General features: G+C 51.3%; 105 protein-coding genes, 1 tRNA gene and 2 pseudogenes (2 of these 108 cut by a window edge). 93 read left to right on the forward strand and 15 right to left on the reverse strand.

The features are described 5' to 3' along the window. The 7 genes from lpxC to DW817_RS04120 all read left to right on the forward strand — a co-directional run. Nucleotides 1–86 carry the final stretch of a UDP-3-O-acyl-N-acetylglucosamine deacetylase gene (lpxC, locus tag DW817_RS04090; protein WP_009016381.1) on the forward strand. The gene continues 763 nt to the left of window position 1, outside the view, so the window shows 86 of its 849 coding nt (coding positions 764–849); its start codon lies beyond the left edge, outside the window; its stop codon occupies nt 84–86. A 42-nt stretch (nt 87–128) separates the two neighbouring features. Beyond that, nucleotides 129–569 carry a 3-hydroxyacyl-ACP dehydratase FabZ gene (gene fabZ, locus DW817_RS04095; protein WP_014128804.1) on the forward strand — a complete coding sequence of 147 codons (441 nt, stop codon included), beginning with the start codon at nt 129–131 and terminating at the stop codon, nt 567–569. 17 nt (nt 570–586) lie between these two features. Further along, nucleotides 587–1,396 (forward strand): acyl-ACP--UDP-N-acetylglucosamine O-acyltransferase, encoded by an 810-nt coding sequence (gene lpxA, locus DW817_RS04100; protein WP_009016380.1) that lies wholly within the window; start codon nt 587–589, stop codon nt 1,394–1,396. A gap of 4 nt (nt 1,397–1,400) precedes the next feature. Then, nucleotides 1,401–2,231 carry an LpxI family protein gene (locus DW817_RS04105; RefSeq protein WP_009016379.1) on the forward strand — a complete coding sequence of 277 codons (831 nt, stop codon included), beginning with the start codon at nt 1,401–1,403 and terminating at the stop codon, nt 2,229–2,231. A 368-nt stretch (nt 2,232–2,599) separates the two neighbouring features. Further along, on the forward strand, nt 2,600–3,439 hold the full coding sequence (locus DW817_RS04110) for a transporter substrate-binding domain-containing protein (protein WP_021736584.1): 840 nt from the start codon (nt 2,600–2,602) through the stop codon (nt 3,437–3,439). 322 nt (nt 3,440–3,761) lie between these two features. Beyond that, a complete protein-coding gene (locus DW817_RS04115) occupies nt 3,762–5,099 on the forward strand; it encodes an MATE family efflux transporter (RefSeq protein ID WP_243634065.1) in 1,338 nt (445 codons plus the stop codon). Nucleotides 5,100–5,342: 243 nt separating this feature from the next. After that, nucleotides 5,343–5,543, forward strand: coding sequence for a hypothetical protein (locus tag DW817_RS04120; RefSeq protein ID WP_021736587.1), 201 nt, complete (start codon nt 5,343–5,345; stop codon nt 5,541–5,543). Between the two features lie 1,518 nt (nt 5,544–7,061). Here DW817_RS04120 and DW817_RS04130 read toward each other — a convergent pair. After that, complete coding sequence (locus tag DW817_RS04130; RefSeq protein ID WP_243634066.1) at nt 7,062–8,132, reverse strand: DUF2939 domain-containing protein; 1,071 nt, start codon at nt 8,130–8,132, stop codon at nt 7,062–7,064. A 205-nt stretch (nt 8,133–8,337) separates the two neighbouring features. Between DW817_RS04130 and DW817_RS04135 the strand changes: the two genes are divergently transcribed. Continuing rightward, the gene (locus tag DW817_RS04135) at nt 8,338–8,844 is read left to right on the forward strand and encodes a transcription repressor NadR (protein WP_009015988.1); all 507 of its coding nucleotides are present in this window, start codon (nt 8,338–8,340) and stop codon (nt 8,842–8,844) included. A gap of 69 nt (nt 8,845–8,913) precedes the next feature. Next, the gene (locus DW817_RS04140) at nt 8,914–9,621 is read left to right on the forward strand and encodes an RraA family protein (protein ID WP_009015987.1); all 708 of its coding nucleotides are present in this window, start codon (nt 8,914–8,916) and stop codon (nt 9,619–9,621) included. A 1,084-nt stretch (nt 9,622–10,705) separates the two neighbouring features. Here DW817_RS04140 and DW817_RS04145 read toward each other — a convergent pair. Further along, complete coding sequence (locus DW817_RS04145; RefSeq protein WP_009015986.1) at nt 10,706–11,158, reverse strand: MerR family transcriptional regulator; 453 nt, start codon at nt 11,156–11,158, stop codon at nt 10,706–10,708. A 215-nt stretch (nt 11,159–11,373) separates the two neighbouring features. On the opposite strand from DW817_RS04145, the gene DW817_RS04150 reads away from it, so the two are divergent. The 13 genes and pseudogenes from DW817_RS04150 to DW817_RS04215 all read left to right on the forward strand — a co-directional run bounded on the left by DW817_RS04150 (nt 11,374) and on the right by DW817_RS04215 (nt 26,031). Further along, nucleotides 11,374–12,204, forward strand: a complete 831-nt coding sequence (locus tag DW817_RS04150) for a carboxymuconolactone decarboxylase family protein (RefSeq protein ID WP_120111177.1) — start codon at nt 11,374–11,376, stop codon at nt 12,202–12,204. Nucleotides 12,205–12,222: 18 nt separating this feature from the next. Further along, complete coding sequence (locus DW817_RS04155) at nt 12,223–12,870, forward strand: flavodoxin family protein (RefSeq protein ID WP_009015984.1); 648 nt, start codon at nt 12,223–12,225, stop codon at nt 12,868–12,870. 2 nt (nt 12,871–12,872) lie between these two features. Next, nucleotides 12,873–13,379 (forward strand): cupin domain-containing protein, encoded by a 507-nt coding sequence (locus DW817_RS04160; RefSeq protein ID WP_120111180.1) that lies wholly within the window; start codon nt 12,873–12,875, stop codon nt 13,377–13,379. Nucleotides 13,380–14,176: 797 nt separating this feature from the next. Next, nucleotides 14,177–15,226 carry an alpha/beta fold hydrolase gene (locus tag DW817_RS04170; protein ID WP_120111187.1) on the forward strand — a complete coding sequence of 350 codons (1,050 nt, stop codon included), beginning with the start codon at nt 14,177–14,179 and terminating at the stop codon, nt 15,224–15,226. Between the two features lie 12 nt (nt 15,227–15,238). Beyond that, on the forward strand, nt 15,239–16,159 hold the full coding sequence (locus DW817_RS04175; RefSeq protein ID WP_021736636.1) for an AEC family transporter: 921 nt from the start codon (nt 15,239–15,241) through the stop codon (nt 16,157–16,159). Nucleotides 16,160–16,291: 132 nt separating this feature from the next. After that, nucleotides 16,292–17,362 (forward strand): alpha/beta fold hydrolase, encoded by a 1,071-nt coding sequence (locus DW817_RS04180; RefSeq protein WP_120111190.1) that lies wholly within the window; start codon nt 16,292–16,294, stop codon nt 17,360–17,362. A 15-nt stretch (nt 17,363–17,377) separates the two neighbouring features. Then, nucleotides 17,378–18,013 carry a flavodoxin gene (locus DW817_RS04185; protein WP_021736642.1) on the forward strand — a complete coding sequence of 212 codons (636 nt, stop codon included), beginning with the start codon at nt 17,378–17,380 and terminating at the stop codon, nt 18,011–18,013. Between the two features lie 95 nt (nt 18,014–18,108). Further along, nucleotides 18,109–19,275: an iron-containing alcohol dehydrogenase gene (locus tag DW817_RS04190; RefSeq protein ID WP_120111193.1), complete on the forward strand. Its 1,167-nt coding sequence runs from the start codon at nt 18,109–18,111 to the stop codon at nt 19,273–19,275. 444 nt (nt 19,276–19,719) lie between these two features. Next, complete coding sequence (locus DW817_RS04195; RefSeq protein WP_021736641.1) at nt 19,720–21,447, forward strand: carboxylesterase/lipase family protein; 1,728 nt, start codon at nt 19,720–19,722, stop codon at nt 21,445–21,447. Between the two features lie 1,236 nt (nt 21,448–22,683). Then, nucleotides 22,684–23,847: an alpha/beta hydrolase gene (locus DW817_RS04200; RefSeq protein ID WP_021736646.1), complete on the forward strand. Its 1,164-nt coding sequence runs from the start codon at nt 22,684–22,686 to the stop codon at nt 23,845–23,847. Nucleotides 23,848–23,860: 13 nt separating this feature from the next. Then, on the forward strand, nt 23,861–24,691 hold the full coding sequence (locus tag DW817_RS04205; RefSeq protein WP_021736638.1) for an SDR family NAD(P)-dependent oxidoreductase: 831 nt from the start codon (nt 23,861–23,863) through the stop codon (nt 24,689–24,691). 71 nt (nt 24,692–24,762) lie between these two features. Next, nucleotides 24,763–25,582, forward strand: a pseudogene (locus tag DW817_RS11030) (oxidoreductase). A gap of 5 nt (nt 25,583–25,587) precedes the next feature. Continuing rightward, complete coding sequence (locus DW817_RS04215; RefSeq protein WP_021736633.1) at nt 25,588–26,031, forward strand: flavodoxin family protein; 444 nt, start codon at nt 25,588–25,590, stop codon at nt 26,029–26,031. Nucleotides 26,032–26,221: 190 nt separating this feature from the next. On the opposite strand, the gene DW817_RS04220 is transcribed toward DW817_RS04215, so the two are convergent. Next, nucleotides 26,222–27,106, reverse strand: a complete 885-nt coding sequence (locus tag DW817_RS04220) for a LysR family transcriptional regulator (RefSeq protein WP_021736639.1) — start codon at nt 27,104–27,106, stop codon at nt 26,222–26,224. Nucleotides 27,107–27,225: 119 nt separating this feature from the next. Between DW817_RS04220 and DW817_RS04225 the strand changes: the two genes are divergently transcribed. Then, on the forward strand, nt 27,226–27,636 hold the full coding sequence (locus DW817_RS04225; RefSeq protein ID WP_016459638.1) for a DUF2000 domain-containing protein: 411 nt from the start codon (nt 27,226–27,228) through the stop codon (nt 27,634–27,636). 291 nt (nt 27,637–27,927) lie between these two features. Here the strand turns inward: DW817_RS04225 and DW817_RS04230 are convergent, their stop codons facing one another. Beyond that, nucleotides 27,928–28,950: a YeiH family protein gene (locus tag DW817_RS04230; RefSeq protein ID WP_021736640.1), complete on the reverse strand. Its 1,023-nt coding sequence runs from the start codon at nt 28,948–28,950 to the stop codon at nt 27,928–27,930. 130 nt (nt 28,951–29,080) lie between these two features. Here DW817_RS04230 and DW817_RS04235 point away from each other — a divergent pair, with 130 nt between their 5' ends. Further along, nucleotides 29,081–29,962 carry a LysR family transcriptional regulator gene (locus DW817_RS04235; RefSeq protein WP_021736643.1) on the forward strand — a complete coding sequence of 294 codons (882 nt, stop codon included), beginning with the start codon at nt 29,081–29,083 and terminating at the stop codon, nt 29,960–29,962. A gap of 975 nt (nt 29,963–30,937) precedes the next feature. Here DW817_RS04235 and DW817_RS04240 read toward each other — a convergent pair. Both DW817_RS04240 and DW817_RS04245 read right to left on the reverse strand, forming a co-directional pair. Continuing rightward, entirely contained in the window at nt 30,938–31,414 is a 477-nt protein-coding gene (locus DW817_RS04240; RefSeq protein WP_120111197.1) for a pyridoxamine 5'-phosphate oxidase family protein, read from the reverse strand. Between the two features lie 58 nt (nt 31,415–31,472). Further along, nucleotides 31,473–33,080 (reverse strand): potassium/proton antiporter, encoded by a 1,608-nt coding sequence (locus tag DW817_RS04245; protein ID WP_035223999.1) that lies wholly within the window; start codon nt 33,078–33,080, stop codon nt 31,473–31,475. A gap of 433 nt (nt 33,081–33,513) precedes the next feature. Between DW817_RS04245 and DW817_RS04250 the strand changes: the two genes are divergently transcribed. The 5 genes from DW817_RS04250 to DW817_RS04270 all read left to right on the forward strand — a co-directional run bounded on the left by DW817_RS04250 (nt 33,514) and on the right by DW817_RS04270 (nt 35,681). After that, nucleotides 33,514–33,915: an ESPR domain-containing protein gene (locus DW817_RS04250; protein ID WP_021736336.1), complete on the forward strand. Its 402-nt coding sequence runs from the start codon at nt 33,514–33,516 to the stop codon at nt 33,913–33,915. Further along, nucleotides 33,879–34,124: a hypothetical protein gene (locus tag DW817_RS04255; RefSeq protein ID WP_021736332.1), complete on the forward strand. Its 246-nt coding sequence runs from the start codon at nt 33,879–33,881 to the stop codon at nt 34,122–34,124. The genes DW817_RS04250 and DW817_RS04255 overlap by 37 nt, the downstream gene beginning before the upstream one ends. Nucleotides 34,125–34,457: 333 nt before the next feature. Beyond that, nucleotides 34,458–35,027 (forward strand): hypothetical protein, encoded by a 570-nt coding sequence (locus DW817_RS10985; RefSeq protein ID WP_304412273.1) that lies wholly within the window; start codon nt 34,458–34,460, stop codon nt 35,025–35,027. Next, nucleotides 34,942–35,448, forward strand: a complete 507-nt coding sequence (locus tag DW817_RS04265; RefSeq protein ID WP_071779934.1) for a YadA C-terminal domain-containing protein — start codon at nt 34,942–34,944, stop codon at nt 35,446–35,448. The genes DW817_RS10985 and DW817_RS04265 overlap by 86 nt, the downstream gene beginning before the upstream one ends. Then, entirely contained in the window at nt 35,445–35,681 is a 237-nt protein-coding gene (locus tag DW817_RS04270) for a hypothetical protein (RefSeq protein ID WP_035223997.1), read from the forward strand. The genes DW817_RS04265 and DW817_RS04270 overlap by 4 nt, the downstream gene beginning before the upstream one ends. A 731-nt stretch (nt 35,682–36,412) precedes the next feature. Here DW817_RS04270 and DW817_RS04275 read toward each other — a convergent pair. Beyond that, complete coding sequence (locus DW817_RS04275) at nt 36,413–37,027, reverse strand: DUF805 domain-containing protein (RefSeq protein ID WP_021736344.1); 615 nt, start codon at nt 37,025–37,027, stop codon at nt 36,413–36,415. Between the two features lie 93 nt (nt 37,028–37,120). Here DW817_RS04275 and DW817_RS04280 point away from each other — a divergent pair, with 93 nt between their 5' ends. The 3 genes and pseudogenes from DW817_RS04280 to DW817_RS04290 form a co-directional block, all read left to right on the forward strand. After that, nucleotides 37,121–37,660: a GNAT family N-acetyltransferase gene (locus DW817_RS04280; RefSeq protein ID WP_035224001.1), complete on the forward strand. Its 540-nt coding sequence runs from the start codon at nt 37,121–37,123 to the stop codon at nt 37,658–37,660. A gap of 247 nt (nt 37,661–37,907) precedes the next feature. Continuing rightward, nucleotides 37,908–38,624, forward strand: coding sequence for a sulfite exporter TauE/SafE family protein (locus DW817_RS04285; protein WP_021736335.1), 717 nt, complete (start codon nt 37,908–37,910; stop codon nt 38,622–38,624). Between the two features lie 42 nt (nt 38,625–38,666). Further along, nucleotides 38,667–38,929, forward strand: a pseudogene (locus tag DW817_RS04290) (PhoH family protein); the annotation flags it as partial. Between the two features lie 322 nt (nt 38,930–39,251). On the opposite strand, the gene DW817_RS04295 reads toward DW817_RS04290, so the two are convergent. Then, complete coding sequence (locus DW817_RS04295) at nt 39,252–39,881, reverse strand: HD-GYP domain-containing protein (RefSeq protein ID WP_016459632.1); 630 nt, start codon at nt 39,879–39,881, stop codon at nt 39,252–39,254. 429 nt (nt 39,882–40,310) lie between these two features. On the opposite strand from DW817_RS04295, the gene DW817_RS04300 reads away from it, so the two are divergent. The 6 genes from DW817_RS04300 (at nt 40,311) to hpf (ending at nt 45,253) form a co-directional block, all read left to right on the forward strand. Beyond that, a complete protein-coding gene (locus tag DW817_RS04300; protein WP_021736338.1) occupies nt 40,311–41,102 on the forward strand; it encodes a basic amino acid ABC transporter substrate-binding protein in 792 nt (263 codons plus the stop codon). 15 nt (nt 41,103–41,117) lie between these two features. Then, nucleotides 41,118–41,915, forward strand: coding sequence for a basic amino acid ABC transporter substrate-binding protein (locus tag DW817_RS04305; RefSeq protein ID WP_035223990.1), 798 nt, complete (start codon nt 41,118–41,120; stop codon nt 41,913–41,915). Between the two features lie 430 nt (nt 41,916–42,345). Continuing rightward, complete coding sequence (locus DW817_RS04310) at nt 42,346–43,116, forward strand: basic amino acid ABC transporter substrate-binding protein (RefSeq protein ID WP_021736343.1); 771 nt, start codon at nt 42,346–42,348, stop codon at nt 43,114–43,116. Between the two features lie 23 nt (nt 43,117–43,139). After that, entirely contained in the window at nt 43,140–43,796 is a 657-nt protein-coding gene (locus tag DW817_RS04315; RefSeq protein WP_021736345.1) for an amino acid ABC transporter permease, read from the forward strand. Further along, nucleotides 43,786–44,517: an amino acid ABC transporter ATP-binding protein gene (locus DW817_RS04320; RefSeq protein ID WP_120111201.1), complete on the forward strand. Its 732-nt coding sequence runs from the start codon at nt 43,786–43,788 to the stop codon at nt 44,515–44,517. Before DW817_RS04315 ends, DW817_RS04320 begins: the two co-directional genes overlap by 11 nt. Nucleotides 44,518–44,710: 193 nt before the next feature. Then, complete coding sequence (gene hpf / locus DW817_RS04325; RefSeq protein ID WP_021736330.1) at nt 44,711–45,253, forward strand: ribosome hibernation-promoting factor, HPF/YfiA family; 543 nt, start codon at nt 44,711–44,713, stop codon at nt 45,251–45,253. A 54-nt stretch (nt 45,254–45,307) separates the two neighbouring features. Here hpf and DW817_RS10545 read toward each other — a convergent pair whose 3' ends face one another. Then, nucleotides 45,308–45,565, reverse strand: coding sequence for a hypothetical protein (locus tag DW817_RS10545; RefSeq protein WP_133300525.1), 258 nt, complete (start codon nt 45,563–45,565; stop codon nt 45,308–45,310). A gap of 721 nt (nt 45,566–46,286) precedes the next feature. On the opposite strand from DW817_RS10545, the gene secA reads away from it, so the two are divergent. From secA to DW817_RS04430, 21 genes are all read left to right on the forward strand, one after another. After that, a complete protein-coding gene (gene secA / locus DW817_RS04330) occupies nt 46,287–48,806 on the forward strand; it encodes a preprotein translocase subunit SecA (protein WP_014128782.1) in 2,520 nt (839 codons plus the stop codon). 187 nt (nt 48,807–48,993) lie between these two features. After that, nucleotides 48,994–50,094, forward strand: coding sequence for a peptide chain release factor 2 (gene prfB, locus DW817_RS04335; protein WP_014128780.1), 1,101 nt, complete (start codon nt 48,994–48,996; stop codon nt 50,092–50,094). A 20-nt stretch (nt 50,095–50,114) separates the two neighbouring features. Then, nucleotides 50,115–52,208 (forward strand): DUF5693 family protein, encoded by a 2,094-nt coding sequence (locus DW817_RS04340; protein WP_120111205.1) that lies wholly within the window; start codon nt 50,115–50,117, stop codon nt 52,206–52,208. Then, nucleotides 52,201–53,322, forward strand: a complete 1,122-nt coding sequence (gene csaB, locus DW817_RS04345) for a polysaccharide pyruvyl transferase CsaB (RefSeq protein ID WP_035224031.1) — start codon at nt 52,201–52,203, stop codon at nt 53,320–53,322. Before DW817_RS04340 ends, csaB begins: the two co-directional genes overlap by 8 nt. Continuing rightward, nucleotides 53,313–53,999, forward strand: a complete 687-nt coding sequence (gene ftsE / locus DW817_RS04350) for a cell division ATP-binding protein FtsE (protein WP_009015788.1) — start codon at nt 53,313–53,315, stop codon at nt 53,997–53,999. The genes csaB and ftsE overlap by 10 nt, the downstream gene beginning before the upstream one ends. Next, nucleotides 53,989–54,876, forward strand: coding sequence for a permease-like cell division protein FtsX (gene ftsX, locus DW817_RS04355; RefSeq protein ID WP_009015787.1), 888 nt, complete (start codon nt 53,989–53,991; stop codon nt 54,874–54,876). The genes ftsE and ftsX overlap by 11 nt, the downstream gene beginning before the upstream one ends. Nucleotides 54,877–54,890: 14 nt before the next feature. Beyond that, nucleotides 54,891–56,024, forward strand: coding sequence for a murein hydrolase activator EnvC (locus DW817_RS04360; RefSeq protein ID WP_009015786.1), 1,134 nt, complete (start codon nt 54,891–54,893; stop codon nt 56,022–56,024). A gap of 9 nt (nt 56,025–56,033) precedes the next feature. Continuing rightward, the gene (locus DW817_RS04365; protein ID WP_021736383.1) at nt 56,034–57,182 is read left to right on the forward strand and encodes a S41 family peptidase; all 1,149 of its coding nucleotides are present in this window, start codon (nt 56,034–56,036) and stop codon (nt 57,180–57,182) included. Nucleotides 57,183–57,200: 18 nt separating this feature from the next. Beyond that, on the forward strand, nt 57,201–58,937 hold the full coding sequence (locus DW817_RS04370) for a response regulator (RefSeq protein ID WP_009015784.1): 1,737 nt from the start codon (nt 57,201–57,203) through the stop codon (nt 58,935–58,937). A 113-nt stretch (nt 58,938–59,050) separates the two neighbouring features. Then, nucleotides 59,051–59,884 carry a deoxyribonuclease IV gene (locus DW817_RS04375; protein ID WP_021736379.1) on the forward strand — a complete coding sequence of 278 codons (834 nt, stop codon included), beginning with the start codon at nt 59,051–59,053 and terminating at the stop codon, nt 59,882–59,884. A gap of 1 nt (nt 59,885) precedes the next feature. After that, nucleotides 59,886–60,494: an energy-coupled thiamine transporter ThiT gene (gene thiT, locus DW817_RS04380; RefSeq protein WP_021736401.1), complete on the forward strand. Its 609-nt coding sequence runs from the start codon at nt 59,886–59,888 to the stop codon at nt 60,492–60,494. Nucleotides 60,495–60,600: 106 nt separating this feature from the next. Next, nucleotides 60,601–60,675 (forward strand) — tRNA-Arg (locus DW817_RS04385). A gap of 85 nt (nt 60,676–60,760) precedes the next feature. Beyond that, nucleotides 60,761–61,189 (forward strand): thioesterase family protein, encoded by a 429-nt coding sequence (locus DW817_RS04390; RefSeq protein ID WP_009015781.1) that lies wholly within the window; start codon nt 60,761–60,763, stop codon nt 61,187–61,189. After that, nucleotides 61,183–61,722, forward strand: a complete 540-nt coding sequence (locus DW817_RS04395) for a hypothetical protein (RefSeq protein ID WP_021736409.1) — start codon at nt 61,183–61,185, stop codon at nt 61,720–61,722. The genes DW817_RS04390 and DW817_RS04395 overlap by 7 nt, the downstream gene beginning before the upstream one ends. After that, entirely contained in the window at nt 61,715–62,359 is a 645-nt protein-coding gene (locus tag DW817_RS04400; protein ID WP_021736404.1) for a F420-0--gamma-glutamyl ligase, read from the forward strand. Before DW817_RS04395 ends, DW817_RS04400 begins: the two co-directional genes overlap by 8 nt. A 311-nt stretch (nt 62,360–62,670) precedes the next feature. Further along, a complete protein-coding gene (gene rdgB, locus DW817_RS04405; RefSeq protein ID WP_021736369.1) occupies nt 62,671–63,261 on the forward strand; it encodes an RdgB/HAM1 family non-canonical purine NTP pyrophosphatase in 591 nt (196 codons plus the stop codon). Further along, on the forward strand, nt 63,258–63,740 hold the full coding sequence (locus DW817_RS04410) for a metallophosphoesterase (RefSeq protein ID WP_021736376.1): 483 nt from the start codon (nt 63,258–63,260) through the stop codon (nt 63,738–63,740). Before rdgB ends, DW817_RS04410 begins: the two co-directional genes overlap by 4 nt. 75 nt (nt 63,741–63,815) lie before the next feature. After that, complete coding sequence (locus tag DW817_RS04415; protein WP_120111209.1) at nt 63,816–65,066, forward strand: NADP-dependent malic enzyme; 1,251 nt, start codon at nt 63,816–63,818, stop codon at nt 65,064–65,066. A gap of 107 nt (nt 65,067–65,173) precedes the next feature. Next, nucleotides 65,174–65,995: a MetQ/NlpA family ABC transporter substrate-binding protein gene (locus DW817_RS04420; RefSeq protein ID WP_021736389.1), complete on the forward strand. Its 822-nt coding sequence runs from the start codon at nt 65,174–65,176 to the stop codon at nt 65,993–65,995. Nucleotides 65,996–66,191: 196 nt separating this feature from the next. Then, a complete protein-coding gene (locus DW817_RS04425) occupies nt 66,192–67,232 on the forward strand; it encodes a 3-deoxy-7-phosphoheptulonate synthase (protein ID WP_009016172.1) in 1,041 nt (346 codons plus the stop codon). Nucleotides 67,233–67,249: 17 nt separating this feature from the next. Further along, nucleotides 67,250–67,663, forward strand: coding sequence for an amino acid-binding protein (locus DW817_RS04430; RefSeq protein ID WP_014128768.1), 414 nt, complete (start codon nt 67,250–67,252; stop codon nt 67,661–67,663). Nucleotides 67,664–68,286: 623 nt separating this feature from the next. Here the strand turns inward: DW817_RS04430 and DW817_RS04440 are convergent. Next, nucleotides 68,287–69,636 (reverse strand): MATE family efflux transporter, encoded by a 1,350-nt coding sequence (locus DW817_RS04440; protein ID WP_021736395.1) that lies wholly within the window; start codon nt 69,634–69,636, stop codon nt 68,287–68,289. Between the two features lie 244 nt (nt 69,637–69,880). On the opposite strand from DW817_RS04440, the gene DW817_RS04445 reads away from it, so the two are divergent. The 7 genes from DW817_RS04445 to DW817_RS04475 all read left to right on the forward strand — a co-directional run bounded on the left by DW817_RS04445 (nt 69,881) and on the right by DW817_RS04475 (nt 78,017). Continuing rightward, on the forward strand, nt 69,881–71,107 hold the full coding sequence (locus DW817_RS04445; protein ID WP_021736372.1) for a class I SAM-dependent rRNA methyltransferase: 1,227 nt from the start codon (nt 69,881–69,883) through the stop codon (nt 71,105–71,107). A gap of 18 nt (nt 71,108–71,125) precedes the next feature. Then, nucleotides 71,126–71,455 carry a hypothetical protein gene (locus tag DW817_RS04450; protein WP_009016168.1) on the forward strand — a complete coding sequence of 110 codons (330 nt, stop codon included), beginning with the start codon at nt 71,126–71,128 and terminating at the stop codon, nt 71,453–71,455. Nucleotides 71,456–71,540: 85 nt separating this feature from the next. Beyond that, nucleotides 71,541–72,950 (forward strand): magnesium transporter, encoded by a 1,410-nt coding sequence (mgtE, locus tag DW817_RS04455; RefSeq protein ID WP_120111212.1) that lies wholly within the window; start codon nt 71,541–71,543, stop codon nt 72,948–72,950. A gap of 19 nt (nt 72,951–72,969) precedes the next feature. After that, nucleotides 72,970–75,723, forward strand: coding sequence for a calcium-translocating P-type ATPase, PMCA-type (locus tag DW817_RS04460; protein WP_009016166.1), 2,754 nt, complete (start codon nt 72,970–72,972; stop codon nt 75,721–75,723). A gap of 148 nt (nt 75,724–75,871) precedes the next feature. Continuing rightward, entirely contained in the window at nt 75,872–76,069 is a 198-nt protein-coding gene (locus tag DW817_RS04465) for a hypothetical protein (RefSeq protein ID WP_016459623.1), read from the forward strand. 102 nt (nt 76,070–76,171) lie between these two features. Further along, the gene (locus DW817_RS04470; protein ID WP_021736373.1) at nt 76,172–76,876 is read left to right on the forward strand and encodes a response regulator transcription factor; all 705 of its coding nucleotides are present in this window, start codon (nt 76,172–76,174) and stop codon (nt 76,874–76,876) included. Continuing rightward, entirely contained in the window at nt 76,866–78,017 is a 1,152-nt protein-coding gene (locus DW817_RS04475; RefSeq protein ID WP_120111215.1) for an ATP-binding protein, read from the forward strand. Before DW817_RS04470 ends, DW817_RS04475 begins: the two co-directional genes overlap by 11 nt. 48 nt (nt 78,018–78,065) lie before the next feature. On the opposite strand, the gene DW817_RS04480 is transcribed toward DW817_RS04475, so the two are convergent. The 5 genes from DW817_RS04480 to thiW all read right to left on the reverse strand — a co-directional run bounded on the left by DW817_RS04480 (nt 78,066) and on the right by thiW (nt 83,527). Next, entirely contained in the window at nt 78,066–78,455 is a 390-nt protein-coding gene (locus DW817_RS04480; protein WP_009016163.1) for a MarR family transcriptional regulator, read from the reverse strand. Nucleotides 78,456–78,459: 4 nt separating this feature from the next. Further along, nucleotides 78,460–79,332 carry a glyoxalase III HchA gene (gene hchA / locus DW817_RS04485; protein ID WP_009016162.1) on the reverse strand — a complete coding sequence of 291 codons (873 nt, stop codon included), beginning with the start codon at nt 79,330–79,332 and terminating at the stop codon, nt 78,460–78,462. Nucleotides 79,333–79,463: 131 nt separating this feature from the next. Beyond that, entirely contained in the window at nt 79,464–81,737 is a 2,274-nt protein-coding gene (locus DW817_RS04490; RefSeq protein ID WP_021736371.1) for an AAA family ATPase, read from the reverse strand. Beyond that, the gene (locus DW817_RS04495; RefSeq protein ID WP_021736364.1) at nt 81,737–82,876 is read right to left on the reverse strand and encodes an exonuclease SbcCD subunit D; all 1,140 of its coding nucleotides are present in this window, start codon (nt 82,874–82,876) and stop codon (nt 81,737–81,739) included. The genes DW817_RS04490 and DW817_RS04495 overlap by 1 nt, the downstream gene beginning before the upstream one ends. 159 nt (nt 82,877–83,035) lie before the next feature. Further along, complete coding sequence (gene thiW, locus DW817_RS04500; RefSeq protein WP_009016159.1) at nt 83,036–83,527, reverse strand: energy coupling factor transporter S component ThiW; 492 nt, start codon at nt 83,525–83,527, stop codon at nt 83,036–83,038. 164 nt (nt 83,528–83,691) lie between these two features. On the opposite strand from thiW, the gene DW817_RS04505 reads away from it, so the two are divergent. The 27 genes from DW817_RS04505 to DW817_RS04635 form a co-directional block, all read left to right on the forward strand. Further along, nucleotides 83,692–84,792, forward strand: coding sequence for a M48 family metalloprotease (locus tag DW817_RS04505; RefSeq protein WP_021736377.1), 1,101 nt, complete (start codon nt 83,692–83,694; stop codon nt 84,790–84,792). Between the two features lie 12 nt (nt 84,793–84,804). Next, nucleotides 84,805–85,872, forward strand: a complete 1,068-nt coding sequence (locus DW817_RS04510) for an FkbM family methyltransferase (protein ID WP_009016418.1) — start codon at nt 84,805–84,807, stop codon at nt 85,870–85,872. A 156-nt stretch (nt 85,873–86,028) separates the two neighbouring features. Then, nucleotides 86,029–87,033, forward strand: a complete 1,005-nt coding sequence (locus DW817_RS04515) for an ABC transporter substrate-binding protein (protein WP_009016419.1) — start codon at nt 86,029–86,031, stop codon at nt 87,031–87,033. A 100-nt stretch (nt 87,034–87,133) separates the two neighbouring features. After that, nucleotides 87,134–88,012 carry an ABC transporter permease gene (locus DW817_RS04520; RefSeq protein WP_009016420.1) on the forward strand — a complete coding sequence of 293 codons (879 nt, stop codon included), beginning with the start codon at nt 87,134–87,136 and terminating at the stop codon, nt 88,010–88,012. 2 nt (nt 88,013–88,014) lie between these two features. Further along, nucleotides 88,015–88,809 (forward strand): ABC transporter ATP-binding protein, encoded by a 795-nt coding sequence (locus DW817_RS04525; RefSeq protein ID WP_009016421.1) that lies wholly within the window; start codon nt 88,015–88,017, stop codon nt 88,807–88,809. A 39-nt stretch (nt 88,810–88,848) separates the two neighbouring features. Next, nucleotides 88,849–90,114: a diaminopimelate decarboxylase gene (locus tag DW817_RS04530; protein WP_021736405.1), complete on the forward strand. Its 1,266-nt coding sequence runs from the start codon at nt 88,849–88,851 to the stop codon at nt 90,112–90,114. Then, nucleotides 90,111–91,697 carry a ClC family H(+)/Cl(-) exchange transporter gene (locus DW817_RS04535; RefSeq protein ID WP_021736382.1) on the forward strand — a complete coding sequence of 529 codons (1,587 nt, stop codon included), beginning with the start codon at nt 90,111–90,113 and terminating at the stop codon, nt 91,695–91,697. Before DW817_RS04530 ends, DW817_RS04535 begins: the two co-directional genes overlap by 4 nt. Before the next feature lie 121 nt (nt 91,698–91,818). Beyond that, nucleotides 91,819–93,141, forward strand: a complete 1,323-nt coding sequence (locus DW817_RS04540; protein ID WP_016459618.1) for a replication-associated recombination protein A — start codon at nt 91,819–91,821, stop codon at nt 93,139–93,141. A gap of 20 nt (nt 93,142–93,161) precedes the next feature. Next, nucleotides 93,162–93,536 (forward strand): holo-ACP synthase, encoded by a 375-nt coding sequence (gene acpS / locus DW817_RS04545; protein WP_009016062.1) that lies wholly within the window; start codon nt 93,162–93,164, stop codon nt 93,534–93,536. 2 nt (nt 93,537–93,538) lie between these two features. Beyond that, nucleotides 93,539–95,056, forward strand: a complete 1,518-nt coding sequence (locus DW817_RS04550) for a bifunctional ADP-dependent NAD(P)H-hydrate dehydratase/NAD(P)H-hydrate epimerase (RefSeq protein ID WP_021736362.1) — start codon at nt 93,539–93,541, stop codon at nt 95,054–95,056. Between the two features lie 93 nt (nt 95,057–95,149). Further along, nucleotides 95,150–96,244, forward strand: a complete 1,095-nt coding sequence (locus tag DW817_RS04555; RefSeq protein ID WP_016459616.1) for an N-acetylmuramoyl-L-alanine amidase — start codon at nt 95,150–95,152, stop codon at nt 96,242–96,244. Nucleotides 96,245–96,249: 5 nt separating this feature from the next. Then, a complete protein-coding gene (locus DW817_RS04560; RefSeq protein WP_021736397.1) occupies nt 96,250–96,795 on the forward strand; it encodes a GerMN domain-containing protein in 546 nt (181 codons plus the stop codon). Between the two features lie 204 nt (nt 96,796–96,999). Then, nucleotides 97,000–98,490, forward strand: a complete 1,491-nt coding sequence (gene putP, locus DW817_RS04565) for a sodium/proline symporter PutP (protein WP_021736408.1) — start codon at nt 97,000–97,002, stop codon at nt 98,488–98,490. Between the two features lie 495 nt (nt 98,491–98,985). Further along, complete coding sequence (locus DW817_RS04570) at nt 98,986–99,429, forward strand: DUF1934 domain-containing protein (RefSeq protein ID WP_009016057.1); 444 nt, start codon at nt 98,986–98,988, stop codon at nt 99,427–99,429. Further along, complete coding sequence (argS, locus tag DW817_RS04575) at nt 99,404–101,062, forward strand: arginine--tRNA ligase (protein WP_009016056.1); 1,659 nt, start codon at nt 99,404–99,406, stop codon at nt 101,060–101,062. Before DW817_RS04570 ends, argS begins: the two co-directional genes overlap by 26 nt. Before the next feature lie 36 nt (nt 101,063–101,098). After that, nucleotides 101,099–102,718, forward strand: coding sequence for a CTP synthase (locus DW817_RS04580; RefSeq protein ID WP_009016055.1), 1,620 nt, complete (start codon nt 101,099–101,101; stop codon nt 102,716–102,718). A 156-nt stretch (nt 102,719–102,874) separates the two neighbouring features. Beyond that, the gene (glpX, locus tag DW817_RS04585; RefSeq protein ID WP_120111237.1) at nt 102,875–103,837 is read left to right on the forward strand and encodes a class II fructose-bisphosphatase; all 963 of its coding nucleotides are present in this window, start codon (nt 102,875–102,877) and stop codon (nt 103,835–103,837) included. A 106-nt stretch (nt 103,838–103,943) separates the two neighbouring features. After that, nucleotides 103,944–107,225, forward strand: coding sequence for a transcription-repair coupling factor (gene mfd, locus DW817_RS04590; RefSeq protein WP_009016053.1), 3,282 nt, complete (start codon nt 103,944–103,946; stop codon nt 107,223–107,225). 14 nt (nt 107,226–107,239) lie between these two features. Beyond that, nucleotides 107,240–108,793 (forward strand): polysaccharide biosynthesis protein, encoded by a 1,554-nt coding sequence (locus DW817_RS04595; RefSeq protein WP_009016052.1) that lies wholly within the window; start codon nt 107,240–107,242, stop codon nt 108,791–108,793. Continuing rightward, nucleotides 108,786–109,580, forward strand: coding sequence for a nucleoside triphosphate pyrophosphohydrolase (gene mazG, locus DW817_RS04600; protein ID WP_009016051.1), 795 nt, complete (start codon nt 108,786–108,788; stop codon nt 109,578–109,580). The genes DW817_RS04595 and mazG overlap by 8 nt, the downstream gene beginning before the upstream one ends. Before the next feature lie 99 nt (nt 109,581–109,679). Next, complete coding sequence (locus tag DW817_RS04605; protein WP_009016050.1) at nt 109,680–109,955, forward strand: HU family DNA-binding protein; 276 nt, start codon at nt 109,680–109,682, stop codon at nt 109,953–109,955. Nucleotides 109,956–110,027: 72 nt separating this feature from the next. Continuing rightward, nucleotides 110,028–110,345, forward strand: coding sequence for a septum formation initiator family protein (locus DW817_RS04610; RefSeq protein ID WP_120111218.1), 318 nt, complete (start codon nt 110,028–110,030; stop codon nt 110,343–110,345). 151 nt (nt 110,346–110,496) lie between these two features. Further along, complete coding sequence (locus tag DW817_RS04615) at nt 110,497–111,021, forward strand: S1 RNA-binding domain-containing protein (protein ID WP_014128302.1); 525 nt, start codon at nt 110,497–110,499, stop codon at nt 111,019–111,021. Nucleotides 111,022–111,129: 108 nt separating this feature from the next. Then, nucleotides 111,130–112,182: a tRNA lysidine(34) synthetase TilS gene (gene tilS / locus DW817_RS04620; RefSeq protein WP_009016047.1), complete on the forward strand. Its 1,053-nt coding sequence runs from the start codon at nt 111,130–111,132 to the stop codon at nt 112,180–112,182. Then, entirely contained in the window at nt 112,166–112,705 is a 540-nt protein-coding gene (gene hpt / locus DW817_RS04625) for a hypoxanthine phosphoribosyltransferase (RefSeq protein ID WP_021736406.1), read from the forward strand. Before tilS ends, hpt begins: the two co-directional genes overlap by 17 nt. Before the next feature lie 44 nt (nt 112,706–112,749). Then, nucleotides 112,750–114,690 (forward strand): ATP-dependent zinc metalloprotease FtsH, encoded by a 1,941-nt coding sequence (gene ftsH, locus DW817_RS04630; protein ID WP_009016046.1) that lies wholly within the window; start codon nt 112,750–112,752, stop codon nt 114,688–114,690. Nucleotides 114,691–114,762: 72 nt separating this feature from the next. Further along, nucleotides 114,763–115,343: the 5' portion of a biotin--[acetyl-CoA-carboxylase] ligase gene (locus tag DW817_RS04635; protein ID WP_021736392.1), read on the forward strand. The gene runs 415 nt beyond the window's last position; 581 of the gene's 996 nt are visible here — the first part of the coding sequence; its start codon is at nt 114,763–114,765; its stop codon lies off the right edge, out of view.

The following is a 115,343-nucleotide window of genomic DNA, read 5'->3' on the forward strand; positions in this document are numbered from 1 at the left end:
TTATCTGTATGAAATCGGGGCACGCCTTCAACGACAGCGTTTCCCGCCAAATCGATGCCTACCGCAAGGCGAATCCGGCCCAGTAATCGCCGCAGCGCCTTAGATTTTGAAAGTAAGGAGTCAAGAAAATGATTACGTTAGACATTCAGGAAATCCAAAAAATCCTTCCCCATCGGTATCCCATGCTCCTCGTTGACCGTGTGGTCGAACTGGAACCGATGAAACGGGCTGTGGGTATCAAGAATATCACCTTCAACGAACCGCAGTTCATGGGCCACTTCCCGGGTAATCCCATCATGCCGGGTGTCCTGCTCATTGAAGCCATGGCACAGGTTGGGGGCGTGACGCTGCTTTATCCGGAAGAAAACCGCGGTAAGATTGCTGTCTTTGGCAAGATCGACAAGGTGCGTTTCCGCCGTCCAATCAAACCGGGTGATCAGCTCGTTACGACGGCCGTCATTACGAAAATCAAAGGCAACATGGGCGTTGCCCACTGCGAAGGCACCGTCGATGGGGAACCAGCCTGCGAAGGGGACTTCTTCTTTGCTCTGGCCGAGAACAAGCAATAAACAAGGGGTGAATCAGTATGAGTGCAGATTCCAGTTTAATTCATGAAACAGCAATCATCGATCCGCATGCACAGATTGGCCCAAACGTAAAGATTGGTCCTTATTCAGTCATTGGACCGGATGTCAAGATTGGGGAAGGGACCATCATTCATCCGCATGTCGTCATTACGGGGCGTACGACCATCGGGAAAGGCTGTGAATTCTTCCAGGGGGCCAGCATTGGGGAAGTGCCCCAGGACCTTAAATATAAAGGGGAAGATACGGCGACCATCATTGGTGACCATGTGACCATCCGCGAATGTGCTTCTGTTCATCGCGCTGTCGGGGAAGGCAATGAAACGCGCATCGGCAACAATGTCCTGATGATGGCCTATACCCATGTTGCCCATAACTGTATTGTCGGCAACAACGTCATCATGAGCAACGTGGCGACTCTGGCCGGTCACGTTATTGTCGAAGACCGCGCCGTCATCGGCGGTCTCACGGCTGTGCACCAGTTCACCAAGATTGGCCGCAACTGCATGTGCGGCGGCATGAGCCGAATCAACCAGGATGTACCGCCTTTTGTCATCGTTGCTGGCAACCCGCCCGTCGTGGCAGGCCTTAACAGCGTGGGCATTTCCCGTGCAGGAATTGCCATGCCTGTTCGCCGGGAGCTGAAAAAGGCTTATAAGATTCTTTATAAACGTGGCCTTTCCCTGCCAGATGCTATTGCCACTATGGAACAGGAACTTGACAGCTACGAAGAAGTTGAGCATTTTATGCGCTTTTTACGCAGCGTAGAACGGGGTATTTGCCGTTCATCCGTCTCCCACGGGAGGGAGTGATTCCATGATGGAAAAGACCTTAGGCGTCCTTGCTGGCGTAGGACACTTGCCCGTTGACGTCGTACGCGGCGCCAAACAGGCAGGCTACCGCACCGTCGCTATCGCCCTTGTGCCCGAAACCCATGAAGACCTCCCAAAGGAAGCCGACGTCTTTTATGCAATCAATATCGGCAAAGTTGGGAAAATCTTCAGCACCCTCAAAAATGAAGGGGTCAGCGAAGTCACCATGATTGGCAAGGTGACAAAAGAAATCCTCTACAAAGGAGGCATCCTCATTCCGGACTGGCAGGCTGTAAAGCTCCTTATGTCCCTGCCGGATCGTCATGACGACACCATCATGAATGCCCTTGTGGCAAAACTTGAAGAGATGGGAATCCACGTCATGGACCAGACCCTCTTCCTCAAGCACATCATGCCGGAAGAAGGTGTTCTTAGCCGCCGTAAACCGACGGATAAGGAATGGGAAGACATGAAATATGGTTTCAGGATGGCTAAAAAGATTGGCGGTCTTGATATTGGTCAAACGGTCGTCGTCAAGGACATGGCCATTATGGCCGTGGAAGCCATCGAAGGTACCGATGCCTGCATCAAGCGCGGCGGCAGCCTAGGCAGGGGGGCCATTGTCGCAAAGACGGCCAAACCGGCCCAGGACCATCGCTTTGACGTGCCCGGTGTCGGTGTAAAAACCATGGAATCCATGATTGAATCGGGCTGTGCCGGCATCGTCATGGAAACCGGCCGTACTCTTTTTGTAGAAAGAGAACAGGCCCTTGCCCTTGCCAATGAGCATAACCTCGTTGTCGTTTCCATGAGTGAGGAAACCGCTGGAAGATAAAAGACACTTGGCCTGTGATTGCGCCGTATATCGTAAAGGGTGATGCGTACCCCCATAGCCTCAGATAAACGATTTGAGAGCTATGGGGGTATGTTGTTTCATGACGAGAAGGCATGCGTTGCAGGTTCATCCGAAAGGAACTAAAATATGCCGCCATGCGTCTTTTTAGGAAGAATCCACAAAGGGCGCTGACTGCACTGATTCCATGGAAAAGAGATCCTCGAGAGACCGATTGAGATTGCACTAAAAAAGCTCCTGTATTCCTCAAGGCGTATAGGGACATTTGGCCTATTATGAAGGATTGATTCTTGTTGCATAAAAATTCGCTTAGCTGTATAATAATCCCATGCTTACAGGGAGGTCCTATCATGAAAAAATTTTATAAAAAACTTCTTGCCGCCGGACTGGGTGCCGCACTTGCCCTATCAGTCGCGGCCTGCGGTACCAATAAAGAGACGGCAAAAAACGCGGACGCTAAAAAAGTTCTCAAGATTGCGACAAATGCAACCTATGTGCCTTTTGAATTTAAAGATAAAGGCGCGAGTGGCGACGAAAGCGATTATAAAGGCATGGAAATCGATATGATCCGGGAAGTGGCAAAGCGCCTTGGCCGCGAGCCGCAGATGGAAAATATTCCTTTTAACGGTATCATTCCAGCCATCCAATCAAAACAAGTCGACGTTGCCGCTACAGGTATGACCATGACAAAAGAGCGGGCTAAGAAAGTTGCCTTTGCGGCGCCTTTCTACGAATCGAAACTGGCCATTGTTGTTCCCACGGATAGTCCTGTCCAGTCGGCTGCTGATCTTAAGGGCAAGAACGTCGCCGTTATGGTTGGCACAACAGGCGCCAAATACGCCGAAAGCCACGGTATGGTGGCTAAACAGTTTGATTCCAGCGCTAACGCCCTTCTTGAAGTCCAGGTTGGGAATGCGCCAGCTGCCATCGTCGACAAACCGGTGGGTGAATATTTTTCCACCCTTGAAGGTAAAGGCAAGGGAAAAGTCCGCGTCATTCCTATCCCTGATTCTAAATCGGAACTCTTGGGTTTTGTCCTAAATCAAGACGATAAAGAACTCAAGGATGCCATCAATAAAGCCATTGCGGATATGAAAAAAGATGGCACGTATGCAAAACTCTATAAGAAATGGTTCAACCAGAAAGCCCCGAACCTGCCGGAAAGTGCAGAAAAAGCACTGGGACTGTAAAAGATTATCATCATGTATTCCCCTGACCGAATGCAGAAAACTGTATTCGGTCGTTTTTTATGCGAAGGGAGGCGATGAAACTAACGGATGGGTCAACGGGAAGAGGGTGTGTTTCTTGGATAAGGACTGTTAAGCTACAGAAAGGGAAGGGTAAGCTATGATTTGCTTTAGTGGTCGAGCTGGATCTTCCAGACTGCAGTTTCAGTTTCCTAGCCTTCATTTAAAGATGCCGTTAGCCCCTAGTAAATGGTATAATCAAGACAGCGCAAGCTTTTTATCGTCTCATCCTGCGGTGGAAAAGATAATAAGGTTGGTGATTTCCGTGAAAACCCATGACTTGACAAAAGGAAATATTTCCCTCCAGCTTCTTTCTTATTTACTGCCGCTTATTTTGTCCAATTATCTCACCCTGACCTACAATGCTGTCGATAGTGCCATTGTCGGCCGCTATATTGGGGATTTGGCTCTTGCAGCGGTGGGAACGAGCAATCCGCTCATGACGTTTTCACTTCTTTTTATCAATGGCATCTGCCTTGGTGCAAGCATCCTTATTGGTAAGGCCTATGGGGCAAAAGACAAGGAAGCCCTGCGCCGCCAGATAGTGAGCGGCCTTGCCGCAGGAGCCCTGGTGTCCCTTGCTCTTTCAGCCGTGCTGATTATGTTTGCGCGGCCCATCCTGCTTCTTCTTCAAGTCCCAGTGGCTATCTTAACGGAAGCAGCGCTCTACGTGAGGATCATCATGGTGGGGCTCTTTTTCCATTTTTGCTATGGCTATTTTTCAACGGTCCTAAGGGCCATGGGGGACAGTCAAACGACGCTCTTCATTCTCGCTGTAAGTGCGGGGCTCAATGTTCTTGGTGATTATCTTTTTGTTGTTGTTTTTGGCTGGGGCATCGTAGGTGCTGCCGCAAGCACGGTCCTTTGCGAATTGCTCTCATCCTTGTTCTGTTTGCCTTTTCTTGCAAGTTTTATGGGTAAACTTGCGATCAAGCAGCATCTTGCCGTTGAGTGGACCATAGTAAAAAAAATCTTTTCTTTCAGTATGGTGAGCGCCCTGCAGCAGTCTTCCCTGCAGATTGGCAAACTGGGCACCCAAGCGATTGTGAACACGCTTGGTACGACCGTCATTGCCGCCTACAGCGTCAGCAGCCGGTTTGAAGATTATGCCATGGTGCCTTTATCGACGATAGCCTATGCCATGACCACCTTCATTGCCCAGAATATCGGAGCGGGTACGTCCGCACGGGTGCGCAGGAGTATTTTTGCAAGTCTTTCCTTTTCCCTTATCTATGTGTTGGCCTTTGCTGGGGTGATGTATGGCGCAAGTGGACGGATCTTGGGCCTTTTTACACAAGAGCTGGCCATTATCCGATTGGGAGAGGCTTATCTCCTTACCATGAGCTGGATCTATTTGCTGTGCGCCCTGACGAATGTGATGCAGGGATTTTTCAGGGGAATGGGTGAGCTATCCACAACCCTTTACAGCAGTGTTGTTAATATTAGTGTCCGCGTCGCAAGCTGCGCCATTCTTGCATTTTATTTTTCTGTGGGCTTTCTTTCCGTTGCCTATGCCATGCTGATTGGCTGGATTGCCATGACTTGTTATGAGCTGCCTAAGATGATATCTTTTCTTCGCGGAAAGGAAAAGGGGAAAACGTAATGCACCCTTTCCTGTACCATAACGCCCGTAAAGTTCTGGCAAGTGGAGCGGAATAATGAAAGCATAAACATGCGAAAAGATAGGCAAGACGTAAAGTGAGTCCTGCTTTTTGTACTTCTTGTATCCTAAAATGGTAAATGGAATCCAGATATTGCAAGGAATCCGGATAGTGCCTTATACTAGGGGAGACTTACGAAAAAATGACAAGATGATACCTACCCTCTTTCAAGAAAGGAACTGACAATGGATCGACCCATTCCGCAAACTGGAGAATTTTGGCTCCTCAAAAACCAGCACCTTGCTAAGATTGTTGCCTGCCCTGTGGAGATGGTGCAAAACGGCACGCTTTGCTGTGTTTATATGGACTACAACAACCCGAACCGTCTGATGGCAGACGAATTGGAAGCCTTTATGGAAAGCGCCCATAGGCTGTATGAGTCATAAGTTGAAGGACTGGCTGTAAGACCAAGGCACCTATGTTGCTTGATATAAGGAATCCCCTTTGTACTATGTAAGAAGGGTGCATGTAAGAAAAAAGAAAGAATTTTTATTATGCGTTTTTACGTATTCCTTCCACCGGTTCGTGGCTGTTTGAATGGCTTCGCTGCAGGCGTAACGTGTCTGGAGAGAGCTGATTGTGATATCAAGATTGGCATCTTCCGGGAAGGTTTCCTGCTCGGATGCCAGACTGATAACTTTTGCAAAATTGCCTTTCGGGGAACCTTTACCAAGGTAATGCCTTTTTACCCATTTAAGAAATGGTTGGGGTTCATTTTTCCATATGTTACAGCATAGAAAAGAGTTTCCCCCTCTTGACGGCATGGCTCAAACCTCTCGAGTTTCTGTGCTTCGCGGAACTGGTTGTCAAAAATGTAAATGCCTGTCGTGGACATTGCATTTTGCTTCATCCCATAGCTTGAAAGCATTTGTGTTTCTTCATTTGTCCCTGGAGGATAAATGTAGCAGCGAATCCATTCCTGACTTTTTGCTGATCTGCGGCAGGTAATTTTCAGTAAAGTGAAGATCCTTTGCCTCCTGCATTTCTATGACTTCTTTTAAGTTTGAGAGTTTATAAGGAGAAAAAGCCCTCCTGTTCCTACTAGTTGGTAGGGGTGGGAGGTTTTTTGTATGGGGATGCACTTTCAATTTTTTTCCCTCACGGTCTTTTTTTCATTTACCTTTTTCGAATATGGCCCAGATTGGTCCAGATGCTAGGAAAAACGCGAGAGCGGAAGGGCGACGCCGTACAAAGATTTCCCGGTATTACGTATCTGGGTTGATACGAAAAATAGTGCTGCTTTTTTATTCTTTTATTCCATTTGCTTTTTACAAATTCGGTTCCGATGGGTTCAGATACGAAGCGCTCTCGGCCTCAGCGACGAGGCATACGGTTTGTGTACGTCGAGGAGATTGAGGTCGCGGGCGACAAAGTAGATGGGCCTATGGGACGAATTTGTAAAAAGCTCCCGCTTTGATGAGCTGGGCGCGGGAGTGACGACACGTGGTTAGGAGGGGGAGCGCCCAGGCGTAAGGTATCCCCAATCAGGAACGAAACATGGTACGAATCGTCATGCCTCCATTACTTCCATAGATTTTTCATAGTGTAATGGAGGCACGTCATTGTAGTGAATCAGAGCGATCTTTGATCTGAACAAATCCAGTCCAATTGACTGCCCCCGCATCACCTTTCCCCAGTGCTGCAATAAAATAAATAACGTGAACGGGGCATGGATGATGGAATCAGAGTGGAAAAAAAGATGAGCAGTATTATGCGGTTTATCGTAGGAAAATCGTTTTTCCTATCATCCAAAGATCATGATACGACAGTACTGGCCTCTAACGTTGAAAGGCGCGCCCCGTTCCGGTGAAAAAAGGGAAAGGACAGAAGATTTTTTGGGCCGCACGCCCTCTTGAGGAGGCAGCAAAAAAGGACGCAAGCGACAAACGCTTACGTCCTTAGGGTTAGAGGTTATTGATGACCCAGGTCAGGATTTTGTTCCCCCATTCCAGGAGGGTCTCGTTTTGTTTCAGCTGGTCCACGATTTCCTTGGTGTTGTTTCCGTTCTGGACTTTTTCAAGGAGCTGCTGGGTCTTTGCCTGCAGTTCATCCTGATGTTCCAATAGGGAGCGGAGGACTTTGCCGGCAACCGGTTTTTCCAAGATTGTCTGCATTTTTTGGGCGGCGTCCTCGACTTTTTTGGCGTCTTCCGGCGTAATTTCCTTGGTCCCCTTCGTCCCCGATGCCTGCGGCAGTTGGTTCAAGATGACTTTGGCTTCTGGGACTTCTTCGGCAATCTTGTTTTTGACGGCTTCATAGAGGGCGGCGTCCGTTCCTGGGGTGGGGGTGTTTTCTTTTTTCGTCATACCTTCCCCTTTGAGGATCTTGGTGTAGTACCATTTGAGGTTCATGATTTCCTCGAGCTTCCAGCCTTTTTTGTCTTTGCGCAGGCGCAGGACGAGGATGTCATCGCTCTTACTGGCATCATTTTTCATCTTGACATTGACCAGGGCTTCGTCTTTTTGCGTCTTCACGTCCTTGATCTCGGTCAGGGTAAGGTCTCCCAGGTTGACCTTGAGGGCCCGCTCGGGATGGGTCTTTTGGTAGGAGTCAGTCCAGTCACCGGTCAGGATGCCGTTATCGATGACTTCTTTCATGTGCTTGATGAATTCGGGCTTGTCTTCTTCCGTGAATTCGCTGTCTGGATTGAGCTCCCACTCGGCATCGCGGATGGCGTCGGTGCTCTTTGAAAGCAGGCCGTCCATATCAACTTTTTGGTGGACCGTTACGGCGTCATGCTGCTGGACCGCTTTTTGAATCTGTTTGACCGTATACTGCGGCGTCTGGGTGTAGTAGAAGAAGTACCAACTCAAGGCACCAATCAGGACGAGGAGGGCGGCCCCTATTTTTTCATAGCGGTGCCGTTTTTTCTTTCGTTCCTGTTCCTGCGCCTTCGTCAGCGTTTCCTGGATGCTGGGTCTGCCGCTGCGGGCCGCTTCGTATTCTTCCATATAGCGGTCATTCATATTTGCCATCGTGTTCACTCACTTTCCTACATTAAAATCACGTTCCTCATTATAGCAGGTTTCTGCCAAAGAAACCGTAAAAATCCATTTTTTTTGTAAAATCTTATCTCTCTTTTTTAAGGCGAGTGGGAAAATTGACAGGACAGGTGATTTGTGAAAAAATGGCCCTAATAAGGTCGGTTAAATACCAATCAGAGGAAGGGTGGCAATTTAGATGGATGGACATACACGACGCGAAAATCTCAGGCAGCGGCTGCAGGGAGCCAAAACGCCGATTTCAGGGGCGGTCCTTGCCGCTGCCTTTCAAGTGAGCCGTCAGGTCATTGTGCAAGATATCGCGCTTCTGCGCGCCCAGGACGTGCCGGTCATTTCGACAAACCGGGGGTATCTCATCTTGGGAGAGGCGTGCCGCGTGCATCGCTTCAAGGTCCGTCACGACCTGTCACGGATGGAAGAGGAACTCAATATCTTCGTTGATGCAGGAGCTACGGTCCGCAACGTGACCATCGATCATCCTGTCTATGGGACGCTGGAAGGAAAACTCAATCTATCGAGCCGGCGGGATGTGCAGCGTTTCATGAAAGCCATCCGGGCCCATCCGGAAGCCCCCTTGTCCAATATCGCTGGCGGCGTCCATTACCATACCGTGGAAGCTCCCAGTAGGGAGGCCCTCAATGAGATTAAAGAGGCCCTAGAGGCGGCGGGCTTTTTGGTTAAGTAAAGGCTTGCAAAATTTTGTAAAACGTCTATAATGGCATTTTGGTACTTAAAGAAAAAAGGAGATAATTATATGAATATTGGTTGCCGCATCATCAAGGACTTTACGCGTCCGCCAAAGGAACTTGTCCGCCAATTCTATGATCTTGCTACGTCCGATCTGGACGATACGATGAGCCGTTTTGGGGCTGTTGATCACAGCATTACGCCTCTTAAGAAATATACCCGTTCTGTCGTGGGAACGGCCTTTACCATCCGTCTGCCCCATGGGGACAACCTGCTTTTTCGCGCCGCAATCCAGTATACGAAACGGGGCGATGTTGTTGTCATCGATGCTGGTGGGTTCGCAGACCGCGCCGTGGCAGGCGAAGTGACGGCCAAATACTGCAAAGCTCGCGGCGTCAAGGGCCTTATCATCGATGGGGCAACCCGTGACTCGGCGGCCCTTGCTGAAATGGACGATTTTCTCGTCTTTACCAAAGGCGTCAGCCCTAACGGACCATTCTTTAACGGACCGGGGGAAGTCAACGTGCCGATTGTTGTCGGGGGACAGATTGTGTATCCTGGTGATATCGTTGTTGCCGATTCGGACGGGATTGTCTTTATTCGTCCGGACCAGGCCGAACAGGTCCTGGAACAGTCAAAGAAGATTACGGCCCGGGACCAGGCCAACCTACGCCAACTCGAAGAAACGGGATCCTGCAACCAGGATTGGGTCTATGAAAAATTAAAGGCCTTGAATTGTGAGTTTGTAGATATGGCCGATCATTCGGAAAAGTAAAGGCGTCAGCCTAAAGAGCAAACTGATTTGATGCCAAGGCTGCCGAGCGAAAAGGCAGTAGGACCGTATGATCGAAAGATCAATTCGACGCCCTCCCGTAGGGCGGTTTGGCGCCATACACTACGGTCTTTTAAGGCACTCGTTGGCACATGTTACGCCGGACCCAAACCGTCCCCTGACGGGGAAACGGATCCGAAATGATTCGCTTTCAAACATGTTCTTCGGCTTTTCGCCATCGCTCCAAAGCAGCCTCAGAACTTGGTCGAATCTGCCTCGCTAATCGCTCGCAAGGAAACGTCAACGGCATTCCTCATCTACCACCACAACCGGGAAACTATGTTGATAAATGTTTATGGAAATTTCCGCACAATATGAGTGGCAATATATTTTTTAGCGGGTCCGTCGTACACGAAGACGATTCTTTTACCTCCGCAGCCGCAAGGGATTTATACGGGTGCGGCTGTAAGGGATAAAAGGGGGCGCTCTCTGCTGTTTCACATCAGAAGAACGGCCTTTCCGGCAGAGGAAACTCCGACTGCTCCTATCGTCGTTGCCCTATGAGTAAGCTTTCTGCACGAATTTTTCAGCATAAGAGAAAACGAAAAATTCGGCGACTCACTTAACCACCCTGCGGAATCTCTTGCATCGCTTTTTCTAAGGCACATGGAAGCTCGTAAATTGATCGGCGATGCGCTTACCGTCTTACCAAGACGGAGCGATGCGTTGCATCAAGTTCTAAAGGAAAAGATTGGACGCAGGTCGTACCAGATGCTGTTGTGATCCCTATATTTCCAAAAGAACAGCTTCTCACAAAAGCTAAATAAAAACCAAAAGCCCAAAATCGAACCGCTGTCTACGTTCGATTTTGGGCTTTTCTTATGGTTTTTACCTTACAATCTTTCGCTTTACGGCCTTTTGCTTTGGACACGGTGAAAGCCGTTCCGCCTTACCAAGGCGGGAGTATCCACCAAGCAATCTTGTTTGCAGGACGTGTGATCGAAAAATCAATTTGGCGCTGGACTCACAGTGTTTTTCCTCACGGTCTTCATCAACTCAGCCCTCCGTTTTATGAGCAGAGCAACACTTATTCCTCCCCCACCAGATTACTGAAATACTCGATCTTTCCGCTCAATACTTCATCATAAAAATCCTGTTTGAGGTCGATATATTCAATGGCGGCCTGGATTTCGCTATGCTTTTTGATGAGGATGGCCCGTTTTTTCATGAGCATTTCTTTTCGTTCTGGGATGGTGGACTGGCCTTTTAGGCACAGGGCGAGGTATTCCTTCATTTCCTCGATGGACATGTCGCAGTTTTTGAGGCATGTGAGGCTCTTGATCCAGGAAATGTCCTTGTCGTTAAAGACGCGGCGGTTCCTGGCATCCCGTTTGACGCCGGGAACAAGGCCGATGTTGCAGTAAAATTTTAGGGTTTCATAGGCAAGGCCCGTTTGCTCACAGGCTTCTTTCATGGGGTAAAGTCTTCCTGTGTTGACGACTTTTTCAATATGAAGTTTCTCTTTGATTTCTTTATCCATTGTGTTTCCTCCTTCTAGGGGTATCGGATGCTTTGCGGTATTAATTACCGAAAAAGAAACACATGACGAGCTTCGGTTATTATATATAAAATGCCGCTAAATAGCAAATTGTTTTTCTTTGAAAAAAGTATTGACAGGTAGTTGCTCCCGGATGATACAGTGGGGCCATCGAATGGAAACCATGACAGCCATCCTAATGGAAATGAGGTGTTTTTATGAATTGGAAAATCATTGGCATGACCCTTGGTCTTTTTGGCATCCTAGGTGGGAGCGGTTTTGCAGCAGCTGGGTCCAGCCGCAGTGATGTGGCGGAGAGAAACTACAAAACCGCCATGGCAGAGCAGTCGCTCGGTCTTGAGAAGACCGATCCAGAACTTGAGGCTATGATGAAGGGCTATATTTATGGAGATATTATGGAACAGGCCCGTCTCACGCGGCGGGAACAGCACCTTGTGACCATAGCAACCCTCACGGCAAGCGGGGCACAAGACTTACTTGAAAAGAATGTCCGCGGCGCCTTGACTGACGGTGTGACGCCCCTTGACGTGCGCGAGGCCATTTACCATCTGGCGCCCTATATTGGCTTTCCTAAGGTGCTGACAGCTATGGAACGCGTAAACCGCGTCTTTAAGGAAGAAGGGGTGAAACTGCCCCTTGAAAACCAGGCCGCAACGACGGATGGAGACCGCCTTGAAAAGGGCCTTGCCTTCCAGGTTGCAACTTATGGCGAGCGCATCGTGACTATGCGCAAAAACACGCCAGCTAACCAAAAACATCTGCAGGATGACCTGTCGGCCTTTTGTTTTGGCGATATTTACACGCGCAGAAGTTTGGATCTTAAGACACGGGAAATGCTCACGGTCGCAGCGATCGGCACCCTTGGCAATGACGAACCGCAGTTTAAATCCCATGTGCGGGGCTATCTTGCGGCAGGAGCTACGGAAGACGAAGTAATCGGCGTGCTCACGGTCCTCAACCCCTATGTCGGTTTCCCGCGGACCCTCAATAACCTGCGGGCTGCAAACGAAGCCTTTCCTAAAAAATAAAGGAGCGAATGAATCAATATGAAAGTTTTACTTGTAAACGGTTCTCCCCATAAAAATGGCTGCACCCATACAGCCCTTGGCCTTGTGGCTGATGTCCTCCACGAAGAGGGAATTGAAACGGAGGAATTTTGGATCGGCATCAAACCCATTGGTGGCTGCATCGCCTGTCATCAGTGTGACAAGCGTCATGACTGCGTTTTTGATGACGCCGTGAATGTATTCCGCAAAAAGGCCTTAGAGGCAGACGGCTTTCTTTTTGGGTCGCCCGTCCACTATGCGGCTCTTGCGGGGAATATGAAGACGTTTCTCGACCGGGCTTTTTATTCTGAGGCACGGGGAAACGGCAACAAAGCATTTTACCTCAAACCGGCCGCAGCCGTCATCAGTGCCCGCAGGGCGGGGACCACGGCGGCCTTTGACGAGATGAACAAGTACTTTGCCATCCAAGAAATGCCCATTGTCTCGAGCCGCTATTGGAACCAGGTCCATGGCACGACGGCGGAAGAAGTCCTTAAGGATAAGGAAGGGGTCTGGACCCTGCACGTATTGGGCCGCAATATGGCCTATCTCCTGAAAGCCATGGAGCTTGCAAAAAAGGCCAATCTTGCCCAGCCCAAAAAAGAGCCGGCCGCCTTCATGAACTTTATCCACGGAGAGGAGGCGTGAGAATGCGAAAGAATTTCCTAAAAAAAGCAGGTCTCCTGTCATTTTGTGCAGCCCTTATCATGAATGTGGGAACGACTTTTGCTGCACCGACGGACGTCGCTGTTGTACAAAAAGCACTGGAAGAGGAAAAGGCGGCGGCCTTTCCTGTCGGCGTCTACAATGCCCGCAATGTGGACCACTTTACGGGGGATAGCTACGTAGCCCCCTTATCAAGCATAGGGCCTATGGCGGCCGCCGTGACTTTTTATGACGGCGCCCGCACACATTGGCACGTCCACCATGGGTCCTGCCAGATCCTTCTGGGAACGGCAGGGGAGGGCTATTACCAGATCTGGGGTGAAAAGCCGCAGAAACTGCTCCCTGGAAAGAGTGTCACCATCCCCGAAGGCGTCAAGCATTGGCATGGTGCCGCATCTCATCACACCTTTCAGCATGTGGCTGTGATGGAACGGAAGGAAGGGGTGTCGACGGAGTGGTTTGAGGCGGTCGTACATCCTGATATCGAATGAGTTTGACGGTGTACCCGTCAAACGGCTAAGGCGGAAGGCAAAATAATTAGGGCCTTCCTTGGCTAAGGCCACCGGAGGCGGCTGGTGAAAAGACCGTAAGTTCGGCCCCAAACGTCCTTTCGTCGAAGGGTGGGAACGAACTTAATCCGCCCTCAAACATGTTTCTCGGACTTCCGCTTCGCTCCAAAAGCGTCCTTCGAGACTCCGGGCGAATAAGCCTTGCTGTCGCTTGCAAGGATACGTTCGCTTTGCGTCCTCGTCCACCACCAAAACCAGGAAATTTTAATGATATATGCTTGTAAAATTTTCCTGGTTTTGGTCCCTCGCCCCTGAAAACACGTTTCTTGTCATCCCAAGGAAAATAATCCGAAGAGCGATACCCCTGTGCTTCGGACTAGTCACGCCTTTTGGTTCTTTTGCATTCTGGTCTTTTCCCTTACAGCCGCCTTTTATAGGACCAGGCAGCTGCCAAAGTACCGGATCCGCATTTGAGTACATATAGCCGGCGTCCATTATAAACTTAGCAGACACTTGTTATGCGTTTGACAACGCAGATGGGTTGATATGGACCGTAGGCAAAAAAGGTTTCTTCTGCAATCCGAAAATATTCTTAGGAGTGGCCCGCCCGACGACGGCATTTTTTTGGGGTGACTTTAAAATGAATTTGTGTTACGTGACTTCTTACGATAGGTCATGTCCCCATTACTATCAAGAAAATCTTTTTTCAGTAATGGGGACACCTAACTCCATCGAATCGGAGCAATTTCTGCTCCAAGTAAAAAAGAAAGGAACCAACCATGTCCAATAACCCCAAACAACCTCTTATCATTGCTGAACAAGGCAGTTTTGCCATCGGCGGATCGACGCTGAAACATGACGGCGTTTTCCGCACGGACCATTTTCTTGAACCAGAAGGACAGATTGCCTATGGGGACCATGCCTATGCCTTTTACCAGGTACCCGTGGACGCGCGTCCCTATCCGCTCATTTTTCAGCACGGCGGCGCTCAGTGCAAACGGACATGGGAAACGACGCCTGATGGCCGCGAAGGCTTTCAGACCCTTTTTTTGCGCAAGGGTTACACGACGGTCCTCATCGACCAGCCCCGCATGGGGAAAGCCGGTCTTGCCTTAAAAGCGGATGACGGGCGCAATCCTTATGCAAAAAATCCTCTGTATGCCGATAAGACGATGTACATGCTTTGTCGCTGCGGCATTTTTGACGGGGATACGCCCGTCCCCTACGAAGATTCGGCCATGGCTGGCGACGCTGAGACGTATAACCAGTTCCAGCGCTCTTGGACGCCGTACGAAGGCGAACTTGATGACGATGTGAGTGCCAATGCCATGGCCGCACTCCTTGAAAAGATGGGACCGTCCATCCTCGTGACCCATTCCATGGGCGGCACCATTGGCTGGCGCACCCCCTTCCGCACGGATAAGGTCAAGGCCATTATCGCTTTTGAACCGGGTGGATCGCCCTTTATTTTTCCTGAAGGGGAAGTACCGGAACCCGTGCCGACTCTCTATGATCCCGTTAAGGCCCAGGCCATGGGCGTTCCCCTTGAGTCCTTCCTTGCCCTGACGAAGCTTCCCATGATCCTTTTTTATGGTGACCACATTTCGGATGGCACGACTGATGAAATTGGACCCGATAAGTGGCGCAGCGAATTCATGATGGCAAAAGAATTTGTGTCCTGCGTCAACCGACACGGCGGGATGGCGGAAATCGTCCATCTGCCCGACCTTGGCATCAAGGGCAATACCCATTTCCTCATGGCCGATAAAAACAATGAAGTCATTGCAGGTCTCATGGCGGACTGGCTTTCTGCCAAGGGCCTTTCCTAAGGAGGTTTTATCATGCAAGTCTTACAGCAGATGCTGATTTTTGTCATCATTATGGTCGTCGGCGCTTGGGCACGGAAAAAGAATATCCTGACGCCGGATAATCAGGGCCAGATTACGCAGCTTGTCCTGCAGGTTGCTTATCCGGCCATCATCCTTTCCGGTGTGACCGGAGATGGGCCCCATATGGAAGGCGGTGCCCTTCTTTATGCTTTTGGTGTCGTCGTTGTCATGCTGGCCCTCTTGATGCTCGCAGCCTTCCTCATTCCGAGGATCCTTCATTATGGCAAAGCGGAAAAAGGCATCGTGAACGTCATGGTCGTCTTTACGAACATCGGCTTCATGGGCGTTCCCATGGTGGATGCTATTTATGGAAAGGAGGCGCTCATTTATATGACGGTTCTTCTCATTCCCTTCAACCTGCTCTTTTTCTCCTATGTCATTGAAACCATCAAGGGCGGTGGTGGCGCCAAGGAACCTTTTCGCTGGAAGAACCTCGTTAATCCGGGCATGATATCCTGCGTCCTTGCCATTGTTATCTATCTGTCCGGCATCAAACTGCCCTATATCCTTACCAGTTCTATCCGTATGGTGGGGAGCATGACGGGCCCTCTTGCCATGATGCTCCTGGGTTCCTTCCTCCTTGATACGGACTGGAAGAGCCTCATCAATCAGAAGATTATTGCTTTTACCATCCTCAAAATGCTTGTTCTCCCCATTGTTGTGACGCTTATCTTGAAACAGTTCGTTGATAACACCTACCTACTTGCGGTTTCGATGGCCGCCCTTGCTACGCCGTCGGGCAATGTCATTCCTCTTTTGGCCAATCTCTACAATAAAGAAGGCTATCCTGTTTCAGTCCAAGGTGTTGCGGTAACAACGGCCGCTGCGGTCATCACTATGCCGGTAGTTGCTCTTGTCACCGGACTTGGCTGAAGGCTGTAAAAAAAGAATGGTAAGGATAAAAAAATACTTGACCGGTATTTACTACCGAATAGTAGAATAAAGTCATAAAGAGAAGAACCGATGAAAACCCTATCATCATAAGACCTTAAGGAGGAATAGTCCATGAAACAGAATCTTTTGGCGGCGCTCGTCCTTTCCCTTGCTCTTACGGCCTCTGCAGAAGCTTTCCATAACCCTGTGATGCTTGCGGATCAGGGAAGTTTTACGGCAGGGGGGACGATCGTGACGGCACCGGGAACGCTCGATAACAGTAAGCCTCTTGATCCTTCCGGTCAGACCCTTCACGGTGATCACGCCTATGTGTTCTATCAAAAGCCTGTGAAGGCCAAAAAGAATGCGATTGTGTTCCTTCATGGGGCCGGTCAGTCCGGCAAGACCTGGGAAACAACGCCTGATGGGCGGGATGGTTTCCAAAATATCTTCCTTGAAAAAGGGTATGCCACCTACGTTGTGGATCAACCCCGCCGCGGCCGAGCTGGTCAGTCAACGACGGGAGGAACCGTATCAAAGATACCCATGGAGCAGCTTTGGTATGATAACTTCCGCATTGGCCTCTATCCGAATTATTATCCCGGTGTCGACGTCAGGTGGGACGAAGCGGCACGGGAAGAGTTCTTCCGCAGCATGACTCCCAACACGGGTGCTTTTGATGAACAGGTCATCAGCGACGCTATGGCAAAGGTCTTTGAAAGAAGCGGTGACGGCGTCCTTGTGACCCACTCCCAGGGAGGCGGTCCTGGTTGGTGGACGGCCATCAAAAGTGATCATGTGAAAGGCATCATTGCCCTTGAACCGGGAAGCGGCTTCATCTTCCCCGAAGGCGAAGTACCCGCTCCTATGGAAACGTCAAGTCCTTTCGGCGCCCTTAAAGGGACGGCCGTGAAGCTTTCGGACTTTGAAAAACTAACGAAGAGACCCATTCTCGTCGTCTACGGCGACAATATCCCGACGGAACGGACGGAGGCATGGAACCTTGATAACTGGCGCGTCCGTCTTGCCATGGCAAAGCTGTGGGTCGACGCGGTCAACCATCACGGCGGCAAGGCAACGCTCCTTCACCTGCCGGAAAAAGGCATCAAGGGCAACACACACTTTCTCATGAGCGATACGAATAATGAAGCCATTGCGGATATCCTGGAAGACTGGATGAAAGCAAATGGGCTTGCTAGATAAGGAGGCATGACAAGCATGCAGAAAGCATTTTCCTTTAAAAATCTCATGCGCCACGTTTTCGCTGTTGTGACGCTGACGAGCCTCTTTCTTGTGAGTACGGGCTGCAGCAGCCAAGCGGCGCAGACGGAGCCCGTAAAAGAGACAAAGCCGGCCGCAGCCGCAATGGCGGATAAGAGCGGAAAGACCCTCGTCGTCTATTTTTCCGCAACAGGTCACACGAAAAAGGTCGCTGAGACCATTGCCAAAGAAACGGGCGCTGACCTTTTTGAAATCAAACCGGAACAGCCCTATACGCTAAATGATTTGAACTACAATGACAAAAACAGCCGTGTTCAGAAAGAACACAATAATCCGTCCCTGCGCCCGGATTATGTAGGCGACGCAAAGGACTGGGCCAAATACGACCGCGTCTTCATCGGTTTCCCGCATTGGTGGCGTCAGGCACCTCATGTGGTCTACACCTTTGTAGAAAAGCATGACTTTACAGGTAAGACGGTCATTCCTTTTGCCACGAGCATGTCTACACCAATGGGGGACAGCGGTACAAATCTTGAAAAGGCAGCGGGTACGGGCAAATGGCTTGAAGGTCATCGCTTTGAAGGAAACGTGCTCAGCCAGGATGTCATCAGCTGGGTGAAATCCCTGAAATAAACCATGAAAAATTGTCAAAGACCCCGGACTGGAGCCCTTTGGTCCGGGGTTTTCCATGAAAAACAAGGAAACAAGAAAAAAGAAAGGTGACAATCATGAATAGTTTCGTGTTTCAAAATTCTACGAAAGTCTATTTTGGAAACGATAGTGTCTCCACTTATCTGCCGGGCCTGCTCGCTCAATACGGCCCCAAGGTCATGCTGACCTACGGTGGGGGCAGCATCAAGAAAACGGGTATCTATGAAGAAATCATGGGATATCTTAAGACAGCCGGCAAGACCGTTGTCGAATTTTCCGGCATCCGCAGCAACCCGACCTATGCCAAGGTCCTTGAAGGGGCAGCCCTTGCTAAAAAAGAAAAGGTGGACCTCATTCTGGCTGTAGGCGGCGGCAGCGTCATGGACTGCTCCAAAGCCATTTCTCTTGGTGCCGTCTATGATGGGGACCTGTGGGACGCGTATTGGGCCCATGCTGGTAAGATCGAAACAAAACCCATTCCCCTTGGCATTGTCCTTACCGTATCGGGGACGGGAAGTGAAACGAACGGCGGCAGCGTCATTACAAACGAATCCCTCAAAGTGAAGACGGGCCGCGACTATCCGGAACTGAACGTCCAATTTGCCATCTTGAACCCCAAATATACGGAAACAGTGCCGAAATTCCAGTTCATCTCCGGTGCTTTTGACAGCCTCTCCCATATGATGGAAATCTATTTCAGTGAACCTAATGACAATAACGTGTCTGACGTCATGAACGAAGCCCTTATGAGAAGCGCTGTCGATAATATCCGAGCCATCCTTGTGGATCCTCACGACGAAGGAGCCCGCAGTAACCTTGTATGGCTTGCGACTATGGCGGAAAACCGGATCCTCAAACTGGGAAAGAAGACGGACTTCCAGTGCCACATCCTGGAACACAGCCTGGGCGCCTATACCTTCTGCAACCACGGCGCTGGTCTTGCCGTACTGCATCCCGTCTACTACCGTCATATCGTAAAGGATGGGACCAAAAAGTTTGCCCGTTTTGCTGAAAAAGTCTTTGACATCGACCCTAGTGAAGGCGACGAACTGACGCGCGCCCAAAAAGGCATCGAGGCCCTGACCGCTTTTATCAAGGAAATCGGCCTTCCAACGAGACTGCGCGACATGAACATCGACCATGCCGTCCTTGTTGACGTTGCCGCTGGCTGCGTTGCTTCGCCCGGCAGCTTCCGGCAGCTGGGTAAGGAAGAAATCAGAGAAATCTTTGAGGAGGCGTATTAAAGAAAGGCGGCCTATAACTGTGAGGTTAAAGCTGTGAGTTATGAGTAAAAAAATATGACCGGCTGAATACCGCAAAAAAGCTGTGCCAAGCGTCAGCTGGAAAAGATGTTGTGGTGCAGCTTGGCTCAGGCCGCCCGAGGTGGATGGGTTAAAGGCCTTAAGGCTGTCTAAAGCCTGCGGATCTTGCTCTAAAAGTCAAAACCATAGGCTTAATCATCGTCCCATAAAGTCGTACGACTAAAGAAAATCGCCCAGATTGACGCAGGACTTCTGCCAGTAGATAAGAAACCCCTAGTGTGCAAAACTGACAGAAATAAAGCGCTTGATCATGAGCGGTTTTCTTTAGCTGCATGACCGATTGGGCGAATCATGAAAAAAGAAGTCTGGTTTAACTGGAGCAGATCGGCGCCATCCATGCGTCGAGTAAAAATAAAGGAGGTTTTTATGCAATCTTCAAAATGGGTATCGTTACTTGTTCTTTCTGCTTTGCTTTCATCGGCTCCGACTTTTGCCAGAGCTGCTGCACCGACGCTTGCTGCCGAAAAAGCGGCTGCTCGCGTTCAAGCATCCCTTTCCCAAAAAGACCAGACTTTTCAGGCGGGACCCGGAATTGCCGTGACGGAGACGGACGCGGGCCGCGTACAAGGATTCATCAAAAATGGGATCTATTCTTATTATGGCATTCCCTATGCGGAAGCCACGCAACGCTTTGAGGCTGCAAAACCAGTGAAGCCGTGGCGCGGGATCCGTATGGCAACGCAGGTCGGCCCCATTTCACCTCAGGCCCAAGGCAATTTTCCCAATGGGGAGTGGGGGGAACCGGGCCGCAGTTTTACCATGGATAATAACTGCTTGAACCTCAACGTGTGGACACCAAACCTCACGGATGGGAAAAAGCGCCCCGTCATGGTTTGGCTCCATGGCGGCGGTTTTGAAGCCGGTTCTTCCCTGGAGTCACCCGCTTATGACGGCGCCAACCTCAGCCGTCGCGGTGATGTGGTTGTTGTTTCCGTGAATCACCGCTTGAACCTTGCCGGTCATTTCAACCTTGAAAAATATGGCCCCCAGTATAAGGATTCGGCCAACATTGGAATCGTAGACCTTGTGGATGCCCTCAAATGGGTGAAACATAACATTGCCTCCTTTGGCGGCGACCCGCAAAACGTCACCATCTTTGGTGAATCCGGCGGCGGTGCCAAGGTGCTCACCCTCATGACTGCTCCGAGTGCAAAAGGGCTCTTCCAAAAAGGCATCGTGGAAAGCGGCGCCGTCGAGTCCATGGGCCCCTACGTCATGAGCAAAGAGCAGAGTGAAAAAGTGACGGATCTTACTTTGAAAGAGCTGGGTGTGACAAAGGACAATCTCGAACGCCTGCAGACGATTCCTTATGAAACGCTTGCCGCAGCCTCGCGTAAAGCCCTTAAGACCGTGGGCACCGAATATAAGGTTCCTCAGGCCCTCGGGACAGGCTACGGTCTTAGCTGGGAACCTGTCGTCGATGGGGATTTCCTTCCCACCAACCCTGTAACGGAAACAGGCTTTGCCGAAGCGGGCCGCAAGGTGCCGCTGCTCATTGGGACCAACTTGACGGAATGGACAGGGTTCCAGGATATTGTAGACGCTACGGACCGTCAGTATGACAATAAAAATACCTGGACGGATGCTGAAGTAGAAAAGCGCCTCAAACAGGCCTACGGCGATAAGAAAGACGTCGTCGTGAGCGAATTTCTAAAGGCGTATCCCAATAAGAAAAAGGCCGATGCCCTTTATATCGATACCCTGATCCGCCAGCCAATCTTGAAGATTATGCGCCGTAAGGCCGCACAAGGCGGAGCTCCGGTCTACGCCTATCTTTTCAGTTGGGAATCGCCGCTTATGGGTGGGACGTACATGTCCTATCATACGGCGGAAATCCCCTTTGTCTTCCATAATGTGGACCGCATGCTGAGCCGTACTGGCGGAAGCAAGGAAGCACATATCCTGGAAGACCGCATGAGTGACGCTTGGGTCCATTTTGCCCGCTATGGGACGCCGCAGACGGATGCCCTGCCGAAGTGGGACGCGTATACGAAGGACAGCGGCGCCACCATGATTTTTGACAACAAGATCCGCCTTGCCCGTCACCATGACGAAGCCCTTTTGAAGCTTCTTGATCCGGGTTATACATATTAAGAAGAGAGAGTGTGGGGTTGGAGTAAAAAGTGCTCTGATTCTCCACTGCAGCGTGCCTCCATTGCTTAATTCTATACGAATGCAATGGGAGAAAATACGGACGCATAGAAACCTGTGGCTGTGAGAATTTTGTCAGTGGAAGTGAGGGCTCCTCACAATTGGACGGACCCCGCTGAACCGAATTGATAAAAAGCAAATGGGAGAAAGACCACAAGGTAAAAGATTATAAAGCAAGCCCAAAACCGAACATAGACGCAGGTTCGGTTTTGGGCTCTTGGTTTTTATTTGGATTTTGTAAGAGGCTGCTTCTTTGAAATGGGAAGATAACGATAGCGCTTAGAACAATCCCCATCTTTTTTTTGCCTCTGAGCTCGATACGCGAACTTCCATCTGCCTTAGAAAAAGCGAAACAAGAGATCGTGCAGGGCGGTTAAGTGAGTCGCCGAATTTTTCGTTTTCTCTTATGCTGAAAAATTTGTGCAGAAAGCTTACTCAGAGGGCAGCGACGATAGGAGCATTCGGAGTTTCCTCTGCCGGAAAGGCCGGTCTTCTGGTGTGGAACAGCAGAGAGTGAGCCTTTTTATCCCCTACAGCTGTACCCGTATAAATCCATTGCGGTCGCAGAGATAGGGGAACCGTTTTCGTGTACGACGGGGCCGCTAACATAATTTATTGGCACTCATGTTGTGTGGAAATTTCCATAAGCGTTTATCATTACCATTTTCCGGTTTCGGTGGTGGATGAGGACGCACAGCGACGTTTCATTACGAACGGTAGTGAGGACCATTTGCCCGAAGTTTCGAAGGACGCTTTTGGAGCGAGAACGAAATGTCGCAGGCACATGTTTCCGGGCAAATCTTTTCGAACCCGCTCCCCCGTCAGGGGACGGTTTGGGTTCGCGTCTGCACGGTTTTCCCTTTGCTCGGTAGGTACGGGATTGTGCTTCGGAGAAGACTGCATGAAAGCTGCTTGCTGTTTTTAGCATTACAGCCGATGTTTTTTTATCCGGTACAATCTACCGATATAAGGATTTCGTAGGCTTCCAAGAATATCCGATAAATACTTAATTATTCCATTCTAAAAAATTCCAGATATTTTTTAGAAAAACTATTGACAGGTAGCAACTACCGAATAGTAAAGTGGAACCATCAAGGCAATCGGTGCTTTTCAATCCTTTTTATAGGATGCGCATCGGTGTTTTTCCATCGTATCAGGTAAGATAAGGAGTGATTATTTATGAAGGTAAAGAAAATGGCTGCAGCAGCCCTCGTCCTTTCCAGTGTCATGGCCCTTGGGGCCGTGGGGTATGCCGCCCCCGCCGCTGATTCCGTAAAAGATATCAAAAATAACGGCATTACTTTTTATGGCGGAGCCAATCTTGTGGAGATTCCCTTAAAGGATATCAAGAGCCCTAACAAGAATCCTTTTGGCCTTGTTTATCAAGGGGCGATTACGAAGAATGAAAACGGCAAGGTCAATATCCACCCCGTCCGCTATACCCTCAATGGCAACACCATAGCTGCGAATATCTATACGCCGGCAGGTTACGACAAGACGAGCGGAAAGAAATATCCGGCCATCGTCGTGGCTCATCCAAATGGCGGCGTCAAGGAACAGGTGGCAGGCCTTTATGCCCAGAAACTTGCGGAAGAAGGCTATATCACCATTACAGCCGATGCTTCCTTCCAAGGTGCCAGCGGCGGTACGCCCCATATGCTCGACAATCCTGCCTTCCGCACGGAAGATATCCACGGCATGGTTGACGTGATTGCGTCCTATCCTGGCGTCGATGACAGCCGCATCGGTGCCCTTGGTATCTGCGGCGGCGGTGGCTACACCTTGAAGGCAACCCAGACGGATAAGCGCGTCAAGGCGGTAGCAACGCTTTCCATGTTCAACTCCGGCATCGTTCGCCGCAATGGCTTTTTGAACAGCGGCCGTGACACAATCCAAAAGCGGCTCCTTGAATCGAGTCAGCAGCGCGCCGCCGAAGCAAAGGGTGCGGCCATCAAACGCACCGCGGGCATGGAAACCCAGGATATCCCTGAAGAAGAACTGAAGAAGATGCCGACCCTTTACAGCGAAGGCTACATCTATTATGGGAAGACCCATCGTCATCCTAACTCTACCTTCCAGTACACGGTTCGCAGCAACCTCGACCTCTTTACCTTTGATGCGGCAGACAATATGGACCTGATCAACCAGCCGCTCCTCATGATTGCCGGTGACAAGGCTGATACGCTCTACATGACGCAGGACGCCTTCAAGAAGGCGACGGGCACGAATAACAAGGAACTCTACCTCGTCAAAGGGGCTACCCACATCCAGACCTATTGGGTTCCGAAATACGTCAATGAAATCGAAGGCAAATTGGCTTCCTTCTACAAAGCCAATCTTTAAGGAGTGAAATCTCATGGAACGAGTATGGTTCATTACGGGAGCAAGCCGCGGGTTTGGCCGTGCCTTTACGGAAGAAGCGGTGAAACGGGGCGATAAGGTTATTGCCACCGTGCGCCGCGTTCCCCATGATGACATTTTCAAACATCCTTCCGTCCTCACCGTGGTCATGGACGTGACGAAGACGGACGAAGTGGAAAAGGCCATCAAGGATGGGATGGATTGTTTTGGCCGCATCGATGTCCTCATCAATAACGCAGGCTTTGGCTTCAGCGGGGCTTTTGAAGAAACGACGGACGAAGACCTGCGGAACCTTTTTGAAACGGATTACTTTGGCGTCGTAAACGTTACGCGCCGCGTCATTCCCCTCATGAGAAAGGCGGGGAAGGGCGTCATCCTGAACGTTTCAAGCCAAGGCGGGCTCATGGGCTTTAGCGGGAGCAGCGCGTATTGCGCCGCAAAATTCGCCGTCGTCGGTCTGTCCGATGTCTTGCGGGCAGAGCTTGGCGAATTTGGCATTGCTGTGTCTGCTGTTTGCCCGGGTTCTTTCCGGACTGATTTCAGAAGCAAGCATTCCTTTAGGAATCCTTCTGCAAGGCTTGATGCCTACAAGGACAGCAGCGCCCATAAAGCCGCAAAGTTCCTTGCGGAAAATACCTACACCCAGACAGGCAATCCGCAAAAGGCCGCCCAGTTCCTCCTAGATATGGTGGAAAAGGGGAATCTGCCGCCGCGTATCCTCATTGGCGCTGCCTGCTGCCGGGCTATGAAAGCACGCTATGAGGCGGAACTAAAAGACATTGCGTCTTATGAAGCGGCTGCGTCGAAGACGGATTTTGAAGAATAATTGAATGAAATGAAAAGGCAGTGAGAGCAGTTGCTCTGCTGCCTTTTGCATGAAAAGGAGACGATACCACTATGCAGACTTGGCTTATTACAGGCTGTTCCTCCGGCCTTGGACGGGGCTTTGCGAAAGCCGTCCTTAAAAGCGGGGACCAGGTGATTGTGACGGCGCGCCGCGTCGAAACCTTGAAAGACTTGGTGGATGCCTATCCAGAGCAAGCCCTTGCCCTGTCCCTTGACGTTACGAAGGAAGAAGACATCAAAAATGCCGTAGAAAAAGGCTTGGAGCGCTTTGGCACCATCGACGTCCTCATCAATAACGCCGGCTATGGCTACCGCGCTGCCGTGGAAGAAGGCGTTCCAAAAGAAGTGGACCAGCTCTTCCAGACGAATCTTTTCGGACCCATTGCCCTTATAAAAGCCGTCCTTCCCATCATGCGGAAGAACCATTGCGAACGTTTCGTCCATCGCCGCTTTGGGCGCAGCCTTGGGATCCGGCTACTATGCCGCCACAAAAAGCGCCTTGGAATCCATCTCGGAAGCCCTTTACGGGGAAACGAAGGACCTGGGAATCCATGTCATGATCATTGAACCCGGTGCCTTCCGTACGAAATTTGCCGGCACGTCCCTTAAGGAATCGAGCGTGGAACTGGGGGACTACGAAAAGACGGCCGGTACGCGCCGCATCCGCAACGACCATACTGATGGCACGCAGCAGGGCGATCCTGATGAAGCGGGCCGCGTCCTTGTGGACCTTGTCCACAGCGGGAAGATGCCCCTGCGCCTCCTCCTCGGAAGCGATGCCCAGGCTTACGGCAAATCGCGGCTTACGGCTCGCCTTGATGAATATAAGGCATGGGAAGTAACCAGCAACAGAACAGACTTTAAGGAGTAATCACCATGAGCATTTTATTTATTAACGGCAGTCCTAACAAAAAAGGCAACACGGCACGCCTTGCAGCGGCCCTGCTGGGGAGCCGTGACTATGAAACCCTGAACCTGACGGATTATCGCATCAACGTCTATGGCCAGCGCCTTGCCGGCGATCAATTTGATGAAGTCATGGCAAAGATCAAAGCCGCCGATACCATTGTCATCGGTTCGCCGCTTTATTGGCATAACATCTGCGGCAGCGTGCGCACCCTCTTGGATCGCTTCTACGGCCCCGTTGCAAGCGGCAGCCTGCGTGGCAAGACCCTGTACTTCCTCTTCCAGGGTGCGGCGCCGGAACAATGGATGCTCGACGCAGGCAAATTCACCATGCAGCGCTTTGCTAAGCTCTATGGGCTTTCCTGGGGCGGTATGGCGACGACGGAGGGGGAAGCGCGGGCGCTATTTAAATAAGTCGGAGCAAAGATTGCTCCGATGATAAGAAGGGCGCACCCGCAGAAAGCCGAAGAACATGTTTCCGGGTAAATCTTTTCAGACCCGTTCTCCCGTCAGGGTCGGTTTGGGTCCGCATCCTCCAGCCGCTTCAAGGTCTTGAAAGATCAAAGGCCCGGTCTTATGCTGTATGATTTCTCGCCATATGGGCCTATTCCGTTTTCTTAAAGTGGGCAGTCACAAGTTCTTTAAAACAATGGACCAATGGATTTGCTGTCTTACGATGAACCAAAAGGGCCGTCATAGAGGGATGATCGAGTTCAAGGGGAATTTTTTTCATAAGGCCTTTTTGCAGTTCCTCATGAACCACAAATTCGGGGAGAAAGGCGACCCCGAGGTTGCTTAAAATACATTGCTTGATGGCTTCCAGACTCCAGACATCCATTTCTTGGGAGAGCGCAATGCCTTTTTCGCGTAGATATTCCCGAAAATAGGTTAAGTAGAGGGCCTGTTTGTCATTGATCAGCAAACATTGCTCTTTTGTTTGTCCCTTCGTCATAAAATCACTGTCTTGCGGGGAAAGAAGCGGGGAAGCAACAAGGACCAGAGGATAAGTGACAAGGGGCGTTGTCTCAAAGGGTGAGGGATAGGCGGCGACATCGTAATGAAGGGCAAGATCAGCTTCCCCATGCCTCATGCTGTCATAAATGGCAAAGCAGTTTTTGACATGGAGGGAGAGCCGAACATGGGGCGCTTTTTTTCGAAAGCGTTCCAGTACGGGCTGTAAGTGGTAGGTCAGAAGGGATTCGGGAAGGAGCACGGTCAACTGTCCTTCCAGGCGCTGGCTCCCAGCATGGGCGACGAGCTGGTCGGCAGAATGGAGGACCTGATCTACGTAGGGCTTTAGGGAAATCCCAGCAGACGTCAGGCGTTGTTCGTGGCCGCGGCGCTCAAAAAGGGAAACGCCCAGCTCTTTTTCCAGTTGTTTCATTTGGAAGGTAATCGTGGATGGGGCGTAGGACAGGACTTGTGCTGCCTTTTGAAAGCTGCCTGCCTGGATGATGGTTTCAAAAGTGTGTAGCTGTTTGATATCCATAAAAACCTCTTAATTCAAAAATATTAAATTTTATATTTTATAAATTCAGTTTGATTGAATTACCATGATTTCTTATAATACCCTATGAAACATCACGTGACAAGAGGGGGGAAACCTGCATGAAATTTGACACTAAAATCAAGATTGTTTTGTGGGAGGGCCTTAAACCTTGGCAAGCACTCAATGTAACCGCTTTTCTCATGAGCGGGATTGCCGGGACGCAGGAAATCATCGGTAAGCCCTACGTCGATGCTGAGGGTCATCAGTACTTGCCCATGTCCCAGCAACCCATCATGATTCATGGCGCGTCAAAAGAGCAGCTGCAGGAACTGCTTCAAAAAGGTCTGTTTTCAGAGGGCCTTGCCGTATCCATTTATACAGAAGAGTTATTTGAGACCTTTGACGATGAAGCTAACCGGGCTTCGGTTGCGGGGTATCAGGCACAAGAGCTCAATCTTGTTGGTATTGGCCTGCGTGGCAAAAAAAATAAAGTGGACCGGTTGACAAAGGGCCTTCCTCTTCATGAGTGATCTTTGTATAAGGAGTTCGCCCTGTTTTCGTCATAAGGACCTTCCACGAAAAAAAACCACCGTTTCAGGGCCCTTGGCCCCGTAAACGGTGGGGTGCATGTTTTGACAGTTTTTTGCCCGATGGGAAAGGGTCCGTGTCAAGAAACCGTAACGGGATGGCATGCCTTGTGAAGGGAGGGGATTATCTATGGAGTGCCCTTGGCCTATGCTTTGAAAAAAGGTTGGAACGGGCTTCCTTAAGAACCTTTTCCCAATCATTCCGACTAGAGAAAGAAATAGGGCCCCTCAAGTTCACAGGAGTCCCATAACATGCTGCAGGAGGAGACTGACAAGGGTGATGCCAATCCAGCAGCAGGCACCGAGGAAAATCGGCTTACCGCCTTTCTTGACGAGGTCCACAAGGTTTGTGTTGAGCCCAATGGCAGCCATGGCAAGAACGATGAGAAACTTGCTAAGGGTCTTCATAGGTCCAAAGACAGCTCCCGAAATGCCCAAATGAATGCTTACGGTCGTGACGACAGAAGCAAGGACAAAGTAAAGGATGAACATAGGAAATACGCTTTTGGCGCTTACGGCGCGGCCTTCGCCCGCCCCACAACGGGAACGGTTCCAGGCCAAAAAGAGCGTAATGGGGATGATGGCAAGGGTCCGGGTGAGTTTCACCGTGACGGCCTTATCAAGGGTCTGGGTTCCTAGGTTCCACATGCTGTCCCAGGTTGCGGCCGTTGCCGTTACAGACGACGTGTCGTTGACCGCCGTACCGGCAAAGATGCCGAAAGCTTCGCCGCTCAAGGTATCCATATCGAGCGCCGTTCCAAGGAGAGGAAACAAAATCGCGGCAAGGACGTTAAAGAAGAAAATCGTCGAAATGGCTTGGGCCACTTCATCATCCGTTGCCTCGATGACTGGCGCTGTCGCTGCAATGGCGGACCCGCCGCAGATGGATGAACCGACGCCGATAAGGGTGGCCTTGTTGACGTCAATGTTCATGGCCTTTTGCAGTCCGTAAGCGATGATAAGCGACGTTGCAATGGTGCAGATGATGATAGGAAGGCTCTGCCAGCCTGTTGCGAGGATGACAGAGAGATTCAGGCCAAAACCCAAAAAGACCACAGCCGTCTGCAGGATGTATTTGGATGTAAAGGAAATCCCGCTTTTGACCTTTGTCCGGTCCTTGAGGAACTGGCCGGCGACCATGCCGAGAAGGATGGAGATGATAGGCCCGCCAATGATGGGAAAGGTTTTCCCCAAAAACCAGGACGGCAGGGCAATGACAAGGCAGAGTGCGATGCCTGGAAGTTTCGATGGATTCATGATGATTGCCTCCTCATATTGCAGCAATAAGCGCCGCTCCGATTGAATTCGGTATCATTCTACACAGATTTTATGATAAAATAAAATTATCTTTTATTATTAATCGATAAGGAAATTTTATGGAGGACTCATGTTAGACCACCGAATGGAAACTTTTCTTACGGTCTGCGAGACCATGAACTTCACTAAGGCCGCGGCAAAGCTTCATATTACGCAGCCTGCTGTGTCGCAGCATATCCGCTATTTGGAAGCGGCCTATGACATACCTCTTTTCCACTATAAGGAAAGGAAGCTTATGTTGACGCCTGAAGGGGCCCTCTTATATAAGGCAGGCCTAGCCATGCGAAATGATGATCGGGAGCTCCGTCAACGCCTGCACCATGCTCGCGCGGCGTCGCAGCCCATCCATTTTGGCGTGACCAAGACCATCGGCGAATATGTCGTAGCGCCGCCCCTTTCCCGGTTCATCCGCCGCCATCCTGACGCGGCCATGACCATGAAGATTGCCAATACGGAAGAGCTCATCCGCGGCCTTGAAGAAGGGGATATCCAGTTTGCCCTTGTGGAAGGTTATTTCGATTCCGAGGAATTTGAAGCCCTGCGCTACGATACGGTGGCCTTTGTGCCCGTTACAAGCGCACGGCATGAGTTCCCAAAAGTTCCGGAAAAGCTGGAGGACCTTCTCACAGAGCGTCTCATCCTCCGCGAACCGGGAAGCGGCACCAGACGTCTTTTGGAAAACCAGCTCGCCCTCATGGGGCGGCAGATCAGCGACTTTTCGCGGCGCATTGAAATTGGCGGCATGCACGCCATATTGCAGCTTCTCGAAGAAGATATGGGTGTGTCTTTTTTGTACGAATCGGCCGCTGAAGGCCCTATCCGTGAAGGTCGGCTCATGCGCATCGACCTTGTGGACTTTTCCGTCACCCATGACTTCACCTTCATTTGGGAAAAAGGCAGCCTTTTTGGCGAGACTTATCGGGGATGGTGCAGGGAGATGATGGATGAATGAAATCAGCCAATTTGGGCTGACCTCATTCGAGGGCTGTGAGTTATGAGTAAAATATAACGGTCTTAAAAAAATGAATAGAGTGCGGTGATGAAAAGGTCAGCATAAAGACCGGAAGGCGCGGACCCAAACTGCCCCCCTAACGGGGGAAGGGGACAAATGATTCGCCCGGAGACGTATCCCATCGTTCTTCCGCTGGCGCTGCAAAGCGGGCTTGGGACTCGGGCGGTCCTCACGTTTGCAAGGAAACGTTGCTGCGCATCCTCATCTACCACCAAAAGGGTATGCTTGCCTCATTTTATGAGGCAAGCATACCCTTTCGGTTCCCCGTCTTGGCAAAGGCGGATCGACTCTACGAGTTGAACTCAGAGGAAAAATGTGAACGCAGGTCTACCAGATGCTGTCGTGATCTTTCCATTTCAAAGAACCCGCCTCTTACAAAATCCAAATAAAAACCAAGAGCCCAAAACCGAACCTCTGTCTACGTTCGGTTTTGGGCTCTTGGTTTTTTACCTTACAATATTCTGCCTTGGAAACGGCGAAAGCCGACCCCCATTGCCAAGGCGGTAAGTCTATCGCCGATTGATTTGCAAGCCGTAAAATGTACTAAAACGGCGAAGCGAGAAATCGTGCAGAGGACTTATCCAGGGAACGCTCCAATGTAAGACTGCGGAACACAGAGCTCTTTTATCTCTTACATCCGCCTAACGTAGTATCAGGCAGATGCTAAAAGCAGCGGATACGTGTTCGTGTACGACGAAGTTTCGAATAGACTTTCTTAGTAGGGGTGTAACTAGCAAACTTGTTTGCGGGAGTAGGTGGTGGATGAGGAGACCGGTTTGGCGCCCGGTCTCACAGTTTTTCCCTCACGGTTTAGCATCAAAGCGTTTTCGTCTTTCTCGCTTGACGACATGCACCGAAGGCGCGAGACAGCCTTTCCATTCTTTTAGCCAGCGTAAATTTTGCGCTGGCTAAAAATTACTTCTCATGTACCAGCTTTCCCGTCATCTTTTCTACGTCAACCCGCACGCCCTGCACGCGGCCGCGGGTGCGTTCCAAGATGGCGTCCACTTCTTTGACGGTAGGGTAGTACTTGAGGCCAATGAGGCGAGTCATGCGCAGGGTTTCTTTTTCGTCCTCGACAACCTTTGCGCGGCCAAAGATGATGACGCTCTTGACGTAGTACGCCCAGTCGCCATCTTCTTTATAGTCTTCGTCAAAAACAGTAAAGCATACTTTGCCGCTCTTTTTTATGGCGTCAATCTTATGACCTTCTTTGGCACCATGGAAATAGAGGGCATTTTCTTTTTCATCATAGACGTAGTTGATGGGAACGCCATAGGGATAGCCGTCATCACCGATGACAGAAAGGACGCCTCGTCTGCCGTTTTTGAGGGCTTCCTTACAGGCATCAAGGGGGAGAGCCTGTTTGAAGCGGCGCATGGATCGAATCACGGGAACCATCTCCTTTTTGGGTACTTTTTACCAGTATATCACGGCACTTCCCCTTCTTTCATCCTTTTTTGAAGTGTTCCGCGTCTTTTAGATGAACCAGATGGTCCCCTTCTTTGATGACACTTGATCCTGTCGGAATGAGGGTCTTGAGACCCCGCCGAATCAGCAGGATGCGCTGGCGGCTTGAAAGGGGAAGCGACTCCAGGGGTATGCCAATGAGGCGCGATCCGGCGGGAACCCGTTCTTCTTCAAGGGCCCATTCGCGGCTTGTAAAGCCGTGGGTTCCCAAAATCAGCGTGTCGCCGGCAGCGAGTCTGACTGCCCCCGTGGGGATGATGCCCTTTCCGTCACGGACAATCATGGCGACGATGAGGTCACCGGGGACATTGAGCTCTGCCAAGGTGCGCCCGTTCCAACCGCTGCGCTCGTCGACATGGACGTGACCAAAGGTGATATCCGTGTCTTCTTCGTAATCGGTAAAGGTCTTTTCTACGTCCGCCGCTGGATCAATCATGGCAAACTTTTTCGCCGCCCAGGGAAGCAGCGTTCCTTGAAAGGTGATGGAAAGGAGAACCATGCAGAAAATGAGGTTAAAGAGGTTCAGTGTCGTTTCCGCACCGGCCAAAATGGCTGATATGGCAAATACAATGGACGCGGCGCCGCGCAGGCCTGCCCAGCTCGTAAGAAGTATTTGGGAAAGGGGAGCTCCAAAGGGCCGCAGGAGAAGCGTCACAACAGCGGGCCGCACAATGAAGGTGAGACATACAGTCAGCACTAGGGCGGGCACAAAGACGCTGGGAAGCGTCACGGGCGTTACGACAAGGCCCAGCAAAAAGAAAATCATGACCTGGGCAACTTGGGTCAAGACATCAAAAAAGTGCACCAGATTCCGCTTTTGTGGCATGGGCGCGTTTCCTAGATGAATCCCGCAAAGATAGGTCCCCAGATAGCCATTGCCGCCAAGTATGGTAGGAACGGCGTAGGATAAAAGCATGACGGAAAGGAGAAATAGGGTTCGGGCCTCGCTGCCATCCAAGGCATTGCGCGAAAGAAGGCGAGCTGCGCCAAAGCCGAAGCAAAGGCCTGCGGCGGCGCCGATAATCATCTGTTTTCCCATGAGAAGGGGCAGGGAAAAATCCGACCCCGTCATGAGAGCAATGGCAGCCGCGGTCAGCATGAAGGCCATGGGATCGTTCGATCCTGACTCAATTTCCAAAAGGGAGTCTGTGTGGTATTTGAGGGAAAGACGGCTGCCGCGAAGGATGGAAAAGACCGATGCGGCGTCTGTAGAGGAAATGACGGCCCCAATAAGGAAACTTTCCGCAACCCCCAGGTCTAGGATGAAATGGGCGAGTGCGGCAAGCCCCAAGGCAGAAAGGACAACGCCGACCGTCGATAAAAGGACCGACGCCCTGAGAACGGGGCGTGCCGCTTTGAGGCTTGTCCCAAAGCCTCCATAGAACATGATGATGACAAGGGCACTGCTGCAGATGATGTCAACGGCTTGGTAATCATCGAAGGGAATGTGGAAGAGCCCGTTTTCGCCAAAGAGCATGCCCAAGGCAATGAATAGAAGCAGGGATGGCAGCGGCGTATGGCGCAGGGCCTTGCTGATGAGGAGGGATAAGAGAATTACCGATCCCGTAAGGAGAAGGGAGAGCGTCATGGGAACCGTCCTTTCTTTGACATGATACAAGATGGCCTTATTTTATCACAGGAATATGGAAAAAGTGTGAAGTAAGAGTTCCCATAATTTTTGCTGATTCATCGGCTGGATAAGTAGGAAAATAAGAAAATATTAGCCAGTATAGAATATTGCGAAATTATTGCATAAAGCGTTAAATAAAGTAAAAATCGCCATCTAGGATAAATTAATGAGTAAAAACTAAAAAAATAGATGACTTTGACTTTATAAGAATAAAACAAGTTGTTAAGAGAAAGAAGGGTTTATTTTCTGATGATAACATGATGTGATGAAAATATAAAATATATCCGGAATGGATCCGGGGAAAAATGGGAAAGGCCAGGGGAACGCTTCGTATCATCGGGGTGATTGGCCTTTTCTTTACCTGAAGAGGTTCAAAAGAGGAGGACAAGGTATGAACCGAATCTGCAAAATCATCTGGAGTCACGTTCGAAATGGCTATGTCGTTGTTTTCGAACTTGCCAAAGGGCGGGGCAAAGTGGCGGCTCAAAAGTTGGTACGCATCCTGACGGCGGCCGTGCTGGGTATGATCCTTGGCGGGGCGGCCTTGCCGGCCTATACAGCAACGCTAACGATGCTGGTTACGTCGGATCTGACACATCCCATTGCCGGACCTTGCTTCTTGCTTGGCCCAGATGGGCAGCCCGTCCAAATTACGGGAGATGGCAATGCAGAAAAGGCGCCCACCGTTGTCACCATGGGAAGCCTCAACGGCGTCAAGTTAAGGGGCAATCCCTTTGATGGCGCGGAAGTTCCATTGTGGGGCAGGTCAACTATACGGAAAACGCCAATTTAGCCCTGATCTACGGTGCCGCGAACAGGGTCACCCATTCCTATCGCGATGTCAAGGGCAGCGATGAAATTCTAAGACAAGCGCCTGTCCTTGCCCAAGCAGGAAAATGGGATGAATTGTCCCAGCTCCTGCAAAAAGCCATTCTCGAAAGCGGCGGCCAGGTTATGGTCATGGGTGGGGCCAATACAGTCGATAAAGGCTATCTGTCGTAGGTCATGGGCGTTGGCAACATTCTCACGGGGAACACGAATGAACTCAATGACAGCGCCACACAGATGAACTTCGTCGACGGGTTCTATAATACGGTCACAAATGGCTAGCACATCTATGTCCTGGGCAGCAAGAATACGGTGAAAAATGCTGTCGACGGCGACAATACCAAAGTAAATCATCCTCGTCTGCGCGTCACAGCCACAGACACGAGCTACGTCTGGAAACCGACCTTAGCCGCCGTCTCCGTCGGTGACCCCGATGCCAACGGAAAGATCAATACGCGCCGCATTACCTATGTCGCCGCCGGTTCTGCCGATACGGACGCCGTCAACGTGGCCCAGCTCACAGCCGCCACGGAGAAGGCTGGTACGTCCATCAGCCTCAAAGCAGGTGATGGCATCAAACTCGAAAACGATGGCAGCGGCAACTGGACCATCAGCACGAACTATAAGGATTCCGGTTCCGACAAAGTCACCTACGAAGAGAAGAACGACAATACGGCAGTACCGGATGCAGGCGGCACTGAAACGGGTAATACCGATACGGGGAATGCCGATGCGGGCAGCACTGGCACGGATATCAACGATACGGGAAAGGCCGTCGATGCCGGAAGACCCGCTGTCATTAAAACGAAACTCACAGCTGACGACAAAGGCGAAACGAAACTTGAAAAAGACGGCAAGCTTCGCATTATAAGAAGCGAAAATATTGCAACGGCCCGACAGCAATGTCAACGTCGCCCTCAAAGGCAACATCAGCGTCAGCAAAGTCAGCATCAAGAACGGCGGACCGACCATTTCCAACCCCGGCATCGATATGAATCACAACAAGATCACGAACGTCACCGATGGGGAAGTGAGCCCGACTTCGAAAGAGGCCATCAACGGCAGTCAGCTCTATGAAGCGACCAAAGAAGTTCGTGACGTCAGCAGCCGCGTCGAACGCCTTGATGACCGCGTCGATAAAGTCGGCGCTCATGCCGCAGCCCTTGCAGCCCTCCATCCCCTTGACTTTGATCGGGGCAACAAACTTGACCTTGCCGTTGGTACCGGCAGCTGCCGCGGCAACACGGCCCTTGCCATCGGTGCCTTCTATCGGTCTGATAACCGCACCTTACTGAGCCTCGGCGGATCGACGGGCGGCGAAAACATGTGGAACTTCGGAGTCTCCGTCAAACTCGGCCGCACCAGTCAGTACGAAGGCGTCAGCAAAGCCCAGCTCATTGCCGAAAACGAAGAACTGAAACGCAACGATACCCTCCTGGACCAAAAGATTCAGGAATTCATGAAGATTGTTGCAGAATTGCAGCAGAAAATGAAATGAAAGAAAAACAAAAAACAGAAGGACTGCCACACGAAAAAGAGAAAGCAATAAAAAAGAGCACCGCTCCGAACGCGTGTCAATTGTTCGGAGCGGTGTTCTCATTACGCACAGTTTCTTTAGGCTCGATGCAGGATGCATCGAACCGTCGCCGTTTGGTCTTTTGCCTTAAAAACGCCTTTGAAATGTTTTTCATCGACACGAAACGTGACCTCTACAACACATTTGCCGCATAGCGGCAATCCGCCCCCAGCCAGGACGATTTAGGAAGCAACGTTACGTTTTCCCTTCCGGTCTTTTTCCCATTTGCCTTTTCGAATATGGCTCCAGATTGGCCCAGATGCAAGGAAAAACGCGAAGCGGGCCGACGACGCCGTACTAGAAGTGGGTACTGCTAGGAGGCTCGCCGCGTTTGACAACGCGGATGGGTCGATAGGGACCGCAGGCGAGAAAGGTTTCTTCTGTCATCCGAAAAAATTCCTAGGAGCGGCCCGTCCGACGACGGTATTTTTTCGGGCGTCTTAGAAATGAAATTGTGGTACGCCACTTCTTACGAATCGTCATGCCTTCCTTGTTTTCAAAAGAATCTTTTCTCAAACAAGGAAGGCACGTAACTGCATCGACTCGGAGCGATTTTTGTTCCGAGTAAAAAGTAAGGGGGCCCGACGTCTCCAAACGAGCGGGAGCGAGGAGCATTTTTCGATGGGCCAAAACTGCTAATCGCAAGACACCGTCGAAGCGATTCGGCTGCAGGATCGTGTTATCGAAAAACTTGTTCGGCGCCCAGTCCCGCAGGGACACGGTTTGGCGCCGGAGTTGGGGATTTTTAGGGGTTTTTACTCATAACTCACAACGCAAAACTCACAACCATGATGAATCGGAGCAATTTTTTGCCTCGAGTAAAAAATAAGAGAGACAGTCTTTCCCAAACCCAAAATAACGCAAGCTCACGCTTGCGTTGTTATCCTCACCACGCCCCCGGCGTGGTGAGCGGATCCGGCCCGAACCGATTTGGCCCTTTTTCGCCTTCAATGAAGGAGATACGGATTGCAATATAAATGTTGACGAGGGGAACGATGCTCCAAAGGAGATACCAGCCGGATCTTCCAAGATCATGGGCACGGCGCACAGTGAACATGATTTGGTAGATCGAAACAGCGATGGTCAGGATGGCCCCAAAAAAGATGGGAAGCTCTGCGGGAATCTCCATGAAGATGGCCGCCATGATGTTGAGCACAATGCACAGCCCCGTACGGACCCAATAGCGCTTGCGGTTGAGGCGGCCTTCAATGGTGAGGTCGGCGCGCAGCATCTGCAGATAATCTTCCGCATTTTTGGGCTTCTGAGGGGACTGCGGTGTGGTAAAATGAGGAGAAACGGATTCCTCTTTTGATGTTTCCGTAACCGGCTGCTGTACAGGTGCTTGTTCCTCTGCCGTATGTGCTGTGGCTGCTTCCTGACGGGCGTCCGCGTTCAGCGCTGTTTCTTGGAGCACGGCGGCAGCAATCTTTGCGCCGCACTGGGGGCAGAATTTACTTGTCGGCGTCAGGGGAGCGCCGCACTGAGGACAAAAGTTTGCCATATGGATCCATCCTTTCTTAAAGGGAATTTATCAACAATGTCGCTGCCCTAAATCATAGCTTACAGAGGGAATCTCTGTCAATTCATGAGAAAAATGAGGTGCATTTTGTTTACACTGGAAACAAAAAGGCTCGTCTTGAGACCCTTAACAGAAAAGGACGAAATCAATCTCAAACGGACCTTACAGGACGAAAAAGCCATGTACGCCTATGAAGGCGCCTTTACGGACGAAGAAGTAACGGCCTGGCTTACGCGCCAGTTGGCACGGTACGAAAAATGGGGTTTTGGCCTTTATGCCGTCATCCTTAAAGAAACGGGCGCTTTCATCGGTCAGTGCGGCCTCACCTACCAGCCTTGGCGGGGTGGGGAGGTCCTTGAAGTGGGCTACCTCTTTGAGCGGTTCTATTGGCATCATGGGTATGCCACGGAAGCAGCCCGGGCCTTTATGGATTATGCCTTTAATAATCTTGGAGCGGACGAAGTGTCGTCCCTCATCCGCGATACCAACGAAGCCTCCATGAACGTTGCCCGCCGCAACGGCATGCATCCCGTGGATGAAGATGTGAAGGTGTATAAGAGGCTGAGGATGAGGCATGTGCGGTTTATGTGTTCGGCGCGATTTTTCTCCGAATAATAAGAAGGGAGCGTCAACAAAAGTCCGAGAAACATGGTTGAGGGCGAATTATTTCGGACCCGTTCCCCCGTCAGGGGGCGGTTTGGGTCCGGCGTTACGGTCTTTTAGCATCAAAGCACTTTCCGTCTTTCCCGCTTGACCGCCAGCACCATAGGTGTGAAATAGAAAAAGCTGAAGGCTCGTGATAGCTTGATGGCTTTTCTTGCCTTAGCCTACGGCTTCAACCTTTTTGAAAGAAGTGACATCCATGCTATATGCCTTTTCGGCCTTTTTGGCCTACTTCGTCAAAGGCCTCTGCGGATTTGCCAACACTCTGGTCTTTAGTTCCATTCTAAGTTTCTGGCAGGATAACATCTACATTACGCCCATTGACCTGCCTCTTAGTCTCATATCGAACCTGCTCCTCGTCTTTCATGATCACAAGGCTCTTTCCGTGAAAATCTGGGGCTCCGGGGCTTTTTTCATGATTCTTGGCATCATCCCTGGCACATTCTTTCTCAAGGCGGGTGATCCGGCTCTCATCAAGATTATCCTAGGCTTTCTTACCATGGGCCTTGCTCTTCAAATGCTTCTTAAGAAAAAATCCGCAGGCGGGGCAGGGAGCGCTCTTAGTCATGCGCTCATCGCTATCCTTGCAGGTTTTATCAGCGGTCTATTGGGCATCGGTGCCCTTATCAGCATCTATATGGCCCGTGTGACCAATTCCCTCGAAGCCTTTCGGGGCAATCTGTCGCTCCTTTTTATTATGACGAATCTTTTTCGATTTGCCATCTATATTCGGACGGGAATCCTGACGGCAGATACTTTCAATATCTCCCTCACCTTGGTTCCTTTCATGCTGGCCGGGCTTTTGGGCGGCACCATGCTTTCATCCCGTCTAGGCGGGACGCTCGTCCGACGCGTCATCATTTTCTTCCTGCTTCTTTCCGGTGTCGCCCTTGTGGTGACAAATCTCCACATATAACTGCTTTTCCAGTGGTTTACCTGCAGCAGGACCACCCTTGAAAAGACCTGCCTCATCATCGACTAGCACAGAATATGACGCCAGGCAGGCTAAAGGCATCATTACCTGTGCCGGCAGGGGAACAAAAATAATCCTTATGAGTGATCCCCATCAGATTGACCGGCCCTTCCTTGATGAGCGCGCCAATGGCCTGAGCTATGCCTCGGGAAAAATGAAGGAAAGCCCCTCTTTGCTTCCAGATCATCATGCTGGAAAGCGAGCGTGAACGGTCAAAGCTGGCCATGGAAGTGATAAGAAGATTGTGAAGTAAAGGACGCCAGAGGCGGCTGGTTAAGACGGAAAAGGGTGACTGCGAGTCTGCGGCTCTAGCGGTCAAGCAGTAAGGGGTAAAGCGGAAGGCGCAACGATAAGATGGCCGTCCTTGGCTGATGTCATCTGCGATGGCAGGATAAAAGACCGGGAGACTGTCAAACGAAAAATGGTAAGCAATAAAAAGGGAGCACCTCTCCGAACGCGTGTCAATTGTTCGGAGCAGTGCTCTCGTTATCTTTTCTTAGGTCTTTTGCTTTCGAATCTTTCGCTTTGGTAAGGCGGTAAGTCCATCGCCGATTTCTTTTTTACTTTCCATTAAGCGTGGGCCGAGCCTTGTTCCAGAATCAGATCGTTTTGCGCAACCGCGTCAAAGAAGGCTTTGACGACATCGGGATCAAAATAGATCCCGGAAAGGTCACGAATCCTTGTTGGCGTGACAGCGCTCTGCCACTGCCAGTTATGGGTGCAGGGCTTGCAGCGCCGATCATAATAGTCACAGACGGCAATGATGCGGGCCCCCAAGGGAATGTTCACCCCTTTGAGGCGTTTGGGATAACCGCTGCCATCCCAATGTTCATGATGATGGAGGACCATCTTCATGATGTGACCAAAGCCCGGGATATTTTCCATCATACTGGCGCCGGCCAGGCAGTGACGCCGGTACGCAGCCCGTTCTTTGACGTTGAAATAGGGATATTTGGCAAGAATGGTGTTCGGTACGGAAACCATGCCGATGTCGTGAAGGAGTGCTGCGGTTTTGATAGCAGCCACTTCCGACAGGGGAAGCCCCATCTTGATTGCGGTGCAGACAGCGTAGTTGGCAACCTGCTGGCTGTGGAGGAAGAGTCCTTTGTTTTTATGCTCCAGAAGCTTCAAAAAGAAGGATACGAGAGCGCTGGTGTCTTCAGTTGTTGGAAACTCCAAAAATTGGGGTATCGTCAGCATAGTAAAACGACCTTTACATATAAAATAGAAAAATAGGGGAAAAATGCCCCACCTTTTTTTTCTGCCAAAATCCTCTCGGGGCTTATAGTATACTATAAAAATTTGACCTTGAAAACACTCTGAAAAAAATTCGTGAAAAATGAATAAAAATACTTGCGTTTCCTTAACTTCCTCATTATAATAAATAAATATACAATTCAGGTCTGTGGTTGAAAGTCGATGCCAGTTGCAGGCAAAACGATCCACGTAAGCAGCGGAATCCGCTGTGAGCACGGTGCAGCTTAGAAGTAAGACCTGCCGCAAAATGCGAGAGGAGCAGTAGTGGGGAGCCGGAACGCTTAGGAGCGAACCTTCCAGCAGGCGAGTGTGGGGGCGAAGACCAGGTCAGCTGAATTGTATATTTATAAATAAGATGAGGGGTTGAGACGGATGAAAAGTTGGGTGAAAAAATTGGCCTTAACAGGCATTCTTGCTGCAGTGGTTGTAACCAGCCTTTCTGGGTGTGGAAATTCCGGCAGTAAGGATGCGGCACAACAAAAGAAGGAACTCATTGTAGGCACGGAACCTTCCTTTGCTCCTTTTGAATTCCCTGATGGGAAGGATGGGGAAATCACGGGCTTTGACATGGATCTTATCAAGGCCATGGCAAAGAAGCTGGGCTATGAAAAAGTGACCATTAAGGGCATGGGCTTTGATGCCCTCTTCCCGGCCATGAATGCCGGCCAGATTGATGTAGCCATGGCAGGTATGTCCATTACGGAAGAGCGAAAAAAACAGTTTCTCTTCACCGATCCCTACTATGAATCCGGTCTCATGACCATTGTTCGTAAGGATAATACGGTTATCCATTCCCTTGCTGATCTGAAAGGTAAACGCATTGGTGTCCAGCTAGGCACTACGGGCGCCCAGGAAGCCGAAAAGATTGAAGGTGCCAAGGTCACGAATTTTGACACGTCGGACCTTGCTTGCCTGGAACTTAAAAACGGCAATGTGGACGCCGTTATCAGTGACCTGCCGGTACTGGAGTATTTCCTTAAAAAGGGCGGCGCTTCCTACGCAAAGACCGTTGGAACCCCGAAAAAGGGTGATTTTTACGGAATCGCGGCACCTAAGGGGAAAAAGGAGCTCATTGATGGACTCAATAAAGCCCTCAAGGAACTGAAGGATTCCGGCGAGTATCAAAAGATCCATGACAAATGGTTTGGCGCAGAAACGAAATAAGATGGGAAAGAAAGGATGAAAACCATGAAAAAAAGTCTGAAGATGATGTGCCTCCTCGCAGCGCTTATTTTGGGTGTGGCTGGCTGCGGCGGCAATGCGGCCAAAGATGACAAAAAGGCAGCCGCGCCCCAAAAGAAGGAACTTGTCGTCGGGACGGCCCCTTCTTTTGCCCCCTTTGAGTTCCCCAGCGAAGAAGCGGATAAACCGACAGGGTTTGATATGGAACTCATAGAAGCCATTGGTAAGAAGATGGGCTATGAAAAAGTGACCATCAAGGGCATGGGCTTTGATGCCTTGATTCCTGCCATGAATGCCGGCAATATTGATGTAATCATTTCCGGTATGTCTATTACGGACGCACGGAAAAAACAGGTCCTTTTTACAGATCCCTATTATGAATCGGGACTGATGGTCATCGTCAAGAAAGACAACAATGAAATCAAGTCCTTTGATGATCTGAAAGGCAAACGCATCGGTGTCCAGCTAGGCACAACGGGCGCCCAGGAAGCTGAAAAGATTGAAGGCGCCAAAGTTACGAATTTTGATACGTCGGATCTTGCCTGCATCGAACTCAAAAATGGCAACGTTGATGCTGTCATCAGTGATCTGCCCGTGCTTCAGTACTTCCTGAAACAGAAAGGGTCCAGCTATGCCAAAGCCGTTGGCACGCCGAAAAAAGGCGACTTTTACGGCATTGCAGCTCCGAAGGACAAGAAAGACCTTGTGGACGGCATAAATAAAGCCCTGAAGGAACTGAAAGACTCCGGTGAATACAAGAAAATCTATACCAAATGGTTTGGTGAAATGAAATAAGTGAGAACGCCCCTGCCGAATAATCGGCAGGGGCGTTCTATGTGTATAGGAGGCTGTCAGGCTGAAAACTTATGGATGGCAATCAATGAAAAACGTAAAGAACACCGATCCGAACACCTGTCAATCGTTCAGAGCGGTTCGCTTTTCTTATTAAGGTTTGATGCAGAATGAGCAAATCGTTGCCGCAGTTTTTTGCTTTAGGGAGGCGAAAACCGATCCGCCTTACCAAGGCGATTTCGAAACGCTTCGTCATCTTTTCCCTTTCGTTTTTTCCCTTGACGCTTATCCTCCCCGGTCATAGACGCCGCAGCCTGCGCCTTGCTGTTAGCTTAGGCTGCTTTTTTTTTAATCTCCCATTGTATAAAAATTCATTCAGATGTATAATGTCATATGCTTCTTAAAAATATCAAGTCTATCTGGAGGAACAGCCATGAAAAAACGTACCGTACTTGTTGGAATGTTAGCCGCTTTGACGATGTTTGCTGCCGGCTGCGGAGGTAAGGATGCAGCTAAGGAATCCAAGGTCCTTCGTGCAGGCACGGAACCGACCTTTGCCCCTTTTGAATTCCAGGAAAAGGATTCCAAGGATTTCACGGGCTTTGATATGGATCTGATCCGCGCCATTGGCAAGCAAATGGGCCGTGATGTGGAAATTAAGAATATGGGCTTTGATGCCCTGATTCCGGCCATCAATTCGGGCAATATCGATGTTGTAGCTTCTGGCATGAGCATTACGGAAGAACGTAAAAAAGCCGTGACTTTCTCCGATCCGTATTATACGTCCGGTCTTGCTATCATTGTCAGAAATGATGAAAACAACATCAAGAGCCTGAAGGACCTTGAAGGCAAAACGATTTCCGTCCAGATTGGGACGACGGGTGCCGATAAGGCCGCTTCCGTACCGGGCGCCAAGGTCAAGACCTTCAACACGAATGCGGAAGTCTTCCTTGAACTCAACAATAAGAATGCCGATGCGGTCGTCATTGACCGTCCTGTTGGGGCTTACTTCCTGACGAAGGAAGGCAAGGGCCAGGATAAGATTGTCGGTGAAACGATGGATGCTGAACCGTATGGATTTGCCGTCAAGAAGGACAGCAAACTGGCTGGCGAAATCAATAAAGCCCTGGGCGAACTGAAGAAAAACGGCGAATACGATAAGATTTACAAGAAATGGTTCGGCGAAGCGCCAAAAGAAAAATAATGGCAGAGTAAGGATTGGTGGGTATGGATCTAGAAATTATTACGTCGTCCTTTCCCCTGCTTTTGGCAGGGGCGGGCGTAACCATTGAAATTACAGCACTGAGCGTTGGTTTTGGCATGGCCATCGGAATTGTCATTTCCCTCATCCGCATGACGGGTATCCGCCTCCTGCGGATCTTGGGCAATGTATATGTCGATTTCCTACGCGGGACGCCGCTTCTTGTGCAGATCTTCCTTGTTTACTTTGCCTTGCCGGCACTCATCCATCATCAGGTGGATGCCTTTTTTGCCGCGGTCTTTGCGTGCTCCATCAACAGTGGGGCGTATGTTGCGGAAATTTTCCGCGGCGGCATTGAATCCATTGACAGAGGGCAGATGGAAGCGGGCCGCAGTTTGGGCATGAACTGGTGGCAGACCATGCGGTTTGTCATCCTGCCCCAGGCCTTTAAGCGGATCATTCCGCCCCTTGGCAATGAATTCATCGCCATGCTGAAGGATTCGTCCTTGGTCTCCGTCATTGGTTTTGAGGAACTGACCCGCCGCGGCCAGCTCATTATTGCCAGGACCTATGCCTCTTTTGAAATCTGGCTGTCCGTCGCGTTTATCTACCTCATTATGACATTTGCTGTGGCTCGTCTCGTAGGGCTTCTGGAAAGGCGGTATAAGAAAAATGAAAAATGATCTCATCAAGATTACCGGCCTTCGGAAAAGCTATGGCAAGAACGAGGTCCTAAAGGGCATCGACATCAATATCAAGGAAGAGGAAGTGGTCGTTGTCATCGGCCCTTCAGGCGGCGGCAAGAGTACATTCCTGCGCTGCATCAACTATCTGGAAGTGCCTACAGGCGGCGAAATTGTCTTTGATGGCATTCCTCTTAATGGCGAGGCTAACATCAACGAAGTCCGCAAGGAAATCGGCATGGTTTTCCAGCGCTTCAATCTTTTCCCGCATATGACGGTCATGGAAAACTTGATCCTTGCGCCGATGAAGGTGCGCCACGCCTCGCGGGAAGAAGCGATGGAAAAGGCCGAGATGTATCTTAAAAAGGTTGGGCTCCTTGACAAGGCCGCTGCTTATCCTGATTCTCTATCCGGCGGTCAGCAGCAGCGCGTTGCCATTGCCCGTGCACTTTGCATGAACCCCAAAGCCATGCTCTTTGATGAACCGACAAGCGCCCTTGACCCGGAAATGATCAAGGAAGTCCTGGACGTCATGAAAGACCTTGCTGAAGGAGGGATGACCATGGTCGTTGTGACCCATGAAATGGGCTTTGCCCGGGAAGTGGGGGACCGCGTGATTTTCCTTGACCAAGGCGTCATCCAGGAAGAAGCGAATCCACAGGATTTTTTCTCCCATCCAAAAAGCGAAAGGGCGCAGCTCTTTTTGTCAAAAATCCTGTAAGGAAACAAATCCAGCCGGCCAACAATTAAAAAATGTTTCAGTTATTACTGGGGAAGCCCGATGGAATCGGAGCTTCCTCTTTGTTACATTTTTTAAAAATTTTTCAAGAATTTTAGAGGAATTTCGCTTCATTTGTAGAAATAGGATAATAAGAACGAACAGGAAACATCCTGTGAGTTAGGAGGTAATCATTATGACAGTTAGAGTTCGTGGTAAGAATCTTGAAGTAACGCCTGCATTGAAAGATTATGTGGAAAAAAAGGTTGAAACCATTACGAAGCAGTTCAAGACTGTTGGTGAAATCACGGCCGTCATGAGAATTGAACGCAATAAGCACATTGTGGAAATCACGGTTCCTGCAAGCGGTATCGTCCTCCGCGCCCAGGAAGGCAGCGAAAACATGTATGCTTCCATTGATAATTGTGTGGAAAAAATCGAGCGCCAGATCCATAAATATAAAACCCGTCTCATGAAGCGGAAATACAATAATTTCCGTGATGCCGCGGTTCCGTCGGTTCCTGGTGACGTAGAGGAAGCTTCAGCTGACGGCGAATTCAAGGTCGCTCGCACCAAGACCTATGCGATGCGTCCCATGAATGTGCAGGAAGCCATCATGCAGATGAACATGCTGAACCACGACTTCTTCGTCTTCTTCAATGACGAAACGGAATCCATGGCCGTTGTGTACCGCCGTAAAGCCGGTGACTATGGTCTCATCAATCCGGAACTTGTCTAATCAAAAAAACATGCCGCTTTCGGGCGGCATGTTTTTTTTTAGGAGCTGTTTTAACTAGCCCAAAAATCGGGCTGGATTGATGAAGAAGGGGCGCCTCACATCCGCTGCCAAATCTGAGAAATCATAAACTGGATCCACGCTGATGCCCGGTTTAGGGCTCTGGAATTGTATTTGACTTTTATAAGAAGACAATCTTTTTGAAATATAGAAATCACAATAGCGGCAAGATCGTCCCGCTTTCGTGTTTTCCTGTTGTACTCGATGTGCGGTATCAATCCGACTTACCAAGACGATTTGCAATCGTTTTGTCATGTTTTTGCCTTCCGGTCTTTTATTCCATTTGCTTTTTACAAATTCCGGTCAGATGGTTCCCGTTGCGAAGAGCTCATGTTTTCATCGACGACGTAAGTTACTTATCTAATGCGGTTGGTTAAAGCCTTCGCGTTTTCTTTCAATTCTCCTTTTTGAATAGGGGACTCAGGCAAATCATGCTTCCTCTAAAGAAAACGAAATAATACCAAGACGGGCTCGCCCAAAGACTCCATTTTTTCGGATGATTTAGGAATGAAAATGCAGTACGTGATTTCTTACGAATCGGCATGCTCCCATTGCGATCGAACGAATCTTTCTCAAGCAATGGGAGCACGTCACTGCATCAAATTGGCACGATTTGCGCACCGAGTAAAAAAGAAGGCAGGGGGCTTTGGTGTCGGACCGACCTTTAGTTTCCCTCACGGTCTTTAAGAACCACAGCATCAAAGCTAGAGCGTTAGTTTTTTTACTCGACAGCCGCAGCCTTGCATGCAGGACAGCCATTCGGCTATTAGACCGAATAGACAGCTTGAACGCGGCTTTCTATGTACCCACTCGGCGTAATTTGCAGACCCAGCAAAAAAATAAAAAGTTCTCTCTTTTGACACGCTTTTTGCGTGCCTTTCTTTGACTTTCCTATATGCATTTGATAAAATGAAACGATGAATAAATAGGCTATCTATGCGTCCATGAGGAGTGATTTTAGTTGCTGGAACAGCTAATGAAAATGGTCTTTGGTGACCCCAATAAAAAAGAACTGAAGGTATGCCAAGGCTATGTAGATAAAATCAATGCGCTGGAACCGGAAATTTCTGGTCTTAGTGATGCCCGTTTGCGCGCCAAGACGGATGAGTTTCGTCTGCGCCTGACCAAGGGAGAAACGCTCGATGATCTCCTGCCGGAAGCTTTTGCCGTTGTTCGGGAGGCCGCCAAACGTGTCATGGGTCTGCGCCATTTTGACGTTCAGCTCATGGGCGGCTGCATCCTTCACCGTGGAAAGATTGCGGAAATGCGTACTGGTGAAGGGAAGACCCTTGTGGCAACGCTGCCGGCTTATTTAAATGCCCTTGAAGGCAAGGGCGTCCATGTTGTGACGGTCAATGACTACCTGGCTCGCCGTGACAGTGAGGATATGGGCCGTGTTTACCGTTTCCTGGGACTTTCTGTCGGCCTTATTACTCACGAAATGGATTACCCTGCCCGTAAGGCTGCTTATGCTGCCGATATTACCTATGGAACAAACAATGAATTCGGGTTTGACTACCTCCGTGACAACATGGTCATTTCCCTTGACCAAATGGTGCAGCGTCCCCTGCATTATGCCATCGTCGACGAAGTGGACTCCATCCTTATTGATGAAGCCCGTACTCCCCTTATCATTTCCGGCCCTGGCGCCCAGTCAACGAGCCTTTATCAGGTCATGGCGGATGTGGCGGCCAAACTGAAGGAAGGGGAGGACTATACGGTCGATGAAAAGCAAAAGACCGTTGCCCCGACAGAAACCGGCATTGCCAAGACGGAAAAACTCCTCGGCGTTTCCAATATGTATGACGGGGAAAATGGCGTCGACTATTCCCATCAGCTCATGGCAGCCCTGAAGGCCAAGGCCCTCATGCACCGTGACCGCGATTATGTCGTAAAGGATGGGGAAGTCATCATTGTCGATGAATTTACGGGTCGCCTCATGTTTGGCCGCCGGTACAGCGAAGGGCTGCATCAGGCCATTGAGGCAAAGGAACATGTCAAGGTCGAACGGGAAAGCCAGACACTTGCCACCATCACTTTCCAGAACTACTTCCGTATGTATGATAAGCTCTCTGGCATGACTGGTACGGCCAAGACCGAAGAGCAGGAATTCCAGAAGATCTACGGCCTTGATGTTGTGGTTGTGCCGACAAATAAACCCAATATCCGTATCGACTATCCAGATGTCATCTATAAAACGCGCCGTGCTAAGTACCGCGCCGTGGCAAATGCTATTGAGGAACTTCACAAGAAGGGCCGTCCGGTCCTTGTAGGAACGACGAGCATCCAGCAGTCGGAAGAGTTGTCCGAACTCCTTAAAAAACGTGGCATTGAACATAATGTCCTCAATGCCAAGTTCCATGAAAAAGAAGCTGAAATCGTCGCTGATGCCGGGCAAATGGGGGCTGTTACGATTGCCACCAACATGGCCGGCCGTGGGACGGATATTGTCCTGGGGGATGGGGTCGCTGAACTTGGCGGCCTGCATATCATCGGTACGGAACGCCATGAATCACGCCGCATCGATAACCAGCTCCGCGGACGCTGTGCCCGTCAGGGAGACCCAGGGTCTACGCGTTTTTATCTTTCTCTTGAAGACGACCTGATGCGTCTTTTTGGTTCGGATAACATTTCGGGCATCATGGATAAGCTCGGCATGGAAGAAGACGAGCCCATTGAGCATAAGATTGTGACCCGTTCCATTGAGTCGGCCCAGAAGAAGGTCGAAGCGCGCAACTTTGAAATTCGTAAGCAGGTCCTTGAATATGACGATGTCATGAACCAGCAGCGCGAAGTCATTTATGACCAGCGCCGCCAGATCCTTGAAAAAGCAGACCTCAAGGAGACCGTCCTTGACATGGCAAGCCATATTGTTGACCGCTCCATGGATATGTATGCACCAAAAGAGGCTTACAGCGAAGATTGGGATGTCAAGAGCCTCATCAGCTATGCAGAGGAGTTTTATGCGCCGGCCGGTTTCCTGAAGGAAGAAAAACTGCAGGAAATGAGCCGTGATGAACTGGAAACCTTCCTCCACAAGGTCGCGGTTGATTACTACAATGCCCGCGAGGAAAATAACACGGCTCCCATCATGCGCGAATTGGAAAACCTGGTCATGCTGAAGGTTGTTGATTCCCACTGGATGGAACATCTCGATGCCATGGATGCCCTGCGCGAAGGCATTGGGCTGCGCGCCTACGGACAGCGTGATCCGTTGGTTGAATACAAGTTCGAAGCCTATGAAATGTTCGAAGCCATGAAGGAAGCCATCGTCGATGATGTGGTCCGTTATATGTACCGCGTCAACGTCGTTACCCAGCCTGTTGTGGAAGACCATTTGAGCGAAGCCTCGACGAACAACCCGAACGTCGACGGCAGTACAGAAACGCCGAAGGAACCGGTCAGAAATGACAGCACGGTGGGGCGGAACGATCCCTGCCCCTGCGGCAGCGGCAAGAAATATAAGAATTGCTGTGGTAAAAATCAAAACAGCTGACACCGCACAGTCATGAAGAACGGGACTTTGCCTTAGGTCCGGAAAAAAGGCCTGCGCCTTTTTTCGTGCGGCGCATGACAGAAAAGGGGATGCCGCCTTGGCGGCAGCCCCTTTCGGACATTGAAGGGAAGAATCCAACATGGGGCCCTGAGGCTCCTCATTCAATAGGAAAGGGATTGAACGAATCGTGTTACTTGAAGAATTAAGACCGCAGATCGGCGAACTCAGAAACCGTCTTGGCGAACTCAAGACGGGCCTTAAAATCGAACCCAAGAAGGAACGCATCCAGGACCTTGATTACCAGATGGCGGCACCGGGCTTTTGGGATGATCCCGATAAGGCCCAGAAAGTTGCCCAGGAAGCCAATAACTTGAAATCAGAAGTGGATACTTTTACGAGCCTTGAAACGAAGGTCGACGACCTCGATACCCTTTGGGAAATGGCCATGGAAGAAAAGGATGACACCCTGGTTTCCGAAATGGAATCGGAACTGGAAGGGGCCAAACATACCCTTTCGGAACTGGAACTGGGCATGCTGCTCAGTGATGAATACGATGCCAACAATGCCATCATGAACCTTCATGCTGGTGCGGGCGGAACGGAAGCCCAGGATTGGACGGGCATGCTTCTGCGGATGTTCACGCGCTATGCCGAAGGAAAGGGCTTTGAAGTGGAACTGCTCGATGTCCTGCCCGGTGAAGAAGCAGGAACCAAGAGTGCTACCCTTGCCATCAAGGGACATAATGCCTATGGGTTCCTCAAAAGCGAGAAGGGCGTCCACCGCCTTGTCCGTATTTCTCCTTTTGACTCCAATGCCCGCCGCCACACTTCCTTTGCGGCGGTGGACGTTATGCCGGAAATCGATAATACGGTGGAAGTCAACATCAACATGGACGATGTCCGCGTTGACTACTACCGCGCCAGCGGTGCTGGCGGACAGCACGTCAACAAGACGTCTTCGGCTGTCCGTATGACCCATTTGCCGACGGGCATTGTTGTCCAGTGCCAGAACGAACGGTCCCAGCTGCAGAATAAGGAACGCTGCCTGCAGCTGCTGCGTGCCAAACTCTTTGAATACGAAAAGGCCATTCAAGATCAAAAAATCAGCGACCTTGCCGGAGACTATCAGGCCATCGAGTGGGGGAGCCAGATTCGCTCCTATGTTTTCCAGCCCTATACCTTGGTCAAGGATCATCGGACTGGTGCGGAAACCGGCAATATCCAAGCTGTTATGGACGGGGACCTGGATCTTTTTGTGGAAAGCTATCTCCGCAGCCTGAAACATTGATCAGGGGAAAGGGGTAAGCCGTGAAGAAAATCAAACAGCTATTTGTGGTCCTCGTCGGTCTCGGCCTTTTGGCCTCCCTTTGTCTTAACTGGAGCCGGTATCAGGTGGAACAGGCCAATCGGAGTATGGAAACGGTCATGGATTATCAGGCCCTGGTCCGTATGGCGGACAGTGAGGGTCTATCGCGGCAGAGCGTCTTCAAAAAGTTCAAGGACGCCGGCGTCACGACCCTTGCCGTTTCAGACCGCACCATCATGGATATGGCAGGCGAAGGCCTTGTTACTTACTATACGGGCGGCGAGCTCCTGCGTCAAAAGGAAATCGGCGGCCTGAGCCCGAGCTGGCAGGCCGTTGTATCCTCACCGGATTTTACCTATCAGGCTGTCTACCTGGCCGATGGAACGAGCCGCCGCACCTTTGATGCCCTCATTGAAACACTGGGCGCCCGTTTTGACAGGGACCGCTTCCAGAAGGTCTCCGATACGCCCCGTGTCTACATGCTCAAGGCTCCGACGGCCCTCAATAAGAATCCTTTCAGCCAGGACCAGCTGGGCATCCAGGAAACGCCCTTGATCCTTGTGCCGGATGAGCTTCTTGCCGCCAAGGAAAATGGCTTTATGGTGGCCATCCGTCCCAATAATTTTGTAAAGACCACCAAGGATGAAGAAAAAGCTCAGCAGCAGCTTGCTGTGTTCTTTAAGGAAATTGATGAAACGGGAGCCGATGTTTCGCTCATCATTGGCAGCGGCCGCAGCATGCTCGGCGAGCCTCGCTATCTCAAAAATGTGGCGAACGCGCTCAAAAAGCGGCATATCACCCTGGGTATGGTCGAAGCCGATGTACAGCTCCAGTTCATCAAGATGGACGGACTTGTACCCCTTTCGGAAGTCATGGACTATGATGCTGCCCGCGTCTACACCATTGCCGAAGACGAGCAGCGCAAGATGAAGGTCTTTGATGCGTTCCGCCGCTGGTCCCTTGCCGATGATGAGCGCAATATCCGCGTCAACTACATCCGTCCTTTTGTTACCGGTCTTAATGGCAACACGGCCCTTGAAACGAACCTTGAATACGTAAGTGATGTGACGCGTGACGTGGCATCCCATGGATATATAAGCGGACGGGCCGGCGTCTTTGCCCCGTACCATCCGTCCCGTCTTTTCTATGTGCCCATGGCTTTTTCTGTCGTGGCCGCTTGGTGCCTTTATTTCCTTCTCCTTGGCATCGTGCCCCAACGCCATTATGGCAAGCTGGTCCTTTTGGGCGGGCTGGTCCTATCTGCTGGTTACTTTACAGGCAGCCACGCACTCTTGTTCCGCCAGGTGACGGCCCTTTTGAGTGCCATCATCTTTCCCGTCCTTTCCATGGCCCGCATGATCACGCTGTGGGACCGCCGTAAAGGAGAAAGGACGATGAAAGGCCTTCTTGCCATGACGACGGTCCAGCTAGGCTATGCCGTGATTCTGTCCCTCATTGGTGCCTCTTTATTGGGGGCAGTCCTTGGAGATACACGTTTTCTCCTTGAAATTGATATCTACCGCGGCGTGAAGGTCACCTTCATGATGCCCGTTCTTCTTACGTTCCTACTCTTTGTCAAACGTCATGGCCTGTGGAACGAAGGGGAACGCCTTACGGCTCCCTTATCAAGGATCCGGGCGTTTCTTAACCACCCATTTACGCTGTCGACCCTCATTGTTCTCCTTGCCTTTGCCATCGTGGCGTGGGTCTTTATTGGCCGCAGCGGCCATACGGCAGGGGTTCCCGTTCCGGCCTTTGAGGAAAAGCTTCGCTATTTCCTTGAAGAGACCATGTACGCCCGGCCCCGGGAAAAGGAATTTCTCATTGGTCATCCGGCTTTTTACTTGACGGCTTGGTGCGTCTTGCGGAAACTTCCGACTTGGGCCTATGGCCTTTTTGCCGTAGCCGCGACCATTGGACAGGCAAGTCTCGTCCAGACGTTCTGCCATATGCGGACCCCTATTTTCATGAGCTATGTCCGGGCCCTTGATGGTTATGCACTGGGCGTGATCCTAGGCGTTTTGGCCGTTGTTGTGTTTGAAGGACTTTATCGTGCCTATGGGGGTTACAAGAAGGGGAGGGACGCCCGTGGCTAAGGTGCTCATATCCGGATATTACGGATTTTCCAATGCCGGTGACGAAGCCATGCTGACGGCCATTGTGGACAGCCTTAAACGGGAGGCCCCTGAGACGGTCATTACGGTCATTAGCGGCCATCCCCGCTCAACCTGTGCCCTCCACGACGTAAAGAGCATCGGACGCTTTGATTTTCCCGCCATCCTGCGGGCCATGGCAGGGACGGACCTGCTCTTATCGGGCGGCGGCAGCCTGCTCCAGAACGTAACGAGCCATTTCAGTCTCTTTTATTATCTTTCCATCATCGCTCTTGGCGTCATTATGAGGAAAAAGGTGATGCTCTTTGCCCAGGGAATCGGTCCGATCAAGGGCTGTTTTTCCCGCTTCCTGACCCGGTTCGTCTGCCGCCACGCCGATTTGATTACGGTCCGTGACGATGGGTCCTTGGATGACCTTTGTGAGATGGGCTTTGAGCGAAAGGATATCCTCGTCACAAGTGATGCTGTCTTTTCCCTTCCTGACGGCAATCGCAAGGTGGGAGAAGTCATCCTGCGAGGCATGGGCATTGATCCTGAACGGCCCGTCATTGGCTTTGCCCTGCGGCACTGGAAGGGGGAGGATCGCTTTATTCCTGAATTTGCCCGCGCGGCCGATGGTCTCAAGGCCGCCTTTGGGGCGCAGATTCTCTTTGTCCCGTTTCAGTTTCCGTCTGACAGGGAAGTTTCCGACGCGGTGCTTGGGCAAATGGAAAATAGCCGCGACGTCTTTATCCTGCCGCGAAAACTTTCCACAAAGGAATATCTTGACCTCATGGCCAGCCTGCGCCTTTTGGTGGGGATGCGGCTCCATGCCCTGGTCTTTGCGGCCCTTGCCGGCGTGCCTTTTATGGCGGTTTCTTATGATCCCAAAGTGGACCGTTTTGTAGATGGGATGAAAGGAACCGTTGTCGATACCATCGATGCCATCAAGGCCGGTGAAATCGTTTCCCTTGCCGATTCGATGCCTGCCGATTCAGGAGCCCAGGAAGCTTCGGAACTTGCCGCTCTTAGAAAGGAAGCACGTTCCAATATCCTGCGTGCCCTTGCCCTTATGCATGAATCCAACGAAAAAAGGAGTGGATCCCATTGCTCGTAATGAAACATGCCAGCAAGATCTATCCTGGCGGAGCCGCTGCACTCCAGGACGTGAATGTTCATATCAAGCCAGGTGAGTTTGTCTTTCTCGTCGGTCCCAGCGGGGCCGGCAAATCAACCTTCATCAAGACCATTTCCCGTGAGATTGAACTGTCAAGCGGGCAGATCTTTGTGGACGGCGTCGATGTCATGAAGCTTCGCAATGACGAGATCCCCTACCTGCGGCGTCAGCTGGGTATCGTATTCCAGGACTACCGACTGCTGAATGACCGGACGGCCTTTGAAAATGTGGCCTTTGCCATGCAGGTCATCGAGGCCCCTTCCAAGAAAATCAAGGAACGGGTCATGGAAGTCCTGACCCTTGTTGGTCTTGGCGACCGGGCAAAGAACTATCCCAGTGAAATGAGCGGCGGTGAGCAGCAGCGTGTGGCTATTGCCCGGGCTATTGTCAACGACCCGCTGCTGGTCATTGCCGACGAACCGACGGGAAACCTCGACCCGGAAACCAGTATGGAAATCATGAATATCTTTTCCGAAGTCAATAAGCGGGGCGCGACCATCATCATGGCCACCCATGACAAGACCATGGTGGACTATATGCAAAAGCGGGTCATTGCCATCGAAGATGGACGCATTGTCCGTGACGATATCAAAGGAGTCTATGGTTATGAGCTTTAGTACAAAATGGTATTATTTGAAGGAAACCTTTACGTCACTAAAACGCAACTCCCTTATGAGTATTGCGTCCGTGACGACGGTTGCCCTTTCCATCCTTGTCCTGGGGCTCTTTTTGACGATGGTTCTCAATGTCAATAACCTTGCCCAATACCTGGAAAATCAGGTCCAGGTGACGGTCTATATGTCGGATGCCGCAACGAGCGTGCAGCGCCGTCAAGTAGAGCAGCAGCTCAAGACGACGCGGGGCGTCATGGAAGTCAAGGGCGTGACAAAGGAAGAAGCCCTGCAGAATTTCAAGAAACGGCTCCGCGAACAGGAAAAGCTCCTTGATGCCTTGGGAGAGGACAATCCCTTCCCTTATTCCTTTGAAGTCCAGGTGGATAAACCGGAACGCATCCAGGAAATCGTGCCCCAAATCGAAAAGATGCCCGGAGTGGAAACGGCTAAATTTGGACAGGAAGTGGTGGAACATCTCTTCCAGTTGACACGTATCCTGCGCCTGGGAGGCATTTTCCTCATCATCATGCTCGCCATTGCCACCCTTTTCATTATTTCCAATACGATCCGCATTACGGTCTTTGCCCGTCGGCGGGAAGTGAGCATCATGAAATATGTGGGGGCCACCAACTGGTTCATCCGCTGGCCTTTCCTGCTGGAAGGGATGTTCATGGGCTTTGTCGGGGCTCTCATTGCCGCTGTGGCCCTTTTCAAGATGTATGACGCTGCCCAGGTGAAAATCTATTCGACCCTGGCCTTCTTTCCCCTCCTGCCAAGCTGGCCCTTTATGGTCTACCTCTGTGCCGGTCTTGTTGCTGTTGGCACCTTTATCGGGGCTGCCGGAAGTGCCATCAGCCTGCGCAAGTTCCTGGATGTTTGATAGGGGGCCTTGTCATGAAAAAAGAAGTTGCCGTCGCAACGGCTCTGATGGCCCTTATGAGCTATATGGGGCCCGTTTCGTGGGCAGAATCCATAGAGGATAAAAAAGCAGAGCTCGACGAGATTCAGCGGCAGATGGACACGAACACTTCCCAGCGAAAGGAAAGTGAAGCTCGCATTTCAAACGCCGTGGACCGCCTTGTCAGGGCCCGGCAGGAACTTGCCGAGGCAAAACAGCAGCTTGCCGTTGTCGAAGGCCAGCAGCGCATTCTTGAAGGCAAGATCCGCAGTAATGAACGGGCCCTTGTCATCAAGGAAAAGGAATTTGACAATACGCGGGAAATCTACAAAAAACGGCTTCGCGACATCTATGAGAACGGGCAGGTGAACTATCTTGACGTGCTTCTGGGATCGAGTGATTTCCGGGATTTTTCCTCCCGCATGTATCTCTTGCAGCGCATCATTCGCCGTGATACGAACCTTATTGAAACGCTTAATGCGCAAAAACATGAGCTTGAAGCCAAAAAGGCCGAGCTTGACGCGGAACATGCGGAACTTGATGGGAAGCGCCAGGAAGTGCTTCAGAAAAAGGCCTATGTGGAACAAAAAACAGCTGAGCAGGAGCAGCTCTATCAGGAAGCTCTAGCGGAAAAATCCCGTCTTGATGCAGAGTACGAAGAACTCCAGCGCAACAGCCAGGAAATTACGGCCATGATCCAGCGCATGGAGCAGGAAGGCCGCATGATGGCTTCTGCCCACGGGTCTGGTCAGTTTACCTGGCCTTGTTATGGGGAAATCACGTCTCCTTTTGGCTGGCGCGTCCACCCCATTTGGGGTACGGAAATCTTCCATGCCGGAATCGATATCGGTGCCGACTATGGGCAGCCCATTGTGGCCGCTGATTCCGGTACGGTGATTTATGCTGGCTGGATGGGCGGTTATGGCAATGCGGTGATGATCGATCATGGTGGCGGCCTTGTGACCCTCTACGGACACAACAGTTCCCTTACTGTCGGCGTTGGCGAAAACGTTTCCAAAGGTCAGACCATTGCCCTTGCAGGCAGTACGGGGAATTCGACGGGGCCGCACTGCCACTTTGAAGTGCGTATCCATGGTGAAGTCACGTCCCCGCTCAACTATTTGCCATAAGGAGGGGCTATGGGTAAAAAAAGATTTGGCTGGGCCCACCTGATCTTGGCCGTCTTGGTTTCTTTTTGTGTCTTTATCTTCGGAAGTATCACGGTCCTTGGCCGCTATGTCGGCAATCCCGCGGGATTTCTCGAGTTGATACGGACCCTGCATTTGATTTCCAGCTATTATGTGGGAGACATGGAAGAAAAGAACCTTTATGACGGCGCTATCCGCGGGATGGTGGAGGAACTGGGTGACCCGTATTCATCCTATTTGGATACATCGAATTTTGAAGCCTTGAATGCCATGACTGAAGGCCATTTTGGTGGTGTCGGCATGGTCTTGGGCATGAAGGAATCAAAGGAAATTATCGTTGTTTCTCCCATTGAAGATACACCGGCTTACAAAGCCGGCATCAAGGCAGGGGACATCATCCTTTCCATTGACGGGAAGGACGTGACGGGCGAAAGCCTGAACGAGGTTGTGAAAAAGCTTCGCGGCAAAGATGGGACGCAAGTGACAGTGGGACTGAAGTCTGCCGATGGATCCACCCGCGAAGTGACGCTGACAAGAAGCGAAATCAAGGTCAAGAGCGTCTACGGACGCATGGAAGAAGGCGGCATCGGCTATATCCGGATCACGAATTTCAACGAGGAAACGGACCGCGATTTTGCCGCCACACTGGGAAAGTTGCAGGGGGAGGGCATGAAAGCGTTGGTCCTTGATCTGCGGGACAACCCAGGGGGCCTTCTCCAAAGTGGCGTCAATGTCGCAAAGCACCTTGTTCCCAAAGGCCCCATTGTTTCCATGACGGATAAATCGGGGGCGACTGAAACCTTCTCCTCAGAGCTTGAAAAGGTGCCTTTCCCCATTGCCGTATTGGTGAACCATGGAACGGCAAGCGCGGCGGAAATTGTTTCCGGTGCTATCCAGGATACGGGATCAGGCAAACTTTTTGGGACCAAGACCTTTGGCAAGGGTGTGGTCCAGAATGTCTTCATGTTAAGCCAGAAAACTGCTGTCAAGCTTACCATTGCAAAGTACTATACGCCCAGTGGGCGCAGCATCGATAAGGTCGGCATCGAACCTGATGAAACCGTGGAAGCAATAGGAGCTGCCGGCACCAATCAGCTGGAAGCCGCTGAGGCCTATTTGAAAACGGTCATTTCCCAGTAATCGCCGAAAGGAGTCGTTATGAATCTCATCAAATCTTGGCTGGAATCGCTTTCCGCCATCCTTCCTGCAGAAGCGTCCGCGTCTGTGTTCCTTGAACGTAATGCCGGTCATCTTCTCGTGGCCGCGGTGGTCCTCATTGCCTTTTTTGCACTCCTTTACTTTTTTCGGACCCGGCAGGTCCGCAGGGAACGGAAGGCACGCTATCGGATTAGTCGTCTCATTGGCTATTTTGTGGAAACCTATGACCGGGTAGCCGAGCTTGATCTTAACCATCATACAGCTTATTGCTATGAAGATGAGGGGGAAAAAGTTACGGTCAAGGCTGTACCCATTGATTCAGTGGATGCCATTTTTGGCGAGCTCCATCCCAGCGACCAGCTGAAATACACGAAGGAAGTGCTCCAGACAAATCTGGAACGGACGCGCAAGACCTGTTCCTCTTATGAATTCATGGCCCGCGTCAAGGACGGGGATGGCACCTATCATTGGGCCAGCTTCCTGCTTCAGGGCGTGAAAAAAGGGCGCAGCCATCATCGGGACGTACTCTTCCTGCGCCGCCGCATCGATGATCAGAAGAGCCTTGAAATGGAGCGCCGTGCCCAGCTGCATTCGGCTATGAGCCAAGCCCGTGATGATGCAGAAACAAAAGGTAAGTTCATGAGCCGCATCAGCCGCGACACGCGGGAAGCCCTCAATTCCATCATGGGCTACCTGACCCTTGCCGGCGAAGAAGACAATGTGGACCAGCGCCGAGCTTACGTGAAAGGAAGTCAGGATCAGGTCCGCTATCTCCTTTCGGTCCTGAACGACGTCATTGACCTTTCCGCCATGGAAAATGGCACCCTGTCGCTTAAAAGCGAACCCTTTGAACTCGATGGGGTCCTCAGCCGCATTGAGTCGCTCTTTAGTCAGGAAGCGCAGCGCCGCCAGATTGAATTTACCATGGAAACAGACGGCGTAAAGCACCTGTCCCTTGATGGTGACCGGGTCCGTTTCGAGCAGGTCATGATGAACCTATTGGCCAATGCCATGCTCTTTACAGGCGAGCATCATCAGCTGCGCTGTGAGATTCGTCGGCGGGAACAGAAAAAACGCAAAGTGATCCTGGAAGTGGTCGTCACCTGTGAAGGAAAGCGTATCCCTGAGGACCTCATGGATAAGGTCTTCCTGCCCTTTGAAATGGTTTCCCAGCTGGAAGAACGGTCCAGCTTCCACGGCGGTCTGGGCCTCGTCGTGACCCATAACCTTGTCCACATCCTGGGTGGGCTCATCAAGGCTGACAACCAAAGCGGCGAGGGTATCCGCTTTACCATGGAACTGCCCTTTACGTATCACCAGCTTCCGGAAAGTGATAAAAAGCTTATGCCCCTTGCGGGAAAACGCCTCCTTGCTGCTGATGACAACGACCTGAGCATGGAAGTCCTGGAAAAGCTCCTGACCAACACGGGCATCCTCGTGGAACGGGCCCACGATGGGCGGGAAGCCTGTGAGATGTTTGGCAAGAGTCCCGAAGGCTATTATGCAGCCATTTTGATGGACCTTGATATGCCCGGTGTCGATGGCTGCGAAGCGGCAAGCCTCATCCGCATGGCTGACCACAAGGATGCCAAGACCATTCCTATCTTGGCTCTTACAGAAAACATCCTTTCCGAAGACGTGGCAGAGGCCCTTTCAAGCGGCATGAACGGTCAGATCCGGAAACCCCTTGAAAAGGAAAACCTGCTCCATACCTTAACCACCTTCATCGAAAAGTAAATACACAGCCGAGCGCGGCCCCATTGAAATGGGCCCGCGCTTTAGTGTACAATGGGGCCGATGAGCGGCCTTTGCCGTTTGTCATGCCAGAAACTGAAAGGAGATCTTTCTTTATGTTACATATTGGCTGCCATCTTTCCTCTTCCAAAGGCTTTGCGGCCATGGGGGAGACGGCCCGCGGTATCAAGGCAGATACCTTTGCTTTTTTTACCCGCAATCCCCGCGGCAGCAAGGCCAAGGCCTTTGATCCCAAGGATGCGGATCTTTTCAAAAAGGCATGGGCCCCTTATGGGACAGTTCCCCTTGTGGCCCATGCACCCTATACCTTAAATCCCTGCTCTACGAAGGAAGAAGTGCGTCAGTTTGCCCTTGAAACCATTGCCGATGACCTTCATAAACTGGAGGCCCTGCCGGGAAATTATTACAACATGCACCCAGGAAACCACCTGGGACAGGGCGCGGAAATCGGTATTGAACTCATTGCGGCCTGCCTCAATCGCGTCCTTTATGAAAAACAGCAGACGACGCTGCTTCTTGAGACCATGGCTGGCAAGGGTACGGAAGTGGGGCGCAGCTTTGAGGAAATCCGCGCCATCTTGGAACGTATTGCACTTCAGGATAAGGTCGGCGTTTGCCTTGATACCTGCCACATCTGGGATGCGGGCTATGATATTGTCTCTGACCTTGATGGTGTTATCCGCGAATTTGACCGCGTCATTGGCCTGTCCCGGCTGAAAGCCATCCATCTGAACGATAGCAAGAATCCCTTAGGTGCCCATAAGGATCGGCATGAAAAAATCGGCGAAGGCATGATCGGACAGGTTGCCCTTTCCCGCGTCGTCCGCCATCCTTCCTTAGCGGGCCTGCCCTTTATCCTTGAAACACCGAATGAACTTTCGGGCTATGCCCACGAAATTGACATGATGCGGCAGGAGGCAGTAAAGTAAGATGGAACTTTTGACGCAGCTCATGAAGGTGCCGAGTGCAGCCCTTTGCCTTTTTGCCCTTTTTTTCCTGCTGGTAGCGCTCCTAAAGATTAAACAGGTGCGGCTGTCTGTATCCATGGCGGCAAGTAGTGGCCTTATGCTTGCCATGGCTGTGATCCTTACGGCCTTTCCATTTTACCGCATGCCGAATGGCGGATCAGTTACGCTTGGCGGCATGCTGCCCCTTTTTTTCATAAGCTTTGCCTATGGACCGGAAGTGGGCATGCTGGCAGGTTTTGCCTACAGTCTCATGAACCTTGTGATGGCGCCATATATCCTGCATCCTGTTCAGGTCCTTTTCGACTATCCCCTGCCTTTTATGGCCTTGGGTCTTGCAGGCTGTTTCCCTCGGCACCACATGGCAGGCATCACGGCCGCCGTGGCGGTACGGCTTTTTTTCCATTTTCTTTCGGGCGTGGTCTTTTTTGGCAGTTACGCTCCGGCAGGCACTTCGATCTATCTCTATTCCTTTTTGACCAACCTGACCTATCTTTTGCCAAACCTTGTAATCTGTCTTGTTTTTTACCGGCTCCTTCCCGTGGAGCGCTTCCTTTCCCTCATGAAACGGTAAGAGGCGGGAGAGAGACTATTTTACAAAAACTTTTTTGGAGCTAAAGCGAAAAGAATTTGATAAAGCCCATCATTTATGCTATAATAGCCTCCGTCAGACATGACATACGCCTGTAGCTCAGTGGATAGAGCAACGGCCTCCGGAGCCGTGTGCGGCGGTTCGATTCCGCCCAGGCGTACCATATTGGATTTGACCCCATGAATCGCCACAGCGTTTTATGGGGATTTCTGTTGTTTTACGTGTTCCAGGGTAAAGGAGATGACACGATGGTATCTTTCTCACTCAAGGTCCGGTTCTATGAAACCGACCTCATGGGTGTTGTTCACCATGCCAATTACCTGCGCTGGTTTGAAATGGGACGGGTGGAATATTTGCGGCAGGCGGGCATTGACCTCAATGAGATGATGGGGGAAGGGTTCATGGTTCCTATTGTCGATGTGAATTGCCGCTATCGTCAGTCGGCCCGTTTTGATGATGAAGTCATTATTGAAACTGTCCTTGAAAAACTCAGCAAAGTAAAGCTCAGCTTTTCCTATCGGGCCCTGCGTGCCAAGGATGGCGTGCTCCTTGCCGAAGGAAAGACCACAAACGGCATCACGACGGCCGAAGGAAAGGTTGCGCGGCTGAGTGATTCCTATATGGAACGTTTGAATAAAATGCTGGAAGAAGAAAGGGAGACGAGAAAGGAATGCTGAATTTTATTTATCTCATCCTGGGCCTGTGCGTCCTGGGAGCTTTGGTCATGACGGTCTACGCGTTTTTGAAACCGACGGACGATACTCACGTCTGCATCGATGAACGGTCGGCCTTGAAACTCGAGAAAATCGAAACAGATCGCGCTGTCTTTAGTTTCACCGTACCTATGCGGAACACGAGCAACCAGATTGCAGCCATTACGGATGCGTTTGTGCGTCCTTATCTGCCGCGGGAACAGTTCCCCGATGCCATGTGCTGGGGCCGATTGGAACTTGATACGGCCCGCCGCGATGATAACTATTTTGAAGCGGTCATCATGAACCCCGGTGTGGAACGGACCCTTGTCGTGACCCTTTTCTTTGAAGCTCGCAATGGAAAGAATATCCGCGATACCCTGCGTCATATGGTCGACATGGATCTTTGCATCTACCTGACTGGTGTGGGCCGCAAAGATCATTACGTCCGCAAGGCTTTTGAAACGATCTATGCGGAAGATGTCAAGAAATTGGTTGGAGGTGCTTACCATGGCTGAGAAATATGAAATCCTTCCTGTGCCGACCCGTATCCTGACGGTCCATGATAATATCGTCGATGCCATCAAGGAATTTGGCGGTTCTATGATTGGCCCCCGCGATGTGGTCTGCGTGGCGGAAAGTGTCGTGGCTATTACCCAAAATCGGGCCATCCGTCCGGAAACGCTGAAGATTGGCTTTGCGGCCAAAGTCTTTTCCCAGCTCTTTCCTGGTTATGGCAGCATTTCTAACTGGAGTGCCATGCAGAGCCTTATCAATGAAGAAGGCACGCTGCGCATCACCTTTGCCGTCGTTGCCGGCTTCTTCATGAAACTTATCGGCAAGGCTGGCTGGTTCTACCGCCTAGGCGGGGAACAGGCCCGTCTCGTCGATGATATTACAGGAACTATGCCACCGTATGACAAGCACATTGTCTTGGGTCCGAAACATGCTTCCAAAGTGGCGGAAAGCATCAAACGCGGTTTGGGCTGCTTTGGCGCAGCTGTAGCTGACGTCAACGACCTCAAGCGTTCCTGCGTTTTGGGCGCAACCAAAGGCGTCGATCCCCGTCTTGTGGAAAAGATCCTCATCGACAACCCCTTCGGCAACGCCAGCCAGAAGACTCCTATCTGCATCATCAAGAACTTCATCCGCTAATGGATAGCCCCCGCTTTGGCGGGGGTTTTGTTTTTTACTCGGCCCCTTTCTTTTGACTCGGCGCATTTTGTGCGCCAAATAAAAAGGGAAAGGTGAGGGCAGTTTGGCGCCGCGCCTTTGAGTCTGCTCAAGGCCTTTTCTTTACGCAAAGGCCTTACACACTGCCTCAACCCAGCCCACTTTCTGGGGCTGAGTCAACATTATTGAAAAAGCGTACCAGCGGACACCCTTTCTTCCCCTCCTTCTTAATTTGTTGTCAATCCCCCCAAAACCAGTTACAATATAACGTATAGAAAGTGGGTGAACCATACATGCAACAAGTCGTTATTGCGACCCATAACCAAGGCAAGATGGAAGAATTCAAGGTTCTTCTTGAAGCCTTGGGACTTAATTTTTGCTGTCTCAATGATTTCCCGGATATCCCCGAACCGGAAGAAACAGGGAAGACTTTTGCCGCCAATGCACGCCTGAAGGCTACATACTACGCCAAAGCAACAGGCCGGATGTGCCTGGCTGATGATTCCGGACTTGAGGTCCTAAGCCTCAAGGGTGCACCCGGTGTCCGTTCTGCCCGGTATGCAGGCGAAGAGGCCACGGACGAGGAAAACAACGAACTCCTCCTTGCTAACATGAAGATGCAGGTTCGTCGCAACTGCCGTTTTTTCTGTGCCCTTGCCGTTGCAAGTCCCGAAGGCAAGATTGTCGTTGAATCAAGCGGCATCTGTGATGGTATCCTGCTCCATGAGCCCCATGGCACCAATGGCTTTGGCTACGATCCGCTTTTTTGGTCGACGGAGCTCCATAAACCGTTGGGAGAAGCTACTATGGAAGAAAAAAACGGCATCAGTCACCGCGCTAAAGCGGCAAAAAAACTTGTCAGCCAATGGAGAAAGATGAAATGAGGATTGGAGTCATCAGTGATACCCATGGCGTCAAAAAGGCCATGGACCGCGTCATCCTTGATGCGGGAAAGGTCGATCTCTGGCTTCATGCCGGTGATTACAGTCAGGACGCACCTTATCTGGAAGCAAAGACCGGCGTACCTGTCTATGCTGTCTGCGGCAACTGCGACGTCTATGAGGACCGGGGTCCTGTGGAACTTGTCACAAAACTTGAAGGAACGACTCTTGCCATGGTGCATGGCAACCGCTATGTATCCCGTTCCCGCTGGGACAATCTCATTTACTGGGGACAGGAAAAAAACGCCCAGGTTGTTGTCTTTGGCCATATTCACACCCCTGTCAATGAAGTGATTGACAGAATCCTTGTCATCAACCCCGGCAGTGCAGCCAAACCGCGGGGCGATGTGCCGACCTATGGTATCTTAACCCTCGAAAAGGGCAGAGCCCCCTTCTTTGAAGTGCGGGAACTTGCCAAATAACTACTGAACCAGAAAGGACCTTGGGTCCTTTCGCTGTAAAAGGCCCTAGGCCTCTTGGAAAAGGAGGAATCCCTTATGGCAGATACGGAAAAAATCAATGCCGAAGCCCTGGCGCTTCACAAGAAATTCCATGGAAAGCTGGAAGTGCGCTGCAAGGCGCCCCTTGAAAATGGCCATGACCTTGCCCTTGCCTATACGCCGGGCGTTGCCGAGCCGTGCCGCAAGATCAAGGAAAACCCTGACCTTTCCTTTGAGTACACCTGCCGGGGCAATATGGTCGCCGTCATCAGTGATGGCACCCGTGTCCTGGGGCTGGGGGACATCGGTCCGGAGGCGGCCATGCCTGTCATGGAAGGCAAGTCGGTCCTTTATAAGAAATTTGGCGATATTGATTCTATCCCCATCTGTATCGATACCAAAGATCCGGAAGAATTTGTGAACATTGTCACAAAACTCCAGCCTTCTTTTGGCGGCATCAACTTGGAAGACATTGCTTCACCAAAATGCTACTGGATTGAAAATGAACTCATCAAACGCTGCTCCATCCCGGTTTTCCATGATGACCAGCACGGAACCGCCATCATTGCCTGCGCTGCCGTCCTTGGCGCCTTGCGCTTTGCCAAAAAGGACATTACAAAGGTCAAGGTTGTGGTGAACGGCTGCGGCGCCGCAGGTTCTGCCATTGGCAAACTGCTCTATCGCTTGGGCGTAACAGACCTGACGATGATCGATATTGACGGTGCGGTCTACGAGGGCCGTCCCGGGGACATGGACATGGCAACAAAGTATCTGGCAAGCGTCACCAATAAGGCCCACTATAAAGGAAACCTTGCCGGGGCCGCCAAGGGTGCGGATGTCCTTATCGGTGTATCGGGACCGCGTCTTTTCACGAAGGATATCATGGAAAGTATGGCTCCCAAGGCGGTTGTCTTCGCCCTTGCAAATCCCGTTCCTGAAACGACCTATGAAGAAGCCAAAGTTGCCGGCGTACTTGTGGCGGGAACGGGCCGCAGCGATGCTCCGAACCAAGTCAATAATGTCTGCGTCTTCCCTGGTATTTTCCGCGGGGCCCTCGCTGTCCGCGCCTCTGCCATTACGGAAGAGATGAAGGTGGCTGCCGTTCATGCCATTGCCGGCCTCATTCCTGAGGATGAACTGCGCGAGGACTACGTTGTCCCCGGAGCGTTTGACCGCCGTATTGTACCGGCTATTGCCGGCGCTGTGGCAAAAGTGACCATGAGTGCGGGCATTGCCCGCCTGAAACGGGAAGTGCAGGATATCGAGAAGGAAGCGGCTGAACGAGTTCTCCATAACTGGAATGCATAACAAGACATAACTTATATGTATTTGTGCCTTTTCATGCATAACGGTATAATCACATCATAATGCAGACAAAGCCCCAGACGGGGACCACTGAAAGGATGTTGATGACAATGAAGAAAACAGTTTGGGCCCTCGCTGGCCTCCTCGCCCTCGGCGCACTTGTTGCCGGATGCAGCGGTGAAAAGAAAGAAGCAGCCCAAAGCAGTGACAAGAAAGTCGTGCTGAAAGTCGGTGCCACGCCGGTTCCGCACGCGGAAATCCTAAATGAGATCAAACCGCTCCTTGCCAAGGATGGCATCGATCTCCAGATTATTGAATTTACGGATTACGTCAAGCCGAACCTCAGCTTGAACGACAAGGAAATTGACGCCAACTTCTTCCAGCATGAACCCTATCTGAAGAAGTTTGCTGCTGACCGTAAGCTTGACCTGGTGAACCTTGTTGCCGTTCATATCGAACCGATGGGGGTCTATTCCAAGAAACTGAAAGACATCAAGAGCGTTCCCGACGGGGCCAAAGTCGCAATCCCGAATGATCCGACCAACGGCGGCCGTGCCCTCAATATCCTTGCTAAAGCAGGCCTCATCAAACTAAAGGATGGCGTCGGCATTTCGGCAACGGTCGGGGATATCGTGGAAAATCCGAAGAACCTCAAGATCACCGAAGCAGAAGCTGCGATGCTGCCCCGCACCTTGGATGATGTGGACCTTGCCGTCATCAATTCCAACTTCGCAATGGAAGCTAAGCTGAATCCGACGAAGGATGCCCTATTCATCGAACCGAAGGATTCACCTTACGCCAATATCGTCGCCGTTCGAAAGGGCGATGAAAACCGCAAGGAAATTCAGGCCCTGAAAAAAGCCTTGACGAGCCCGGAAGTCAAGAAATTCATTGAAGAAAAGTATAAAGGCGCTGTGATCCCGGCTTTCTAAGACCGAGTGGAGGCCTTATCGTATAAAAGAGTGAACCCTCATTGCGGAACCTTTCCGCAGTGGGGGTGACTTTTTTGGAACAATGGTTACATTCTCGGGTCGGAAAGTGGGGGACAACAACCTCTTAGGGACAGATTCATGAATCTTTTTCATAGATATGGTATAATACGTCCAACTTTTTTCAGGGAGGCTTTCTATGGAACTTGAAATGGAGTTCATCCGTAAATTGCCGTCACCTCAGGAGCTTAAAATGGAGCACCCTGTGGATCCGGGCCTTTATCAGATCAAAACGCGTCGGGATCAGGAAATCCGGGACATCCTGACAGGAAAGGATGCCCGGTTCCTTCTCATCATTGGACCTTGTTCTGCTGATAACGAAGACGCGGTCACCGAGTACTGCACGCGCCTTGCCCGCGTCCAAGAAGAAGTCAAGGAGACGCTTTTCCTCATTCCCCGCGTCTATACCAATAAACCGCGCACCATTGGTGTTGGCTATAAAGGTATGCTTCATCAGCCCGATCCCCACGGTGGGGAGGACATGCTCAAGGGGATTCTTGCCTGCCGCAAGATGCATGAACGGGTTATTCGGGAAACGGGCTTTACTTGTGCCGAGGAAATCCTTTACCCGGAAAATCATCGCTATCTGTCGGACCTGATTTCCTATGCTGCCATTGGGGCCCGTTCTGTCGAAGATCAGCTGCATCGCATGATTGCAAGCGGTGTGGGCATTCCTGTGGGGATGAAGAATCCTACCAGTGGAGACATCTCCGTTATGCTCAATTCCATTGCGGCGGCCCAGCATGAGCAGCAGTTCCTTTTCCGAGGCTGGGAAGTGCGGACCAAGGGCAATCCGCTCGCTCACGCTATCCTGCGCGGCTATGTGGACCAGTTTGGCCGGAGTCTGCCCAACTATCATTACGAAGACCTGGTCCGTCTCCATGAATCCTATGGAAAGCGGGGCCTTTCCCATCCAGCGGTCATTATCGATGCCAACCATGCCAATTCAGGGAAAAAATACCTGGAACAGGTTCGCATTGCAAATGATGTTCTATACAGCCGCCATATGAATCCGGATCTTCGAAAGCTGGTCAAAGGAATCATGATTGAAAGCTATTTGGAAGATGGCAGTCAGTCCATTGAAGAAGGTGTCTACGGGAAATCCATCACCGATCCCTGCCTGGGCTGGGAAAAGACGGAAGCCCTCATCAAGGAACTGGCCGGCCGCGTCCAAGGCTGAGAGGGGAGCGTATATTCATGCTGAAACAAATCTCTATTTTTGCCGCCAATGCCAAGGGTGCCTTGGGCAGGATGACGGACGAATTGGCAAAAGGTAGGATCAATATCTATACCATGTTGGCAACAGACAGTGCGGAATTTGGCATTGTTCGCATCATCGTAGATGATGCGAATAAGGCCAAGGACCTGCTTACCAAGGCCGGCTATCAGTGCCGCATTGATTTTGTCATTGCTGTCGATATGGCCTCTGATGCCCCTGGAACCTTGAACAAGATCTTAGACAGCCTCAACCAGGCCAATGTCAATATCCGCTATCTTTATATCTCCTTTGACCGCAAGACATCGAATCCTATTGTGGTGATGCAGACCGATGAAGCAGAAACGGAAACGTTCCTCATGGGGAAGGGCTATAAACTGGTAGACCGCTTCTAAGTAAAAGTAAAAGCAGGTTGGAAAGAAAGGAGGCTGCCTTTCTTTCCAGCCTGCTTTTTGTTGGGCCTTACCCTTCAAGGCCGTTGCCTTTTTCCATTTACCATTTTCAAATATGGTTCCAGATTGGCCCGGATGCTAGGAAAAACGCGAAGCAGGCTGATGACGTCGTACAAGATTTGGGTACTTCTAGGAAGCCTGCCGCGTTTGACAATGCAGATGGATCGATATGGGCCATAGGCGAAAAAGGTTTCCTGGATCATCCGAAAAAATTTCAAGAAGTGGCTTGCTCGCCGAAGGCATCTTTCGGGCGACTTTAATATGAGATTGTGGTAGGTAATTTCTTGCGAATCGTCATGCCATCCTTGCTCTCAAAAGAATCATTTCTCAAGCAAGGATGGCAAGTAACTGCATTTACTCGGCGCGATTTCTGCAGCGACTAAAAAAAGGGAAGGTTAGGAAAGAAAGCGCCCAGGCGATAGCTATCCCCAACCGTGAAGGGCACTGTTGTACGAGAGGCCATGAGCCCATTGCTTCAGATTAATCTTTCTCAAAGCAATGGACATACGTACTTCATCAAATCAGCTTGTTTTTTGGGCTGAGTAAAATAAAGAAAAAAAGGCCCCTTACCGCGGCCGATGTTTCCAGAACAAATAGAAGTAAGCCACTTCAAGAAGGCAGCAGGTCATCCAGCCCACGGGGTAGCCAAAACCCATGGTAAGAGGCGTATTGCTGATAAAGCGGCTCATGACAAAAAGGTAAATCTGGCGGATGAGGACAAAGGAAAAGAGCATGATGACCATTGGCGCAACTGAATCCCCGCGGCCGCGGAGGGCGCCGGCAAGGACCTGGTTCACGCAGTTAAAGAGCATGAAAAAGAGGTTCACGTGGATAAAATCGACTCCCGACAGGATTACGCCTTCGTCGCTTGTAAAAAGGCGCAGGGCCGTATCGGCAAAGAGCACGAGAAGAGTTGTTATGACGCCAACGATGCCAAGACTCAGGATAATGGAAGAAACGGTGCCTTCATCGGCTCTCTTGTCTTTTTGGGCACCGACGTTTTGAGCCACAAAGGTGGTGGAGGCCATGGCCATGGACTGGACGGGGAGCATGACGAACTGGTCAATCTTGTTGTAGCAGCCCCATCCGGCCATGATGGTGGGACCAAAAAAGTTGATATAGGACTGGACAAAAATGTTGGAAAAAGAGGTGATGACGCTTTGAATGGCGGCGGGAAGGCCTACACAGAAAATTTCCTTAAGAATGCCCCAATCAAGGCAGAGGTCCCCAAGACGGAAACAGTAGATGTCATCCGTACGGATAAGGACCGCCATGGTCGCCGCGGCCGAAATGAATTGGGCAAGAATGGTTGCATAGGCAACGCCGGCAATGCCCATATGGAACTGGAGCACGAAAATAAGATCCAAGATGATGTTGAGGACGCTTGTGAGGACCAGGAAATAAAGGGGTCGTTTCGTATCTCCCACGGCGCGGAGAACGCCGCTTCCCATGTTATAAAGGAGCAGGCCTGTCACACCGGCAAAGTAGATTCTCAGATACAGGGAGGCTTCCCCAAAAACGTCGGGTGGTGTTTTCATGAAGCGGAGCATAAAATCATTGGCAGAAAGAAAGAAGGCCGTAAACAGCAGGCAGAGCAAAAAGGTCGCTGCCATGGTCGTTTCTACGGCACGGTGGAGCTTTTTATGGTCGCCGGCACCAAAATATTTCCCGATGATGACGGTGGCTCCGATGGAAAATCCATTAAAGAAGAAGACCGACATATTTGTGACCATCGTTGTGGAGCTGACGGCTGCCAGGGCGTTTGTCCCGACGAAGTTTCCCACTACAATGGAGTCAACCGTATTGTAGAGCATTTGAAAGATGTTGCCCACCATCAAGGGGAGGGCAAATTCAAGAAGCAGTTTGGGAATGCTGCCCTGGGTCATATCTTTTGTCATTGTTTTTGCTTGAGCCATTGCGGGAATCGCCTGCCTTTAACGTAAAAAATACAGAATCATTCTTCTATTATATCTGATATGTCCACGTGACTGCAAATGGAGGGACGCTTTCTTTTTTCCTTAGATTCAGGGAACTTTTCAAAGCGGGCAGGGACAGTCTTTTCTTTTATGGGGCCATGTTTTTACGAGATTTTTATTTAATCCCTCCGATTCATATGTTACAATAGGGAAGTAATTCAAGAAAAACGAAGGATAGAAAGCCATGCGCAATTTCATTCAGATTACAATCACCAAAAAAGGCGAAAATCGGGCCCGTATGGGTCATCCGTGGGTCTTTGAGGGAGAAGTCCTCAAGGAATCGGAGAAACCGGAAAATGGCAGTCTTGTCGATGTTGTCAGTGAAAAAGGCAAATACATCGGCACAGGTTTTTACAATGACCATTCCAAGATCAGGGTCCGCCTCCTTTCCTATAATGCCAATGACCGCTTTGACGAGGCCTTTTTTGAGCGCCGCGTTCGGTATGCCGTGGACTATCGCAAGACCGTTATGCCCGGTGCGGATTTTGCCTGCTGCCGCCTGATCTTTGGCGAAGCCGATGGCTTTCCTGGGTTGACGGTGGACCGCTTTGACGACGTCCTTGTCGCCCAGGTCCTGTCCCTTGGGATGGAACGCCATAAAAACCAGATCTTTTCCCTTCTCCTGCGCGTGCTGCGGGAAATGGGCGAGCGCGTCAAAGGTGTCTATGAACGCAATGATGTCAAGATCCGTGAGCTGGAAGGTATGAGCGAAAACAAGGGAATTGCCCAGATTCCGGAAAATGAACTGACGGAAGCTGACCTGATGCCCATCATTGTTGAAAATGGCCTTTCCTATATGGTTGACGTGGTCAATGGACAGAAAACTGGATTTTTCCTTGACCAAAAATATAACCGTCAGGCCGTAGCCCGTATTGCCAAAGGTAAGCATGTCCTTGACTGTTTTACCCATACAGGGGCTTTCGCCCTGAATGCAGCCCGCGGCGGCGCCGCTTCTGTAACGGCTGTCGATATTTCCGGTGAGGCCCTGAAGACGGCCCAGCAAAATATCCTACGGAATCATTTGGTGGATGTCGTAACGACCCGGGAAGCCAATGTCTTTGAGCTATTGACGGAACTCAAGGCGCAGGGCCATGCTCCCTATGATTTCATCATCCTTGATCCGCCGGCCTTTACGAAGTCAAGTTCCACTGTGCGCAGTGCGTTCCGCGGTTATAAGGAAATCAACCTCAAGGCCATGAAACTCTTGCCTCGAGGTGGGTATCTGGCAACCTGTTCGTGTTCTCACTTCATGGAAGATGCCCTTTTTGTGAAGATGCTTCATGAAGCGGCCCGCGATGCCCAGGTGAGCCTGCGCCAAATCGAGGCCCGTCAACAGGCCCCGGATCATCCTATTTTGTATAATGTGCCCGAAACGGACTATCTTAAATTCTACCTATTTCAGGTTGTCTAGGAAAGAAGGAAAAACGCGATGAAACAACGTATGATCATGGCGCTTACTGCACTTTTTACCGTCATGGGAAGCACATTCCTTCCCCGGCTTGAAGCAGCGGCACTGACAACGGAGCAGCGCTACCACCAGTCCCGCATTGTCATGATGACGACCCAGGATAATGCCGTACTCCTTGCCGAACCTAACAAGGACGCCCTCGTGATGGGGTATTATCCTAAAGGCACGCTTTTTGTGCCCATCAATCAGAGCCGCAATGAAACCGAAGGTAAGACCTATAATCTTGTCATTCGCTTTGACGGGGCCGTGGGGTGGCTCGTGTCAGATACCGTGGTTCTAGGAAAACGCTGAGATCCCCTAGGGGAAAGCCGTACTGGACGGCAGAGGGAAAGACATTTTCCCAGCAGAATACCGAGGAAAGGGAGGCACTTCAGGGATGGAGAAGCATGAAGAAATGGGTTCAGAAGTCGCGGCTCAGAATGAAGCCAATCAGGAACTTTTGGAAGAGCAAGTGGAAAACGACCTTACGACAGCCCTTGACCGCAAGGATCGTGACGCGGTAACAACCTTATTGGAGGAAGCCCACCCTATAGACGTTGCCATTGCCCTTGAAGAGGTCTCTGACAGCGACATCCTCTTTTTAAACAGTTTGGTCACGGCTGAGCAGCTGGCCGAAATCGTGGAACAGGCAGAAGAGGATTTGCAGATACGGATCATGAAGCTCCTTGACCTGGACCGCATCCTCGCTGTCTTCCAGTTCATGTCAAAGGACGATATTGTCGATATCCTGGGCAATATGCCCGTCAACCGCCGTAAGGAACTGTTGAAGCTCATGAAAAGCGGTGACCAAACGGTCATCAGGAACCTCCTCGGTTACTCGGAAACGAGCGCTGGAGGGATCATGACGACGGAATTCATTTCCATGCGCAATACACTGACGGTGAGCCAGGCGCTGGAAAAAGTTAAGGAAATCGCCCTCAAAACGGAAGAAATCAATATCCTTTATATTACCAACGAGAAGAAACAGCTCGTTGGAACCGTTTCACTGCGGGAACTGCTTGTTGCCCAAAACTATGATACCCTGCAGGACATCATGGAAGACAATGTCATTTCCGTTGAACCGGAAACGGACCAGGAAGACGTTGCCAGACTCGTCTCAAAATACGACCTGCACGCCATTCCGGTTGTCAATAAACGGATGGGCATCATCGGCATCATCACCGTTGATGATATCATCGATGTCATTGAAGAAGAAAATACGGAAGACATGCTCAAATTGGGCGGTGTCAACAAGGAAGAAGATGTGGACAGTTCTGCCCTGGAATCGGTCCATATGCGGCTGCCCTGGCTCCTTGTCAATCTCGTGACGGCCTTTTTGGCGTCCGCCACGGTTTCCATGTTTGAAGATACCATTTCTCAAGTCGTGGCCCTTGCCGCTTCCATGCCCATTGTAGCCGGTATGGGCGGAAACGCGGCTACCCAGACCCTGGCTGTGGTCATTCGCGGCATTGCCATTGGGGACATCAAGCTTCATGGCAATGAAAAACGCATCCTGAAAAGCATTTTCGTGGGCTTTATGAATGGTATGGTCTGTGGCATCCTTGCGGCCTTTGTTGTTTCCTACATGTATGGCAATCCTTATTTGGGCGTCATCATCCTTGTGGCCATGGTGGCCAACATGATGATTGCGGCTTTTGTTGGCTTTGTCATCCCAGTGGTCCTTAAAGCCTGTCATGCCGATCCCGCTGTTGCCTCGAGCATTTTCATCACGACCTTTACGGATGTGTGCGGCTTCTTCATCTTCTTGGGACTTGCCAAGATCTCCCTGCCTTACCTCATCCGGTAGGAATCCTTTGCTAAGACCGATGGAACGATTTATCCATCGGCCTTTTCGTTTTTGTATAGAATTTGTAAACTCTTTTTCTGAATTTCCCCGTTATTCCTTGAAACATGATATAATCAAACAATATAAAGAAAGGAGCGATGCTGCCTTGTCGCAAAAGTATGGTCTGACCACTCAGGAAGCAGAAGCCTCGCGTGCCCAGTATGGACGCAATGAACTGTCCCGTCCTCCCAAGGAGACATTCTGGCAAAAGTTTGCCGCTAACCTCAAAGATCCCATGATCCGGATCCTCACGGCCGCCCTTGTCATCAATATCATCTTTGTCTATACGGGACATGGAGACTGGCTGGAAACGGTGGGAATCTTTCTTGCCATCCTTCTGGCGACTCTTGTCAGCACCTATTCGGAATATGCCAACGAAAACGCCTTTCAGAAACTCCAGGAAGAAGCCTCTCGGATTTTCTGCAAGGTCTATCGGGATGGGGAGCCCCAGGAAGTAGGCATTGCCGATATCGTAAAGGGAGACGCCATCATCCTCCAGGCGGGTGATAAGGTCCCTGCCGATGGGGTCATGCTCGCCGGCACCCTCAAGGTGGACCAGTCCGTCCTCAACGGGGAAAGTGAAGAAGCTCCTAAGATTCCGGGGAATCCTTCCCTTATCCTTGACCCGGAAAAAGTCGATTTTCTCCAGACCTATGCCGTCTACCGCGGTTCCGTCGTCCTTGAGGGTGAAGGCATTATGCGGGCTGACTGCATTGGGGATCTGTCCGTTTATGGAAAACTGACACAGGAACTCAAGGACAATGAACGGGAAAGCCCGCTCAAGCACAAACTGCGCATCCTGGCTGCCGTCATCAGCCGCATCGGGTATCTGGGCGGGGTCTTCATTGCCCTTGCCGTCATGATCCATAAGATGCTGCAGGCCCCGAGTCTTGGCGCGTACCTCACAAGCGGCGGCGCCCTCGTCCAGGATTTGGTTCAGGCCGTCATCCTCGGTGTCATCATCATCGTCATGGCTGTTCCTGAAGGGCTTCCCCTTATGGTCGCCCTTGTTTCGAGCCTCAACATGCGCAAGATGCTCAGGGATAATGTCCTTGTCCGCAAACTTGTAGGAATCGAAACGGCGGGCAGCCTGAACCTGCTTTTTACAGATAAGACAGGAACCATTACCAAGGGAAAACTGACTGTTGTCACGTTTCTTGCCGGCGATGGCACGGTCTACACAGAATTTACGGCTCTTCCGGAAATGCTCCGCAAGGCCACTTATGCCAACTGTGTCATCAATACGTCAGCTGCTGTGAACGAAGAGGGCAAGATCATTGGCGGGAACATGACGGAAACGGCCCTGAGCGCTTATATGGAAGGCTATAAGACGGATCTTGGTGTGACACGGACCCATTTTGTACCTTTTAACAGTACCAATAAATATTCCTGGGCCCATGTGACGGGGACCTATGATCTGTGCCTTGTCAAAGGGGCTCCGGAAAAACTCCTTCCCGCCGCTGACCAGTACCTTGACGCAGAAGGAAAGAAAGCCGTCCTTACGGGGGACATGAAAAAGTCCCTTGATGAAACCATGGTGGGCTATGCCAAGGACTCCATCCGCATGTTGGGACTTTTCATCCGTGAAGGGGCGATTGCCGGTGAAAAGGTCCCTCAAAACGGGCTGATTCTTGTCGGCATCGTCGGTATCCGTGATGATGTCCGCCCAGAAGCCGTAAAGGCCATCAAGGAAGTCCAACGCGCCGGTGTCCAGGTTGTCATGATTACCGGTGACCGCCGGGAAACGGCCATGGCCATTGCCCGCGATGCAGGCATTCTGAAGGAAGATACCGATATTGTCTGGACCAGTGATGATCTTTCCCGCCTTTCTGACCAACAGGTGCGGGAATCCCTTCGCCATCTACGTGTTGTGGCCCGAGCTCTTCCGATGGATAAATCCCGCCTTGTCCGGATTGGGCAGGAAATGGGACTTGTCGTGGGGATGACCGGAGACGGTGTCAACGATTCGCCGGCCCTTAAAAAAGCCGATGTGGGCTTTGCCATGGGCAGCGGCACGGAAGTTGCCAAGGAAGCCGGCGATATTGTGATCCTTGATGATAACTTCTTATCCATCAAGCAGGCCATTCTTTACGGACGGACCATTTACAACTCCATCTGCCGCTTCATTGTCTTCCAACTGAGCATCAATTTCTCGGCTGTAGCCATCAACCTGCTGGCGCCTTTCTTAGGAATTGAAAAGCCGCTGACCATCATCCAGATCCTGTGGATCAACCTCATCATGGATACCTTGGCAGCCCTTGCTTTTGGCGGCGAGCCTGCCCTTGACCGGTATTTGGAGGAAGCACCAAAGGAGCGGAGTGCGCCCATTGTCAGCTCGTCCATGCTGACGAAGATCATCCTGGGCGGGGCTTACACGACTCTTCTCAGTCTGATGCTGTTCTTGTGGGGGCCCTTGAAGGATCTTTTCCGGCCCCATGCAGAAGCACTGCCCCTTTATACGGGATTTTTCTGCACCTATGTGTTCCTTGCCGTCATGAACGCGTTCAATGTGCGTGTTGATTCTGTCAATCTTTTCGATCACCTCACAAAGAATCGGGGCTTCATCGAAATCAATGCCATGATCATCGTCATTCAGGTCATCATGACCTATGTAGGCGGCCGCGTACTGCGGGTCGTACCGCTTACCTTAGGGGAGTGGGGGACTGTCCTTCTTCTTTCTTTGTCCATCCTCGTTGTGGGGACGCTCTTTAAGGTTATTGCCCAAAATCATTAAGGCCGGGGGCCATGGGAAAATGAGGACGTCGTTTTTTCATGGCCCTTTCTTTTGATTGATCCATCTTGACATTATCTTCACATTTTCTCCACCCCTTGATCAAGGACATCTGCTACAATATAGGAGAAGCAGAAAGGAGATGGAAGCGATGAAAAAAATTATGATTCTGGCCCTCTTGACCCTATTTGCCATTCCGACCTACAGTGTCCTTGCTGCAGAAAGCCCAGCGTCTAACAACACGGCGCAGACTGATCGCGCTCCCTATTGTTGGGGTGGGTATCGTGGTGGCAATGGAAACTATGGCGGCTGCCCGGGCTGGCAGTACCAGAACCAAAATAACAACTGATCCCTTTGGGAATCGACCCTTCTCTCTAGGCTTACGAGGGAAGGGTCATTTTCTTTTTTTCCATCCTATGCTATCATTACAGGCACTGAAGGAGGTGGCACGATGCCTGCAAATTCCATACTCATTGCTGATGATGATGAGAAGCTTCTCAGCGTCCTTCTTTCCTATTTCAAGGACGAGCAGTTTACTGTCTATCTGGCCCGCGATGGGGCGGAAGCCCTCAAGCGCCTCAAGGAAGATCATCCCGATATCATGGTCCTTGACATCATGATGCCCGGAATCGATGGCTTTGAAGTCTGCCGCAGGGCGCGGCAATTTACAGATATTCCTATCATTTTCCTTTCTGCCAAGGACGATGAAGCCGACCGGCTCGTTGGGCTCCATTTGGGGGCTGATGATTATGTGGTAAAACCTTTTCATGTACGGGAACTGATTGCCCGCGTAAAAAGCTTTCTCCGGCGCCGCCGCGGGGAAGTCCTCAGCCAGGTCGCTTCCTACGAGATCCGGGACCTATTCATTGATAAGGAACGTTTTGAAGTACGCCGGAAAAAGGCGTGGATTTCCCTTACCCCAACGGAATTCAGCCTGCTTGATATCCTTGCCTCTGCACCGGATCGTGTCTTTAGCCGCATGCAGCTCTTGGAAAAGGCCATGGGCGGCGCCTATTACGAAGGTGCGGAACGGACCATTGATACCCATATCCGGAACCTCAGAAAGAAGCTGGAACCGGATCCGTCCCAACCAATCTATATTGTGACCGTTTACGGAGTTGGCTATAAATTCCAGGGAGCGCGCCATGAAGCATAAAAACAGCCTTGCTTTTCGTTTGACCGTCATGGTCCTTGTCTTGCTCCTTGTGACCATTGGGGCCATGATGTTTCTTACAAAGTTCCAGATGGATGCCCATTTTTCCCAATACCTATATAATTCATCCCATATGATGGGGCAAGCAAGAGGCATGCACGGCATGATGCATGGACCGGCTGAAACTGTCTATCTGTCTTCCGTCCATAGCAGCCTTTTTTGGCTGGGCTTTGGCATGGCCCTGTTAAGTGCCTTGATCTGCTTTCTCATGGTGCGGGAAGCCCTGCGTCCTCTTAAGGACCTTACGCAGGCGGCTCGATCCATCAAGAAAGGCTGCTATGACCAGCACGTTCCGGTTTATTTTTATGACGAAGTCGGGCTTCTTACGGAGACTTTCAATGAAATGGCCCGCGCCCTCGATGAAGCGGAAAAAGGAAGACGGCAGCTTTTTGCAAATATGGCGCATGAACTGCGGACCCCCCTTGCTATCATCAGCAGCAATCTTGAAGGCATGATTGACGATGTGTTTCCCCTTGACAAGAAACGTCTTCTTTCCATGGAAGACGAAGCCCTGCGCATGGGGCGCCTGATCCAGAACCTGCGGGACCTATCCCTTGCCGAAGTGGGGCAACTGGAGCTCCATAAGGAAAAAGGAGACCTAGTCGTGCTCATCAAAAAAGCCGTCGCCATGATGGCACCCCTTTTTGAAGAAAAAAAGCTGTCCGTGACCCTGTCCCTTGAAGATTCTCTTCCGGATCTTCTGTTTGACCGGGACCGCATGAACCAGGTCATCTATAACTTATTGGGCAACGCTGTGCGTTATGTCCCACAGGGGCGCGCCCTCTTTATTTCCGCAGTTAGCCAGATGGATGGGAAAAACGCCTATCTCCTTACGGAAATCCGGGATACGGGGGACGGCGTTCCGCCCGATAAGCTGCTGCACCTTTTCCAGTATTTCTACCGCGGTGAAACCTCGAGGAACCGCCAGAGCGGCGGCAGCGGCATCGGCCTTGCCCTGGCCCGTCAGCTAGTCCAAAGCCATGGCGGAAAACTCTGGGCCGAAAGCAAGGTGGGGGAAGGGACAAGCTTCTTCTTTACCCTCCCCGTAACAACTGACAACGCACACCCTACAATTCAAAACTAGCAGTAAAAGGGCCCTGCCAAGAGATGATTCCCGGCAGGGCCCTTTGAATCATGATTTTTTGAGGGCTGTAAGGTCCGCATCGTAGCGCTTAAGAACGGGGTCAATGGCCTTTAGGAAAATGGCAAGACGTTTTGTCCCAAGAGGCGTCAGATGGATGAAGGTGGACCGCTTATCTGTCTTACAGGTGGTGCGCATAATGACGCCGCAGGAGTGCTCAAACTGCTGGAGCATGCGGCTTGTGGCGCTGGGACTGAGTCCGACTTTCTGGGAAAGGTCCTGGATGGCAAGGGCCTTATCCTCACTTTTACTTAAAAAGTAGAGGGTGTAGAATTCGTTGAGGCTTACACTGTGCTCACACTCAAGAAGGGTTTTTTCAAGGGCTTTCTTGATTTCTTCATGGCGGCAGCGGAAGCTAAGCCAATCTGCTAACGTTGCCATAGCTTTATGCCTTCATGCGGATGACCAGCTCTTTTGCTGCCACAAGACCGAGCTTATTGGCAGCAAGGGGACTGTCACCGGTGATTACATTGCGGTCCACATGGACGGCCCCTGTAATGTCGGAATTGAGGAGATGGACCCCAAGCTTTTCGAGGCTTGCGGCAAGAAGCCAGCGGAGGCACCCCGGCATGTAGCCAATGTCCTGGTTGGCCCCTTCGTCAAGGGCATCGGGGAAGACTTCCATATCAAACCCTTTGAAGAGATAATCTTCCGGTTTTTCATCAATGGCCGCAGCAAGAAAGGCCGCCGGTCCATGGCAGAGGGAAATCAGGACCTTGTTTTCCTTCATGGCCCACAAAAGGACGCGTTTGACGTCGAGGCTGAACGGTAGTCCTACAAGGGCTGCATGGCCGCCTGGAAAGAAGGCTCCGACATAGCAGCTCTCAGGTTTTGTTACTTCGCCAATGATGTCAGACAGGCGTTTAGGTTCCTTGAACTTTGGCAGGATGCTGTCATAGTAGCCCATGACAGCCTTGTCTTCTGTCGGCATGGCCCATTGCTCCAATTTGACCGGATTTCCGGAGAGCGTAGCTACCTCGATTTCAAAACCCGCATGGGCGAGATGCATCATGGGGAGCAGGGTCTCAACAGGATGGTTCCCCGTGGAAAAGAAATTATCCTTTTTCGTAAGGACGTAGCGTTCATCACTTGCGACAACAAGGATTTTTTTGGTGGGCCCTTCATAGGGGGTGATGCCGCCGTATCCCTTGAAATCGGTGACCTTGCTTGTATAGACGCTCAGGGAGTATTCGGAAGGGAAAAAGGCATTGCGTTCTGCCCGGTCAGGAACTGGAAGCTTACTGAGTTCAGTGGTCATAAGAAATTTCTCCTTTAACAATGAATGAATTTTTAAATTGCTTGCACACGCAAATAAATAATACCGAATCATTGTCCTTTTGTCAAGAAAAAAGGGGGAGAGGAGGCCTTTCCCCACCCCCATGAAACGGGCTAGACCCGGAATGAAGCATGGGACCCCATAACCCCGCCCGTGACGATGAGCTGGGCGGGAATCCGTTCCTTGAGCTCTGCCACGTGGGAAATGATGCCGACAAGGCGGCCCCCTTTCTGGAGGTCCATGAGCGTGTTCATGGCTTTGTCTAGGGTTTCCGGATCAAGGGAACCAAAGCCTTCATCGACCAGGATGGTATCCAGATGAAGCCCCCCGGCATAGGACTCAAGGACATCTGAAAGACCAAGGGCAAGGGAAAGGGAGGTGAAGAAGCTTTCCCCGCCTGACAGGGTATGGACTGACCGTGCCTGTCCCGTGTACGCGTCAAGGATTTCCAGGTCGAGTCCCTGCTCCTTCCGGGCATCGTATATGCCTTCCCGGCGATAGAGGGTATAACGGCCTTCACTGATGGACGAAAGGCGCAGGTTGGCTGCCTTGAGAACAGCGTCGAGGATGGATTGGAGAACGTAGGCAGAAAAGGACAGGTTCTCGCTGTTTTGCCCCTTTGCTGTGGCCGCAAGAAGGCCGATAGGACCATAGTCGTCCTGGAGTTTTGCAATTTTTTCTTCAAGGCTTTTCAGGGCATCCCTTTCCTTTTCCTCGCGGGCGATGCGCTCGCCAAGGGCACCTCGTTGTGTTGCCAGGGCTTCATAATAGCTGCGGGCTGCCTTTTCCTTTTCTTCAAATGGCGCCAACAGGGGTTTTTCCTTCCCTCTGATTTCGTTCTGAAGGATCTTCAGTTCCCCTTCCGTGCTGGCTTTCTGCGCTTCAAAACGGGTCACTTCTTCTTGCATGGCCTCTTTTTGGGTAAGGTCATGATGGGCGGCAAGAAAGGCGGGCTGATCGGGGAAAGAAGAGGCTTCAAGAGCCTTTTTGAAGGACTCTTTGTCCTGATTGAGCGCTTGATGGGCTTCCCTTGCGGAACGCTTTGCCGTTTCCAGGCTGCCGGCTGCTTTTTTCAGCGCACCTTGGGCCTTTTCAAGGGCGTCTTGTTCTTTTTTCAGGGCCGCGATTTTTTCTTCAAGATCGTGCTGCTCTTTTTGCAGACGGGCCTTTTCTTCCTGGGTCTGGGTAGCTGGATGGGGATGGGTGAGGGAGCCGCAGACGGGGCATGGTTTCCCCTTTTCAAGACTTCCAGCAAGGCGGACCATTTCGCCTGAAACTGCCCTCATGCGGGCCAGTTCTTCCCGCGCCCGGGCTACTTCTTCTTGGAGCAGGGCCGTATTGGTGCCTGCTGCTTTTTGGGAACGAGCCGTGACTTCTAAAAGGGCGCGCCCATGGTCCTTTTCCGCTTCTTTTTCGAGAGCTTCCGCCTGACGCGCCCGATTGAGGCTTTGCCAGGCCCTGTCATAAGGGGCGTGGAGTTTTTGTGCTTCATCAAGGAGTTTCAGCTTCTTTTTCAGACTTTCGATGGACCCTTCTTTTTTTTCAAGGGCTTTGCGGCGCGCACAGACCGCTTCGTAGGAGGCAAAGAGGACCTGCTGCTTTTTTGCCCCTTCAAGGGCTGCTGTCGCTTTTTTAAGGACGGCATTGGCTTTTGCGGCTTCTTTTTCCTTTTCCTTCAATAGGCGCTTATTTTCGCTGAGCACCTGGACCAGTTCTTCCAGGGACGCGGTTTGGGCCTGTTCCAGCAGATGAGTCTTTTTGGCGGCTGTTTCTTCGTAGTCTTTTTTGAGGGCCTTTGCCCGCGCGTCGAGGGCTTCTTCCAGTTTTCGGTAGGCTTGGGTCTTGAAGAGGGTCTCCAAGATGATGCGGCGCTCTTTGGAATCGGCCATGAGGAAACGGCGGAATTCACCTTGGGGAAGGACCATGAGCTGACGGAACTGGGCCGCCTTGAAGCCTAAGATGGCTTCTACTTCCCTTGTGACGGCGCCGTAGCTTGACGCAAGGAGCGTGCGTTCCCCCTTATCATCGATTTCAACAAGGCAAGCTCCGGCAGGAACGCTCCGCGTTCCTTCGCCGCGCTGTTTTACAAGTTCCTGTTCCGGCGTCCTTGTCACCTCATAGGTGCGATCCTGGTTCGTAAAAACAAGCTGGACCTCGGTTTTTACTTTGGGGGACGCATAGTCGCTCCGTAAGGAGCGGTTTTCCCGCAGGTCGCCGCTGGCGGTTCCATAAAGGGCAAAGGTCATGGCATCAAGGATGGTCGTCTTGCCACTTCCCGTGGGACCGGTGATAAGAAAGAGCTGATGATTCTTAAGGACTGTAAAATCAATGGTTTCCTTGTCCGCATAGGGCCCAAAGGCCTGCATCATGAGTCGTCTTGGTTTCATCAGGCGTTCCTCCCTTCGCGTCGTGTTTCGTCAAGGACCGCGGCAAGGAGGCTTTGTTCCCTGTCATCCATAGACCGTTTCTGAATGGTTTCAAAAAAGTGTTCAAAAAGTTCTACTTCCGTAAGGTTCTTGCGCTGCCTAGCCGGATCTTCTTTCTTTTCTTTGGAAAGTCCTTCATACCCCAGCTGCAGGATATGGGGATAGACGGCTTCCAGGCGGCTTTTGGGGTCAAGGACAGGCGTACTGTCCGTGAGGACGATCTTAAGGTAATTCTCCCTTTCTTCCAGACGGGGATGAGTCAAAAGGTCCTCAAAGCGCCCCTTGAGGACAGAGAGCTCATGAGGGGGCGTGAGTACAAGCGGGGTTGTCGTGACATTTCCTGCTGCGTCCATGTCGACGATGATGACCCCTTTTTTCTGGCTTACTTCAGAAAAGGAATATTTCATGAGGGACCCGCAGTAAAAGGCCCGGTCCGACAGGCGCTGCTGGGCGTGGAGATGGCCCAGGGCCGTATAGTGGAAAGCGTCATATAAGGAAAGGGCAACCGAACTGGAGCCACCGGCAGCAAGGGGCCGCTCCGAGTCAGGGGTGACTTGTGCCCCCGTGACAAAAGTATGGGACAGGGCAATCTTGCGTGACTTCTGCGGGATTGCCGAAAGAATCCCTGCAATCTGCCAGGAAAGAGCAGCTTCATGGGTGGTCTTTTTATCCCCCGACAGCTCCGTCGCCGTAAGGGGCTCGCAGTAGGGAAGTGGGGCCACGTAGATGGGACCTGTTTTGTCGGAAAGGATGACCGGTTTTGGCTTGGCACTTGCAGGCCCTGTGATAAAGAGGTTTTCCGACGCAAACAGGGCCCTGCCAAAATTAAGCCGGTCAGGGTTATCATGATTGCCTGCAATGATGACGGTCGGGATCTTTTCCCCCAGGACGAGTTGGACGAGGATTTCATCAAGGGCGCGTACGGCTTCCGTGGGCGGGACGGAGCGGTCATAGATATCGCCTGCAATGAAGAGGGCATCGATCTTTTCCTCCCTGATGATGCTCATAAGCTCGCCAAGGACCGCCATCTGGTCCTCAAGGAGATGAAGGCCATGAAAGATGCGCCCCAGATGCCAGTCCGATGTGTGGAGAAAACGCATGATACCCATCCTTTCTGTACATGGAAAAAAGAAAAGGGCTGTGAAAAAATGAGCCAATCATCTCTTCGAAGCCCTTTCTTCGTCTGTTGTGGTTTTATGGTTTCATCAATAAAAAGGAACGGCAGCCGCTTGTCCGGGTCGTTATTCTAGGGCCCAAGCTCATTTTTCTAATCTTTTTTTTACGGCCGTCATCAGGGGTGACTTCATGATGAGTCCCGCTAGCAGGGCACCGCCTAAGGCACTCATGCCAAAGGGAATGACAAAAAAGTAAAAGGGCACGGTCTTTCCCATGAGGTAGGTACTCATGAACGAGGCGATGAGCGCGGCAACAAGACCCGTACCGATCATTTCACCCAGAAGGGAAGCCCCCTCTTTTTTTGTGCGGGTAAAGAACATTCCTGCAAGGTACGCCCCGACGATGCTTCCTGGAAAAGCCAGAAGGGAGCCGGTCCCCAATAGATTGCGCAAAAGGGCAATGAGAAAGGCCACAATAGCGGCTTTCTTGGGACCTATCAGGACACCGGCCAGGCAGTTGATAAGGCTCTGCATGGGAAAGCATTTGCTGACGCCGACGGGGATATAGAAAAGACCCGCCGTAAGGGTTCCCAAGGCGACAAAAAACGCGGATAAGGTAAGACAAAAGGATTTCATGGTCATGACCTCTTTTTATGGAATGGAACTGCTTTCCTTAGTATAGCCTACTTTGGGAGGCAAAAAAAGGGGCCCGGCCCGGTTTGTGAAGAAAAAAGGACAAATCATGACGCTTGCCCTTTCGTCGTGTATAATAGGGGAAGAACCTAGGAAAGGACACCTCGATGATGAAAAAGATCCTGCTTCTTTTTTGCCTTGTTTTTGGACTTTCTTTTGTCCCGACGGCCCAAGCGGCCATGATCAGTGAAAAACAGGAAATTGAAATGGGGGAAAGGGCGGGAAAAGCCCTGGAAGCCCAATATGGACTCTATCAGGATGATGAAGTGGCAAGCCGCATCGACCGCATCGGAAAAGCCCTTGCCGCTCATTCGACGCGGCAGATTCCCTATACCTTCAAAGTCCTCAATACACAGGACGTCAATGCTCTTGCTTGTCCCGGCGGCTTCATCTATGTCTATAAGGGCCTTGTGGATACCATGACCAGTGATGATGAGCTTGCCGCTGTCTTGGGCCATGAAATTGGCCACATTGAAAAGCGCCATACCGTCCATCAGATTGAAAAACAGATGGCCCTGTCCCTTCTTACCATCCTTGCTGGCGCGGCCAGCGGGGATCCTGGCGCAGGACTGGCCCTTGCTTCCACGGTCAGTTCGGCCCTCATGGCAAGCTACAGTCGGGGAGATGAGCGGGAAGCCGATCAGGAGGGCTTCCGTCTTGTGAAAGAAGCTGGCTTCAATCCCTATGGTGCTGCCGTTACGATGGCAAAACTCGAAGACCTTGCCAAGGATTATGGCAATCCCGAGTATGGTCTTTATTCGTCCCATCCAGAACCGGAAGCCCGTCTTAAAGCTGCCCTCAAAGAGGTGGACGCCCTTCATCTGCCGGAAAAAGTAACGGAAAATGCAGATGGCAGTGCCACCGTATCTGATGGGACGTTTTCCTATACATTCAGCAAGGCCCATGGCTATGATAAGCCCCTTTATCGGGCCCGCCTCATGGCAGGGGCCCTGTATCTGGTCGAAAAGAGAGGCCCTGTGGACGGGACTCATTTCATTTCCATTGACAGCGACCGCTCAAGTGATATCTATTATGAGGATATCCGCATCCTGCGTTTTTATGACAGTGACCGCGCGCTGGGAGAAAGCCTCAGTGATGGAGCGATGCGCATTACGGAACAGCTCCAGAAATGGGCGGCAGCTGCGGCTGATCGGCAAAAGGCGCAAAAAGCAGTCAGTATCCATCCGCCTCTTAAAAAAGCAGCCTAAGGAGGACTCACCATGGTGCCTTTACGAGAACATGAAACCCTTTGGCAGTATCTGAAAAAGCAGACGCGTCCCATCGTCCTTTATGGCATGGGAAATGGGGCGGATGCCATTCTTGATCGCTTGGATCGATTGGACATTCCCGTCAATGCCGTCTTTGCCAGCGATGAATTTGTCCGGGGGCAGGTTTTTCGGGGGTTTCCCGTCTTGACCTACGCCAAGGTTCACGCGGCCTATCCGGACGCCATCGTGCTCATTGCCTTTGCTAGCGAGCGGCCTGAGATCCTTGCCCGCTTTTTTGCCATCAGCCGTCAGCATGAGACCTACGCACCCCATCTGCCTTTATTTGGCGATGAATCAGTGGTCTCGCCGGCTTGGCTCCTTGCCCATGAAACGGAACTGGAAGCTGTCTATGAACGCCTTGCCGACAGCAAGAGCCGCCGTGTTTTTTGCGATATCCTTGACTATAAACTCAGCGGGAAGCTGACCTATCTGGAAGGGGTCTCACGGCGGTGGGACGATCTTTTGACCCTTTTTTCCTGGTCCGACCGGGAACGCTATGTGGATCTTGGCGCCTATAACGGCGATACACTGCGGGAGTTCCTTGCCCTTACGGATGGTCAATATGAGCATCTGGATGCCGTAGAGCCGGACCCGAAGAACTTTAAGAAATTGCGGATCTTTGTGGAATCCCAGCAGATTCGCAAATGCGCCCTCCATCAAAAGGCTATTTGGAGCGGGATGACCTCTTTGCCGCTCGCTGCCAAGGGCGGCAGGATGTCCTATCTTGCGCAGACGGGAAAAACCGTCACGGAAGGGGTAAGCCTTGATGAAATCGTGGGGAAGGAGCGCGTCACCTATATCAAGATGGATGTGGAAGGCGCGGAAAAAGAGGCCCTTTTGGGTGGTGCGGAAAGCATCCATACGTGGCATCCCAAGATGCTCATTGCTGGCTACCATCATGATGATGACCTGTGGCGCCTGCCCCTATCCATTTGGCAGCTGGTACCGGAGTATCGTATCTATCTCCGCCGCCACCCTTATGTGCCGTGCTGGGAAATCAATTTCTTCTGCACTATATAAAAGTTAACAAAATGAAGCAGTTTTTCTTATATTCTTCTCTAAAAGGAATCATTCTGTTGTACCCTAAGACGGAATATGGTATGATTACCAAATACAGCAGTTCATTATGGAACTTGACTGACCACAGTAGAAAAGAAGGAAAGAAGGATGGGAAGTATGAAAAACTTGACCAATGCAAAAAAAGGCTTGATCCTCCTTGCCGTTGCTGTTTTGGGCCTTACGGCAGGATGTGGGGGCGATAAGGGGTCCGCACCAGCCCAAAAAGACAGTGCCAAGATTGGCGTTGTCCAGCTCGTGACCCACGATGCCCTTGATGCTGCCAATAAAGGCTTTATCGATGCCCTTGCAGCCAATGGCTACAAAGAAGGGCAGAATCTTGAAGTGGACCAGCAAAATGCCCAGGCTGACCAATCCAATCTGCAGACCATTGCCCAGCGTTTTGTCAACAACAAAGTGGACCTGATCTGTGCCATTGCAACGCCGGCTGCCCAAACCGTAGCTAATGCAACAAAGACCATCCCTATTTTAGGAACGGCCATTACGGATTACAAAGAAGCCAAGCTCGTCAAGGATAACGCAAAGCCGGGGACCAATGTTTCGGGCACGACGGACATGAACCCTATTGATAAGCAGGTTGACCTCTTAAAGACCCTCCTGCCCAAGGCCAAGACGGTCGGTGTCATGTACTGCTCCAGCGAAGTCAATTCCCAGCTCCAAGTTTCCATCATGAAGAAGATTGCCGGGGAAAAGGGACTGACCGTCAAGGAAGCGACGGTAACCAACGTCAATGATATCCAGCAGGCTGCCCAAGGCCTTGTGGCCCAAGGGGTCGACGTCATCTATATCCCGACAGATAACGTCATGGCTTCGGCCGTACCGGTTCTTACAAAGGTGACCAATGCTGCCAAGATTCCTGTGATTGCCGGTGAACCGGGGGAGGTCCGGAAGGGCGCTCTTGCGACCATCGGGATCGACTACTACAAACTAGGTTACCAGACGGGCCTGATGGCCGTGAAGGTGCTTCGCGGGGAAGCAAAACCCCAGGATATGCCCATTGAAACCCAAAAGGATGTCAAGGCAACGGTCAATGACACGGCAGCTAAACTTCTGGGAATCACCATCCCGGAATCCATCCGTAACGGTGCCGATGTTGTCCAATAAGAAGAAAATGGGTCAAAAAAGATCCATGACGGAGCTGCAGCTGGTAAGAGCACTGCAGCTTCGTTCTGATTTATGAGCGATAAAGGAGGCAGCATCCGTTATGATTGATTTGATAATTCCCACTCTCTCCCAAGGACTTTTGTGGTCCCTCTTGGCTCTTGGTGTCTACATCACGTTCCGGGTCCTTGATTTTGCCGATATGACCGTCGAAGGGTCCTTTCCCTTGGGTGCCGCCATTTGTGTCTATTTCCTGATCCGGGACCATCATCCCTTGCTGGCCCTGCTTGCCGCTGGTCTTTTGGGCGGCGTTGCAGGCATCGTGACGGGACTTCTTCACACGAAGCTTCGCATCCCGTCGCTGCTTGCAGGAATCCTTTCCATGATTGCCCTTTATTCCGTCAACCTGCGTATTATGGGTAAAGCCAATGTTTCCCTTTTGGGAAAGGAAACAGCGTTTACCTATATGGAAACCTTGGGCCTTGACTATGCCCAGTCCGTCTTTATCGTAGGGCTCTTGGCCACGGTGGTCATCGGGACCTTGATCTACTGGTTCTTTGGTACGGAAATCGGAGCCGCCATCCGGGCCACGGGTTTTAACCCGCAAATGATCCGCGCCCAAGGCATCGATACCAATGTCATGCTTCTTTTGGGGCTTTTCTTGAGTAATGCCCTCACCGCCATGGCTGGCGCCTTCATTGGCATGAACAATGGCTTTTTCGATGTGGGAATGGGCGTAGGCACCATCGTCATCGGCCTTGCATCTGTCATCATTGGGGAAGTCCTCTTTGGCACGCGGAGTTTCAAGAACAGCTTGGTTTCCGTTATCCTCGGATCCATCGTTTACCGTTTTGTCATTGCCATCGTGCTCCAGATGGGAATGCCACCCAACGATCTCAAGCTGTTTACGAGTGTGCTTGTCGTCATTGCCCTTGCTCTGCCCATGATGCGGGATAAGGTCCAGAGAAGAAAGGTGGGCTGACCATGCTGGAACTGAAAAATATTAGTAAGACCTTTTTTCCCGGAACCATCAATGAGAAAAAAGCTTTGCGCGGCGTCGATCTCCATATGGAAACGGGGGATTTCATCACTATCATCGGTGGCAATGGTGCGGGGAAATCGACACTCCTAAATTCCATTGCCGGTGTCTTTCCCATTGATGAAGGATCCATCACCATTGATGATGTGGAGCTTACCCAGATGCCGGAACATCAACGGGCCCGCTATATTGGCCGCGTTTTCCAGGATCCCATGATGGGTACGGCAGCCGGCATGATGATTGAAGAAAATCTCGCCATAGCCAGCCGCCGCGGCAAAAGGCCGGGGCTCTCCTGGGCCCTTAAGGAAGAGGAACGTTCCCATTTCAGGGAACTGTTAAAGGAACTGGACCTAGGACTTGAAGACCGCCTGACTGCTCGGGTGGGACTGCTTTCCGGCGGACAGCGCCAAGCTCTGACGCTCCTTATGGCCGCCATGAACCATCCTAAATTGCTCCTTCTTGATGAGCACACGGCGGCCCTTGATCCAAAAACGGCCGAAAAGGTCCTTGCCCTGACGCAAAAAGTCATTGCCCGGGACCATCTGACAAGCCTCATGATTACGCACAATATGCGGGATGCCCTGCGTTTTGGCAACCGCCTCGTCATGATGAATGCCGGCCGCATCGTTGTCGATGTGGGCGGCGAAGAAAAAAAGCGGCTGACCATCCCGGACCTCCTGAATCTCTTTGAAAAGGCCTCGGGAGAAGAACTTGATAATGATCGAATGATCCTGGGCTGATCTGGGATCAATAATTGAACGAGAGGGGACATGACTTCCATGAAGAAAGTACCATTTGTTACGAAAGCACAGGTCGAGGAAATTGCAAAGACTTATCCAACGCCATTTTACATCTATGATGAAAAAGGTATCCGCGAAACGGCACGGAAAATCAACCAAGCCTTTTCCTGGAACAAGGGCTATAAGGAATATTTTGCTGTCAAGGCAACGCCCAACCCTTATATTTTGAAGATCCTCCAAGAAGAAGGCTGCGGGACCGATTGTTCGTCCTACACGGAACTTTTGATGAGTAAGGTCTGCGGATTTTCCGGCCGTGACATCATGTTCTCGTCAAATGATACACCGGACCAGGATTATCGCCTGGCCGCTGAACTGGGAGCCATCATCAACCTTGATGACTTTACCATGATTGACACGGTAGAGCGTCTCGTCGGTATCCCGGAAACAATTTGTTGCCGCTATAATCCGGGCGGTACCTTTGCCCTTGGCAATGACATCATGGATAATCCTGGCGACTCCAAATATGGGATGACCAAGGCCCAGCTCATGGAAGCCTTCAAGATCCTCAAGAAGAAGGGCGCCAAGGAGTTTGGCATCCATGCCTTCCTTGCCAGCAATACCGTGACCAATGAATATTATCCGGAACTGGCCCGCCAGCTTTTTGAACTGGCCGTGGAAGTCAAACATGAAACGGGGATTGCCGTCAGCTTCATCAATCTTTCCGGCGGCGTCGGCATTCCTTACCGTCCGGACCAGACGCCAAATGATATCCTGGCCATTGGTGAAGGGGTTCACCGCGTCTATGATGAGGTCTTTGGTCCTGAAGGCATGACAGACGTGCGTCTCATGACGGAAATGGGCCGCTTTGTCACGGGGCCTTATGGAGCGCTTATCGCAAAGGCCATCCATTTCAAGCATATCTATAAGGAATATGTCGGTCTTGATGCCTGCGCGGCCAACTTGATTCGTCCTGCCATGTACGGAGCCTACCATCATATTACGGTCCTTGGCAAGGAAAATGCCCCCTGCGATCATAAATATGACGTGACGGGCGGCCTCTGTGAAAACAATGATAAGTTCGCCGTTGACCGGATGCTGCCGGAAATTGAAGAAGGTGACTATCTTTTCCTTCATGATGCCGGCGCCCACTGCTACGCCATGGGCTACAATTATAACGGTAAGCTATGGTGCGCAGAACTCCTGCTCCAGGAAGACGGAACCGTCAAGATGATCCGCCGCGCCCAGACTCCGAAAGACTATTTTGCAACCCTCGACTTTACTGGTCTTTTTGATGGAGTGGAATGATGAAGAAAAATGACACGGAAAGAACCTTGGAAGGGATGATCCATATCCCGACACTGAAACTGCGCCTTGCCCTTGAAGGAATTCTCGTTGGCCTGTTTGCCGGTGGCTGTATTGCCCTTTTGCGCAGCTGCCTTGAATACGTTTCGGAACGGCGCTCCCTCATGGTGGCTTTTTTGCAGAACGTCTCCATGACCTACGCCTTCTTCTGGGTCCTTGCCCTTGTGATGACGAGCCTTGTCATCAGCGGCCTTGTTAAATGGGTCCCCATCGCTGGCGGCAGCGGCATCCCTCAAGTGCGCGGTATCGTCATTGGCGTTTATTCCAGCCTCCATTGGTTTCGTGTCATCGTGGTCAAACTCATCACAACCGCACTGGGGATTGGAGCGGGGCTGTCCATGGGGCGGGAAGGACCTTCCGTCCAGATTGGCGGTATGGCAGGTCAGGGCATAGGCAAACTCTTCCGTAACTCCAATGTGGAGACTCGGGCCCTCATCAGCAGTGGTGCGGGGGCCGGACTTGCTGCCGCCTTCAATGCGCCGATGGCAGGCTGCCTTTTTACGATGGAAGTCATCCATAAAAACCTTTCCGCCCTTGTCATGCTGCCAACCCTTATGGCCAGCCTGACGGCCGCTGTAGTGGCTCACTTCGTGTTTGGCACGGAAACGGTTTTTGCTATTCCGCGTATGCCCATCCTCGATGCGGCCTATTTGCCCCATTTGGCCCTTTTGGGGCTTTTTACGGGGACAATCGGGGTGCTTTTCAATAAGGCATCCCTGAACATGGGGCGTTTCTATGGCCTCTCTTTTTTCAAGGCACCGTGGATAAAGCTCCTTTTCCCGCTCCTTCTTACCATCCCTCTCACGTTCTTTTTTCCCTACGTATTGGGGGCCGGGGATGGGGTCATAGAAGATATGGTGGAACTTAAGGGAACGGTTCCCTTCATCATCCTGCTCCTTGTCGGGAAATTTGCCTTTACCATGTTCAGTACCGGTTCCGGCGCGCCAGGCGGTTCCCTTCAGCCTATGCTCGTACTAGGGGCCATCTGCGGAGGCCTTTACGGTAACCTTGCTGCAGGCCTTGGCCTTTTGCCGCCGGAATATCGGCTCCATATGGTGGTCTTTGCCATGGCCGGCTTTTTCACGGGCTCTGTCAGGGCTCCTGTTACGGGGATCCTGCTTCTCTTGGAACTGACAGGCCGGTTCTATCATATGGTTCCCCTCGGTATCGTTACACTTTTTGCCTATGCTGCAGGTGAACTGCTCCGCGATCGGCCCATCTTTGACGCTATTCTCGAAGATGACCTTAAGGTCCGCTTCCCGAAAACGGCCAAAAAGGACCAGCTGCAGCGCAATCCCTATGTTTATGAAGCTGCTGTGGAAAGCGGTTCCCTTGCTGAAGGCAAAAGCTTGAAGGAGTTGAAGTTTCCTGGCAAAGCCCTGGTGGTTTCCGTGCGGCGTGGTGACAGTACCCTCATCCCCGACGCCAGCCTTGTGCTTATGCCAGGTGATTATCTTTACATTCTCCCTAACGAGGCACGGATCTCAGACCTGACTGGCCTGCTCAAGACCCAAGAAAAAGAATAAGGTTTTTCCCCTGCGGCTGCCGCAGGGTTTTTTCGTCATGAACCTTCCTTCTGGATTCCCTGCGTTTTTCGCTGCCTTCCTATGTTATAATAAAAAGTACGAAACATAAGGAGGTATGGCCATGGAAGAAGACAGCCTGTTTAAGACCCCTCACCATGAACCGTTGGCGGAACGGCTCCGACCCAAGACGCTGGATGAGTTCCAGGGGCAGCAGCACCTACTGGGTAAAGGCAAAGTCCTGCGCAACTTGATTGAAAGGGACCAGATTTCTTCCATGATTTTCTGGGGCCCGCCCGGCGTGGGAAAGACAACCCTTGCAAAGATCATCGCCCATACGACAAAAGCCAGTTTCATCACTTTTTCGGCTGTGACCAGCGGCATCAAGGAAATCCGCGCGGTCATGCAGCGGGCGGATGAACAGACGCGGTTTGGCCAGCGGACCATCGTCTTTATCGACGAAATTCACCGCTTCAACAGGGCCCAGCAGGACGCCTTCCTACCCTTTGTAGAAAAAGGAAGCATCATCCTTATCGGGGCGACGACGGAAAACCCGTCCTTTGAAGTAAATGGTGCCCTTTTGTCCCGCTGCAAGGTTTTTGTTCTCAAGGAGCTTACGACAGAAGACATCATGGCCCTTTTGAAACGGGCCTTGACCGATTCCCGGGGCTTGGGAGACCAGCATATCCATATGGATGATGACAAGCTCCGCATTGTCGCGGAATTTGCCAGCGGGGATGCCCGCAGTGCCCTGTCCACGCTGGAAATGGTCGTCCTAAATGGGGACGCAAGGGAAGATGGAATCTATGTGACGGAAGAGACCCTAAAAGAGTGCACGAGCCAAAAATCCTTCCTGTATGACAAATCTGGGGAGGAGCACTATAATCTCATTTCCGCCCTCCACAAATCCATGCGCAATTCCGATCCCGATGCCGCTGTCTATTGGCTTGCCCGCATGCTGGAGGCGGGGGAGGATCCTTTATACATTGCCCGCCGCGTTGTTCGCTTTGCCAGTGAGGATGTCGGGATTGCTGACTCCCGGGCCCTTGAAGTGGCCGTTGCTGCCTATGAGGCCTGTCATTTCATCGGGATGCCTGAGTGCTCCGTCAACTTGGCCCATGCGGTCATCTATATGGCTATGTCCCCTAAGTCCAACGCCATGGAGCTTGCCTATATTGAAGCACGGGAGGACGCGCTGCATCATCTGCAGGAACCGGTTCCGCTTGTCATCCGCAATGCTCCGACCGCCCTCATGAAGGAAGCGGGATACGGCAAAGGCTACATTTATGCCCATGATACAAAGGAAAAGATCGCGGCCATGGACTGCCTGCCTGATTCCCTTAAGGGACGGCGTTACTACCACCCTACAGAAGAGGGGTTTGAAGTGCGCTATAAGGAGCGTCTGGAAAAGATCCTTCAATGGAAGGCGGCCCAGCGGTCCAAATAACTATCTGAAAAAGGAGTTCCATGATGATCATTGGTATTGGTGTTGACCTTGTTGAGGTCAGCCGGATAGAAAAGGCCCTCCAGCAGGAAGGCTTCAAGGAAAAAATCTTTACGGACGAGGAAATTGCGTACTGCGAAAGCAAGAAATGCCATGCGGCAGAATCTTTTTCCGGACGCTATGCCGTGAAGGAAGCGGTGGGCAAGGCCCTTGGAACAGGCATCCTGCCCGGTCAGTTTGAAAAAATTGAGACCCTGCCTGATGCCACGGGGGTGCCTCAGGTCCATCTTTTGGGGCCGGTCCTCATTACGGCCATGAACCGTCGCGTCAATAAGGTCCATGTTTCCATCAGTCATACGAAGGATCTTGCCATCGCACAAGTGGTATTGGAGGGATAAGGGTGAAACTCATAGGAAAAGAGGCCATGAAAGATGTGGATGCCCGTCTGATTAAAGACATGGGTTTTCCTGAGACGGTGCTCATTGAAAATGCCGGCCGCGCCGTAGCCGAAGAAGCCTGTGCCTTTTTGGGCGGCGCTGCAAGAAAACGGATAGTCCTTTTGTGCGGCAAAGGAAATAATGGCGGTGACGGGCTGGCGGCCCTGCGCTTTTTGTCGCGTTTTGGCGCTTCCTGCTCCCTTATCCTTACGGCTGAGCCGGAACAGATGGGAAAGGCTGCTCAGGCAGAACTTGTAATGACGGAGGGGTTTGCTTTTCCCCGCTTTGTATGGGAAAAAGAGCCCCAAAAGGCCCTTGCAGCGGCTCGACAGGCAGATCTCCTTTTAGATGGCCTTGTAGGAACGAGCTTTCATGGCAGCCTCCGGGAGCCCATCCTTTCCTTTGTACGCGCCCTTAAGGAGCTGACTGTTCCTGTCCTTGCCATCGACCTGCCAAGCGGCGTTGACGCCGATACGGGAAAAGCCGCCCTTGCCCTCAAGGCGGATCTTACAGTGACCATGGTGGCCCCCAAGCCCGGTCTTTATCTTTATCCCGGTGCCCTTTATGCAGGTGCGGTCAAGGTGCATACCATCGGCACGCCCAAACAGGTGGAAGAAGAGGCAAAAAGCACCATGACCCTGCTTGATGACGCTTTTGTTGCGCCCCTGCTGCCCCATCGCCCCAAAAACGCCCATAAGGGAACTAATGGACGCATTGCCCTTGTAGCAGGCTCCCGCGGTTATATTGGGGCGGCGGAGCTTGTAAGCAAAGCTGCCGTTCGTGCTGGTGGGGGACTTGTGACCGTTTATACGGAACAAGCAGCCTGGGAGCCTCTTGCCATCAAAAGTACGGAAGTCATGGTCAAGACCTTTGACCCCCTTGACGTGGAAGCCTCCGTACAGGAACTTTTATCCAGTGATGTCGTTGCCATTGGCCCCGGCCTAGGCAAAGCACCGGAAACGGTACGATTTGTCAGAAGCCTTGTTCAGCAGCTTCCTATGCCCCTTGTCATCGATGCGGATGGCCTCAATGCCCTAGCCGGTGAAGACGCGCTGCTGCTTCGTCTCCCTAATAAGATCCTGACGCCCCATCCCGGTGAGATGGCGCGTCTTTTGGGAATTCCTACGGCCGATGTCCTTGATGACCCAATCCAATGCGCTCGTCTAGGTGCCAAAAGATGGAATGCCATTGTTGTCCTTAAATGCGCGCCGACGCTGATTGCCCTGCCAAACGGTGAACTCTTTGTGAATTCTACGGGCAATGAAGGCATGGCAACCGGCGGCTCCGGCGATGTCCTGACAGGGACCGTGGCAGGCCTTTTGGGACAGGTCCATACGGCGTCTGCTGCAGCTCTGTCCGGAGTTTATGTTCATGGTCTTGCCGGTGATCTTGCCAAAGGGGAGGGAACAGTCGGCATGAAGGCGGGAGACCTGCTGGATAAGCTTCCCTCAGCCATCCAGAAAGTGCTGCGTCATGCGTGAACCGATTGTTTAAAATGGCGCGGCTTGTCTTCTTTGATTTGCAAGGGAAGGCATATCGTGGTAAAATCGACGGGTATAAAGGGAGGTCCCATCGTGTTAAAAAAAATCCTGCTCATGAGCTGCGCCCTTCTGGCTCTTGTTGGTGCCACGGTAGTGCACGCAGCCCCAAGAATTACAAAAGTTGCCTATGGTGTCAGTCCTGACCGCCAGCTCCGCGTGGTCCTTGAAACAACAACGCCTGCCCGCATGCGTTCCGAATTCATTGAAAAGGAACTGCAGGTTACGGTCGGCGCACGGCTCAATTCAAGCGTGTCCCGTTCCTATGTCCCCAAGAATGCGCCCTATGTCAGTAAGGTTGTCCTTGAACCTAAAGGGTCGGAGACCTTGGTTCGGATCCATATGAAACGGAAACTGGATAAAGGGGATTACAAGACCTTCAATCTAAAGCGCGATTCTGTCAACAAGCGGCCGACCCGCTCCGTCATCGACGTCATTGCCGGTCCGAGCCGTAAGACCTTTGACACGAAAAAGAAATCTTCGTCCTTGGAAAAGAAGCCCTGGCGCCCAAGTACGCAGGGATCTGGTTATTCCGTTGTGGGCGGGATTGAAGGCAAACGCATTACCTTGGATCCTGGACATGGCGGTACGGATCCGGGTACCCATGGTCTTGTGACGGGTGTCTACGAAAAGAATATTACCCTTCCCATTTCAAAGATGGTGAAAGCGTACCTTGAAGACAAAGGAGCCATCGTCTATATGACGCGTACGACCGACGTTGATGTCTATGGACCTGATGCAACGGACGTACAGGAACTGCAGGCCCGTGTCGATGTGGCAGAGGAAAATAAATCTGACCTGTTCATTTCCCTCCATATCAACGCCAGTGTCAATACCAGTGTCGGCGGCTATTCCACTTACTATCATCCGAAGACCAAATATGATATCCAGGTTGCCCAATGCATCCAAGATGAGCTGCTAAAGACGGGAGACCTCGAAGATCTCGGTGTGCGCTACGCCAATTTCTACGTCAATAAGCGCAGCACCATGCCAGGGGCCCTGGTCGAAATGCTCTTTTTGACCAACAAACGGGAAGAAAAGCTGCTCAATAACAGCTGGTTCCAAAAGAAGATCGCCAAGGCCATTGCCGATGGGATCGAAGATTTCTATAATCAGCATCGGGGAGGTTGAGGAAGATGAAACATCGCATTGCTGCACTGACTGCTGCTCTTTCCCTCGTTCTTGCAACCAGCCTTTTAAGCGGCTGTGAAGGACCAGGAACCCAACCTTCCGCGTCTCAAAATACGGCCGTTATGCAGGAGCAGAAGACCCAGACGGTCAAACGGGTCATCTACCGCGCTGATGGCAAGGGCACGGAAAAGCTCAAGGCCGTTGAAGTTGAAATCGGGGCTCATGAGAAAAATCCCTATCTTGTCGTTTTGAAACGGCTTGTTGAAAAAGCCCCCAAGGAAGAAACTACATTTCCAAAGGGACTGAGCGTCAAGGATGTTACCGTTAAGGATGGGATTGCTTCCGTCGATTTCAATGATGTCTTCCTATCAAGGCGGCACAATGACTATGACAACACCATGATGGTCTACGCCGTTGTCAATACCTTGACGGAATTCAAGGACGTAAAAAAAGTCAAATTTCTCGTGGACGGCAAACCGGTCGAGGTCCTCGGTCAGATGGACCTTTCTGATCCCCTGTCGCGGGAAGAATCTTTCCTTGTAAAAAAGTGAAAGTATAGAAGTGAAAAAGGGAACAAGAGGGGTTTGCCCTGTTGTTCCCTTTTTCTTTTTCCGGCTTCCTGCAAGGGACCTTGTGAGCCCATAGGGCGGTGTCTTCTTCTTTATGAATCAGCCGTTTGGACTGTAAAATCCGTTTGCATGAAGTTCGCCCTTTATTATATAATGGTGAACATAATCTCGGAAGGAAGTGGCGCTGTGCAGATCAACTGGTACATCTTGATTGCCCTGGTCCTTTATTTTGCCATTCTTGTGACCATTGGGCTTGTAACATTTAAAAAAGATGAGGATATGGAAGGCTACGCCTTAGGCGGACGGGCCCTGGGCCCTTGGGTTACCTCCATGAGTGCGGAAGCCTCGGATATGAGCGGCTGGATGCTCATGGGACTGCCTGGCTATGCCTATATGGCGGGCATTTCTGCTTTTTGGATTGCCATTGGTCTCATCTTAGGCACTTGGGCCAATTGGGCCGTGACAGCAAGGCGGCTGCGTGTCTTTACCCAGGTCATGAATAACTCCATTACGCTTCCGGAGTATTTTGACAACCGTTTCATGGATACCAAAAAGAGCCTGCGTATTGCGTCAGCCTTCTTCATTTTCATCTTCTTTTTGATCTACACTTCGTCAAGCTTTGTTGCTGGCGGCAAACTCTTTAACACGGCCTTTGGAATGGATTATCACACAGCGCTGTTTTTGACGGCCGGCATCGTGGTCTTTTACACCTTGATGGGCGGTTTTGCGGCCGTCTGCTGGACGGACCTGTTCCAAGGCTTTCTCATGTTCTTTTCCATTCTAATCGTGCCTGTAACAGCTATGTATTACATTGGCGGCGTGGGGCCTACCATAACCCGCCTTAATGCCATCAGTTCAAACTACTTTAGCATGATTGAAGGGGCCGATGGCAGTGTACTCAGTTTGACGGCCATCGTTTCCCTTGTGGGCTGGGGCTTGGGCTACTTTGGACAGCCCCATATCCTGGTCCGTTTCATGGCCATCCGTTCTTCCAAGAACATCAAACAGGCCACCCACATCGCCGTGACCTGGGTCGTCGTTTCCCTTGCTATGGCTGTCCTCGTAGGTCTCACAGGCCGCGTCGAACTGGGGGACAGCCTCAAGGGCAGTGCGGCTGAAACGGTATTTATGCACATGAGCGGCCGTTATTTCCATCCCTTTATTGCGGGAATCATCACGTCGGGTATCCTGGGCGCTATCATGAGCACTTCGGATAGTCAGCTCCTTGTTGCCGCCTCAAGCTTTACGACGGATTTCTATAAGATTCTCATCCATAAGAAGGCTACGGCGAAGGAACTTGTCATGGTAAGCCGTATTATGATTGTTGTTGTCTCCGTCCTGTCCCTGATCCTTGCCCTGGATCCAGACAGCATGATTCTCACCATTGTGTCCTATGCCTGGGCCGGCTTTGGTTCTGCCTTTGGACCGCTGGTCATTCTTTCCCTTTACTGGCGCCGTATGACAACAAAGGGTGCCCTGGCAGGAATTATTGTCGGCGGGTCGACCGTCCTTATCTGGAAAAATTTCTTTGCCTCCACGGGCCTTTATGAAATCATCCCTGGTTTCATTCTTTCCCTTGCTGCCATTGTTGTGGTGAGCCTTCTTGACCGGGAACCGCCCAAGGAAATGACTGATCATTACGATGAAGCGGTAAGGACCCTTCAAAATGAAGCTTGACACGATAGACTGTGAAAAATGAGCGATTCATTTTTCGCAGTCTTTTTTTATGCATGATTCTAAAAAAAGTGAGGAAGAAACGCGTCTGCAGCAACACATTTACCGCAATGTGGCAATCAGTCCCAGGCCAAATACAAGAGATGGCAGTTTTTGCATCACTGCGTCACAGCATTAAAGCAATCCGCTTTTTTGACTGACCAAAAAAACGGGAGGGGCCCCCTTGTTTCTCGGCCCTATTTATATTATAATGTCATATATTTGTGATTTTTGGGTTGGCTAGGACCGGCAGGACAGTAGCTCATCCGTTCCTGTACGGACAAGCCGCCCGTAACAAGCTGGAACAGGGTACCCCTCGCAGTCAGGAATCCCTTCCCACCTATGGGAACACGCAGTCATATATGGAGTTTTTTGAGGGCTTGCTCTTGCTAGCGCTGGACCCAGCACCGGCACAAGGGAGCAATCCCTCTACTTTGTTTGTAGGAAAGAGGAGGCATCATGGTTCCTGTCAAGGTGACGATTGTCAGCTGGAACAAAAATGATCCAGAAGGGCCGTCCACGTTCATTGCCTTCGGGAAGATGACCGAAAAGGGCGGCGTGACCTATGTCCGTTATGAAGAAAGCAAGCTGACGGGCATGGATAAAACGACAACGACCTTGAAATGGTCAGAACAGGCGCTGACTATCATTCGCCATGGCCGTTTTGAGCACAGACAGCATTATGAACGAGGCCGCAATACGCTGTTTCAATATCGGACACCGTATTTTTCCCTGCCCATGTGCGTCTTCACCCGTCAGTTGGAAATGAAGCGGGGAGAGGGACGATGGGACCTGACCTTGGAATATGATATGGAAATCGACCGCCAGCCGAATGGATCCCTTCGGCTATCGATTGTTGTTGAGGAGGAACATAAGAGTGGACATCAAGAAAGTACTCACTGAGGCCGTCAGCGAAGCGGTCCAAAAGGCCATCCAGGCCGGCACCTTGAAAGAAGGGAAAATGGTTCCCCTGGTCTTTACGGTACCGCCCCAAAAAGCTTTTGGCGATTTTGCAACAAATTTTGCCCTTCAGGCAGCCCGCAATTTTCATTGCCCGCCCCGCGTGATTGCTGACGCTGTCGTAAAATACCTGGACTGCAGTGCCGTCGAAAAGATGGAAGTGGCCGGTCCGGGCTTCCTCAATTTCTATTTGAAATCAGACTGGCTCTATGAAGGGCTCGCAAGGATCCTTGAAAAAGGGGAGAGCTATGGGAACCTTCCCAAAAAGGCTGGTGAAAAGATCCAAATCGAATTTGTGAGTGCTAACCCGACGGGCCCCCTTCATGTGGGGCATGGCCGTGGGGCCGCTGTTGGGTCGAGCCTGGCTAACCTTATGCTTGCTGCCGGTTACGATGTGACGAGGGAATACTTAATCAATGACGCAGGCAACCAGATGCATAACCTGGCCCTTTCCGTCAATGCTCGCTACTTGGAGCTTTTTGGAAAAGAAGTGTCTTTCCCGGAAAATGGCTACCATGGAGAAGATATCATCGTCACAGCCCGGCGCATCAAAGAAAAATATGGCGATAAGTTCCTTCATATGGAAGAAACAGAGCGTCTTTCCGCTTTCCAGACTCTTGCCAAGGATGAAAAGCTTGCAGCCTTGCGGGAAGATCTGGAGGCCTTTAACTGCAAGTTTGATGTGTGGTTCAGCGAACAGAGCCTTCACGACGCGGGTAAGATCAAGGAAGCCGTGGATACCCTCCAGAAAAAGGACTACGTCTACGAAAAAGGCGGTGCCCTCTGGTTCCGTTCCACTAAGTTCGGGGATGATAAGGATCGTGTTGTCATTCGTGACAACGGGGTGTCGACCTATTTTGCCGCCGATATTGCCTATCATCAAAATAAATTTCAGCGGGGGTTTGACCGTATCATCAACTTATGGGGAGCCGATCATCACGGCTATATCACCCGCGTGAAAGCGGCCATGGAAGCCTTGGGGTACGATCCAAGCCATTTGGAGATTCTCATCCTTCAAATGGTCAGCCTCTATCGCAATGGCGAACTGGTCAAGATGAGCAAGCGGACGGGCAAGGCCGTCACACTCAATGAGCTTATTGAAGAAGTCGGAACAGATGCTGCACGCTATTTCTTCATCATGCGCAGCATGGACAGTCAGCTTGACTTTGACCTGACTTTGGCAACGGAACATTCCAATGATAACCCGGTGTACTATGTACAGTATGCCCATGCCCGTATCTGCAGCATCTTGAAGCAGATGGAAGAGGAACACATTGCCCTCGATCCTCACTGTGACCTGTCAGTTCTTGGGGAACCAGTGGAAATCGACCTCATCAAGAAACTGGGTGACTATGAGGATTTGGTGGAAACGGCAGCGGCTGAACGGGCACCCCATAAGATTGCCCATTACGTCTATGAACTTGCCGGTATTTTCCATTCGTTTTATAATCAGTGCCGCGTGCTGGGCGTCGATCCAAAACTTCAGCAGGCTCGTTTGGCCCTTATTATGGCCACGCGCCATACGCTGCGCCATGGTTTGATGATTCTCGGTGTTTCCGCACCGGACCATATGTAATTTTTCTATAGCAACAACAGATAAGGGAGGAAAAACATGACCAAGTATATTTTCGTAACGGGCGGTGTTGTTTCGTCTTTGGGTAAGGGCATCACGGCAGCGTCCTTGGGCCGTCTCCTCAAGAGCCGCGGCTATAGGGTAACGATCCAGAAATTCGATCCTTACATTAATATCGATCCCGGTACGATGAGCCCGTATCAGCACGGTGAAGTTTTCGTCACCGATGACGGCGCGGAGACGGACCTTGACCTGGGCCATTATGAACGTTTCATCGATATCAACTTGACTCGCAACTCCAACGTTACGGCTGGCCGGATCTACCAATCTGTTATCGACAAGGAACGTCGCGGTGATTATCTGGGCCGTACGGTACAGGTCATTCCTCACATTACCAACGAGATCAAGGAACGGGTCTACCGCGTAGGCCGCGAAGAAAATGCGGATTTTGTCATTACGGAAATTGGCGGGACTGTAGGGGATATTGAAAGTGAACCCTTCCTTGAAGCCATTCGCCAAGTCAAGAAGGATGTACCCCGCAATGACTGCCTCTACATCCATGTCACCTTGGTTCCTTATATTGCTGCTGCCGGCGAACTGAAGACCAAACCGACCCAGCACAGCGTAAAGGAACTGCGCAGCATCGGCATCACCCCGGATATCCTCGTCTGCCGCAGTGAGCATGAAGTCAGCAAGGAAATGCGCGAAAAGATTGCCATGTTCTGCGATGTGGATACGGATGCTGTCTTCCAAGCCCTGACGGCAAAGAGCATCTATGAAGTGCCTCTCCTGCTCCAGGAACAGGGCATGGACAAGGTCGTCCTCAAGAAACTCAACATGGAAGACCGTCCCTGCGACATGAAGGAATGGAAGGACATGGTCGACAAGATCATGGCCCCCCACAAGGACAAGACGAAAATCGGCGTCGTAGGAAAATACGTCGAACTGCCCGATGCTTACATCAGTATCGTCGAAGCCTTGAAGCATGCCAGCTTCTACAACCATGCCGATGTGGAAATCGAATACATCAATGCGGTTGATGTGGAAAGCCCGGAAGCAAATCTTGACGAAATCTTCAAGGGCATTGATGGGATCCTTATCCCCGGCGGCTTTGGTGACCGCGGAATTGAGGGCATGATTCGTTCTGCCCAGTATGCCCGGGAACACAAGATTCCTTTCTTTGGTATCTGCCTTGGCATGCAGTGCGCTGTCATCGAATATGCTCGCAACGTATGCGGTATGAAGAAGGCCAACAGCACGGAATTTGATGAAGCTACGCCGTATCCTGTGATTTACCTCATGCCGGAACAGATGAGCGTTGAAATCAAGGGTGGGACCATGCGTCTTGGGAAGTACCCCTGTAAGCTCATTGCCGGCAGCCATGCCGAAGAAGCTTATGGAACCGACCTCATCAGCGAACGCCATCGTCATCGCTATGAAGTCAACAACGACCTTAAGGAAGAACTCTTCTCCCATGGACTGGTTCAGGCTGGGACGTTGCCTAACGGCAAACTGACGGAAATTGTCGAACTGCCGGAAAGCGAACATCCTTGGTATGTTGGGGTCCAGTTCCATCCGGAACTGAAATCCCGTCCGACCAATCCGCATCCGCTGTTTAAAGCGTTCATTGCGGCTGCCTTGAAAAACCAGAAGCATTGAGTTTATGACAGAAGCAGGAAAATCCTTTCCTGCCCTCCTGTTGTGATAAGAAGGGATGCGGCAGGCTGCACCCCATGAAGCAGGTTCCCTCATAAGGAGGGAGACGGCTGGCAGATGTTAGAAAATCCAGCCCAACAAGATAATGGAGGCGTAATGATGAACAGAGAATTATCCATGGAATTTGTACGCGTAACGGAAGCTGCAGCCATTGCGAGCGCCAGAGGCGTTGGCCGTGGGGATAAAAACGGCATTGACCAACTGGCCGTCGATGCTATGCGCAAGATGTTTGATACGGTAAACATCAGTGGGACCGTCGTCATCGGCGAAGGCGAAATGGACGAGGCTCCGATGCTCTACATTGGGGAACATGTCGGTGCCGGCGGCCCTGAAGTGGATATCGCTGTCGACCCTGTTGAAGGCACGAACCTTGTTGCTAAAGGACAGCCCGGTGCCATTGCCGTTATTGCGATTGCTCCGAAAGGATGCCTGCTCCATGCGCCTGATATGTACATGGACAAGATTGCTGTCGGTCCCCGTGCCAAAGGCTGCATCAACATCGATGATCCCGTTTCCGCTAACCTCGAACGGGTTGCCAAGGCCCTGAACCGCGGAGTCGGTGACCTTACGGTTGTTGCCCTTGACCGTCCACGTCATCGCAAGATCATTGAAGAAGTGAGGGCAGCTGGCGCCCGGATCCGTCTTATCAGCGATGGGGACGTCGATCCAATTATCAATGCAGGAATCGAAGGAACTGGTATCCATATGTACATCGGTCGCGGCGGTGCCCCGGAAGGTGTTCTTGCTGCAGCTGGGCTCAAATGCTTGGGTGGCGATATGCAGGCCCGCCTCTGCCCGGAAAATGAAGAACAGGAAGAACGCTGCCATGAGATGGGCATTTCCGATGTGAAGCAAATCCTCACCATTGATGATCTGGTAAAGGGTGATGACGTTATGTTCACCGCTTCAGGAATCACGAACTGTGATCTGCTCCACGGCGTCAACTTCTTCGGAAACGGCGCTCGTACCCATACGATTTCCATGCGCTATGCAACGGGCACGGTCCGTTTCGTTGATGCTGTCCACACCTTTGACCGCAGCAACATCAATATCAAACTGTAATCTTATAGGAAATCCAGAAGCGGGAGCGGCATCTCATGACCCTGTCATGCGGTGCGGCCCCGCTTTGTTTTGATTCCTTGTTTTGTGTAGGAAATGGATAGCAAACATGATGAATGAATTGATCCGCCTATTAGGGCGGGAAAAGACAACAAAAGAAGGAATCCAAGCTTGGCAAAAGGCCTCAGGCCCTTTGACAGTGACCGGCCTGTCAGGATCCATCAAAGCCGGCTTTTTGTGCGCTCTTCAAACCTTTGGTAAGGCCTCGGATCCGTTGATCATCCTGACCCCTCGAAGGGAAGACGTGCGTCTTTTGCGCCGTGAACTGACCCCGTTCTATCCGGATCAGGCCATGCGTGAACTTTATCCGCTTGGACTCATCCATGGTGAAATCGATACACGCAATGAAGAGGTCATGGCAGAACGGGCAGCTGCCCTTGAGATGATTCTCAAAAAAGAAGCCGCCATCATCTTTGTCACGGCAGAAGCTGCCATCCAGAAACTGCCAAGGCCTGATGGCCTTCTGCGGGACAGCATCACCTTGACCCATGGGGATGAAAAAAATCGTGACAAGCTCATAGAGCGCCTAGTTAAAGAGGGATATGAACGCACGGATCAAGTCGAAACCTTGGGCCAATTTTCCGTTCGCGGTGACATCCTTGACATTTTTCCCATCAATGCCAAGGATCCGGTCCGGATTGAATGGTTTGATGAAACCATCGACGCCATCCGCCGTTTTTCCTTGGAGGACCAGCGCAGCATCGGCGGCCTCACAAAGGTTGATATCATGCCCATTGCTTCTGGCGAAAAGGAAGCGGAATCCAGCTTGCTTGATTACGTATCGCCTGACCAGCTTCTTGTCCTTGATGAAGCTTCCGCGTTTTTTGAGGAAGCCAAGAAATCCTATCTTGACAACCGGGAATTCAAGGATCAGCTGTTTTCGGAAAAGGAACTGCTGGAGCGCTCCCAAAAGAGTCATCTCCTTGTTGTGAGCGCCCTTTCCCAGCCCCTTTATCAGGCCTATCCCAGACTTGCCATCAAGGTGCGCGCTGCGGCGCCTTATAACCGCAGCTGGGATCTTCTCATCAAGGATCTCAAAGGATGGATCAAAGAAGGCATCCATCCCCTCATCATGATGGGAACCCGGGACAAAGCGTTTGGGACGGCCCAACATCTTCAAAATGAAGGGCTCCCCATGACCTTTGTCCAAAAAGGCAGCCTCATCCCGGAAAAGGGAGGAGCCGTCTTTGAGGGTGGCCTGTCCCATGGATTTCATTTCTGGGATGAGAACTGGCTCCTGCTAACGGAAGCCGATATCTTCGGTTCCCGCAAAGAGCGGCGGCAGAAGAAAAAAATTCGCGGTGCCGGTCCCGCCTTGACTTATTTTACGGATATCAAGGCAGGCGACTATGTCGTCCATGATACACAGGGCATAGGCCGCTATTTAGGGGTCGAGACCATTGTTATAGATGGCATCCATCGGGATTACCTTAAGCTCCAATATGCCCAGGGTGACAAACTTCATGTGCCTGTTGAACAGGTAGGGCTCCTCCATAAATACATCGGCAGCGAAGGAACGCCGCCACGCTTATCCCGTATGGGCCGCTCTGATTGGCAAAAAGCCAAGAAAAAGGCCCAAAAAGCTATCACCATCCTTGCTTCGGAGCTCCTGCGCCTTTATGCCCAGCGAAAGATTACGCCGGGACATGCTTTTGCCCCGGATACGCCTTGGCAGAAAGAATTTGAGGACCGTTTTCCTTTTGAGGAAACGCCAGATCAGCTTAAAGCCATCCAAGAAATCAAGGCTGATATGGAAAAGCCCGTTCCCATGGAGCGTCTTTTGTGCGGCGACGTGGGATACGGCAAGACGGAAGTTGCCATCCGGGCAGCTTTCAAAGCGGTCATGGACGGCAAGCAGGTGGCTGTCATGGCCCCGACGACGGTTCTTGCCCAGCAGCATCTCATCACCTTCCAAAACCGCATGGATGCCTTTGGTGTAAGAATTGAAATGCTGAGTCGCTTCCGCAGCCGTAAGGAGCAGAAGGATACACTGGATAAGCTTGCAAAAGGGGATCTTGACATTGTTATCGGCACCCATCGCCTGATTCAGCCCGATGTCCACTTCAAGGACCTGGGCCTTCTCATCATCGATGAGGAACAGCGTTTTGGTGTGGCTCAGAAGGAAAAAATCAAGCAGTGGAGTTCTGGCATCGATGTCCTTACCCTGTCGGCAACGCCTATTCCGCGGACCCTCCATTTGGCCTTGGTAAAGGGACGGGATATGAGCGTCATCGAATCACCTCCGGAAGACCGATTGCCAGTAGAAACCTATGTGGCAGAATACGATGATGGCATGGTTAAAGAAGCCATTGAACGGGAGATCCGCCGTGGCGGCCGCATCTACTATGTCCATAACCGGATTGAGGCCTTGGACCGCATTGCCCACCGTCTGCGGGAAATGATTCCTGGTCTGTCTATTGGTGTAGCCCATGGCCGCATGACGGAAGATGAACTGGAAGAAGTCATGGTCGGCTTTTACCAAGGGGACTATGATGTCCTGCTTTCAACGACCATCATCGAGAATGGACTTGATGTGCCCCTTGCCAATACAATCATCATCGATGGGGCCGAAAACTTTGGCCTTTCCCAGCTTTATCAGATGCGAGGACGGGTGGGACGCTCTTCGCGCCTTGCCTATGCGTATTTTCTTTATAAAAAGGATAAGGCCCTGTCTGAAGTCTCGCAAAAACGCCTTCAGGCCATCCGCGATTTTACGGAACTTGGCGCTGGCTTCAAGATTGCCATGCGGGACCTTGAGATCCGCGGCGCGGGGAACCTTCTCGGGGCAGAGCAGCATGGCCAGATTGCCGGTGTAGGGTTTGCTCTTTACTGCCGCCTGCTGGAAGACACAATCAAAGCTCTCCAGGAAGGCAAGAGTCCGGAAGAGGTCCTTCACGACCCTACCATCAATATGAAGCTTGATGCGTACATCCCGGATGACTTCATCGACAACCCGCGCTACAAACTAGAAATCTACCGCCGTCTTGGCAGCATGAAGTATGAAGAACGGGAGGATTTCATGGATGAAATCATCGACCGTTTCGGAACCCCGCCCAAGGAACTCGTGACGCTGTGGCGGGTGGCTGCCATCCGGGCCCTGTGCCGAGACCTTGTAGTGGATGCCGTCACCGCACGCCCCGGTTCTCTGACGATTCGCTTCAACCCGCACAGCAAGGCCAATCCCGATGTCATTCGTGACCTTGTGAAGGAATATGTGCCGCGTCTTACTTTCAGCCTTAACCCCGTGCCTCAGCTCGTTTTGCGGACAACAGGCCCTGTCAGCGACGCCCTGACTTTTCTCGAAAAGAACCTGCCCCGCCTGCTGAACTGACAAGGAGGAACCCTATGGCCGATCGCTTTGTAAAAGGAACCCTGATCCTGACGGCAGCAGGACTTATGGTCAAAATCCTCGCTTCCGTAAACCGGATCTTTTTATCCCGCCTGTTGGGCGGGGAAGGAATCGGACTCTATCAACTCGCTTATCCCTTATATAATCTTCTTGTGGGCATTGTCGCGGCAGGTATCCCTGCCGCCATGAGCTTGATCGTGGCCCGTTATGCGGCCCAAAAGGAGTGGGGAAGTGTGCGTCGCGTCGTCACGGTGTCTTTTCCTTTCCTGGTCTTTTTGGGTCTTGCCGTAAGCCTTGCCGCCTATGGCCTGATCCCCTGCCTATTTTCAGCGGGTCTCATCAAGGATGAACGGGCCTTCGTCCCCATGCTATTTTGCGTGCCTGCCCTGTTTTTGACCGTGCCCCTTGCAGGGTTGCGGGGCTATTTCCAGGGCTTTCAGGAAATGCGGCCTACGGCACTTTCCCAGATTTTGGAACAATTCTTCCGCGTCGCCTTTATGCTGGTCCTTTCGGTGTGGCTGCTCCCGAAGGGCCTTGCCATGGCGGCAGGCGGGGCTATTTTTGGAGCAGCTCCGGGGGCCCTGATTGGGCTGCTCTTCCTTCTTTTCTGCTACCGGCGCCAGCAGCATGCCTGGAAGCGGGAGGGCAGGGACTTGACCCTTAAGGAACCCATTTCGGTGCCTTTTATCCTCCGTGAACTGGTCAGCCTCGCGCTTCCTGTGACCCTTTCTACCCTGATGATTCCCCTTGTTGGTCTTGTGGAAATCATCCTCGTGCCGGACCGTCTTCTTGCAGCTGGCTTTACGGTGGCGGCTTCGACGACGGCTTTGGGCTATCTTACAGGAATGGCCATGCCTCTTGTCAATATGGGAACCATTCCGACCAATTCCCTTGCCTGGTCAACGGTGCCTGCCATTTCGGAAGCGCATGCCCTGGGCGACTGTGACGCTGTACGGAACAAGGCCCGTACGGCACTGCGCATCCTCATTCTTTTTACCTTTCCCGCGGCCGTGGGTATGTACCTGTTAGGGACGCCCGTTTCCCAGGTTCTTTATGGAATGAAAGCAGCAGGCCCCGTTGTTTCCGCTCTGGCCCCGTCCGTCTTTTTCCTGGGCCTGCATCAGGTGACTGCCGCCATCCTGCAGGGACTGGGACGGCCTAAGATCCCGATGGTGAACATGTTCCTTGGCCTTGCCGTCAAGGTTGGGGTTCTTTGGGTCCTTGCCGCACAGCCTCGTTGGAATGTTATCGGCGCCGCTTTGGCAACGGACCTCGGTCTTGCCCTTTCCGCCATGATGAATCTTGCGGCCGCCTACCGACTGGAAAGGATTGTCTTGCCCGTAAAGACGTTTCTGCGCGCTCTATTGGCGTCCCTTTTGATGGGCGGCGCCGTCCTTTGGGTAAATAGGACCCTGCTGGTGAAGCTGGGCCTCGTAACGAGCACCTTGGGAGCCGTTGGTGCCGGTGCCCTCTTTTACGGGCTCCTGCTTCTGGTTTTGAGAGAGGTTCCCTTCCACGTGCTTAAAAAGAAAAGGAGACACCATGGATAAGAAAAAAGAAGAGGGTGTCATGGACCTGACACCGCTTATGGATGTCGTACGGACGCTGCGCAGCCCTGGAGGCTGTCCTTGGGATCAGGCCCAGGATCATAAGAGTATGCGCCGGGAACTTGTGGAAGAAGTCTATGAGCTCCTTGAAGCCATCGATGATGGCGATGTAAAAGGCATCCGGGAAGAGTTGGGGGATGTCCTTTTTCAGGTGGTCTTCCATGCCCGTCTGGCAGAAGAAGTGGGGGCCTTTACGATGCAGGACGTCATTACGGATGTGTCCCGGAAACTCATCCACCGTCATCCCCATGTTTATGGTACGGTTACGGTCGGAAGCGCGGAGGAGCTTCTCAAGAATTGGGATGCCCTCAAAGCAGAAGAGAAAAAGGAACGCAAAAGTGCCCTTGATGGCATTGCCCGAGACCTGCCGAGCCTGATGCGGGCCTATAAGCTCAGTGAACGGTCTAGCCGCAGAGGATTTGACTGGCCTGATGCTGATTGCGCTTATGAGAAGGTCAAAGAGGAAGAAAACGAATTGAAAGAAGCTATTTTGTCCAAAAATAAGGACCATGTAGAAGAGGAATTGGGAGATCTGTTTTTTGCCCTCTCCGTCTATGCAAGGAAACTGGGACTTGAACCGGAGACAGCCCTTCACCGAGCCAATGTCAAATATGAAAAACGCTTTCGGAAAATGGAAGAAATTCTTTCCGAAAAAAATAAAAAATGGGAAAATTTATCCCTTGACGAGATGATTTTGCTTTGGAAGTCGGTAAAACGGGAAAAAATCTAGCTTTTTCCAAAAAAAAGCGTGCATTTTCATACTGTTTGTGATACCATAACGGTAGCCAAAGCGCCGAAAGGCGCAATCAGTATTGAGGAGGACTTACTTATGAACAAAAGTGAATTAATCTCTGAAGTTGCGTCCAAGACTGCTATGCCTAAAAAAGACGCAGAAAAGGCTGTAAACGCATTTATTGATACCGTTAAAGAAGCCATTGCTCAAAAAGACAAGGTTCAGCTGATTGGCTTCGGTACCTTCGAAGCTCGGGTACGCAAAGCTCGCAACGGCAAGAATCCTCGCACCGGCGAAACCATCAAAATCAAGAAGGCTACTGTTCCTGCTTTCAAGGCTGGCAAAGCTTTCAAAGACGCCGTCAACAAATAATTTTGCATGATTGCCCGATGCCGATTGGTATCGGGCTCGTTTTTGTATGGAATCGCGAGGGGAGACATCACCATGTCTGAAGGCAAACGGAAAAGGCTGAAAAGTGCCAAGGAATTGGCTCTTCGGGGGCTGGGACTGGTCATTATCCTGATTGCTGTCATTTCTCTGTACCAGCTTGGAAAACAAGCCTATGACCTTTACCTTGTCCGCAAGGAGACCGTCAAGAGCAGTGAAAAGATCAAGGCCATCGAAAAGGACAATGAACGTTTGGAAGAAGAACGCAGCAATCTCCATGATCCCAAATATGTAGAAAAGGTTGCCCGCGATGAACATAACATGGTGGGGAAAAATGAAGTTCCGCTCTTCATCGTGGATGAAAAGAAAAAATAGGGGGGCCCGCTTACGGATGGGGGCCTTCTTTTTTTGCTTCCTAACGGGAAGGAAGGCCTCAAGCATAGGAAGAAAGGGACTTGACGGAACTTTCCAAACAACGGTATAATGGTTAACGTAACACAACCCTAAAGGAGGATTTCTTTGACTTATGGCTTTGGAAAAAGGTGCAGTCGTTGACGGCATTGTTACCGGTATCACGAATTTTGGAGCGTTTGTGGAGCTCCCTGAAAACAAAGTAGGATTGATTCACATCTCTGAGGTCTCCAATGTCTTTGTCAAGGACGTGCATGACTTCCTGACGGTGAAACAGAAGGTGACGGTCAAGGTCGTCTCTATTGATGAAAAAGGTAAGATCGGTCTGTCCATGAAGGCCCTGATGCCCCCTGCGGAACAGAAAAATGAACATGGCGGGGAAGGCAGGAAGTTTGAAGGCCGTAAATTCGAAGGCCGCAAACCGGGTGAACATCATGGTGATAGAAAACCAGGAGAAAGACGTTTTAGCGGGGAACGCAAGTTCGAAGGCCGCCCAGGTGGTGCAGGTCGTCCGCAGGGACCGATGAGCTTCGAGGATAAGTTGTCCCGTTTCCTCAAGGAAAGTGATGATCGTCTCCTGGACTTAAAACGGAATACGGAATCCAAAAGGGGAGGCCGCGGCGCCCGTCGAGGTGACTGAACGGCGCTTCCTGGATAAAGACCCGAGATCCTTACTGCATGAAGCGGTTGCGGGTTTCAAGGGGCTGTTCTTATTTGACAGCCCCTTCTTTGGTTTTGAGGTGATGAAATGAGTGTGCTCGAAGAGAGCCTGATGAATATGGTTCGGACTTCTCGCCTATGGCAAGAAGGAGGAACCGTCATTGCCGCCTGCTCGGGCGGTGCCGATTCCCTGACGCTTACGGATATTATGGCAAAAGCCGCGGAAGAAGATGACGTGACGGTCCTTGTGGCCCATGTCCACCATCATCTGCGGGGCGAAGAAGCCGATGAAGATGCCCGTTTTGTTTCAGCTTTCTGCAAGGATAGGGACTTATCCTATACCCAATTTGATATCGATCCCCAGGCCCTCAAGGAAAAAGAGGGCCTCTCCTTGGAAGATGCAGCCCGGCGTCTGCGCTATGAGGCACTTGAAACCTACCGTAAAAAAGTAGGGGCCCAAGGAATTTTTGTAGCCCATCATGAAGATGATCAGGCCGAGACCATTCTCATGAATCTTGTCCGAGGGACGGGAACGCGGGGGCTTAGAGGCATGCTGCCTGTCAACGGATACATTGCCAGACCCTTTCTTGCTGCAACCCGGAAGGACATGGAAACGTACTGCAAGGAAGAAGGGCTTTCGTACCGAACGGATTCGACAAACGGTAATCCTGCCCTTTTGCGCAACTGGGTCCGCTTGGAGCTTTTGCCTCTTCTTGCAACTAAAAATCCCCGTATCAAGGCAGCCCTCGTGCAGGCGGCTGCTGTAGCCCAAAGTGATGAGGCTTATCTTGAAAAAATGGCTCAAAAATATCTGGACTCCTTTTCCCGCAACATCTTTGGAACCTACGATATCGATGTAGGACCGACCTTTGACAAGCTTGATCTGGCCATCAAAAGCCGCGTCATCCGTCTGGCGGTCAAAGGTGTCGGTGGAGAGGAACTGGGATTTGATCATGTGAAAAAGATCCTGCGGCTCATTGAAAAGGGGATCAGCGGAAAGAGCCTTGACGTACCCGGTCATGTACGGCTCATCTATATCAACGGTCGCCTGATGGCCGGACGCCATGAAACTGATCGGGCCGCTCAAAGGGAAAAGAAACTGGAGATAAAGGAGAAACAAAGACATGCATCCCAATATTGAAAAAGTCTTGATCGATGAAAAGACCCTCAAGATGCGCATTGCCGAAATGGCTGCAGAAATCAGCAAGGATTATGAAGGGGAAGAACTCCTCGTCATTGGCCTGTTAAAAGGGGCTTCCTATTTTATGATGGAACTGACGCAGCATTTGAGCGTTCCCACTCAGATTGATTTCCTGAAAGTTTCATCCTACGGGTCAGGGACGTCCACGTCGGGGAAGGTCGACATCCAGTTCGATACGTCCCGGAACCTTGCTGGAAAAAACGTCCTCATCGTTGATGATGTGGTCGATTCCGGACTGACCCTAAAAGCCGTCCGTGAACTTTTCAGAACCCGTAACTGCAAGAGTATTCGCCTTGCGGCCATGCTTGATAAAAAGGAACGGCGCCTTGTGAAAATGGTGCCTGATTATTACGGCTTTGTCATTCCCGATGAATTTGTTGTCGGCTTTGGCCTTGATTACAATGAAGATTACCGTACGCTTCCTTATGTTGGCATCCTGAAGCGTTCCGTCTATGAAAAATAAATAGATCCCAGAAGATCCCAGATCTTTTGGGAGAGGAGGATACCGTGACAAGATTCTTTAGAAACATTTTTTTCTACCTGCTCGTCTTTATCCTCGGCCTTTGGATCTATGATTACTACAATGCATCCAATGCTCCGAAGAACGATATGAGCTACAGCAATTTTATGAAGGAAGTCCAGCAGGATGATGTACAGAGCGTCACCATCGTCGATAATTCCGTTATCAAGGGGAGACTCAAGAATGGCTCCGAATTTACGACCGTTGCACCCCGCGATGACAAGATGGTTGATACGTTGCGCAGCCGCGATGTGGAAATCAAGGCCGAACTGCCGCCCCAGCCTTCTTTCTGGAGCAGCATCCTTACCAGTGTCCTGCCCATGATCGTCATTGTCGTCCTGTGGTTCTTCATGATGAACAATGCCCAGGGCGGCGGCAGCCGGGTCATGAGCTTTGGCAAGAGCAAGGCAAAGCTCTATGGCGACGGCAAGAGCCGCGTCCTCTTCCGGGATGTGGCCGGTGCTGACGAAGCCAAACAGGAACTGCGGGAAGTGGTGGAATTTCTCAAGGCCCCGCAGAAATATAACCAGCTCGGGGCCAAGATTCCCAAGGGTGTCCTCCTGTATGGGCCCCCTGGTACCGGTAAGACGCTCCTTGCAAAAGCTGTTGCCGGGGAAGCGGGCGTGCCTTTCTTTAGCATTTCTGGTTCTGATTTTGTTGAAATGTTTGTTGGGGTCGGGGCTTCCCGTGTTCGTGACCTCTTTGACCAAGCCAAGAAGAACGCACCCTGCATCGTCTTCATCGATGAAATCGATGCGGTCGGCCGTCAGCGCGGGGCTGGCCTTGGCGGCGGTCACGACGAGCGGGAACAGACCTTGAACCAGCTCCTTGTCGAGATGGATGGATTTGGTGCCAATGAAGGCATCATCATGATTGCCGCCACAAACCGTCCAGATATCCTTGATCCAGCTCTGCTCCGTCCGGGCCGTTTTGACCGTCAGATTGTTGTTGACCGTCCTGATATTCGAGGCCGCCTTGCCATTCTTAAGGTCCATGCCAAAGGCAAACCCATCGATAGCAATGTCGATATGGAAGTCTTGGCCCGCCGTACGCCGGGCTTTACGGGCGCAGATCTTGCCAACCTCGTCAATGAAGGGGCCCTTCTTGCAGCCCGTCATAACCAGATGACCATCACCATGAGTGACCTGGAAGAAGCGGCGGAACGGGTCATGATGGGACCGGAACGACGCAGCCGCGTCATCAGCGACAATGAAAAACGCCTTACGGCCTATCATGAAGGAGGTCACACCTTGGTGGGTATGCTCCTAGATCACACGGATCCCGTCCACAAGGTTACGATCATTCCCCGTGGAAGAGCTGGCGGCTATACCCTGAGCCTTCCGAAAGAAGACCGTTATTATGCTACGCGCAGTGAGCTTTTGGATGAACTGAAGGTCCTTTTGGGCGGCCGCGTGGCGGAAGCCCTCGTCCTTCATGAGATTTCAAGCGGCGCTAGCAATGATTTGCAGCGCGCTACAGAACTGGCCCGCCAGATGACCTGTGAATATGGCATGAGTGAACGTCTGGGCGCTGTCACCTTTGGCCATCGCCAGCAACAAGTTTTCCTGGGCCGTGATATTGGTCATGAAAATATGTACAGCGAAAAGATTGCTGCCGAAATCGACGGTGAAATCCGCCGTTTCATTGATGAAGCCTATGAAGGGACAGTCAAGCTCCTGCAAGATAATATCGATAAACTTCACCTCATTGCTCAGGCGCTTATTGAGCGGGAAACCTTGGAAGAGCATGAAATCAAGGAACTTGTGGAATATGGCCGGATCCTTGAAAAAGGGGAAGTGGCGTCCTCAAAGGAGGGCTCCCCAATGGATCCTGTAAAGCTGGAAGGGGAGACACTGCCGGAAGGAAATCCTCCTTCTGCTCGTCAGGAAGGCCCCCTTCCCAAGGATGATTCCCAGCCCCTTGGTTGATAGACGGAAACAGGGGAAGAGGCGCCGCAGGCGCCTTTTCCTTTACGGGTCAGATAGAAAGGAAGATGATGCATGCGCAGTGAAATCTTGAACCTTCTGCGGGAAAAAGCACCCCAGCCCGTATCGGGCCAGGACCTGGCCAATCACTTTGGCATTACAAGAACGGCGGTCTGGAAACATATCCAGAGCCTCAAGAAAATGGGCTATGGAATCGAGGCCTATACCAAAAAGGGCTATGTTCTCGTGAGCGTTCCGAATAAGCTCCTTCCCGAGGAAATTTCCCGCCATCTCCATACACGGTTTATCGGCCGAAACATGGCCTATGAAGACGTCATTCCCTCTACGAACGATCTCTTAAAGAAAATGGCTCTTCAGGGCGCTCCTGATGGGACGGTCTGCGTGGCTGAGGAACAGTCCGTAGGGAAAGGACGTCTGGCTCGGGGCTGGTTCAGTCCCTATGGAAAGGGACTTTGGTTCTCTCTGCTGCTAAAACCAACCTTCCTGCCTCAGGAAGCCCCCAAGATGACCCTTCTTGCTGCCGTTGCGGTGGTCCGCGCTGTGCGTGAATTGTGCGGCGTCAAGGCCGAAATCAAATGGCCGAATGACATTCTGCTTGAAGGACGCAAGCTTGTAGGCATCCTGACGGAAATGAG

This window comes from Acidaminococcus sp. AM33-14BH (assembly GCF_003603525.1).
In the GTDB taxonomy this organism is placed as follows: domain Bacteria; phylum Bacillota; class Negativicutes; order Acidaminococcales; family Acidaminococcaceae; genus Acidaminococcus; species Acidaminococcus intestini.

What these genes read in the sequence shown, in the direction of transcription:
- fabZ (WP_014128804.1), top strand. Translation starts at nt 129, where the DNA reads ATGATTACGTTAGACATTCAGGAAATCCAAAAAATCCTTCCCCATCGG.
- lpxA (WP_009016380.1), top strand. Translation starts at nt 587, where the DNA reads ATGAGTGCAGATTCCAGTTTAATTCATGAAACAGCAATCATCGATCCG.
- DW817_RS04105 (WP_009016379.1), top strand. Translation starts at nt 1,401, where the DNA reads ATGATGGAAAAGACCTTAGGCGTCCTTGCTGGCGTAGGACACTTGCCC.
- DW817_RS04110 (WP_021736584.1), top strand. Translation starts at nt 2,600, where the DNA reads ATGAAAAAATTTTATAAAAAACTTCTTGCCGCCGGACTGGGTGCCGCA.
- DW817_RS04120 (WP_021736587.1), top strand. Translation starts at nt 5,343, where the DNA reads ATGGATCGACCCATTCCGCAAACTGGAGAATTTTGGCTCCTCAAAAAC.
- DW817_RS04130 (WP_243634066.1), bottom strand. Translation starts at nt 8,132, where the DNA reads ATGGCAAATATGAATGACCGCTATATGGAAGAATACGAAGCGGCCCGC.
- DW817_RS04135 (WP_009015988.1), top strand. Translation starts at nt 8,338, where the DNA reads ATGGATGGACATACACGACGCGAAAATCTCAGGCAGCGGCTGCAGGGA.
- DW817_RS04140 (WP_009015987.1), top strand. Translation starts at nt 8,914, where the DNA reads ATGAATATTGGTTGCCGCATCATCAAGGACTTTACGCGTCCGCCAAAG.
- DW817_RS04145 (WP_009015986.1), bottom strand. Translation starts at nt 11,158, where the DNA reads ATGGATAAAGAAATCAAAGAGAAACTTCATATTGAAAAAGTCGTCAAC.
- DW817_RS04150 (WP_120111177.1), top strand. Translation starts at nt 11,374, where the DNA reads ATGAATTGGAAAATCATTGGCATGACCCTTGGTCTTTTTGGCATCCTA.
- DW817_RS04155 (WP_009015984.1), top strand. Translation starts at nt 12,223, where the DNA reads ATGAAAGTTTTACTTGTAAACGGTTCTCCCCATAAAAATGGCTGCACC.
- DW817_RS04160 (WP_120111180.1), top strand. Translation starts at nt 12,873, where the DNA reads ATGCGAAAGAATTTCCTAAAAAAAGCAGGTCTCCTGTCATTTTGTGCA.
- DW817_RS04170 (WP_120111187.1), top strand. Translation starts at nt 14,177, where the DNA reads ATGTCCAATAACCCCAAACAACCTCTTATCATTGCTGAACAAGGCAGT.
- DW817_RS04175 (WP_021736636.1), top strand. Translation starts at nt 15,239, where the DNA reads ATGCAAGTCTTACAGCAGATGCTGATTTTTGTCATCATTATGGTCGTC.
- DW817_RS04180 (WP_120111190.1), top strand. Translation starts at nt 16,292, where the DNA reads ATGAAACAGAATCTTTTGGCGGCGCTCGTCCTTTCCCTTGCTCTTACG.
- DW817_RS04185 (WP_021736642.1), top strand. Translation starts at nt 17,378, where the DNA reads ATGCAGAAAGCATTTTCCTTTAAAAATCTCATGCGCCACGTTTTCGCT.
- DW817_RS04190 (WP_120111193.1), top strand. Translation starts at nt 18,109, where the DNA reads ATGAATAGTTTCGTGTTTCAAAATTCTACGAAAGTCTATTTTGGAAAC.
- DW817_RS04195 (WP_021736641.1), top strand. Translation starts at nt 19,720, where the DNA reads ATGCAATCTTCAAAATGGGTATCGTTACTTGTTCTTTCTGCTTTGCTT.
- DW817_RS04200 (WP_021736646.1), top strand. Translation starts at nt 22,684, where the DNA reads ATGAAGGTAAAGAAAATGGCTGCAGCAGCCCTCGTCCTTTCCAGTGTC.
- DW817_RS04205 (WP_021736638.1), top strand. Translation starts at nt 23,861, where the DNA reads ATGGAACGAGTATGGTTCATTACGGGAGCAAGCCGCGGGTTTGGCCGT.
- DW817_RS04215 (WP_021736633.1), top strand. Translation starts at nt 25,588, where the DNA reads ATGAGCATTTTATTTATTAACGGCAGTCCTAACAAAAAAGGCAACACG.
- DW817_RS04220 (WP_021736639.1), bottom strand. Translation starts at nt 27,106, where the DNA reads ATGGATATCAAACAGCTACACACTTTTGAAACCATCATCCAGGCAGGC.
- DW817_RS04225 (WP_016459638.1), top strand. Translation starts at nt 27,226, where the DNA reads ATGAAATTTGACACTAAAATCAAGATTGTTTTGTGGGAGGGCCTTAAA.
- DW817_RS04230 (WP_021736640.1), bottom strand. Translation starts at nt 28,950, where the DNA reads ATGAATCCATCGAAACTTCCAGGCATCGCACTCTGCCTTGTCATTGCC.
- DW817_RS04235 (WP_021736643.1), top strand. Translation starts at nt 29,081, where the DNA reads ATGTTAGACCACCGAATGGAAACTTTTCTTACGGTCTGCGAGACCATG.
- DW817_RS04245 (WP_035223999.1), bottom strand. Translation starts at nt 33,080, where the DNA reads ATGACGCTCTCCCTTCTCCTTACGGGATCGGTAATTCTCTTATCCCTC.
- DW817_RS04250 (WP_021736336.1), top strand. Translation starts at nt 33,514, where the DNA reads ATGAACCGAATCTGCAAAATCATCTGGAGTCACGTTCGAAATGGCTAT.
- DW817_RS04265 (WP_071779934.1), top strand. Translation starts at nt 34,942, where the DNA reads ATGAATCACAACAAGATCACGAACGTCACCGATGGGGAAGTGAGCCCG.
- DW817_RS04270 (WP_035223997.1), top strand. Translation starts at nt 35,445, where the DNA reads ATGAAAGAAAAACAAAAAACAGAAGGACTGCCACACGAAAAAGAGAAA.
- DW817_RS04275 (WP_021736344.1), bottom strand. Translation starts at nt 37,027, where the DNA reads ATGGCAAACTTTTGTCCTCAGTGCGGCGCTCCCCTGACGCCGACAAGT.
- DW817_RS04280 (WP_035224001.1), top strand. Translation starts at nt 37,121, where the DNA reads ATGAGGTGCATTTTGTTTACACTGGAAACAAAAAGGCTCGTCTTGAGA.
- DW817_RS04285 (WP_021736335.1), top strand. Translation starts at nt 37,908, where the DNA reads ATGCTATATGCCTTTTCGGCCTTTTTGGCCTACTTCGTCAAAGGCCTC.
- DW817_RS04295 (WP_016459632.1), bottom strand. Translation starts at nt 39,881, where the DNA reads ATGCTGACGATACCCCAATTTTTGGAGTTTCCAACAACTGAAGACACC.
- DW817_RS04300 (WP_021736338.1), top strand. Translation starts at nt 40,311, where the DNA reads ATGAAAAGTTGGGTGAAAAAATTGGCCTTAACAGGCATTCTTGCTGCA.
- DW817_RS04305 (WP_035223990.1), top strand. Translation starts at nt 41,118, where the DNA reads ATGAAAACCATGAAAAAAAGTCTGAAGATGATGTGCCTCCTCGCAGCG.
- DW817_RS04310 (WP_021736343.1), top strand. Translation starts at nt 42,346, where the DNA reads ATGAAAAAACGTACCGTACTTGTTGGAATGTTAGCCGCTTTGACGATG.
- DW817_RS04315 (WP_021736345.1), top strand. Translation starts at nt 43,140, where the DNA reads ATGGATCTAGAAATTATTACGTCGTCCTTTCCCCTGCTTTTGGCAGGG.
- DW817_RS04320 (WP_120111201.1), top strand. Translation starts at nt 43,786, where the DNA reads ATGAAAAATGATCTCATCAAGATTACCGGCCTTCGGAAAAGCTATGGC.
- hpf (WP_021736330.1), top strand. Translation starts at nt 44,711, where the DNA reads ATGACAGTTAGAGTTCGTGGTAAGAATCTTGAAGTAACGCCTGCATTG.
- DW817_RS10545 (WP_133300525.1), bottom strand. Translation starts at nt 45,565, where the DNA reads ATGACAAAACGATTGCAAATCGTCTTGGTAAGTCGGATTGATACCGCA.
- secA (WP_014128782.1), top strand. Translation starts at nt 46,287, where the DNA reads ATGAAAATGGTCTTTGGTGACCCCAATAAAAAAGAACTGAAGGTATGC.
- ftsX (WP_009015787.1), top strand. Translation starts at nt 53,989, where the DNA reads ATGAGCTTTAGTACAAAATGGTATTATTTGAAGGAAACCTTTACGTCA.
- DW817_RS04360 (WP_009015786.1), top strand. Translation starts at nt 54,891, where the DNA reads ATGAAAAAAGAAGTTGCCGTCGCAACGGCTCTGATGGCCCTTATGAGC.
- DW817_RS04365 (WP_021736383.1), top strand. Translation starts at nt 56,034, where the DNA reads ATGGGTAAAAAAAGATTTGGCTGGGCCCACCTGATCTTGGCCGTCTTG.
- DW817_RS04370 (WP_009015784.1), top strand. Translation starts at nt 57,201, where the DNA reads ATGAATCTCATCAAATCTTGGCTGGAATCGCTTTCCGCCATCCTTCCT.
- DW817_RS04375 (WP_021736379.1), top strand. Translation starts at nt 59,051, where the DNA reads ATGTTACATATTGGCTGCCATCTTTCCTCTTCCAAAGGCTTTGCGGCC.
- thiT (WP_021736401.1), top strand. Translation starts at nt 59,886, where the DNA reads ATGGAACTTTTGACGCAGCTCATGAAGGTGCCGAGTGCAGCCCTTTGC.
- DW817_RS04390 (WP_009015781.1), top strand. Translation starts at nt 60,761, where the DNA reads ATGGTATCTTTCTCACTCAAGGTCCGGTTCTATGAAACCGACCTCATG.
- DW817_RS04395 (WP_021736409.1), top strand. Translation starts at nt 61,183, where the DNA reads ATGCTGAATTTTATTTATCTCATCCTGGGCCTGTGCGTCCTGGGAGCT.
- DW817_RS04400 (WP_021736404.1), top strand. Translation starts at nt 61,715, where the DNA reads ATGGCTGAGAAATATGAAATCCTTCCTGTGCCGACCCGTATCCTGACG.
- rdgB (WP_021736369.1), top strand. Translation starts at nt 62,671, where the DNA reads ATGCAACAAGTCGTTATTGCGACCCATAACCAAGGCAAGATGGAAGAA.
- DW817_RS04410 (WP_021736376.1), top strand. Translation starts at nt 63,258, where the DNA reads ATGAGGATTGGAGTCATCAGTGATACCCATGGCGTCAAAAAGGCCATG.
- DW817_RS04415 (WP_120111209.1), top strand. Translation starts at nt 63,816, where the DNA reads ATGGCAGATACGGAAAAAATCAATGCCGAAGCCCTGGCGCTTCACAAG.
- DW817_RS04420 (WP_021736389.1), top strand. Translation starts at nt 65,174, where the DNA reads ATGAAGAAAACAGTTTGGGCCCTCGCTGGCCTCCTCGCCCTCGGCGCA.
- DW817_RS04425 (WP_009016172.1), top strand. Translation starts at nt 66,192, where the DNA reads ATGGAACTTGAAATGGAGTTCATCCGTAAATTGCCGTCACCTCAGGAG.
- DW817_RS04430 (WP_014128768.1), top strand. Translation starts at nt 67,250, where the DNA reads ATGCTGAAACAAATCTCTATTTTTGCCGCCAATGCCAAGGGTGCCTTG.
- DW817_RS04440 (WP_021736395.1), bottom strand. Translation starts at nt 69,636, where the DNA reads ATGGCTCAAGCAAAAACAATGACAAAAGATATGACCCAGGGCAGCATT.
- DW817_RS04445 (WP_021736372.1), top strand. Translation starts at nt 69,881, where the DNA reads ATGCGCAATTTCATTCAGATTACAATCACCAAAAAAGGCGAAAATCGG.
- DW817_RS04450 (WP_009016168.1), top strand. Translation starts at nt 71,126, where the DNA reads ATGAAACAACGTATGATCATGGCGCTTACTGCACTTTTTACCGTCATG.
- mgtE (WP_120111212.1), top strand. Translation starts at nt 71,541, where the DNA reads ATGGAGAAGCATGAAGAAATGGGTTCAGAAGTCGCGGCTCAGAATGAA.
- DW817_RS04460 (WP_009016166.1), top strand. Translation starts at nt 72,970, where the DNA reads ATGGAACGATTTATCCATCGGCCTTTTCGTTTTTGTATAGAATTTGTA.
- DW817_RS04465 (WP_016459623.1), top strand. Translation starts at nt 75,872, where the DNA reads ATGAAAAAAATTATGATTCTGGCCCTCTTGACCCTATTTGCCATTCCG.
- DW817_RS04470 (WP_021736373.1), top strand. Translation starts at nt 76,172, where the DNA reads ATGCCTGCAAATTCCATACTCATTGCTGATGATGATGAGAAGCTTCTC.
- DW817_RS04475 (WP_120111215.1), top strand. Translation starts at nt 76,866, where the DNA reads ATGAAGCATAAAAACAGCCTTGCTTTTCGTTTGACCGTCATGGTCCTT.
- DW817_RS04480 (WP_009016163.1), bottom strand. Translation starts at nt 78,455, where the DNA reads ATGGCAACGTTAGCAGATTGGCTTAGCTTCCGCTGCCGCCATGAAGAA.
- hchA (WP_009016162.1), bottom strand. Translation starts at nt 79,332, where the DNA reads ATGACCACTGAACTCAGTAAGCTTCCAGTTCCTGACCGGGCAGAACGC.
- DW817_RS04490 (WP_021736371.1), bottom strand. Translation starts at nt 81,737, where the DNA reads ATGAAACCAAGACGACTCATGATGCAGGCCTTTGGGCCCTATGCGGAC.
- DW817_RS04495 (WP_021736364.1), bottom strand. Translation starts at nt 82,876, where the DNA reads ATGCGTTTTCTCCACACATCGGACTGGCATCTGGGGCGCATCTTTCAT.
- thiW (WP_009016159.1), bottom strand. Translation starts at nt 83,527, where the DNA reads ATGAAATCCTTTTGTCTTACCTTATCCGCGTTTTTTGTCGCCTTGGGA.
- DW817_RS04505 (WP_021736377.1), top strand. Translation starts at nt 83,692, where the DNA reads ATGATGAAAAAGATCCTGCTTCTTTTTTGCCTTGTTTTTGGACTTTCT.
- DW817_RS04510 (WP_009016418.1), top strand. Translation starts at nt 84,805, where the DNA reads ATGGTGCCTTTACGAGAACATGAAACCCTTTGGCAGTATCTGAAAAAG.
- DW817_RS04515 (WP_009016419.1), top strand. Translation starts at nt 86,029, where the DNA reads ATGAAAAACTTGACCAATGCAAAAAAAGGCTTGATCCTCCTTGCCGTT.
- DW817_RS04520 (WP_009016420.1), top strand. Translation starts at nt 87,134, where the DNA reads ATGATTGATTTGATAATTCCCACTCTCTCCCAAGGACTTTTGTGGTCC.
- DW817_RS04525 (WP_009016421.1), top strand. Translation starts at nt 88,015, where the DNA reads ATGCTGGAACTGAAAAATATTAGTAAGACCTTTTTTCCCGGAACCATC.
- DW817_RS04530 (WP_021736405.1), top strand. Translation starts at nt 88,849, where the DNA reads ATGAAGAAAGTACCATTTGTTACGAAAGCACAGGTCGAGGAAATTGCA.
- DW817_RS04535 (WP_021736382.1), top strand. Translation starts at nt 90,111, where the DNA reads ATGATGAAGAAAAATGACACGGAAAGAACCTTGGAAGGGATGATCCAT.
- DW817_RS04540 (WP_016459618.1), top strand. Translation starts at nt 91,819, where the DNA reads ATGGAAGAAGACAGCCTGTTTAAGACCCCTCACCATGAACCGTTGGCG.
- acpS (WP_009016062.1), top strand. Translation starts at nt 93,162, where the DNA reads ATGATGATCATTGGTATTGGTGTTGACCTTGTTGAGGTCAGCCGGATA.
- DW817_RS04560 (WP_021736397.1), top strand. Translation starts at nt 96,250, where the DNA reads ATGAAACATCGCATTGCTGCACTGACTGCTGCTCTTTCCCTCGTTCTT.
- DW817_RS04570 (WP_009016057.1), top strand. Translation starts at nt 98,986, where the DNA reads ATGGTTCCTGTCAAGGTGACGATTGTCAGCTGGAACAAAAATGATCCA.
- DW817_RS04580 (WP_009016055.1), top strand. Translation starts at nt 101,099, where the DNA reads ATGACCAAGTATATTTTCGTAACGGGCGGTGTTGTTTCGTCTTTGGGT.
- glpX (WP_120111237.1), top strand. Translation starts at nt 102,875, where the DNA reads ATGAACAGAGAATTATCCATGGAATTTGTACGCGTAACGGAAGCTGCA.
- mfd (WP_009016053.1), top strand. Translation starts at nt 103,944, where the DNA reads ATGATGAATGAATTGATCCGCCTATTAGGGCGGGAAAAGACAACAAAA.
- DW817_RS04595 (WP_009016052.1), top strand. Translation starts at nt 107,240, where the DNA reads ATGGCCGATCGCTTTGTAAAAGGAACCCTGATCCTGACGGCAGCAGGA.
- mazG (WP_009016051.1), top strand. Translation starts at nt 108,786, where the DNA reads ATGGATAAGAAAAAAGAAGAGGGTGTCATGGACCTGACACCGCTTATG.
- DW817_RS04605 (WP_009016050.1), top strand. Translation starts at nt 109,680, where the DNA reads ATGAACAAAAGTGAATTAATCTCTGAAGTTGCGTCCAAGACTGCTATG.
- DW817_RS04610 (WP_120111218.1), top strand. Translation starts at nt 110,028, where the DNA reads ATGTCTGAAGGCAAACGGAAAAGGCTGAAAAGTGCCAAGGAATTGGCT.
- DW817_RS04615 (WP_014128302.1), top strand. Translation starts at nt 110,497, where the DNA reads ATGGCTTTGGAAAAAGGTGCAGTCGTTGACGGCATTGTTACCGGTATC.
- tilS (WP_009016047.1), top strand. Translation starts at nt 111,130, where the DNA reads ATGAGTGTGCTCGAAGAGAGCCTGATGAATATGGTTCGGACTTCTCGC.
- hpt (WP_021736406.1), top strand. Translation starts at nt 112,166, where the DNA reads ATGCATCCCAATATTGAAAAAGTCTTGATCGATGAAAAGACCCTCAAG.